General features: G+C 46.2%; 108 protein-coding genes (2 of these 108 running past the window's edge). 45 read left to right on the top strand and 63 right to left on the bottom strand.

Annotation, left to right across the window (positions count from 1 at the left end; all coding sequences use genetic code 11):
* From AELLOGFF_RS15075 to AELLOGFF_RS15060, 4 genes are all read right to left on the bottom strand, one after another.
* Positions 1 to 425: the start of a hypothetical protein gene (locus AELLOGFF_RS15075; RefSeq protein ID WP_159269739.1), read on the bottom strand. 1,360 nt of this gene lie to the left of the window's left edge; 425 of the gene's 1,785 nt are visible here — the first part of the coding sequence; its start codon is at positions 423 to 425; its stop codon lies off the left edge, out of view.
* Positions 425 to 904, bottom strand: a complete 480-nt coding sequence (locus tag AELLOGFF_RS15070; protein WP_159269738.1) for a hypothetical protein — start codon at positions 902 to 904, stop codon at positions 425 to 427. Before AELLOGFF_RS15070 ends, AELLOGFF_RS15075 begins: the two co-directional genes overlap by 1 nt.
* Positions 904 to 2,073 carry a dsDNA nuclease domain-containing protein gene (locus tag AELLOGFF_RS15065; protein WP_159269737.1) on the bottom strand — a complete coding sequence of 390 codons (1,170 nt, stop codon included), beginning with the start codon at positions 2,071 to 2,073 and terminating at the stop codon, positions 904 to 906. Before AELLOGFF_RS15065 ends, AELLOGFF_RS15070 begins: the two co-directional genes overlap by 1 nt.
* A 602-nt stretch (positions 2,074 to 2,675) precedes the next feature.
* The gene (locus AELLOGFF_RS15060; protein ID WP_200842745.1) at positions 2,676 to 2,906 is read right to left on the bottom strand and encodes a helix-turn-helix domain-containing protein; all 231 of its coding nucleotides are present in this window, start codon (positions 2,904 to 2,906) and stop codon (positions 2,676 to 2,678) included.
* A 393-nt stretch (positions 2,907 to 3,299) separates the two neighbouring features.
* On the opposite strand from AELLOGFF_RS15060, the gene AELLOGFF_RS15055 reads away from it, so the two are divergent.
* The 14 genes from AELLOGFF_RS15055 (at position 3,300) to AELLOGFF_RS14990 (ending at position 16,266) form a co-directional block, all read left to right on the top strand.
* Positions 3,300 to 4,511 carry a site-specific integrase gene (locus AELLOGFF_RS15055; RefSeq protein ID WP_159269734.1) on the top strand — a complete coding sequence of 404 codons (1,212 nt, stop codon included), beginning with the start codon at positions 3,300 to 3,302 and terminating at the stop codon, positions 4,509 to 4,511.
* A 5-nt stretch (positions 4,512 to 4,516) separates the two neighbouring features.
* Positions 4,517 to 5,104, top strand: coding sequence for a hypothetical protein (locus AELLOGFF_RS15050; protein WP_159269733.1), 588 nt, complete (start codon positions 4,517 to 4,519; stop codon positions 5,102 to 5,104).
* Positions 5,105 to 5,158: 54 nt separating this feature from the next.
* Complete coding sequence (locus AELLOGFF_RS15045) at positions 5,159 to 5,785, top strand: hypothetical protein (protein ID WP_159269732.1); 627 nt, start codon at positions 5,159 to 5,161, stop codon at positions 5,783 to 5,785.
* Positions 5,786 to 5,816: 31 nt separating this feature from the next.
* Positions 5,817 to 7,226 carry an AAA family ATPase gene (locus tag AELLOGFF_RS15040; protein ID WP_159269731.1) on the top strand — a complete coding sequence of 470 codons (1,410 nt, stop codon included), beginning with the start codon at positions 5,817 to 5,819 and terminating at the stop codon, positions 7,224 to 7,226.
* Between the two features lie 1,374 nt (positions 7,227 to 8,600).
* Positions 8,601 to 8,957 (top strand): hypothetical protein, encoded by a 357-nt coding sequence (locus AELLOGFF_RS15035; protein ID WP_159269730.1) that lies wholly within the window; start codon positions 8,601 to 8,603, stop codon positions 8,955 to 8,957.
* Between the two features lie 123 nt (positions 8,958 to 9,080).
* Positions 9,081 to 9,332 carry a twin-arginine translocase TatA/TatE family subunit gene (gene tatA, locus AELLOGFF_RS15030; RefSeq protein WP_123183820.1) on the top strand — a complete coding sequence of 84 codons (252 nt, stop codon included), beginning with the start codon at positions 9,081 to 9,083 and terminating at the stop codon, positions 9,330 to 9,332.
* A gap of 11 nt (positions 9,333 to 9,343) precedes the next feature.
* On the top strand, positions 9,344 to 9,718 hold the full coding sequence (gene tatB, locus AELLOGFF_RS15025; protein ID WP_159269729.1) for a Sec-independent protein translocase protein TatB: 375 nt from the start codon (positions 9,344 to 9,346) through the stop codon (positions 9,716 to 9,718).
* Positions 9,715 to 10,455: a twin-arginine translocase subunit TatC gene (gene tatC / locus AELLOGFF_RS15020; RefSeq protein WP_159269728.1), complete on the top strand. Its 741-nt coding sequence runs from the start codon at positions 9,715 to 9,717 to the stop codon at positions 10,453 to 10,455. Before tatB ends, tatC begins: the two co-directional genes overlap by 4 nt.
* 353 nt (positions 10,456 to 10,808) lie before the next feature.
* Complete coding sequence (locus AELLOGFF_RS15015; protein WP_159269727.1) at positions 10,809 to 11,987, top strand: alkane 1-monooxygenase; 1,179 nt, start codon at positions 10,809 to 10,811, stop codon at positions 11,985 to 11,987.
* Positions 11,980 to 12,147, top strand: coding sequence for a rubredoxin (locus AELLOGFF_RS15010; protein ID WP_159269726.1), 168 nt, complete (start codon positions 11,980 to 11,982; stop codon positions 12,145 to 12,147). The genes AELLOGFF_RS15015 and AELLOGFF_RS15010 overlap by 8 nt, the downstream gene beginning before the upstream one ends.
* An 11-nt stretch (positions 12,148 to 12,158) precedes the next feature.
* Entirely contained in the window at positions 12,159 to 12,323 is a 165-nt protein-coding gene (locus AELLOGFF_RS15005; RefSeq protein WP_159269725.1) for a rubredoxin, read from the top strand.
* Between the two features lie 13 nt (positions 12,324 to 12,336).
* Positions 12,337 to 14,469 (top strand): PQQ-dependent dehydrogenase, methanol/ethanol family, encoded by a 2,133-nt coding sequence (locus AELLOGFF_RS15000; protein WP_159269724.1) that lies wholly within the window; start codon positions 12,337 to 12,339, stop codon positions 14,467 to 14,469.
* Positions 14,470 to 14,555: 86 nt separating this feature from the next.
* The gene (locus AELLOGFF_RS14995) at positions 14,556 to 15,182 is read left to right on the top strand and encodes a class I SAM-dependent methyltransferase (RefSeq protein ID WP_159269723.1); all 627 of its coding nucleotides are present in this window, start codon (positions 14,556 to 14,558) and stop codon (positions 15,180 to 15,182) included.
* Between the two features lie 88 nt (positions 15,183 to 15,270).
* On the top strand, positions 15,271 to 16,266 hold the full coding sequence (locus AELLOGFF_RS14990) for an AraC family transcriptional regulator (RefSeq protein WP_159269722.1): 996 nt from the start codon (positions 15,271 to 15,273) through the stop codon (positions 16,264 to 16,266).
* Between the two features lie 113 nt (positions 16,267 to 16,379).
* Here AELLOGFF_RS14990 and AELLOGFF_RS18235 read toward each other — a convergent pair whose 3' ends face one another.
* The 12 genes from AELLOGFF_RS18235 to paaZ form a co-directional block, all read right to left on the bottom strand.
* A complete protein-coding gene (locus AELLOGFF_RS18235) occupies positions 16,380 to 16,583 on the bottom strand; it encodes a helix-turn-helix domain-containing protein (RefSeq protein ID WP_159269721.1) in 204 nt (67 codons plus the stop codon).
* 304 nt (positions 16,584 to 16,887) lie between these two features.
* Complete coding sequence (locus AELLOGFF_RS14980; protein ID WP_159269720.1) at positions 16,888 to 17,649, bottom strand: nuclear transport factor 2 family protein; 762 nt, start codon at positions 17,647 to 17,649, stop codon at positions 16,888 to 16,890.
* A 134-nt stretch (positions 17,650 to 17,783) separates the two neighbouring features.
* A complete protein-coding gene (locus tag AELLOGFF_RS14975) occupies positions 17,784 to 18,203 on the bottom strand; it encodes an Rrf2 family transcriptional regulator (RefSeq protein ID WP_159269719.1) in 420 nt (139 codons plus the stop codon).
* A 98-nt stretch (positions 18,204 to 18,301) separates the two neighbouring features.
* The gene (gene paaI, locus AELLOGFF_RS14970; protein WP_159269718.1) at positions 18,302 to 18,802 is read right to left on the bottom strand and encodes a hydroxyphenylacetyl-CoA thioesterase PaaI; all 501 of its coding nucleotides are present in this window, start codon (positions 18,800 to 18,802) and stop codon (positions 18,302 to 18,304) included.
* Positions 18,803 to 18,924: 122 nt separating this feature from the next.
* Positions 18,925 to 20,016, bottom strand: coding sequence for a 2Fe-2S iron-sulfur cluster-binding protein (locus AELLOGFF_RS14965; RefSeq protein WP_159269717.1), 1,092 nt, complete (start codon positions 20,014 to 20,016; stop codon positions 18,925 to 18,927).
* Positions 20,017 to 20,046: 30 nt separating this feature from the next.
* The gene (gene paaD, locus AELLOGFF_RS14960; protein ID WP_200842744.1) at positions 20,047 to 20,568 is read right to left on the bottom strand and encodes a 1,2-phenylacetyl-CoA epoxidase subunit PaaD; all 522 of its coding nucleotides are present in this window, start codon (positions 20,566 to 20,568) and stop codon (positions 20,047 to 20,049) included.
* Between the two features lie 17 nt (positions 20,569 to 20,585).
* On the bottom strand, positions 20,586 to 21,353 hold the full coding sequence (gene paaC, locus AELLOGFF_RS14955; RefSeq protein ID WP_159269716.1) for a 1,2-phenylacetyl-CoA epoxidase subunit PaaC: 768 nt from the start codon (positions 21,351 to 21,353) through the stop codon (positions 20,586 to 20,588).
* Between the two features lie 8 nt (positions 21,354 to 21,361).
* On the bottom strand, positions 21,362 to 21,652 hold the full coding sequence (gene paaB, locus AELLOGFF_RS14950) for a 1,2-phenylacetyl-CoA epoxidase subunit PaaB (RefSeq protein ID WP_159269715.1): 291 nt from the start codon (positions 21,650 to 21,652) through the stop codon (positions 21,362 to 21,364).
* 10 nt (positions 21,653 to 21,662) lie between these two features.
* Positions 21,663 to 22,634 carry a 1,2-phenylacetyl-CoA epoxidase subunit PaaA gene (gene paaA / locus AELLOGFF_RS14945; RefSeq protein WP_159269714.1) on the bottom strand — a complete coding sequence of 324 codons (972 nt, stop codon included), beginning with the start codon at positions 22,632 to 22,634 and terminating at the stop codon, positions 21,663 to 21,665.
* A 21-nt stretch (positions 22,635 to 22,655) separates the two neighbouring features.
* Positions 22,656 to 23,861 (bottom strand): 3-oxoadipyl-CoA thiolase, encoded by a 1,206-nt coding sequence (gene pcaF / locus AELLOGFF_RS14940; RefSeq protein ID WP_159269773.1) that lies wholly within the window; start codon positions 23,859 to 23,861, stop codon positions 22,656 to 22,658.
* 82 nt (positions 23,862 to 23,943) lie between these two features.
* The gene (gene paaG / locus AELLOGFF_RS14935; RefSeq protein WP_159269713.1) at positions 23,944 to 24,735 is read right to left on the bottom strand and encodes a 2-(1,2-epoxy-1,2-dihydrophenyl)acetyl-CoA isomerase PaaG; all 792 of its coding nucleotides are present in this window, start codon (positions 24,733 to 24,735) and stop codon (positions 23,944 to 23,946) included.
* A 15-nt stretch (positions 24,736 to 24,750) separates the two neighbouring features.
* Positions 24,751 to 26,793, bottom strand: coding sequence for a phenylacetic acid degradation bifunctional protein PaaZ (gene paaZ, locus AELLOGFF_RS14930; protein ID WP_159269712.1), 2,043 nt, complete (start codon positions 26,791 to 26,793; stop codon positions 24,751 to 24,753).
* A gap of 208 nt (positions 26,794 to 27,001) precedes the next feature.
* Here paaZ and AELLOGFF_RS14925 point away from each other — a divergent pair, with 208 nt between their 5' ends.
* Positions 27,002 to 29,107: a 3-hydroxyacyl-CoA dehydrogenase NAD-binding domain-containing protein gene (locus AELLOGFF_RS14925; protein WP_159269711.1), complete on the top strand. Its 2,106-nt coding sequence runs from the start codon at positions 27,002 to 27,004 to the stop codon at positions 29,105 to 29,107.
* A gap of 385 nt (positions 29,108 to 29,492) precedes the next feature.
* A complete protein-coding gene (gene paaX, locus AELLOGFF_RS14920) occupies positions 29,493 to 30,422 on the top strand; it encodes a phenylacetic acid degradation operon negative regulatory protein PaaX (RefSeq protein WP_159269709.1) in 930 nt (309 codons plus the stop codon).
* Between the two features lie 248 nt (positions 30,423 to 30,670).
* On the opposite strand, the gene AELLOGFF_RS14915 is transcribed toward paaX, so the two are convergent.
* The 12 genes from AELLOGFF_RS14915 to paaK form a co-directional block, all read right to left on the bottom strand.
* Positions 30,671 to 32,041, bottom strand: coding sequence for a DUF1329 domain-containing protein (locus AELLOGFF_RS14915; protein WP_159269707.1), 1,371 nt, complete (start codon positions 32,039 to 32,041; stop codon positions 30,671 to 30,673).
* A 90-nt stretch (positions 32,042 to 32,131) separates the two neighbouring features.
* Entirely contained in the window at positions 32,132 to 34,186 is a 2,055-nt protein-coding gene (locus AELLOGFF_RS14910) for a DUF1302 family protein (protein WP_159269705.1), read from the bottom strand.
* Between the two features lie 55 nt (positions 34,187 to 34,241).
* Positions 34,242 to 35,252, bottom strand: coding sequence for a WD40/YVTN/BNR-like repeat-containing protein (locus AELLOGFF_RS14905; protein WP_159269704.1), 1,011 nt, complete (start codon positions 35,250 to 35,252; stop codon positions 34,242 to 34,244).
* Between the two features lie 75 nt (positions 35,253 to 35,327).
* Entirely contained in the window at positions 35,328 to 36,719 is a 1,392-nt protein-coding gene (locus AELLOGFF_RS14900) for a DUF1329 domain-containing protein (protein WP_159269702.1), read from the bottom strand.
* An 88-nt stretch (positions 36,720 to 36,807) separates the two neighbouring features.
* On the bottom strand, positions 36,808 to 39,258 hold the full coding sequence (locus AELLOGFF_RS14895; RefSeq protein ID WP_159269701.1) for an efflux RND transporter permease subunit: 2,451 nt from the start codon (positions 39,256 to 39,258) through the stop codon (positions 36,808 to 36,810).
* A gap of 219 nt (positions 39,259 to 39,477) precedes the next feature.
* Positions 39,478 to 40,506 carry an MDR family NADP-dependent oxidoreductase gene (locus tag AELLOGFF_RS14890; protein WP_159269700.1) on the bottom strand — a complete coding sequence of 343 codons (1,029 nt, stop codon included), beginning with the start codon at positions 40,504 to 40,506 and terminating at the stop codon, positions 39,478 to 39,480.
* Between the two features lie 311 nt (positions 40,507 to 40,817).
* Positions 40,818 to 41,843 (bottom strand): helix-turn-helix domain-containing protein, encoded by a 1,026-nt coding sequence (locus AELLOGFF_RS14885; RefSeq protein ID WP_159269699.1) that lies wholly within the window; start codon positions 41,841 to 41,843, stop codon positions 40,818 to 40,820.
* A 147-nt stretch (positions 41,844 to 41,990) separates the two neighbouring features.
* Positions 41,991 to 42,461 carry a styrene-oxide isomerase StyC gene (styC, locus tag AELLOGFF_RS14880; RefSeq protein WP_419183928.1) on the bottom strand — a complete coding sequence of 157 codons (471 nt, stop codon included), beginning with the start codon at positions 42,459 to 42,461 and terminating at the stop codon, positions 41,991 to 41,993.
* 691 nt (positions 42,462 to 43,152) lie between these two features.
* Complete coding sequence (locus AELLOGFF_RS14875; RefSeq protein WP_159269697.1) at positions 43,153 to 44,631, bottom strand: aldehyde dehydrogenase family protein; 1,479 nt, start codon at positions 44,629 to 44,631, stop codon at positions 43,153 to 43,155.
* Between the two features lie 129 nt (positions 44,632 to 44,760).
* Positions 44,761 to 45,069: an EthD family reductase gene (locus AELLOGFF_RS14870; RefSeq protein WP_159269696.1), complete on the bottom strand. Its 309-nt coding sequence runs from the start codon at positions 45,067 to 45,069 to the stop codon at positions 44,761 to 44,763.
* A 25-nt stretch (positions 45,070 to 45,094) separates the two neighbouring features.
* Positions 45,095 to 46,267 carry an acetyl-CoA C-acyltransferase gene (locus AELLOGFF_RS14865; RefSeq protein WP_159269695.1) on the bottom strand — a complete coding sequence of 391 codons (1,173 nt, stop codon included), beginning with the start codon at positions 46,265 to 46,267 and terminating at the stop codon, positions 45,095 to 45,097.
* A gap of 1 nt (position 46,268) precedes the next feature.
* Positions 46,269 to 47,579: a phenylacetate--CoA ligase PaaK gene (gene paaK / locus AELLOGFF_RS14860; protein ID WP_159269694.1), complete on the bottom strand. Its 1,311-nt coding sequence runs from the start codon at positions 47,577 to 47,579 to the stop codon at positions 46,269 to 46,271.
* Positions 47,580 to 47,878: 299 nt separating this feature from the next.
* Between paaK and AELLOGFF_RS14855 the strand changes: the two genes are divergently transcribed.
* Both AELLOGFF_RS14855 and AELLOGFF_RS14850 read left to right on the top strand, forming a co-directional pair.
* On the top strand, positions 47,879 to 48,475 hold the full coding sequence (locus AELLOGFF_RS14855; protein WP_159269693.1) for a DapH/DapD/GlmU-related protein: 597 nt from the start codon (positions 47,879 to 47,881) through the stop codon (positions 48,473 to 48,475).
* A gap of 157 nt (positions 48,476 to 48,632) precedes the next feature.
* Entirely contained in the window at positions 48,633 to 49,127 is a 495-nt protein-coding gene (locus AELLOGFF_RS14850) for a hypothetical protein (protein WP_159269692.1), read from the top strand.
* A 132-nt stretch (positions 49,128 to 49,259) separates the two neighbouring features.
* Here the strand turns inward: AELLOGFF_RS14850 and AELLOGFF_RS14845 are convergent, their stop codons facing one another.
* The 3 genes from AELLOGFF_RS14845 to AELLOGFF_RS14835 form a co-directional block, all read right to left on the bottom strand.
* Complete coding sequence (locus tag AELLOGFF_RS14845) at positions 49,260 to 50,663, bottom strand: NAD(P)/FAD-dependent oxidoreductase (protein WP_159269691.1); 1,404 nt, start codon at positions 50,661 to 50,663, stop codon at positions 49,260 to 49,262.
* A 477-nt stretch (positions 50,664 to 51,140) separates the two neighbouring features.
* On the bottom strand, positions 51,141 to 51,608 hold the full coding sequence (locus tag AELLOGFF_RS14840) for a 5' nucleotidase, NT5C type (RefSeq protein ID WP_159269690.1): 468 nt from the start codon (positions 51,606 to 51,608) through the stop codon (positions 51,141 to 51,143).
* 39 nt (positions 51,609 to 51,647) lie between these two features.
* Positions 51,648 to 52,355 carry an NUDIX hydrolase gene (locus AELLOGFF_RS14835; RefSeq protein ID WP_159269689.1) on the bottom strand — a complete coding sequence of 236 codons (708 nt, stop codon included), beginning with the start codon at positions 52,353 to 52,355 and terminating at the stop codon, positions 51,648 to 51,650.
* Between the two features lie 159 nt (positions 52,356 to 52,514).
* Here AELLOGFF_RS14835 and AELLOGFF_RS14830 point away from each other — a divergent pair, with 159 nt between their 5' ends.
* Complete coding sequence (locus AELLOGFF_RS14830) at positions 52,515 to 53,534, top strand: SPFH domain-containing protein (RefSeq protein ID WP_159269772.1); 1,020 nt, start codon at positions 52,515 to 52,517, stop codon at positions 53,532 to 53,534.
* Positions 53,535 to 53,544: 10 nt separating this feature from the next.
* Positions 53,545 to 54,468 carry a sugar kinase gene (locus AELLOGFF_RS14825; RefSeq protein ID WP_235035694.1) on the top strand — a complete coding sequence of 308 codons (924 nt, stop codon included), beginning with the start codon at positions 53,545 to 53,547 and terminating at the stop codon, positions 54,466 to 54,468.
* A 70-nt stretch (positions 54,469 to 54,538) separates the two neighbouring features.
* On the opposite strand, the gene AELLOGFF_RS14820 is transcribed toward AELLOGFF_RS14825, so the two are convergent.
* From AELLOGFF_RS14820 to AELLOGFF_RS14780, 9 genes are all read right to left on the bottom strand, one after another.
* Positions 54,539 to 54,712, bottom strand: a complete 174-nt coding sequence (locus tag AELLOGFF_RS14820) for a hypothetical protein (protein ID WP_200842743.1) — start codon at positions 54,710 to 54,712, stop codon at positions 54,539 to 54,541.
* A gap of 51 nt (positions 54,713 to 54,763) precedes the next feature.
* Positions 54,764 to 55,507, bottom strand: coding sequence for a nucleotidyl transferase AbiEii/AbiGii toxin family protein (locus AELLOGFF_RS14815; RefSeq protein ID WP_159269770.1), 744 nt, complete (start codon positions 55,505 to 55,507; stop codon positions 54,764 to 54,766).
* 166 nt (positions 55,508 to 55,673) lie between these two features.
* Entirely contained in the window at positions 55,674 to 56,087 is a 414-nt protein-coding gene (locus tag AELLOGFF_RS14810; RefSeq protein WP_159269688.1) for a DUF6088 family protein, read from the bottom strand.
* Positions 56,088 to 56,478: 391 nt separating this feature from the next.
* A complete protein-coding gene (gene istB, locus AELLOGFF_RS14805) occupies positions 56,479 to 57,246 on the bottom strand; it encodes an IS21-like element helper ATPase IstB (protein WP_159269687.1) in 768 nt (255 codons plus the stop codon).
* Positions 57,243 to 58,715: an IS21 family transposase gene (gene istA / locus AELLOGFF_RS14800; RefSeq protein ID WP_159269685.1), complete on the bottom strand. Its 1,473-nt coding sequence runs from the start codon at positions 58,713 to 58,715 to the stop codon at positions 57,243 to 57,245. The genes istB and istA overlap by 4 nt, the downstream gene beginning before the upstream one ends.
* Positions 58,716 to 59,404: 689 nt before the next feature.
* Positions 59,405 to 62,470: a tyrosine-type recombinase/integrase gene (locus AELLOGFF_RS14795; RefSeq protein WP_159269683.1), complete on the bottom strand. Its 3,066-nt coding sequence runs from the start codon at positions 62,468 to 62,470 to the stop codon at positions 59,405 to 59,407.
* Between the two features lie 32 nt (positions 62,471 to 62,502).
* On the bottom strand, positions 62,503 to 64,878 hold the full coding sequence (locus tag AELLOGFF_RS14790; RefSeq protein WP_159269681.1) for a hypothetical protein: 2,376 nt from the start codon (positions 64,876 to 64,878) through the stop codon (positions 62,503 to 62,505).
* Complete coding sequence (locus AELLOGFF_RS14785; RefSeq protein WP_159269680.1) at positions 64,856 to 65,446, bottom strand: hypothetical protein; 591 nt, start codon at positions 65,444 to 65,446, stop codon at positions 64,856 to 64,858. Before AELLOGFF_RS14785 ends, AELLOGFF_RS14790 begins: the two co-directional genes overlap by 23 nt.
* Positions 65,447 to 65,955: 509 nt before the next feature.
* Positions 65,956 to 66,399 carry a hydroxymyristoyl-ACP dehydratase gene (locus AELLOGFF_RS14780; protein ID WP_159269679.1) on the bottom strand — a complete coding sequence of 148 codons (444 nt, stop codon included), beginning with the start codon at positions 66,397 to 66,399 and terminating at the stop codon, positions 65,956 to 65,958.
* 97 nt (positions 66,400 to 66,496) lie between these two features.
* On the opposite strand from AELLOGFF_RS14780, the gene AELLOGFF_RS14775 reads away from it, so the two are divergent.
* From AELLOGFF_RS14775 to AELLOGFF_RS14755, 5 genes are read left to right on the top strand one after another with little or no spacing between them, the layout of a single operon-like run.
* Positions 66,497 to 66,847, top strand: a complete 351-nt coding sequence (locus tag AELLOGFF_RS14775; protein WP_159269678.1) for a hypothetical protein — start codon at positions 66,497 to 66,499, stop codon at positions 66,845 to 66,847.
* 60 nt (positions 66,848 to 66,907) lie between these two features.
* Positions 66,908 to 67,834: a dialkylrecorsinol condensing enzyme gene (locus AELLOGFF_RS14770; protein WP_235035693.1), complete on the top strand. Its 927-nt coding sequence runs from the start codon at positions 66,908 to 66,910 to the stop codon at positions 67,832 to 67,834.
* Between the two features lie 23 nt (positions 67,835 to 67,857).
* A complete protein-coding gene (locus AELLOGFF_RS14765; RefSeq protein WP_159269677.1) occupies positions 67,858 to 69,009 on the top strand; it encodes a beta-ketoacyl-ACP synthase III in 1,152 nt (383 codons plus the stop codon).
* Positions 69,010 to 69,017: 8 nt separating this feature from the next.
* On the top strand, positions 69,018 to 69,449 hold the full coding sequence (locus tag AELLOGFF_RS14760) for a hypothetical protein (protein ID WP_159269675.1): 432 nt from the start codon (positions 69,018 to 69,020) through the stop codon (positions 69,447 to 69,449).
* Positions 69,442 to 70,431, top strand: a complete 990-nt coding sequence (locus tag AELLOGFF_RS14755; protein ID WP_200842742.1) for a BtrH N-terminal domain-containing protein — start codon at positions 69,442 to 69,444, stop codon at positions 70,429 to 70,431. Before AELLOGFF_RS14760 ends, AELLOGFF_RS14755 begins: the two co-directional genes overlap by 8 nt.
* Before the next feature lie 81 nt (positions 70,432 to 70,512).
* Here the strand turns inward: AELLOGFF_RS14755 and AELLOGFF_RS14750 are convergent, their stop codons facing one another.
* The 5 genes from AELLOGFF_RS14750 to AELLOGFF_RS14730 are packed head-to-tail and all read right to left on the bottom strand — an operon-like array spanning position 70,513 to position 75,030.
* Entirely contained in the window at positions 70,513 to 71,382 is an 870-nt protein-coding gene (locus AELLOGFF_RS14750; RefSeq protein ID WP_159269672.1) for a beta-ketoacyl synthase N-terminal-like domain-containing protein, read from the bottom strand.
* Positions 71,382 to 72,581, bottom strand: coding sequence for a beta-ketoacyl synthase N-terminal-like domain-containing protein (locus tag AELLOGFF_RS14745; RefSeq protein WP_159269671.1), 1,200 nt, complete (start codon positions 72,579 to 72,581; stop codon positions 71,382 to 71,384). The genes AELLOGFF_RS14750 and AELLOGFF_RS14745 overlap by 1 nt, the downstream gene beginning before the upstream one ends.
* Positions 72,578 to 72,847, bottom strand: coding sequence for a phosphopantetheine-binding protein (locus tag AELLOGFF_RS14740; RefSeq protein WP_159269670.1), 270 nt, complete (start codon positions 72,845 to 72,847; stop codon positions 72,578 to 72,580). Before AELLOGFF_RS14740 ends, AELLOGFF_RS14745 begins: the two co-directional genes overlap by 4 nt.
* A 12-nt stretch (positions 72,848 to 72,859) precedes the next feature.
* Positions 72,860 to 74,053: an ABC transporter permease gene (locus AELLOGFF_RS14735; RefSeq protein WP_268818569.1), complete on the bottom strand. Its 1,194-nt coding sequence runs from the start codon at positions 74,051 to 74,053 to the stop codon at positions 72,860 to 72,862.
* 14 nt (positions 74,054 to 74,067) lie between these two features.
* Positions 74,068 to 75,030, bottom strand: coding sequence for an ABC transporter ATP-binding protein (locus AELLOGFF_RS14730; protein WP_159269668.1), 963 nt, complete (start codon positions 75,028 to 75,030; stop codon positions 74,068 to 74,070).
* A gap of 460 nt (positions 75,031 to 75,490) precedes the next feature.
* On the opposite strand from AELLOGFF_RS14730, the gene AELLOGFF_RS14725 reads away from it, so the two are divergent.
* Positions 75,491 to 77,791, top strand: a complete 2,301-nt coding sequence (locus AELLOGFF_RS14725; RefSeq protein ID WP_159269667.1) for a TonB-dependent receptor — start codon at positions 75,491 to 75,493, stop codon at positions 77,789 to 77,791.
* A 98-nt stretch (positions 77,792 to 77,889) separates the two neighbouring features.
* Here the strand turns inward: AELLOGFF_RS14725 and AELLOGFF_RS14720 are convergent, their stop codons facing one another.
* Both AELLOGFF_RS14720 and AELLOGFF_RS14715 read right to left on the bottom strand, forming a co-directional pair.
* A complete protein-coding gene (locus AELLOGFF_RS14720; protein ID WP_159269666.1) occupies positions 77,890 to 80,082 on the bottom strand; it encodes an ATP-binding protein in 2,193 nt (730 codons plus the stop codon).
* A 6-nt stretch (positions 80,083 to 80,088) separates the two neighbouring features.
* Positions 80,089 to 81,210, bottom strand: a complete 1,122-nt coding sequence (locus AELLOGFF_RS14715) for an FIST signal transduction protein (RefSeq protein WP_159269665.1) — start codon at positions 81,208 to 81,210, stop codon at positions 80,089 to 80,091.
* Between the two features lie 692 nt (positions 81,211 to 81,902).
* On the opposite strand from AELLOGFF_RS14715, the gene AELLOGFF_RS14710 reads away from it, so the two are divergent.
* Positions 81,903 to 83,309: an SDR family NAD(P)-dependent oxidoreductase gene (locus AELLOGFF_RS14710; protein WP_159269664.1), complete on the top strand. Its 1,407-nt coding sequence runs from the start codon at positions 81,903 to 81,905 to the stop codon at positions 83,307 to 83,309.
* Positions 83,310 to 83,516: 207 nt separating this feature from the next.
* On the opposite strand, the gene AELLOGFF_RS14705 is transcribed toward AELLOGFF_RS14710, so the two are convergent.
* Positions 83,517 to 84,221: an FKBP-type peptidyl-prolyl cis-trans isomerase gene (locus AELLOGFF_RS14705; protein WP_159269662.1), complete on the bottom strand. Its 705-nt coding sequence runs from the start codon at positions 84,219 to 84,221 to the stop codon at positions 83,517 to 83,519.
* 194 nt (positions 84,222 to 84,415) lie between these two features.
* On the opposite strand from AELLOGFF_RS14705, the gene AELLOGFF_RS14700 reads away from it, so the two are divergent.
* Positions 84,416 to 85,069, top strand: coding sequence for a hypothetical protein (locus AELLOGFF_RS14700; RefSeq protein WP_159269661.1), 654 nt, complete (start codon positions 84,416 to 84,418; stop codon positions 85,067 to 85,069).
* Here AELLOGFF_RS14700 and AELLOGFF_RS14695 read toward each other — a convergent pair.
* A complete protein-coding gene (locus AELLOGFF_RS14695) occupies positions 85,066 to 85,575 on the bottom strand; it encodes a TIGR02444 family protein (protein WP_159269659.1) in 510 nt (169 codons plus the stop codon). The two genes, AELLOGFF_RS14700 and AELLOGFF_RS14695, sit on opposite strands and share 4 nt — an antisense overlap.
* A 31-nt stretch (positions 85,576 to 85,606) precedes the next feature.
* Here AELLOGFF_RS14695 and AELLOGFF_RS14690 point away from each other — a divergent pair, with 31 nt between their 5' ends.
* Positions 85,607 to 87,496, top strand: coding sequence for an ATP-binding cassette domain-containing protein (locus AELLOGFF_RS14690; protein ID WP_159269657.1), 1,890 nt, complete (start codon positions 85,607 to 85,609; stop codon positions 87,494 to 87,496).
* A gap of 40 nt (positions 87,497 to 87,536) precedes the next feature.
* On the opposite strand, the gene AELLOGFF_RS14685 is transcribed toward AELLOGFF_RS14690, so the two are convergent.
* Entirely contained in the window at positions 87,537 to 88,196 is a 660-nt protein-coding gene (locus AELLOGFF_RS14685) for a glutathione S-transferase family protein (RefSeq protein WP_159269656.1), read from the bottom strand.
* 198 nt (positions 88,197 to 88,394) lie between these two features.
* On the opposite strand from AELLOGFF_RS14685, the gene AELLOGFF_RS14680 reads away from it, so the two are divergent.
* Positions 88,395 to 89,012: a class I SAM-dependent methyltransferase gene (locus AELLOGFF_RS14680; RefSeq protein WP_159269654.1), complete on the top strand. Its 618-nt coding sequence runs from the start codon at positions 88,395 to 88,397 to the stop codon at positions 89,010 to 89,012.
* Between the two features lie 20 nt (positions 89,013 to 89,032).
* Here AELLOGFF_RS14680 and AELLOGFF_RS14675 read toward each other — a convergent pair whose 3' ends face one another.
* Positions 89,033 to 89,689 (bottom strand): 2OG-Fe(II) oxygenase, encoded by a 657-nt coding sequence (locus AELLOGFF_RS14675; RefSeq protein WP_159269653.1) that lies wholly within the window; start codon positions 89,687 to 89,689, stop codon positions 89,033 to 89,035.
* 98 nt (positions 89,690 to 89,787) lie between these two features.
* A complete protein-coding gene (locus AELLOGFF_RS14670; protein ID WP_159269651.1) occupies positions 89,788 to 90,681 on the bottom strand; it encodes a hypothetical protein in 894 nt (297 codons plus the stop codon).
* Positions 90,682 to 90,778: 97 nt separating this feature from the next.
* On the opposite strand from AELLOGFF_RS14670, the gene argA reads away from it, so the two are divergent.
* Together argA and AELLOGFF_RS14660 are read left to right on the top strand one after the other, a co-directional pair.
* Positions 90,779 to 92,089, top strand: a complete 1,311-nt coding sequence (argA, locus tag AELLOGFF_RS14665; protein ID WP_159269649.1) for an amino-acid N-acetyltransferase — start codon at positions 90,779 to 90,781, stop codon at positions 92,087 to 92,089.
* Position 92,090: 1 nt separating this feature from the next.
* Positions 92,091 to 92,831: a 16S rRNA (uracil(1498)-N(3))-methyltransferase gene (locus AELLOGFF_RS14660; RefSeq protein ID WP_159269648.1), complete on the top strand. Its 741-nt coding sequence runs from the start codon at positions 92,091 to 92,093 to the stop codon at positions 92,829 to 92,831.
* Positions 92,832 to 92,845: 14 nt separating this feature from the next.
* Here the strand turns inward: AELLOGFF_RS14660 and AELLOGFF_RS14655 are convergent, their stop codons facing one another.
* The 6 genes from AELLOGFF_RS14655 to pilG all read right to left on the bottom strand — a co-directional run bounded on the left by AELLOGFF_RS14655 (position 92,846) and on the right by pilG (position 102,385).
* Positions 92,846 to 93,307, bottom strand: coding sequence for a chemotaxis protein CheW (locus tag AELLOGFF_RS14655; RefSeq protein WP_159269647.1), 462 nt, complete (start codon positions 93,305 to 93,307; stop codon positions 92,846 to 92,848).
* The gene (locus AELLOGFF_RS14650) at positions 93,304 to 98,781 is read right to left on the bottom strand and encodes an Hpt domain-containing protein (protein WP_159269645.1); all 5,478 of its coding nucleotides are present in this window, start codon (positions 98,779 to 98,781) and stop codon (positions 93,304 to 93,306) included. Before AELLOGFF_RS14650 ends, AELLOGFF_RS14655 begins: the two co-directional genes overlap by 4 nt.
* A gap of 111 nt (positions 98,782 to 98,892) precedes the next feature.
* Positions 98,893 to 100,926, bottom strand: a complete 2,034-nt coding sequence (locus AELLOGFF_RS14645; RefSeq protein ID WP_159269644.1) for a methyl-accepting chemotaxis protein — start codon at positions 100,924 to 100,926, stop codon at positions 98,893 to 98,895.
* A 48-nt stretch (positions 100,927 to 100,974) separates the two neighbouring features.
* Positions 100,975 to 101,514 (bottom strand): chemotaxis protein CheW, encoded by a 540-nt coding sequence (locus tag AELLOGFF_RS14640; RefSeq protein ID WP_159269642.1) that lies wholly within the window; start codon positions 101,512 to 101,514, stop codon positions 100,975 to 100,977.
* A gap of 19 nt (positions 101,515 to 101,533) precedes the next feature.
* Positions 101,534 to 101,896 carry a twitching motility response regulator PilH gene (gene pilH / locus AELLOGFF_RS14635; RefSeq protein ID WP_159269641.1) on the bottom strand — a complete coding sequence of 121 codons (363 nt, stop codon included), beginning with the start codon at positions 101,894 to 101,896 and terminating at the stop codon, positions 101,534 to 101,536.
* Between the two features lie 96 nt (positions 101,897 to 101,992).
* Entirely contained in the window at positions 101,993 to 102,385 is a 393-nt protein-coding gene (gene pilG / locus AELLOGFF_RS14630) for a twitching motility response regulator PilG (RefSeq protein WP_159269640.1), read from the bottom strand.
* A gap of 382 nt (positions 102,386 to 102,767) precedes the next feature.
* Between pilG and gshB the strand changes: the two genes are divergently transcribed.
* From gshB to ruvX, 4 genes are all read left to right on the top strand, one after another.
* Entirely contained in the window at positions 102,768 to 103,736 is a 969-nt protein-coding gene (gene gshB / locus AELLOGFF_RS14625) for a glutathione synthase (RefSeq protein WP_159269639.1), read from the top strand.
* The gene (locus AELLOGFF_RS14620) at positions 103,733 to 104,617 is read left to right on the top strand and encodes an energy transducer TonB (protein ID WP_159269638.1); all 885 of its coding nucleotides are present in this window, start codon (positions 103,733 to 103,735) and stop codon (positions 104,615 to 104,617) included. The genes gshB and AELLOGFF_RS14620 overlap by 4 nt, the downstream gene beginning before the upstream one ends.
* A gap of 61 nt (positions 104,618 to 104,678) precedes the next feature.
* Complete coding sequence (locus AELLOGFF_RS14615; protein ID WP_159269637.1) at positions 104,679 to 105,248, top strand: YqgE/AlgH family protein; 570 nt, start codon at positions 104,679 to 104,681, stop codon at positions 105,246 to 105,248.
* A 15-nt stretch (positions 105,249 to 105,263) separates the two neighbouring features.
* On the top strand, positions 105,264 to 105,686 hold the full coding sequence (ruvX, locus tag AELLOGFF_RS14610; RefSeq protein WP_159269636.1) for a Holliday junction resolvase RuvX: 423 nt from the start codon (positions 105,264 to 105,266) through the stop codon (positions 105,684 to 105,686).
* 11 nt (positions 105,687 to 105,697) lie between these two features.
* Here ruvX and AELLOGFF_RS14605 read toward each other — a convergent pair whose 3' ends face one another.
* Complete coding sequence (locus AELLOGFF_RS14605) at positions 105,698 to 106,855, bottom strand: PilT/PilU family type 4a pilus ATPase (RefSeq protein ID WP_159269635.1); 1,158 nt, start codon at positions 106,853 to 106,855, stop codon at positions 105,698 to 105,700.
* Between the two features lie 38 nt (positions 106,856 to 106,893).
* Positions 106,894 to 107,928 (bottom strand): type IV pilus twitching motility protein PilT, encoded by a 1,035-nt coding sequence (locus AELLOGFF_RS14600; protein WP_159269634.1) that lies wholly within the window; start codon positions 107,926 to 107,928, stop codon positions 106,894 to 106,896.
* Positions 107,929 to 108,158: 230 nt separating this feature from the next.
* Between AELLOGFF_RS14600 and AELLOGFF_RS14595 the strand changes: the two genes are divergently transcribed.
* The 9 genes from AELLOGFF_RS14595 to AELLOGFF_RS14555 all read left to right on the top strand — a co-directional run bounded on the left by AELLOGFF_RS14595 (position 108,159) and on the right by AELLOGFF_RS14555 (position 114,305).
* The gene (locus tag AELLOGFF_RS14595) at positions 108,159 to 108,866 is read left to right on the top strand and encodes a YggS family pyridoxal phosphate-dependent enzyme (protein ID WP_159269633.1); all 708 of its coding nucleotides are present in this window, start codon (positions 108,159 to 108,161) and stop codon (positions 108,864 to 108,866) included.
* A 120-nt stretch (positions 108,867 to 108,986) separates the two neighbouring features.
* Positions 108,987 to 109,805 carry a pyrroline-5-carboxylate reductase gene (gene proC / locus AELLOGFF_RS14590; protein ID WP_200842749.1) on the top strand — a complete coding sequence of 273 codons (819 nt, stop codon included), beginning with the start codon at positions 108,987 to 108,989 and terminating at the stop codon, positions 109,803 to 109,805.
* A 4-nt stretch (positions 109,806 to 109,809) separates the two neighbouring features.
* Positions 109,810 to 110,397: a YggT family protein gene (locus tag AELLOGFF_RS14585; protein ID WP_159269631.1), complete on the top strand. Its 588-nt coding sequence runs from the start codon at positions 109,810 to 109,812 to the stop codon at positions 110,395 to 110,397.
* Between the two features lie 3 nt (positions 110,398 to 110,400).
* Positions 110,401 to 110,709, top strand: a complete 309-nt coding sequence (locus AELLOGFF_RS14580) for a DUF167 domain-containing protein (RefSeq protein ID WP_159269630.1) — start codon at positions 110,401 to 110,403, stop codon at positions 110,707 to 110,709.
* Between the two features lie 79 nt (positions 110,710 to 110,788).
* A complete protein-coding gene (metX, locus tag AELLOGFF_RS14575; protein WP_159269629.1) occupies positions 110,789 to 111,973 on the top strand; it encodes a homoserine O-succinyltransferase MetX in 1,185 nt (394 codons plus the stop codon).
* Entirely contained in the window at positions 111,963 to 112,553 is a 591-nt protein-coding gene (metW, locus tag AELLOGFF_RS14570; RefSeq protein ID WP_200842741.1) for a methionine biosynthesis protein MetW, read from the top strand. Before metX ends, metW begins: the two co-directional genes overlap by 11 nt.
* Before the next feature lie 13 nt (positions 112,554 to 112,566).
* Positions 112,567 to 113,040, top strand: a complete 474-nt coding sequence (locus AELLOGFF_RS14565) for a DUF4426 domain-containing protein (RefSeq protein ID WP_159269627.1) — start codon at positions 112,567 to 112,569, stop codon at positions 113,038 to 113,040.
* A 3-nt stretch (positions 113,041 to 113,043) separates the two neighbouring features.
* Positions 113,044 to 113,658, top strand: a complete 615-nt coding sequence (rdgB, locus tag AELLOGFF_RS14560) for an RdgB/HAM1 family non-canonical purine NTP pyrophosphatase (protein WP_159269626.1) — start codon at positions 113,044 to 113,046, stop codon at positions 113,656 to 113,658.
* A gap of 2 nt (positions 113,659 to 113,660) precedes the next feature.
* Complete coding sequence (locus tag AELLOGFF_RS14555) at positions 113,661 to 114,305, top strand: 2Fe-2S iron-sulfur cluster-binding protein (protein ID WP_159269625.1); 645 nt, start codon at positions 113,661 to 113,663, stop codon at positions 114,303 to 114,305.
* Between the two features lie 230 nt (positions 114,306 to 114,535).
* Here AELLOGFF_RS14555 and AELLOGFF_RS14550 read toward each other — a convergent pair whose 3' ends face one another.
* The 3 genes from AELLOGFF_RS14550 to AELLOGFF_RS14540 all read right to left on the bottom strand — a co-directional run.
* Positions 114,536 to 114,745: a BrnA antitoxin family protein gene (locus tag AELLOGFF_RS14550; RefSeq protein WP_159269624.1), complete on the bottom strand. Its 210-nt coding sequence runs from the start codon at positions 114,743 to 114,745 to the stop codon at positions 114,536 to 114,538.
* Positions 114,738 to 115,031: a BrnT family toxin gene (locus tag AELLOGFF_RS14545; RefSeq protein ID WP_159269623.1), complete on the bottom strand. Its 294-nt coding sequence runs from the start codon at positions 115,029 to 115,031 to the stop codon at positions 114,738 to 114,740. Before AELLOGFF_RS14545 ends, AELLOGFF_RS14550 begins: the two co-directional genes overlap by 8 nt.
* A gap of 131 nt (positions 115,032 to 115,162) precedes the next feature.
* Positions 115,163 to 115,343 carry the 3' portion of a hypothetical protein gene (locus AELLOGFF_RS14540; protein ID WP_200842738.1) on the bottom strand. 170 nt of this gene lie beyond the right edge of the window, so only the last 181 of its 351 coding nucleotides appear in the window; the start codon falls outside the window, past its right edge — the gene reads right to left on this strand; its stop codon occupies positions 115,163 to 115,165.

The raw sequence follows: 115,343 nt of genomic DNA, 5'->3' as shown, positions 1-115,343 counted from the left end.
AAGAATGTATTTATATAGACCGACGCCTGCTTCGACTGAGTAGTGCTCAAAACAGGCATTTTATAACCAATTTTTTCGAATAAAAAGCCTGAAAAATCCTTTTCATTGTCGAATAATTGATTCAGATAATATGCACCATCCATTTCTTCATACACATATATCTTAAATGTATCTGAAAGAAGTCTTTCGAAGAGAAATCTACTGCCTAACAAACCAACTTCAAGTCTCGCTGAATGACACTTTTCAACAATATCATTTCTAAATTCATGATGATAACCAAGAGCATATGAAACAGCCGAAATAACAGGAGTTTTTCCTGACCCAGTCTTGGCATATAGCTGAGTTATTCCCTTTCCAAACTCAAGCTGACCAGAACCCCACCCAAATGGACCGGAAGGAGTTATTTCCAAAGTTAATAACTCCATCAGAACCCCATTTCTATATTATTTTCTTTTTTCAGAAGATTGTGATTTCTTTGTAATTTTGAAATCACATAAGAAAGATCTGAATTTTCAAGGACAACGCTATCTACTAACTTTCGCCCCTTTTTTGTTGCAACTATATTTTTATCAGAGGCCTCACTAATCTCAATCAATCCAGAGTCCTCCAAGAAGCACAACGCAGCAATCGTTCGAACACGAAGATTTGATGACCACCCCAATAACTGGGCAGAACCTTTAAACCCAGGAAGTGTTCTTTCAAAACATTCACCAATCACCTGGCCTACTTCAGGAGTAGTAAATTTACCTTTGATTTTGCAGAGAGATAAAATAGAAATAGCCAATAGTGGTATATGAAACAAGGCATCATTGGATAATGGCTTATACAGCTTCATATCGTCAGGCAAAGAATCAAAGTTAGGCCTTAGCTCTTCAGCCTGCCTAAAAAACTCATCATAGTCCATTACAACTCCAACCTAACTATAGAGGCCATTACCCCACCAAATAATATTTCTCGAGTGATTTCTCGATTTTTATAATCTTGATTCAGCACGTTAAATATTTCTTCAATCTCTACTTGTAGTTGAGGAAATGGCGCCGCGCTACGCTTTAATACCCCAATAGTCCTTTGGAGCCTATCCATTAAAAAATTGGTATCTAGCGGCGACAGATCATGCCTATTTACTCTAAGCCAGTCATCCCAATTGCTTTTAGCTTCACAACAGTAAACTATACTTTCATTAGAGCAGCCCCAATCACCGAGCACTCGCTGGAGAATAGAAGTATTTCTAATAGCTTTTTTATCCCCCCCCGCAGCCAAAGTTTTGTATGCGGCTTTAGAAATACTTAAAATACTTAATAAATCATCAAGCTTAATGCCGGCCAATTTATTCAATTCATCTACAGTAATCTTCTCATGTATACGACCGACCGATTTTGACCGAACCAACTCAATCAAAGATTTTGCAATGCCCTCCTTTTCTTTTTCACTCAATGGAACTTCGCTGTACTGGTAAATCCGTTTTCCCGCAAATAACTCGAAGTTACCATCGTCTTCATTTAAGTATGTACAAGCTGGTCGCAAGCGCAGTAATGACAAAAACTTTTCAACACAAAAACAAGTCACATGAGAATCGAAAACTCCGTCACAAAAATGTTCAATAAATGCATGCCTTATGTTCTTATACAGGGTCATTTCTCGATAACTGATATCACCCTTGGAAATCAGCTCGCAAAGAGTTTCAATCTGGTCATGAAAATGGACATTGGTCTCCAGAATGATATCCTCACACTGATCACCAAAATTTCGGACATGTTCTAACATCTTCACACCGAAACTATTCTTTACAGCGTCGAAGTTTATTTTGCCCCTAAGGGGAGTTCCAAAGAGATCCAGTGGTTTCCACTGGTGGTTACGTTTAACTTTGTACTTGACTTGAGAGAATCTAAATTGCTGATCAGTGGCTGAAACCAATTTAACTACATAGTCATCATGGTAATCACAATAGACAACAGAAACTTCACCGCCATCAAGAATTTCCAGCGCTGCATACCCAGCCGCTTTAAATTGTGCACTAAAAGCAGTAATGGCATCTCTACCAGCTTGTTCTCTAGGTGGTATTTTTTCTAGCATATCCCTTGCCGAATATAGAGTAGTTATTATTTCAATTAAATCAGAGAGCTATTTACTTCGGTATGATTATATACAATATCGCTTACTATCGCATATAAGCAGAACAACTAACCGACCAACCCTTCAAAACTCACTATCTATACAGAAGCACACTTTCACTACCACCCAATCATAACTATATTTATGTACAGTATGTAGAGGGTTTTTTAAATGTGAAGAGGGTCGATGAATGAATAGGGATTCTCGAGTAATTTGGAAAGGCATTAATCTGTCTTGCCTTTAATTTAGGCCATGGGTTCAATCTCATTTTCTGCTTTAGTATAAAGCTCAGTTTACAGATTTACCCGAGATTTCTGGGGACAGTTTACTTAATTAACGCCCCCTTTGGGTCGATACCAGTCTAGCGCAGAATTCAAACGTATGACGGCTATTGTGACGCTAGAGCCAGACACTTACAGGACTATGAAAATATCCCCGAGCTACAATTACCAACAAACTATCATGTTCAGGAGAAATATCTATATCTAATAATTAACTCCAATAGAACGACATTTTTATAACGCAACTTGTTATCAGCCAAATTTAGTTTATATCGCGGCAATTCAAAGCGTTGATTTTCCATTCCCAGCTTCTGATCTGGTCGGAACATGCTCAACCAACTCTTCAATCCTGCAGGCAAAAAAATCACACAATCTATCTAGATTCTCGGTTCCGCTATTGTAGCCCCGCTGATTGATCATCTTCGAAAGGGTCATTCGGTGTATACCCGCAGCCTCCGCAACCTCGGCGATTGTAATTCGCCGGTTTTCGTCAAACTCCTTCTTCGCAATCATTTCTTTAATCTTAAACCGCAGCATTAAAGCATCGCTCACTCAATATTTTAATCACATGATACGCAAAACCATCAAAAATTGCTTGCACTGAATCGCAATTGATGTATTCTGCCATCTAACGATGCATAAACGCATCACAAGATAAGTTTAAGAGGCTTAAATATGAGCAACACATATCTAACTACGGAAGAATTGTCCGGAAAAATTAAATACGACGCGCGAACTATTCGGACTCGCCTTAAGGATTCAGTTCTTCTTGAGGGCATCCACTACATTCGCCCGTTCGGCGGCAGAAAGATTCTTTACATATGGGAGCGGATCGAAAAGGACATGGCGTCGCCAGTTCATCTCGACTCCCTCATCGCTGGTCTTCAGTAGAGGAGGTAAAATCACATGGCATCTATAGGTGTTAGATCAAACCGTATCTATATCGATTTCCGCTACAAGAATGTTCGTTGTCGTGAACAAACAAAGCTCACTGACACACCGTCAAACCAAAAACGCGCAAAGCAAATCCTCGACCGTATTGAGGCCGAGATCACACTCGACACATTCGACTACGCGCGCTACTTCCCCAAATCAAATCGGGTTGCGGAGTTTCAGAATCACTCACTACGCATTAACCAGCTAAATTCGGATACACCAACTTTTGCAGAATTCTCTGCGACCTGGTTTTCTGAAGCGGAAGTTAGCTGGCGTGACAGCCACAAAGACAATGTCGCCTTAACTTTGCGCAAGTACCTTTGTCCGGCTTTTGGTGACATGCCACTAGATCAAATCACCAAGGCGCAACTGCTCGCCTTTCGCGCAAACCTCACCAAAACTCCACGTAAAAATGGTAGCACGGGGTTATCTCCCGCCCGAATTAATAAAATTATGATGCCCTTACGGCAGGTGTTAAGTGAAGGCGCCGAGCGCTACGAATACCCGTCACCTTTCCGCGGCATTAAGGCCCTCAAAATACAAAAATCCCATATCGAGCCGTTTTCGTTCGACGACGTGCATCGCATCCTCACCACAGTTCGAGCAGATTTTAAGAACTACTACACCACACGTTTCTTTACTGGCATGCGTACCGGCGAAATTGACGGGCTAATGTGGAAGTACGTGGACTTTGAGCGCAGGGAGATTCTCATTCGAGAAACCTGGGTAATGGGAAAAATGGAATACACCAAGAACGACGGCTCACAGCGCGAAATCCAAATGTCACAACCTGTTTATGATGCGCTCCTCGCGCAACGTAACGCCACTGGCGAATACGCCTACGTCTTTTGCAATCGACTCGGCACACCACTTTCCCACAACAACATCACTCGAAGGGTCTGGTACCCATTGCTGCGATACCTCGGATTAAACAAACGCCGCCCTTATCAAACCCGTCACACCGCCGCGACCTTATGGCTGGCTGCTGGTGAATCACCAGAATGGATCGCTCGGCAAATGGGGCATACCTCCACCGAGATGCTATTCAAGGTCTATTCGCGTTATGTACCAAATTTAACTCGCCAAGATGGCTCTGCGTTTGAGCGATTGCTCGGCGCCCAATTTCCTACCGCGCGCTCATCAGAAGACGACAATCATTTGCTAAACGAAACAGAGAGGTAAGCACTATGTATAGCCCGATCAACCCCAAAGTCGAAGCGCTTGCCTTTATGTTAGCGCAACATTTTCAGTCACCATTTCCTGACGGCTTGGTTATGCGTCTTGGTGAGGGCTGGGAAGGAAACAACATTGAAGCGATCAGCTCATGGCGCAGAGCCCATGAAGAGATGACGGGCGGGAGACTTTTCATCGATGAAAGTACGTGTGACGCCCATCTAGAAAAAAGCGTCACTGATACCATTGAGGAAACCGCCAACCGACTAAGCCAACACCTTCAGGACCAAGTTGAGCAGATATGGAACAGGCAGCGCTGCCCATTTCCTTCACCTCAGCCATTTATGCCGCCTGTGAAACTAACACAGACGGAATGCATAAAGATGGCGCATGCACTTCTGGAGATTCTTGCAGGAGGATTACCACTAACGACTCTTGAACATCATTGCTTAATCTCGCTACCGGGAGAAGGAGATGCCAGTCACCGCCTTGCGCATTGGATCGATGAACAGGCAGCACAATACGTATACCACCCGTCTGAACTTACCTTGCCACTGGCACATGATCTTGTTTCATCGCTATTTAACGATTTCTACCCGTAGCGCAGCGCTACTAGGCAGTTTGATATCAGCAATCAATGAATTGAGGATTAATCCATGATCACCAACACCAAAACAACAATGATAAATCTGAATTTACTCACCGACGTTATCGATGCCTTTATCGAGGAGCAAGGAGTGAGCCTAAATGGTAAAGCCCTGATCGCACTCTTTGGGCAAGGCGATGAAGAAGACAACTGGGAAGCACTGTTGGATTTTATTGGTCGCGTAGACGGCAAGGCCATCGTATCAAAAGAGAATCTACTTCAACTACTACGCAATCACATCAAGTCACATTTAAGCAGAATGCGGACGCCTAGTTTTCAGGTTGATAAGCGCTGTTTGAATAATCTGTATGGCTATCTGTCACGCAGTGAGTGTCAGACACTGGCACTTGGTATGGCGTTTTTGGTCGAACAGGAAATTAGTCGCCAGAAAACCCTCTGCACAAGCACGCCTGATCAGTTTTGGATGCTAGATAACCTTAACCGTTGGGACCGTAACCTAGCCTATCAATACTGTCTAACGCGGCTAGTGAATAAGGATATTCGCTTCCAGAAAAACCCCGCGTGGTTACTCCCAATTCTCGTGAATCGGTTTTATCAACACTCTGTCCTGCCATGGATTGCGAGAGGCCGAGATATTTCGCAACCAGTATGCCAAGCAAAAAATTCAGATCAATAAACAGGTAGTCGTTTTGAATATGAGAACAACTATGATTCATCAAATTGAACAACTCATTGCTCGTGGCATTCCGGTCGTGTCGATTAGCGGTGCTCAAAAATTGGCCCGCACCTTAGAATTAACACTAGCGCATTATACCGTGGATGCCCCCTACTTGATTTTTAACGTCGATACAATCGACGGTTCTAAGTGGATCTTTTTAAGAGACGTCGAAGAGGCGAATCGACTGCTCAAAACTATCTTAGACTTCTATAATCAATTGCCAACTAACATTGATCAAGACCGTGTACAACTTATCGACCTCGTATCGTCGAATAACCCGCGCCCTCGTGCATGCGATAGCATTACGCTCGCACTAATTGACGACCGGAACCGTACTTTCCTACCTGTGCCATCGGATGAAAAACGACCACGTCTTGAATACGACAATACAACACGTCCCAAACAAGCTCCCATCAGATTCCTACACGCGATGAGTGAAGCTGAGATCGAGAAAACCAACAGTATTTCTAACAATTTCGGACCGGAATTATCTGATTTGTTAAGCCAACTCTCACGGCCGATTAAACGCTGGCTACCAAACAGCGATGCAATACATCGGGTTGAGACTTTAAAAGATGAAACACCTCACATGGGAGAATTCCTGGACGAGGTACTCAACACGATGAAAATGGCAGAACGATTTACGGCGAATCGATTCACTCTACCGCCAATGATACTCAAAGGGCCGCCTGGTGTGGGTAAAACACACAGCCTCTTTGCGCTTACTGAAGCTTTAGGCCTGAGTATGCACAACATCCCAATGTCGACGCTAGGAGCTGGATTTGCATTGACCGGCATGGAGAGAGGCTGGCGTGATCCAGAAGCTGGATTGCTTGCCAAGGCTGCCGCTAAAAGCAAACACATCAACCCGATCATTATTCTTGATGAGTTTGAAAAAGCAATGTTTAAGAAAGCGGACAACGTAGCGGGTATCGAGCCTGCTCTGCTGCAGATGCTAGAGAAAGACAGTGCCCGGCGCTTTTATGACTTATATCTTGAGCAGGAAATAGACCTATCCGAAGTCAGCTACATTGGCTCAGCGAACACGATAGATTCAATTCCACCTGCAATACTATCCCGAGTTAAAGTAATTGAAGTAGGTTATCCGACGCCAGAATCACTACAGAGGCTTTATTCGAAAATCCTAAATAACGCGTTGAAAGATGACTACGGTATTGACTGCCTTACTGTCGGCGTCACGACAAATAAAGATCGCGAACTACTCACCAACATCAATCCCAGATTATTGCGAAATAACGCGGGTCGGATCCTATCGACGATCATCATGACAGCTCAGCGAGGAGATCATATCTACGTTTCAGCTGAGGAGTTGTTGCGGCTTATCCCTAGTGATCCAAATACGGCACTAAAAGGTATTGGGTTTATGGCTGTCCTATAACGAATATGACGCACGCTAACAATGGAGGTAACACTAAGTGCCTCGCATCTAGGGAGATGGCAATACTGATTTATAATCAGCGACAGCAATCTAGTACCACATATTTTTCATCAAGTTTTTAGGCCAGTGAATTATAGCGCCTCGTATTTAGCATAATTCTAGATAAATAAAAAATCATTCAATTTCAGTTTACAAGCTCAACTACAGCAAAACATGACTGAACTTATCTTAACCGTCGAAAATTTTAGGTTGCCGAACGGATTTAAATTTTTGCATGCTTCGCTGCTCCCTCATCCTAGTCGACCCATGCAATTACTCGGCGCGGCTATTGTCATATACTTTCGTGCTGTGCAGGGTGTTCGGTATCAATTCCGGATGAGCAACACCGCAGCTCTGCAATTTATATATGTATCATATCTTCCTCGACCCCTGACCATCGCACGTTAATAATCGGCGGAAAAATCGTTTAGCTATCACCCCCTTTTTACCGAAAGGTAAACATCGATAACTTCGCCGTCGTGACCCACAGCTCCCCGAAGGTAATGCCGCCTCCCATTGATCGAAAAAAATTCGTCAACGTAAAACGTATCGCCAACGCGCCTGCGATTCCGTCGCAAAAACGTGTGAAAATGGCGCCGAATTTTACGCACCCGAGCCGAATAGCCTCACGACTGACATGGATCCCTCGCTCCGCCAATAATTCCCCTATATTCCGGTGACTCAAATTGAAGAATAATATTGCGGGGAATGGGTAGCGCTTGCATATAGCAGTCCCTGCATTAGCAGAAGCCGTAAGTTAACTTGGCAACACCTTGCGAAGGGCTTACGAGTGGCAATTCGTAATCCGTCTCCCTGAACAGAAACATTCTTCAGGTAGAGATCAGAAAAAATTAGCCAAATGTACTGCATATCCCAAGAGCGAGCAAATTGATGTATTCCAGTGAAATCAATTAAATTCAATACCGAAAGATTGTAGCGAACTATATGAACATTAGACTCCACATCAAGATTAGCAGATTTTGATTCTCACCATAATTTGCGATCCCTCTAGCTCCATGTGAAAACCATTCAATGCTTTAGCATAAATTCAATTTCACACTACGGCATATAGATATGCTCGGCAATCATGTCCTAAGTATTCGGTTTGTGACTTGCTTATCACTTCAAAAATTATTATACAGAAAACTATGACGATTCAATAAAAGTGTGTCATGATATACTGAAATGAAAATAAGACTCAAACTTGTCGACGACAAACCACTCGAAGTTCACTTCGATAACTGACGGTATGTGCGCACAGAAATGAACCACATTTCAGAATTCTTGCCGAGATCCTCGGTAGAATATTCAACCAATTAAAGGAGTTATACAATAATGAAACAAGTCAAAAATGCCTTAATAGGCGCATTTTTTGTTTGCTTGGCAACTACAGCAAACGCTCAAGTTGCACTCATTGCAAACCTTGCTGGCGAACTTAGCTCAACACTGAACTCTACGCCAATTGGCCAGTTGCCGTTACTGAATGACCTTATCAACAACACCGGCTCAGTTGCTGTCAGCCAACTTACAACTACCTTATTGCCAGTATTAGTTGACTTACCAGGTGTTAATTTACTTGTAGGTCCAATCGTACCTCTCGGCACGCAGTTTATAGGTGTTGTATCCCCACTACTTAACACACTACCTATCACAGAGCTCCCTGGCTTAAGCTCACTCCCAGGCGGACTATAAAATATTTTCACGATAGGTTTGACCTTTAGATCATTATTTTTCAAAGGTTAAGCCTATCAATTGTCTGGAATAACAATTATGCCGTATCGAAATTATACGGATAATTTAGAAGAGGAAGCACTTATGGGTATCGGCGGCATTAGCATCTGGCAGTTACTTATCATTCTGGCAATTATCGTTCTACTATTTGGAACAAAAAAACTAGGTAGTCTAGGTAGTGATCTCGGCAGCGCATTACGTGGATTTAAAAATGGCATGAAAGACCTAGATCTGGAGAAATCGGAATGCGACGAGCTAGTTTCTGCTTCGACGCTCAAAACCAATGAAATCCAATCTGAGCAATCACTGACCAACTCAGTTGAGAATCGAGTTTAGCCATGTTCGACATGAGCTTCCTCGAACTAGTGGTTATAGGGATCGTCGCTTTGCTTGTACTAGGCCCTGAGCGCCTACCTGGTGCAATCCGAACCGTTTCACTATACGTCGGACGAATGAAACGAGGATTCAACAAGTTACGATTCGAAATCGAAGATGAAATTAACGCCTCAGAAGTGAAAATAAAACTGAAAAGTGATGCCATTTCCAGAATAGACGAAGACCTTGCGGCACTAAAGAAAAACATTACATCAACTATAAATAACGCAAATACTAGCGAAGAACAGAGAAATACGCCCATTGAAACTAATAATGGCGTGGAAGATACCTCAAGTACTCGCAGTCATGACAAACAATCACTAGCAATCGATACGCACAACTTATGATTTCCGAGGTGGAAGATAATAACGTGGCGGCATTAGGCTCGAATCTCACCGAACTTCGCGATCGACTTCTGCGCGTGCTCTGCGTCATGCTAATAGCCACACTATCTATGATCCCTTTTTCACAGGACATATACAGCCTCGTAGCCGGGCCCCTGTTAAAGTACTTACCGGAAGGCGGACATATGATCGCCACCGAAGTAACCTCTACGTTTATGGCACCTTTAAAGCTTGTGCTTTACGCAGCATTCGCTCTTTCTATGCCCGTTATATTATTTCAGTTATGGGCATTTATCTCGCCCAGCCTGTATCAGAGTAAAAAAAATATAGGTATACCGCTGCTATTTTTAAGCGTGGTCCTTTTTTACTTAGGTATAGCATTTTCTTTTTACGTGGTATTCCCATTGGTATTCAGTTTTTTCAGTGGCGCAACACCTGCAGGCGTTACCTATACTCCAGATATTTCACTATATCTGAGTACAATACTTAAATTATTTTTGGCTTTTGGCCTTACTTTTGAAATTCCTATCGCAACTGTGCTAATCATAATGAGCGGCATGGCAACTAGGAAATCATTAAGCCAAAAGAGGCCATACATTATCGTTGGCTGCTTTGCTATAGGCATGCTGTTAACGCCCCCTGATATAATGTCTCAGGCATTACTTGCCATCCCGATGATCATGCTTTTTGAGCTAGGCCTACTTCTTAGCCTCTTTATTAAAACGAAGCACTTCGATTAAATTAAGCAAGCAGTTACTCGATAAAATGATTACTTTATTGTCACGCCCAACAAGCATGCATGCTTGCAACGATGCTCTACCTTATCTTCTGGCGCCAAATACCTAGCCTATAACGTAAAGAACAGACTGCAGAATCTTCCGACTATTGCGGAATACAAATCTCAAGCCAATTAAGTGGCAAGGCATAACATCCTGCATTTCTTTGAGGCTGTAAACCGCAGTTTCATTGCTTCGTCCACAACAACATTTATTCGTTATATGGATAGGAAATTCGCAAACGCGATATATATGCATTTCCCACTCATACTACGATACGCCTACTAAAATAAATTAGTTAGTAGGCGGAATTTGTAATGGCTCAATATAATACTTATAACCACGTTGAAAAAATAAAGACTAAGGACACCAAGCGATACCTATGGTGGCTTCCACTGTTGGTAGCAGTATCACCGATCATCGGTATAAAAATATACGAAGCTACGGGTAACCCATTATTCCCATGGCTTACCCCTATTCTTTGGTACATCTTTATCCCACTAGGGGATTTCGTGTTTGGTAGAGATGATGCAAATTATCGAGACAGCCGATCAGAAGAGATTGAGAACGATGTTTTTTATAAATGGCTTGTATTTCTTTCCGTACCACTTTTTTATGTAACCTGGATATATTCTGCTTGGTGGATAGCTACTGTTGCTAGCAGCACTACAGCCTACTTAGGTGTCACTATTGGCGTGGCTTTGACAAATGGACTTGCATTGGTAGTTGGACATGAGCTAGGTCACAAGAATAATCAACAAGAAAAGAATTTGGCCAAATTGGTATTAGCTGTTCCAGCATACGGCCATTTTTCTGCAGAGCATAATAGAGGTCACCACAAAGATGTCGCCACTCCTGACGATCCGGCTTCAGCTAGGCTGGGTGAGTCATTATATAAATTCATTCTTAGAGAAATTCCCGGTGCATTTGTACGAGCATTTCATGATGAGAATGTAAGACTAAAAAGAAAAGGTAAGTCAGTATTTAGTATTGAAAATCAAATTCTTCAATCGTTTTTCATTACATTTCTTCTGTATGGCGGCGCACTTTATACATGGGGACCGGTAATACTTCCATTCATCCTAATATCAACATTGTGGGGATGGCAGTTCCTTTCTACCTCAAACTATATTGAGCATTACGGCTTACTGCGACAAAAACAGGAAGACGGAAGATTTGAGCGTACTCGCCCAGAGCACTCGTGGAATGCGGATCATATTGTATCTAATATTATGACATTTCATCTACAGCGACACTCAGATCATCACTCACGTCCTACTCGTCGATATCAAGTCCTTCGAAGTGATGATGCCCCACAGCTACCAACCGGGTATGCGGGCTGTTTCACAATGGCCTACCTACCATTCTTATGGCGCAAAGTGATGGATCATCGAGTTTTAGAACAATACAACGGCGATATATTGAAAGCAAATCTAGACCCAAAGAAGCGCGATGCCTTAATAAGAAAATATACTAAGGGAGATAGTAATGAATAAATATGTTTGCCCAGGCTGCGGTTACATTTACAGCGAAGAATCTGGAGATGAATTTGAAGGGTTTCCCGCAGGCACTAAGTGGATCGACATTCCCGCTGACTGGGCTTGCCCGTCGTGCGCAGTGCGTGACAAACAAGATTTCCAGAAATTTGAAGATTAGGAATTATTTTGATGTTTGAAAAATACGAATGCATTGTATGCGGCTTTATATATGACGAAGAGATCGGTATTCCCGACGACGGAATAATAGCAGGCACAAAGTGGAAAGATATCCCCGAATCGTGGACTTGTTTTGAGTGTAGCGCCCCGAAGTCCGATTTTGAAAAAATGGAGTGAAAAATAATTCACAATGAATATTAATAATAAATTAAATCATGCAATTGTGGCTATAGGAATTACATTGGTTTGTGGCTGCACTAGCGCGGGCAGAGATGATCTCACTGGCGGGAAACCTGCTAGCACAAGCACAGAGATCGAATCTGTAGATTGGCCAATGCACGGAAACGACGTTTACGAACAGCGCTATTCGGTACTCTCCGATATTAATACCGATAATGTTTCTAAGCTTGGGCTCGCATGGTTCCACGATTTACCGGAAGATCGAGGGCAAGAAGCCACACCAATTGTGATCGATGGAGTTATTTATACTACGTCTGCGTGGAATCATGTTCATGCATTCTTAGCTGAAACAGGCGAAGTACTTTGGGAATATGATCCCAAAGTTCCTAAGTCCACAGGCGTCAAAGGATGTTGCGACGCGGTAACAAGAGGCTTGGCATACCACGATGGAGGAGTTTATTTAGCGACATTAGATGGCAGACTTATAGCGCTTGATGCGAAAACCGGTGGCATGCGCTGGAGTGTGAATACTGTAGATAGCTCATTGAACTACACTATTACTGGAGCTCCAAGGGTTGCAAAAGGCAAAGTATTCATAGGCAATGGGGGCGCAGAGTATGGGGTGCGAGGATACATCACAGCCTACGACATAAACTCAGGGGATTTGGTGTGGCGGTTTTACACTGTCCCTGGCACAAATAACCATGAAACTGGCACAGAACCACAAGATTTAATGGATGAAACCTGGTCAAAAGGTAATAGCTCATTAGAAAAAGGGGGGACTGTTTGGGACACAATTGTCTATGACCCCGATACAAATAGTCTACTTTTTGGCGTTGGCAATGGCTCACCGTGGAACCCGAATATCCGGTCGCCCGGCGGAGGTGACAATTTATTTCTATCCTCTATAGTTTCTGTCGATGCTGATACCGGAAAATATAAATGGCACTATCAAACCACTCCGGGAGAAGCGTGGGACTTTACAGCGACCCAGCCTATTGTACTCGCTAATATTAATATTGACGGCTTAGATCGAAAAGTCGCAATTCAAGCGCCTAAAAACGGATTCCTATATGTCTTAGATCGAACCAATGGTAAATTAATTTCAGCAGAGAAATTTGTTGACGTTAATTGGGCGTCACATATTGATAAATCCACCGGGCGCCCAGTTATAAACCCAGACGCTCAATATTGGAAAACTGGGAAGCCCGCTCTGGTTAAACCGTCCTGGATGGGAGGCCATAATTGGCACCCAATGGCTTTCGACCCCAATTCAAATACACTTTATATCCCAGCCCAAAATACTTCTTTCCCTTACTTGGCGGAAGACGAGCAAACTCCTTCTAAACTGGCGGTAAATCTCGGTGTAGATACGAAAGCGGCTAATTTACCAGACAACCCAAAGGTTATAGCTGCTGTAAAAGACGCTACATCTGGCTCGCTACTTGCCCGCAACGTACTTACCGGCGAAGACCTTTGGCAAGTAGAGTATCCTGGTGTTTGGAATGGTGGCGTTTTAGCTACGAAAGGAGGTTTAGTATTTCAAGGATCTGCTACGGGTTATGTAAACGCTTACAACTCAAAAAATGGTCATCTATTATGGCGCTTTAATGCCCAGACCGGTGTTGTTGCGCCTCCGGTGACGTTCAAAGTAAATGGCCAACAATATATCGCAGTGAATGCCGGATGGGGGGGTATTATGCCACTTATGACCGGTGTTTTAACTCAGGATGCCGCGCAAGGCTACCCAGTTAATAAAAGCCGTCTATTGGTTTTCAAAATCGGAGGCCACACCAATTTACCCGACGACAAACGAGCCACCCTAGAAATACAAGCCTCTACACTGCTAGGTGACCCAGCCGCGATTACGAAGGGGTTTGAGATTTATGACCGGTACTGTATTAATTGCCATGGCGCCGGAGCTGTTGGTGGCGGTGTAATTCCGGACCTCAGATTTTCTGGATTTAACAGAGCACCAAACGCATGGCTTTCCGTTGTTAGAGATGGAATCTTAGAATCAAGAGGCATGGTGTCTTACAAGGATGAGCTAAGTGACGAAGACATAGAAAGCGTCCGGCAGTATATCCTAGAGCGAGCTAAGTACGCCAAAGATAGCGGCGATAATGAGCGCCCAGCCCGATGAAAGTTTTGGTTAAGCCATATATTTATTGGGTACTACAATTTATATCGGGCCTCTAGTTAATAAAAAAGTACATAATAGGATTAACCATGAGCTTTTATGACGACAAAGTTTTACCACACATTTTAGACAAACTCTGTAGTCAAAATTCAGTAATGAGTTTGCGAGAGCGAGTGGTTCCATTAGCTCGAGGGGTAGTACTCGAAGTTGGAATCGGCAGCGGTATTAATTTACAGCTATACAACGCTACTAATGTCGATTTTGTCTGGGGACTCGAGCCCTCAAATGGAATGCGACGTAAAGCACAACATAATATTAACAAGTCCCCAGTCAACGTAAAGTGGTTAGACCTTCCTGGGGAAGAAATCCCCTTAGAAAACAATAGTGTTGACACTATTCTGCTTTGCTTTACTCTCTGCAGTATCTCTAATAGCACTAAAGCTCTACGGCAAATGCATAGAGTTCTAAAAGAAGATGGAATATTATTATTTTGCGAGCACGGCAGATCTCCGGAACCTGATATTGCAAAATGGCAGCAGCGGGTAACACCTACATGGCAAAAGATTGCTGGTGGCTGCCATCTTAACCGGCCCATTCAAGAATTGATATCTTCATCCGGCTTTGACGTAATTGAATTAGAAACATGCTACATGAATGGATTCCCAAAGATAATGGGCTACATGTATATCGGACAGGCAAAAAAAATGCACAAATGAATTTAATAACCTTCGGCTCAATGAACGACGATCTTTATAGCAATTTATTAACCTCGCTGCTTATTGACCACAATGACTACTTATTTTTATGAATAGAAACTTTAATCTAATAATGAATACTGTTTTTAAAAACAGCATCGACCCTGATGAAGCTTGCTCATTGGTAGGGTCAGTATATCAGCCACACAAACTTAACTTGTGCCGCGCGTCCGACCAGCTTTCCGCAAGCATGGAACACTACCCAGTTTCTGAAACATCCATAAGCCGACTCACCTACAACGCAAACATTCACATACAATCTGAACCGTTCCGAAATTTCTATTTGATAATGCTACCAGTTAGCGGTCATTTTAACATCCGCCAAAATAACATAGAAAAAACCGCGACGGTCGGAAGCCCCGTAATATTAGACACAGATAAAAATATTGACATGCAATGGTCAAATAATTGTGAAAACATAATATTTAAATTAGACAAAAGCCTAATCGATCGCACTCTTTTGGAATCTTATGGGGTAGAATCGAAGCTTGCCGTCGCATTCAACTGCCCCAACAGAGAACAAGGTAATTTTGATAAATTTTCTATTATGTTAAATAATTTTATTATAAATAACCCATATTTAAGCGACCTACCGAACAACTCCGAAATGTTTAAAAATATCGAAAGAGTTCTAGCGCTATCCTTGCTATCCGGAAACCATAGCCATGCTGAGGATATTGAAAAAATAAGGTACAGAGTCCTTCCAAAGGTAATCGTTAAAGCCAAAGAATTTATGGAAGAAAACTACTCAAAAAAAATTACCGTTCAAGATATTGCCAACCACGTTTGTATCAGCGCTCGCTCACTTCAAAAAGGGTTTGAGCAGTATGAGTGCACAACCCCAACACTATATTTAAGAAGACTTCGCTTGAGAAGAGCGCGAGAACTTCTTGTTTTTTCCCGACATGAAAATGTTGGAATTAAAATTTCCGAAATAGCAATGCGTTGCGGATTCTACCACTTCGGAAATTTTAGCAAATGCTACTTAGAGGAATTTGGTGAAACCCCATCTGTAACACGCTCTGGACGAAAGTCCGCCTTATAGCGCCCGCAAGCGCTTGAACATTTACAAACTCTTCTGATTGAGGGAAATCGCACGCATTCAGAATGCTTGTCACGAAGGCACGATTTACAAACTTATTGACAATATACAGACAATCAGGACGGATTTAAAAATCGGTAATCCCTAGGTGACAACCCATAACGCTCCTTAAATGTTCTACTAAAGTTCGCACAATCATTAAACCCAATACTTAAAACAATATCTATAATTTTTCGACGACCGTGCGTGATATCTGCCAGCATATACCTAGCCATCTCCAGGCGAGTATCTCGAATAAGCTTTGAGGGTGTAAGTTTCAAATGATTCGAATAACATATACAAAGACCGCCTAGACATACACATTTTCGAAGCTAGATCAGGCGATGAAAGAGATCGGCTATTACTTGATGACATATTACAACGTGCAAAAGCCTCAGCGGTATAACAATGGTTAACGCGGGCGATGATAGAAAACCAACCCAAGAAGCGGCCCGGAAATAGTTGACCACTACAGTCAACCCCTGCGACGTGAATTTTTTCTGCCGAGGCTTGCCATGATCTATCGATTTGCAAGAAAAGACCTGCTAAAAAAACTTCCAGCACGAGGACGGAAGTCTCCCTTTCTCAGAATTTCCCGTTACTATTTTGCCACGCATCCCGCGCCGGAATCTCTTCGACCACGTCCCAATGCTCAACTATTTTTCCTTCGGCTAAACGGAACATGTCATAAAAAGCAACGTCATTACCATTGAAGTGCCCACCAGAAACGACCAGCGCAAAATTGCCTTTACCTAGCACCATATGCACTTTGCTATAGGCTACCTCTACGCCTTCTTCTGCCCACTGACCAAAGGCTTCTGCAAGGCCATCCAAACCGTCTCTAACCATGGGATGATGTTGGATATAGGTTTGGGCACTGACAAATTCCTCCGCCCTAGACAAATCCCCCACCATCAAAATATTTTCTACAAATGCGCGAGCCACTAATTTATTGGCAACAGTACAATCTATATCTACGATCTCGACGGGGCCGTCCAGCAGGCTGCGACCGCTGGGGTTAGCTGGCACAAGTGGCTGTGCGTTATCCCAATGCTCAACAACGTAATCACCCTCAAATCGAAATATATCAAATACCGCTTTTGCGCCGCCAATATCTATCTCACTATGGGCAACAACGTAGTCTCCATCTTGAAATACCCGCTTTGTTGACACTTTAGCCAGACCATCGGGCAGTGACGCCACCACCCCACGAAATCCTGCTGGGCCATCAGGCACATAGAGATTGTGTTGAATATAAACCTTGTCATCGATAAGGCTCATTGCATCAGCATCTTTTGTCTCTATCGCTTTAAGTAAGTCTACGACCTTGACTTCACGAATATTCATATTTCAGTCCTCTTAACTTTCATCTCACACGCTAAGCGCGCCCATAAATACCCACCAAAAACTGATTTTAGTAAGTAAAACTCATTTTAATGTAACTAAACCTGTTACATTAAAATGCAAAATTTTTAGCGAGACTAGCCCGCTATCTCGACCTTGGCCACCAAATCTCTAATCGTTACTTTTCCGAGAACTGCCTCAACCGTGCTTTGTGTACTCGAAAGCACCCCTCCTAAAAGCCCTTCAATATTACGACCTACAGGACATTGGGGATTAGACGTTGGGTGCACCCGAAACAACTGCCCTTCCTCGTCTACGGCCCGCCATACATCGAACAAAGTGATACTGCTGGCAGGTCGAGCAAGACGGACGCCGCCACTGGCGCCACGCTCAGCGCATGTAATTTTCGCATCGTTTAAGCTAATAAGCAGGCGTCGAATTAGCGCCGCATTAGTACCCACGCTGGATGCAATTAATTGCGACGAGATTGGTTGCGTCTCATCCAAGCTAATAACAGTTAGTACATGTACCGCTACTGCAAATCGGGTATTGCTCATAAGTTTAATCAGACAATGTATTTGTAACCATTATGATTACTTATTATTATCTGTCAAGTGAAGGCGCGCTACTTTTCTATATAGCATCTTATTTAGCCTTAACTAGGCTTTAGCTGGGCCTTGGCTAGGTACTCAGCGGTTTTGCTTTGAAGTTCACGCTCGTCCATCAATACACCCTTCACTTGATAGGAGCGCCCACGGAATGTTGCAAGTAGCTCGGCTCGCTGATTTACAATACTGACATCGTATACCCCTGTCCGCTTGCCCCGTGATAGCTCCTTTGCTGTAGCGGTTAATCGATCCCCAAGTTTAGCCGGTGCAATATAGTCAATTGTGCAAGCTTGCCCAACAGTCACTGCATTATAAGTATTACAGGCAAACGCAAACGCGGAGTCGGCGAGTGTAAAAATATACCCGCCATGACAGCTATCGTGGCCCTGTATCATCACATTGCTAACGATCATACTTAGCACTGCTTCGCCAGGTACTATGGTGTCTATCACCATTCCCAGAGCGCGCGTTGCTAAATCGCGCTCATACATTAGCGCCGCACAAGATTCTGCTAACAGTTGTGGCGATAATTCAACGGTACTTTGCATTAACAATCACCAATAGCATTAAATGTAAAAAGCGCATTACCTAATGTAAAAAAAGTGATGCGCCAAATATCAGCCTAATAACCGAAATAGCGACCAGCCACATTTTCGCGTCGCCAACGTAATCATTTCTCGTCAAAGCTAACAATCACCCTGTCGCTTATTGGATGCGCTTGGCAGGTAAGGATAAAGCCACGCTCCACGTCGGAAGCATCCAGACCGTGAGTAATATCTTGATCGACCTCGCCCTCAACAAGATGCGCTTTACAAGTGGAGCAAACCCCACCCTTGCAACTGTATGGCAGGTCTATTCCGTTATTCATGCCGGCATCTAATATGTTCTCGCCGTCAGCAGCAAGGTCAAAGCTACTAGCACGACCGTCGGCAATGATCGTCACCGCACTGGTTTTACCCGCATAGGTTTTAGCGCGAGCGTGGTGCTTTTTAACAACTGTATCTGCATCTTCAGCCGAAGAGCCAAAAAGCTCAAAGTGGATATCATCGTCTGCAACGCCAAAATCACGCAGGCCGCGAGATACTTCAGAAATCATCGACTCAGGACCGCAAATATAATAGCCATCAAACTCACCAAGTTGCAGTAAGCGTTTGCTCAATGCCGCGCCTTTGGCATTATCAAGACGTCCGTTAAGCAGGTCGACACCTTGATCTTCGCGACTCAATATATTCACCCAGTGAAAACGTGTCATAAAGCGATTTTTCAGGAAGCTTAGCGCGGTGCGGAACATCATGGTATTCGTCCGCTGATTACCGTACAAAAGCGTGACTCGACTTTCGGGCTCCACTTCTAGTATCGACTTGATATTCGACAACACCGGTGTAATGCCACTACCTGACGCGATAAAAAGATAATTGCTTTTTTTCGCTGGATCTAGGACCACACTAAAACTACCCTGTGGCGGCATAATTTCTAGCGTTGTGCCCGCCGCAAGCCGGTCATTTGCGAAATTCGAAAATTTCCCGCCTTCAACTCGTTTAATTGCGATTTGCATACTTTTATCATTTATACCTGAACATATTGAATAGGAGCGCTGTATAGGCTCCCCGTCAATATCGGCACGCAGGGTTAGGTATTGACCTGGGCGGTATTTGAATGTGGCAGTAAGCTCTGAAGGAACCTCAAAGCTCAGCACAACGGCGTCGTCGGTTTCTTTTGTGCTACGCGAAACGGTAAGCGGATGGAAATAGTTGGCCTTCATGCCCCAATACCCTCAATTAAACTAAAGTAGCTAAATATTTTTAAAATAATCAAATGCCTCACTACAGGCCTTGCAGCGGTAAAGTGACTTGCATGATGTAGAACCAAACTCACTTATTACCGCCACATCCATTGAATTGCAGTGTGGACATTGAATTCCCGTATTCGAATGTTTACTCGGCGCAATTCCATACTCCTGCAACTTCTTTCGCCCCTCAGACGACATCCATGCAGTTGTCCAGGCTGGCGACAGCTTAGACTCAACCCGACTATTCACGTACCCCGATTTTTGCAATGCAATAAGAATGTCTTCTTTCATTACATCAACAGCGGGGCAACCGGAATAAGTCGGGGTGATCGTTACGAGTAATTCATTGCCATTTTTTTTTATATCTTGTAGTACACCGAGATCCCAAATACTAAGCACTGGAATCTCAGGGTCTTTTACTGCGTCTAAAAGATCCCATACTTCAGGAATACTAGACTCTCGTCGCCGCCTACGTCGCTGGTACTCCTCCAATGGCAAAAGCGGAATAAGCTGGCTGTCTTTCATGGCGTTATTCCCACGCTCTACCAACGACAGCCAGGATAGGCACGCTGCACATATTGCAATTCAGCTAACAAATGTCCTAGGTGCTCGGTATGGAAGCCAATACGCCCGCCTTTAACCGCCCAACTTGCCGGAGGCAAAGTCACATTCGCCTCCGCAAAAGTTTTCGATACCGCACTAAACCAACGGTCAAATAAGGCACTGCGATCAACGGCAACGCCAATTTCACACAAGTCACGCTCGAGATCATCCATCTCAAACAACTCGGTGGTATAACCCGTCAATTCGTCTAAGGCCAACTGCAGGCGACGATGACTTTCGTCTGTGCCGCCCCCTAGGCGTAACATCCACTCGCGACTGCGGCGCAGATGGTAACTTGTCTCTTTTGCCGACTTTGCCGCAATACCAGCAAGATCACTGTCTTTTGATTTAAGCAACTCAGCAAGAAACAAAGCCTCGTACTCATCGAGCAAATATTGACGAGCGAGCGTAAATGCGAAATCACCACGCGGTAACTCATGCATTAGAAAATTGGTAAAATCCCGACAATCACGCTGGTAGGCAAGTGAGTCTTCGGTACTGCCATTACCTCGCAATTGCGCGGCATAATTTAAAAAATTACGTGCTCGCCCTACATAATCCAGCGCGACATTCGTCAGTGCTAAATCTTCTTCTAGAAACGGGCCATTGCTACACCACTCACTTAGTCGGTGCCCCAATATCAGTGCATCGTCCCCGAGTCGCAGTGCATATACGCTTATTGTTTGATCTATATCTCGTTCTTTCATTGCAGACCTCACATGCTGTTCACTTCATCGGGAAGCTTATAATGGGTAGCGTGCCGATACGGCTTATCATCAAGCGGGTCATAAAAGCTTTCGCAATCACTTTCTTGAGAGGCACAAATATCAGAGGAGTTAACAACCCAAATACTTACACCTTCACCACGACGAGTATAGACATCACGAGCATACTCAAGGGCCTGCTCTTGATCTTCAGCGTGCAAACTGCCGACATGCTTATGGTCAAGTCCACGACGAGATCGAAGGAACACTTCATACAACTTCATATTCACGTTGTCAGTCATCATTTTCTCCTTATGCAACTTCTCGGCTGCGCTTTTTTTCTTCGTATGCACAGATTGCATCTCTAACCCAAGAACCCTCATCATGCGCTCGGCGGTGATGAGCAACTCGCTCGCGATTACAATGGCCACTGCCGCTAACGACGCGATCAAACTCTGCCCAGTCAATCTCGCCAAAATCAAAGTGACCGCGCTCTTCATTCCATACTAAATCTGGGTCTGGCAGAGTAAGTCCGATTGCCTCAGCTTGTTCCACACTTTGATCGACAAACTTCTGACGAAGCTCATCGTTTGTCTGACGCTTTACCTTCCATTTCATCGATTGTGCAGAGTGTGCGGAATCCGCGTCGTGTGGACCGAACATCATTAATGACGGCCACCAAAAGCGGTTAACGGCATCTTGAGCCATGGCTTTCTGCTCGGTAGAGCCCTCCATTAACGTCATGAGAATGTGGTACCCCTGACGCTGATGAAAACTTTCTTCCTTGCAAATCCTCACCATGCTCCGTGCATAGGGACCATAAGACGTGCGCTGTAGAGATACTTGGTTAACGATGGCAGCGCCATCTACCAACCAACCAATCGCGCCCATATCAGCCCAACTTAATGTTGGATAATTAAAAATTTGGGCATATTTGGCTGAGCCATCGTGAAGCGATTCTATTAGCTCCTCACGCGTTATACCCATAGTTTCTGCTGAACTATAAAGGTAGAGACCATGACCCGCTTCGTCTTGTACCTTTGCAAGTAAAACGGCTTTGCGGTGCAAGGTTGGCGCGCGAGTAATCCAATTGCCCTCAGGTTGCATGCCGATCACTTCTGAATGAGCATGCTGGGAGATCTGGCGAATCAGATTTTTGCGATACTTCTCCGGCATCCAATCTTTTGGTTCTATTTTTTCTTCCGCATCAATACGCTCTTGAAAATGCGCATTCAAACCTTCTAACTCACTTGAGGAGAGTTCTTTTGAATCAAACTGGATCATTTTAATACTCCTTTTAATTCCTTAAACACGCTCGATTACAATGGCAATACCTTGGCCTACGCCGATACACATCGTGCAAAGTGCATAGCGCCTTTTACGTTCGATCAATTCATAAACAGCCGTAGTGACCAAGCGCGCCCCGCTCATCCCTAACGGATGACCTAGCGCTATGGCGCCGCCATTTGGGTTAACGCGCGGGTCGTCTTCGGCTATATTTAATCCTCGCAGTACCGCGAGGCTTTGCGCAGCAAATGCCTCATTTAGTTCAATAACATCAATGTCAGCAATTGTTAAGCCAGTCTGCTCCAAAACCTTACGGCTTGCCTCTACTGGTCCATAGCCCATAATCCGTGGCGCCAGACCACTTGCAGCCATGCCGAGTACTTTCGCTTTTGGCTTCAAACCGTAACGACTAGCTGCCGCTTCAGACGCCAACAATAGGGCGCAAGCGCCGTCGTTAAGACCCGAGGAGTTGCCTGCCGTTACTGTTCCGTCTTGTCGAAAGGGCGTTGGTAATTTCGCTAGGCCTTCAAGAGTAGTTTCAGCACGGGGGTGCTCGTCGCGGTCAACAATTAGCGGCTCGCCTTTGCGACGCGGAATGCTCACCGCAGCAATTTCACAGTCGAAACGACCCCGCGCTTGTGCAGCCGCCGTCCGCTGTTGCGACACATAGGCAAACTTATCTTGATCTACCCTGCTAATATTAAAATCTGCCGCAACGTTTTCTGCGGTTTCGGGCATGGAGTCCACGCCGTACTGGGCTTTCATTGCTTTATTAATAAAGCGCCACCCCAAGGTGGTATCAAACATTTGGCTATTACGGCCAAAGGCAGAATCGGTCTTTGAAACAACGAAAGGAGCGCGGGACATCGACTCGACACCGCCAGCAATGACAAGCTCTGCTTCACCTGCTTTTATTGCCCGCGCAGCGTTACCCACCGCATCCATTCCAGACCCACACAGGCGATTAAGGGTCACACCAGGCACGTCGACCGGCAAGCCCGCAAGTAGCGCCGACATTCGGGCGACATTCCGATTATCTTCACCGGCTTGGTTCGCGCAGCCGTAAAAAACGTCATCTACCTTCGACCAATCAACGCTAGGGTTTCGTGCTATTAAAGCCCGCATTGGCACTGCACCGAGATCATCCCCGCGCACTGGCGCTAACACGCCACCGTAACGGCCAATTGGCGTACGCTGAGCGTCACAAATAAAAACATCTCTCAAGCTTTTCAATTTCTTCTCCTAAACCCTTAATCGCGCTTACACTCTTGTAATTCTTACAGCACCAGCGTCGCTACTAGATAGATTATTCACCACGAAATTCAGGATTGCGCTTTTCTATAAAGGCAAAGACGCCCTCTTTGTAGTCGTATGTTTTACCGGCGCTGCGCATCAGCTCCTTCTCTACCTCGAGCTGCTCATCAAGGCTATTGGTCGCTGACGATAGGAAGGCCTTCTTAGTAAAAGCAAAGCCCCGTGTTGGCTGAGTCGCCATCTGCTTTGCCAGTGCTAACACGGTGTCCATCAGCACTTCATCGTCAACAACTTGCCAAATCATTCCCCAATCTGCGGCCTGTTCAGCAGACACCTTAGGCCCAAGCATTGCGAGGCCTCTGGCCCTTGCCATGCCGATGAGACGCGGTAGTATCCACGTACCACCAGAATCAGGAATTAGTCCTAGCTTTGCAAAGGACTCAATGAAACTTGCCTTGCGGCCGGCGATAACAATATCGCAGGCTAAGGCGATATTTGCGCCCGCACCCGCGGCGACGCCATTAACCGCACAAATAACGGGCTTGTCCATGTGGGTAATTAAACGGATTAAAGGGTTATAGTAATTCTCTACTGAATCACCCAGATCCGGCATGGTGTCGCTAGGTGCAACAGCACGATCATTTAAGTCTTGCCCTGCGCAAAATCCGCGACCATTTCCCGTAATAACAACACAGCGAACGAGTTTGTCTTCTGCCGCTTGGCTCAGTACTTTGCGCACCTCGCCATGCATTGCGGCCGTAAAACTATTCAATGATTCGGGTCGATTAAGGCGCAGTAAGGCAACGCCATCTTCTACCGTGAATTCGATATTTTCGTAATTCATAGCGATTCTCCTTGCTCAAACTTCGCGGCGTTCAACCAGTGTCAGAATGTCGTAAATAGCAACTGCAACATCGTGCTGATTGGTGACCTCGATAGCCCACGCAACAACACCGTTAGCTTTCTCATCGCCGCGGGGTGTTTTCTTAATCTTCTTCTTAACGGTCAGTTTGGCCCGGATGGTATCGCCGATGCCCACAGGCTCGATAAAGCGCAAATTATCTAAGCCATAGTTTGCAATAACAGGGCCTTGTGAAGGCTCAACAAACATACCGGCAGCCGCAGAAATCACAAAATAACCATGCGCCACGCGCTTACCAAAGAAGGAGTCTTTGGCGGCAACTTCGTCAAAATGAGCATAAAAATGATCACCACTAACGCAGCCAAAATTCACGATATCGGCTTCAGTCACTGTGCGGCGGTGGGTTATTAGCGTTTCGCCAATTTGTAGATCTTCAAAGTATTTTTTGAACGGGTGAACGCCATCACTCTCTACCACCGCACCGCGATGATATTCAGAGGTAACAGCAGACAGCATATTGGGAGAACCCTGCAACGCAGTGCGCTGCATATAATGCTTAACCGCGCGCAAGCCACCGAGTTCTTCGCCGCCACCAGCTCGACCAGGCCCGCCATGAACCAACATCGCGAGCGGTGAACCATGACCGGTAGATTCTTTAGCGCAATCGCGGTTAAGAATATGAATTCGGCCATGCCAAGCTGCTGCTGCAAGCACCAACTCGCGCGCTTCGGCATTGTCGAAAGTAACCACTGAAGCGACTAAACTACCTTTGCCGAGCTGCGCAATGCGAATTGCATCGTCAATGCTGTCGTATGGCATTACGGTACTTACCGGACCAAAAGCCTCGATCTCGTGCACTAACATTTTCTCAAAAGGCTTGTCGCATTTGAGAAGGGTTTTAGGAAAAAAGGCGCCTACTTTACTATCTGCACCCACTAAATCTAAGCAGTCGCCACCGCCGTAGACAAGCTCACATTCTTCAGTAAGACGTGCTACCTGACTACGTACATCCTCAACCTGACTCTTGCTTACCAAGGCGCCCATGCGAACACTTTCATCATTCGGATTACCAACAGTGATTTTGTCTAGCCGCGCACTTAGCGCCTCGATAACATCGTCCATTAAGGCGCGTGGCACCACAATTCTACGAATAGCCGTGCATTTTTGACCGGCCTTAACCGTCATCTCTTTAACAACTTCTTTAATGAACAGGTCAAACTCGGGATCGTCCTTTGCTACCGTCCTACCCAGAATGGCGCAATTTAGGGAATCCGCTTCCATCGTAAAAGGAATTGAGTTTGCGACAATATTTGGGTGTGTCCGCAATTTGCGGCCGGTACTGGCAGAGCCTGTAAAGGTGACTAAATCTTGTTCATTGAGGTGCTCAAAGAGATCGCCAACGGAACCGCAGATAAGCTGTATAGCGCCTTCGGGCAGGAATCCACCATCAACAATCGCCTTAACCATCGCTTGGGCAAGAAAAGCATTAGCGCTGGCGGGCTTCACAATAACGGGAACACCGGCAATCAGGCTAGGCGCGATTTTCTCGAGCATACCCCAGCACGGAAAGTTGAAGGCATTGATGTGCAATGACACGCCACGCTTAGAGGTTAAAATATGGCGGCCGAGGAAGCTGCCACCCCGCGATAGGTTTTCAACGTCGCCCTCAACCGTCATTACATCATTTGGCAGTTCACGTGTTGCGAGGCTGGCATAGGTAAATACGGTGCCTAAACCACCTTCTATATCCACCCAGCTGTCGGCACGGGTTGCACCGGTTTTAGCCGATAGCGCATAAAAATCTTCTTTATCCGCCATTAGCTGCTTAGCCATTGCCTTTAGTGCAGCGGCACGATCGTGGAATGTCATGGCCCGTAGTGCAGCGCCACCAACTTCTCTGCCGTAACGCAATGCCTGCGCAAAATCGACGCCGTCGCTAGAGACGAAACACACAGTCTCGCCGGTCACAGCGTCAAATGTTTCGACCCCGCGGCCCTCGCCTTCACGCCATTTTCCGCCGATGTAACTATTGAGCTTCATAAACCAGACTCCACTGTGCTGTTTATTATTTATAACTAAATATCTGCACTTCAATACTCTCTAAATCACCAAGAGCCTCATGAGCGCTATCTTTAGATATGATACACAATTAAATATGATACACAATAGATGCCTATAATTACTTTTTGTGTAACACTTTCACAAATTGGACGCTGCAAGCGCAAATAACGCACACGAGGAACCGCTAATGCCGAACACAGAAAAGCACCCAAAATCATCGCCGATAGGGTATGAAATCAAAGATGGCGTCGCGCTTATTTCAATAGACAACCCGCCAATAAACGCAATTTCTGCGGCAGTTCGCGAAGGCCTACTAAGCTCGCTAGATAAAGCAAAGAACGACAACGTTAGTGCGGTGCTTTTGTATTGCAAAGGTAAAACCTTTATCGCTGGCGCAGACATTACTGAATTTGGAAAGCCACAAACCTCTCCCACACTCCCCGAGGTCATTGCTGCAATTGAAGAGTTTGCCGTACCTGTAATGGCCTTATTACACGGCAATGCCTTAGGTGGCGGGCTTGAAATAGCAATGGCGGCTCACTATCGATGCGCGACAGCAACAACAAAACTTGGCCTACCTGAGGTTACCCTAGGGCTAGTACCGGGCTCTGGCGGCACACAGCGCCTACCCCGCCTGGTAGGCGCTGAAAAAGCGCTTGCCATGATTTCTAGCGGAAAACCAATTTCAGCCACAGAGGCTTTAGAACACGGCTTAATTGATCAAATAATAGAATCACCATCGATAGACTCCGCACTGCTGCACCTTCGCGAGCAAATCAAAAACGGTGCCGAAATTAGGCGAACTGGTGAGCTTCTCATCCCACAAACACCAGATGGATTCTTTGCAAAGAAAAGGCTTTCAATAAAACCTAGCGGTGTTCTCGCGACGAGCTACATTCTGGATCTCATTGAATTAGCTACAAAAACCAATATAGACGAAGGTCAACAGATAGAACGAGAACGATTTCTCGAATGCCGAAGCTCGGCAGGCTCCGCCGCCTTACGTCACATTTTCTTCGCCGAGCGATCAAGCGCTAAGCTCACCGGTACAGCACAATCTGCTATCGCTCGCCCTGTTGAGCAAGTTGCTATTATTGGCGCCGGCACCATGGGCGGCGGTATTGCCATGTGTTTCGCTAACGCAGACCTCCCAGTAACACTGGTAGAAACAGCGGAGGCGAATCTCAGTCGTGGAATTGCACAGATTAAAATGAATTATTCACAATCTATGAAACGAGGACTTCTTAGCCAGGAACAAGTTAACGACGCGATAGCTTGTATTAAACCCAGTCTAGACTACCAAGATATTGCAAACGCCGACTTAGTTATTGAAGCAACTTTTGAAAACATGGAGGTAAAGAAAGAAGTTTTTGCCAAACTCGTTACAGTTTGCAAAACAGACTGCATCCTCGCTACCAATACCTCGTATTTGGATATTGACACCATCGCTGCCACTACAGACCGTCCTCAAGACGTTGTCGGTGCACATTTTTTTAGTCCGGCCAACATTATGAAACTTCTTGAAGTTGTCCGGGCTGAAAAGACCGCGCCAGATGTACTAAAAACCATCATGGAGATTGGCAAGCGCATCGGGAAAGTGCCAGTCGCCGTTGGTGTATGCCATGGCTTTGTCGGTAATAGAATGTTAAAAGGCTACGCACGCCAAGCACAGCTCTTACTGCTTGAAGGCTGCACCCCCTCACAAATAGATACTGCAATTCAATCTTGGGGAATGGCTATGGGCCCATTGGCAGTGGGCGACCTTGCGGGCATTGACATTAGCTACAGGTCACGTCGAGACCAAGGCATTCCTAGCGGAAGCATGGCAGAATTCGCTCTTCCTGATGCTCTGGTGGAAAGTGGACGTCTTGGCCAAAAATCTGGCTCCGGTTACTATACCTATGACCAAGAAACACGCGAACGCAGCGATGACGACTCCGTCATCACGCTGGCCTCCAGTATTGCTCAACAATGGAAAATTGATAGGCGTGAAATTCAAGACACCGAAATTATTGACCGCCTTACACTTGCCCTTGTTAATGAGGGCATTCGTATCCTTGACGAAGGGGTCGCTGCACGGCCAAGTGATATAGACGTCGTATACGTGAATGGCTACGGCTTTCCTCGGTGGCGCGGCGGCCCAATGTACCATGCAGAAAAAGTGGGCCTAAAGCATATTCTACAGAAATTACGAACGCTTCATAAACAGACAGACGATGCATTTTGGGAACCTGCACAACTACTGATCCGCTTAGTTGAAGCCAACAGAGAGTTATCCGAACTGAATACATAAAACATCATATTGCCCACTTGGGACCTCATCCGTCGGAATCTTAGCAATTTGCGGGTAAACAACCTTAGTGGGCGCCTTTAAATGCTAATTATTCAATCGTATTACGTATGCACAATAGTACAAAACCCTCTACGCCAATACTCGCATATATTTTGAGTTAGTGTAGCCCGTAGTGTGGGCTAAAATAAGTAATAGATACTACAGAAAAAGTAAGAGCGCAAAAATAACGCTAAAAGCTTAAAATATAATACAATGGAGTGCTTTATCATACATATGAACTCAAATCCTAGGCTGTAAAATTGACCATTTCGGAATATATTACTTACATCAATTTCATGAACGCCGAACTACACACTTCGTCGTAATTAACAGGGATATCCAATTCGTGCCGGGAAAATCTAACGAAATAGGGCAATGGGTCAAGAATTACATCAAGAAACATGACCCTCGATCAAAGTCTTTAATTATCACCGTTTTCGGAGATTCGATCGCCCCTTACTCAAATGGAATTTGGCTAGGTGATCTCATTTCACTCATGTCGGAAATTGGCGTCAATGAACGCCTAGTTCGAACAAGTGCCTTTCGGCTTACAGACGAAAACTGGTTGTCATCAGAACGGCAAGGCAGAAAAAGTTTTTACTCACTAACTAATTCTGGCACCAAGCGCTTTGAAGCCGCCTACAGGCACATTTATAAATCCCCAAGCCAAAATTGGGACGGTAAATGGACGCTGGTTATTATTCAACGAAATAATGAATCAACCCCAGAGCGAAGTGAACTACGACGAGACCTAGAATGGGATGGATTCACTTTAATCGCGAATGGTGTATTTATACACCCAACTGCAACAGTAGAATCTGCCAAAAAAATTGTCACACAAAATGGCTTTGAAGATCTGTCAATCGTATTCAGGGTAGAAACTGGTGAAACAGACGATAAAATTCAAAATGACATTAAAATAAGAAGCAACTGGAACTTAGAAAACGTCAATTCAAGGTACCGAAATTTCATTACAGAATTTAGCGCCGCTGAAAAACTTATAAGCCAACACAACCTAACTCCAAGAACCGCATTTCAGGTTCAAACCCTTATGATTCACTCTTTCCGGCGGGCTAACCTTCACGACCCCCAACTACCAGAATCCCTCTTACCTAGAGACTGGCCCGGGCAAAAATCATTTGAACTTTGCGGCCAGATTTATGAGTATACCTGCAGATTATCGCACGAGCATGTAAGTGAAACAGCTTCGTTTACCTCATCAATTGAATCAGGTACGCGATTAAACATTTCAGTAGAAGACAGGTTTCAGAGTTAATTTTTTTAAAACCATTGCTTAACTCTTATAAAAAGGCACTGAAAAAAGGAGGCACCAAACAAGCACACCTCCATAACACCTAGGCATTTAAAACCAGTTATACGAAATCTAGGGCCATATAAATGGACGATACATTTAAATGATAAATATTATCGCCTAACAGAGCACACCGCTACTGACTTCAGGTGCAAACCATATGATCAAAAATGCATCTTTCAAATAAGGGCCAACAAACGATAGCCCGCCTCTCATGAACGACCAAGACGCTGCAAAGCAGCATGCGTTAGATAGTCATCATAAATCGAATCGTTATTTGCAGAACTGACATGGCCACTATCCAACTCCTTAACCTGCTCTATCCGCGTCATTCTCCCTGACTGAAATTCATAAGCATGTAAATATGCCCATGACCAGTATGGATGTTTTCCATCCATAAACTTATTTTCACCATCGTCATATAGGCCATAACAACCATCAAAGGAGCGAAATGGCTTACCTTGCCGGTCATAAGTTACCATCGCAACCGGCATACCGTTGCGAACATCAAACCAAACGCGCTTCTTACTAACTGGCGACCTTGCAAATCCCGTTGGTTCCGCCTCACACACTATCGTCTCTGGCACCATCTCAACAACGCTATCAAAAAAAGTTTCACCTAACTCTCCACCGTGAACACCATGCTCCCAGTTTGAGTGTTTCGAGTTCCAGCCCCCTGAAACGCCGGCAAGTAAAGGCTGCCGACCAATTACCTTGTAATTCCCCCATGTATGAAGCGGGTCTCCGGCGGCCCAAGCATCGGATAGGTATAAAGCTGAGCCAGGCACGAGGGGTTCAAATCGTTGATTACTAGGAAACTGTCTAATTCTTCTAAAGCTAGGCACATAACCGTACAAATCAGGCAATTTATTTTGATCGTAATCCCAAATGTTAAGATAACTAGCACCGCTCTCTGATGCCGGTGACGTATAAACTACGGTATTAAATCTCAACTTATCAATATGCTCGTTCCAATACGGCTTTGGATCAAGAACTACACGACCAACGGGTGAGAGTTCCGCCCAAACAAGATCATACTCATAATCAACTTTTCCATTGTTCGCGACATCATATTCTTTCATCGCATAGAGACTAGCATCGTGCCGCCCCCACGATAACGTTAGCCCAGCAAATAGCTCCAAGGCATTCTGTGTGCCGGGAAATGGATGCCCACCAATCCATGGTTTACCGTCATCATTAACCACATTTCCTTTATCATTGAATTTAGCTTTACCCTGGTTTCTTAATGTCGCTTCCAAATACTCCCACGGCCCGAGCTTCATCCAATCAGTAGTCGTTGGTATAACCTTGAGCTTGCGCCCCATATTTTTTACGTGATGATATTTCGCGGGTTCTAGAAGATTTTTTACATGCTCGACATTATCAGCAGTAATTATGCCGCCAGTGCTAATATTGCCCTTGGTATATGAATCAACTGACAGGAGTTCGTCAGGATAGGCCTTTTCAATTTCTCCTGTTCTAGCGATTGTAGGCCACAGCGGTGCCAAAATTCCGGCACCAACAACTGACGTACTATATCTCAGGAGATTTCTACGACTAATGCCTGATATCCAACGAGCCATCTTAAAGTCCTCATTAAAAAAGGCCGGCAATAAACTATTGCCGGCCAAATGGGGTAATAAATTCCCCCAGCAGTCCCTCCGGAAAACTACTTACAATTGGTATCCAATACGTATACCAACTTCTTGAATATGATCAAGAGAGCGAGTTAAGGTATCAGCTGAATCACCGCGAATATTAGACTTAAGGTAGTTATAAAATAGATCTACGCTAAGACCACTACCTGGATTCCATTTAATAAGCGGCTGAGCCAAAATGCCACCGCGGATATCGTATAGAAACGCCCATTCAGCAACAAATTTCTTATTCGGCCAGGGTTGGAAACCAGCGAACACAAGATAGTCAGCACCGGAAATACCATCTGAACGCTTATAATCTGTATTGCCTACGTTGCCACCGTAACCACTTAAGTGAAGACCAACTAAATCACTTTCACTGCGGTGCATGTATTGCGCAACAAGGTATGCAGATGGGAAGGTCTCGCTCCAGCGATGCCATTTTTCCGCAACAGCTGTAAAGATATACTCGTCGCTGGTTATACCGTCTCTAGCAAGACCAGGCGATGTATAAACCCGCTCTGGAGTGTATTGGACTTCAACATTAACGATAACCTGATTCCAAAACGAATCGATATCCTCAGTCTCATTTACATAGCTTCCACCAAGGCCAAACACTTGCTCGCGATAGTAATCGCGCTGAACATTCCCGCGAATACTGCCGCCGGCGCCAATAAAGAACGTGTTTAGAAGCGCTGCTGCTTCAGTCGCATTGGCCGCAGGTGAGGCAAATACATCACGAAGGCCTTCAAATTCAGCAATTGCCGTATTTAATGCGTCTAGCCCATCTAAACGAACGCCAGAGGCGGTAGAGAACCACTCTTTATCGCTATAAACACCGCCAGGTCCAACAGTAAAGGGCGAGTGAGATAATGCCTCGCCAACACTGTCATAACGTCTACAAAAATTATCGTACGGGTTTTGAGCCCCACTACACTTAGGTTTTGCAGAGTAAGCAGTTTCGACAATTGCTCCTACGGTTCCACCGAATGGCGTAAGACCCTTGTTGATACCACTTTCAGCCCATTTAAATACACCCAGCGAGTTGTACCTGCTAACCGCCATAGCTTGCCAACCGAAGTTACCGTAGTCAGCTTTAAATCGAATACCGAAGTCTAGTTTACTGTCGTAGTCACCACTATAATAATTATCGAGTGGACGATAAAACTGCGAAGGTATTACGTTGAACTGGCTATTTGGGTTAGGCAAAACATCAGGCTGAAACTTACCAACAAAGGCATCTGCGGTAATGTTAGACGTCGCCTGCATGGTTGCTCTAAACGCCAATTTTGGCGTACGCTCATCTTCGTACTCTTCAATGGCGCGATCTAAAATCAGATGACGACGCAAATCCAGACCATTTGCAACATCAAGTGTACGGAAAAATACAGCCTGCCCCCAGGCGATTTGTTGGTTACCAAATCTAAAGTCATACTTACCGGTTTTGTAATTTAAAATGAATGTCGGAAAATCCAACATATAATCGCGACCAGCAATTTCAAACGGATTAATATTCTTGCCGTTTCGGCCCTTGGCTTGATAGAAGTCTACACCACCAGTATCTGCATAGCGGTCGCCACCGCCACCAGCAATACCACCTTGGTCATTTTGCACTTCCATAGCATCGAAACCGGCATTAACCTCTGGATCAAACAACGCACGTACTTTGATGTTAAGACTAAGATTTCTAGTGAATTTTGTATTCATTTCACCGTTAAAACGCATTATAGCTTGAGTGAAATCATAATTATCTTCTGGAATTCGATCACTCCGGCGCACAGTGTCTTTTGTATCAAGTACAAATGGCAGCGCGGGAATAGGAATATCGCCCCATCGACCGCCACCAAGATCTGGTGGAATATATGCTTGACGCGACACTTCAACATCCTGAAACGGGACGTTACTCTGGTTGTATGGGTTTTCACTGCCAGACGTATTATATGCAGCATCTAGACGAACCTGACCAAAGAATGTTGTCTTATCAATCAGCTCTTCAACCAGACCACCGGCAAGAACGGATTGAGCCGTAACGCTCCCCGCCAAGTAAAGTACACAGGATGCAATTTTATTGCGGCTATTATATTTTTTCATTTTTTTCCCTCACTATAGATTCTTACAGCGATATAACCACGTAGAAACTTTGTTATTAAAAAGGTGAAAGAGACAAGATACGCGCGCTATGCCCCACAGCCACAATCCGGCCGTTGTTAGGTGCAGTTTGGCCTAAGCCCGAGTACCAATTGAGGCTAAGATCTAAAGGTTCAAATTGCTCCCAGCTCTCGCCGCCATTGATGCTTTTCATCGCCACCCGCTGGCCAACCACAAATACTTTGCTTGCTCCGGTATACGTAACTGCAAAGAAACTACCTTTAGTATTAGCTGCAACTGATGTCCATGTTTTGCCGGCATCATCGGTGCGAATAACCAAACCCGCTTGACCAACCGCATACCCAGTTTTTCCCGACAGTTTCAAATCAAAGAATGTGGCCGCTGTATCTCCATCTACTTCTGGATGTCGATACAAAATAGACCAAGTATCGCCACCATCTTCTGATACATTTAGTTGACCATATTCACCACCAACGATAATTCTGTTGTCTTCTAGAACTTTAACAACGTAATTGGTTGGTTCGTCTCGAATAACAGCCGTATCACCAGCACCTGAATCGTATAGTGCAGCCCAATCGGGAACTATTGTTTCCCAGCTATTACCGCCATCTTTTGAACGCAGAAGGGTACCAAAGGCACCTGCTGCTACAGCTAAACCGTGACTATTTATATCAACTTTTAATAAGCGCATATCTGAGCCGCTGTCAGATACTTTCCAAGCAGACGTGCCTTCTCGTACTAGCACGACACCCATTTGCCCGACAGCAATCTCTCTGCCGCCACTATGGGCGACACTAATTAAGCCGAGAGTTGTTGGTGACTTCTCTTTTTTCCAAGTTTGACCTGCATCGTCAGTTCGCATTATTAAGCCAGCTTCACCCACTGCGACGCCCGTGTCTTTATTGAAATCGACACTAAATAAGCGATCTGTCGGTGTTGCTTGGCTAACTACGGAATTGAGACTTTCATCTACATCCGCAGCCAGAACTGGCTTAATTAATACCAACATCAAAAGTGCCAAATACCAAATTGATAGCCGCGACTTCATTCCCAATCTCCATCCTTCATCAGGCAGTAAATACGCGATGCCAATACACCGCGTTTTACATAACAGCAGTGTTAGTTATGCACGACCAAGCGACTGCAATGCCTGCTGAGTACAATAGGTTTCAAACAACCAATCTTCATCAATCTGGAATAAAGATTCGGTGCCAACGCCTTTTTTGGCATGATGGGTACGCGACATACGCTTGTTCTGATGGTCGTAAATCATACAGTAAGTCCAAGACCATGCAGGTGTCTTACCATCCGCGCTCATGACTACTCGCTTGCCATCCTTACCACCACCAACAAATTGACCGAACGCCATTTCGAAGTTAGCCCATAGTTTTCCTTGACGGTCATATCTCACGCAACCACACGGCACGCTATTACGGGCATCAACATATACCAGCTTTTTACTCACTGGTGACCGAGGAAAGGCTACAGGCTCACATGAAGTTACGATAATATCCGGTGCCATTTCGTATTCCGACTCCCAAAATATAGGATTACCTTCCTGCTCTTTTGGCTGCCAGTTATCATCCGTTCCAGAGAAGTTACCGCTACAAGCGATAAGCATTGGTTTCCGCTCAACAATCTTATGATTACCCCATGTCAAGAACGGATCGCCGGCTGCCCATGGATCGGTAAGGAACCAAGTCGCGCCAGGGATAAGCGGCTCGAAGCGCTGGTTGGCCGGGAACTGTCTAACGCGGCGAAACTCCGGCAAGTAACCATACAGATCAGGAATCTGACGCTGATCTACAGACCAGTTACTTAGAAATGACGTACCGCGAACATCTGCGGAGTTAGTAAAATAAACAGTTTGTCTTCTAAGCTCCTTATCATATCCACGGAACACTTTTCTATCTGTCCGCGCTTGCATTTGAAGCTCCACCCATTGAAAGTCGTACTGATACTCTAGCTTTCCATCAGCACCAAAGTCCCACTGCTTAATTGCGTAAGTGTTGGCATCTGCACGGCCCCAGCTCATCGCCATGTTTGCCCAGACTTCAACACCGGTTTTTGGACTAATAAATGGAACACCACCACCCCAAGGATTTCCCTGTGAGTCCACCACATTTCCATCTGCATTAAACTTACCTGTTCGACCCTCAGCTATGTTGCGCTGCATTGCCTCGTAATAAGCATGGTTAAAGAGTTGGCGTAAATCAGTAGTTGGAGCTTTTATCTTAATTCGACGCCCAGCATTTTTTATCTGGTCATACATTGAAGGATCAAGAATGTGTTTAGCATGCTCTACATTTGCCTTAGTTATGTAATCTCCTACGCTAATTTTCCCCTTTGTTTGTGCTTCAATGCTATATAGCTCATCGGGATATGCGTTTGTAAGAGGCATGTCCTTAGCCATAACTTTTTCTATTGGCATCAGAATACCGGTACCGGCACCGCACGCTATACCTTTAAGCAGCTCACGCCGGCCAAAATTTAAATCGTATTTACGAATATGCATAACACCCTCCGGTGAATTATTATTTACGTGTCGCAATATCTAACCGCTTGCGACTTTACGGTTTTTTTGCTCGATCAACTAATAGTACTTATGCGCTAACGCCCTGCTCTTTTTCTCGTGTTTTTTCTTCACTAAACCAAGAGAGGTCAATACCTTCACCAACCATCAAGTCCGTTCTCGTTACAAACTTAGGTTTTAGCACCGATACGATCAACGGCAACACAAGCAAAGCAAGCACCATATTGATCAACATAATTGCTGAAAGTAACAGACCCATATCAGCCATAAACTTTAGATCTGACAGGAAATACCAAGGCATAATCCCGATCAGCATAATAGAAGCGGTAAACATTATTGCTTTACCGGTAGTTGTAAGTGCTTCTGTTATGGCTCGATCCCAGTCTTCACCTTGTGCGTGATATTCCTCGCAAATTCGTGACAACAAGTAGATGCCATAATCGATACCTACACCAACACCGAGAACAGCCACCATCACGGAATTAATATCTAGACCAATACCCAAGACTGACATCGTCGCCGTGAGGTAGAAGTTTGCTAAAACTACCGGCACAAGTAACACAAGCGAGGCAACGAATGATTTGTACATATAGCTTGCGATAAAGAATATCGCGAGACATGCAAGCCCCAGCAAAATCCATTCATAACGTTTAACTACAGAATTCATCGCGTGCTGCAAGGCAATAGTCCCAGATGCCATTCGGACAGTAATTCCCTTATGATCTGTACCCACAGCATCAACTGCAGCGTGCGCGGCAACTAGTGCTCTTTCGATGGTTTCTTGCTTGTTGTCTCTGTAAAACAGAGATATAGCACTGTGTTGGAATTGGAAATCAGCGACGTCAGCAAAGTTCAGTGGATTTTGACCAAACGCTACAGCTACACCCGCAGCGTTTACTGATCTATCAGTGGGGTCTAATGAAAGCCACGCTGGATGGCCTCCAGAGTAAAGACGTGACCCCTCCTCCATAAAGTCCGAGAATGAGCGCGCGGCCTTTGCTGGATGCTCCTGACTTAAAGCAACACGTAATATTTCTTTGGTTAAGGCATATGCCTCTTCCGTGCGGGCAGCACGCTGCTGGACATTATCTGGATCCTTGGCTTCAAGAATAATTTCCAGGGAGTTAACTCCCGGAAAGTGATCATTAACATCTCTTACACCAACATTGAATTCAGAATCGTCCCACAGGAGATTACTACCCTCTGTGGGGTTCCCAATTTCAACCTGCCGCGAAAGAATAATAACCACTATTGATACAATACATACGATAGTTGCAGTTATCTTAGGAATGCGCTTTCCAGTAATCAAAGAAGCGACACCCTCAAGAACGCGCTTCTGAAAACCATGAATGCCTTTTTCGCGATCGTCACCAATAATGTCATCGATGTTTTTTGGAGTAGGTAGGTATGAGAGCATGACGGCAATTAGCATGACGCCCGTCGGGATTAAGAAAAATGCCCAGAAACCACAGAACAAAGCAAATCTCTGCATCGCTGGGATCGGCGCTACACCGATACACATTATCGCGACCATGTCGGTAATGATGCCAAATACACTAGGCGCCATCATCACTGCTAGCGTCGCTTCAGATGCTAATTTACGATCTTTAAGCTCACTAAATACCTCGTAATAACGTTCTGTATACTGAACACAGTGAGAGAAAGACCGCGCCACTAAAAGCAAAGGTACAACCATAAGTAATGGTTCAATTGGCGACTTCAACCAACCAACCAAACCGAAGCCCCATATTGCGGCGACAAAACTACATACAACCGGGGTGACGACGCCAGCGAAATTCCGCATATAGAAGGCAAGAGCGATGATAAGCAAGCCAACAGTTACCGCGAAAATTGTGTAGGTTTGCTCCTGAAGAAGATATACCCACCCCGTCAGGATCGGCTGCCCAACGACACGGATGGTATGGCTACCATCTTCAGCATCCTTTGCAAGCTTCTGAATTTCATCAAATACATGACCATAATCTAACAAATGCTCGTGGAAGCCTGCGCGAATAAGTGTTGAAGTTTCGTCGGATGAGACAAGGTAGGTTCGCGCCATTGGCGAGCGCTCTACATTCCGCTGAAGGGCATCAAGCTCCTGCTTTCCTTTGGGAATTCGATCCCCCATTAAAGGTTGCATCTCGACTCCCATAGGAGTCGCCTCAGCATAATTCGCCTTCTCAGTTGTTATCGAAACAATCCTATCGTGATCAACACCCTCTATAAGATCTATATTTCTAGTAAGATCCCACACCTTCTTCAAGGTATCTTCGTTATAGATATTCCCACCATCCGAACGCTTTACCATTACGGTAATTGTTAACGGATTACCGAAATTAGGGTGATCTTTAAAAGTCTGAACAAATGGATCGTCAGAAGGGAGTAAATCTGCAAATATGGTTCTTATGTCTACCCGTGGCACACCAATGGCAAATCCAATAGTAATAATAAGAAATACGCAGGCAACCTGAGCGCGATGTGACACGATCCAGCGAGCTATTTTAAATCTTAAATTTTCCATATCTTTATATTCTTTTAACTGGCTTAAATGAAAAGCGAACCGCATCCGCCCGCTAGGCAACTCCATAACTTTTTAAAGTTATAGCCCCACTTCTGTCATCACTAGATCTTTATTCTCTCAGTTTGAAATTACGATGCTTGTTGCAAAGTGCAATTTGAGTGACACTATGTGCAGCACGTATCAAATAGCTCAAATTCTAATGATTGAATGACCCCATTATTAATCGGAAATATGAACTACAGATTTCCCTAAATTCTCACCGTCAAAAATACCTCTCAGCGCATTTGGCGCGTTCTCCAAACCCTCTATAACGTGCTCAACCGGTTTAATCTTTCCACTAATTATCCAAGACGTCATTTCAGTCATGAACCTGGCATGCACTTCGGTATTTAGTTTATCCAGCACCATAGAACCCCTGACACTTAATCGCTTTAATAAAATCTCATTCAAAATCATAAATGATCGGTCTGGCGTCACCGGTAATTGCGACATAGAGTAAAGGGCCATCAAACCACAAACAGCGATGCGACCGCCGACATTCATCATTGGAAAGGTAGCATCGAATGTTTTACCGCCAGCAGACACAACCATCGCATCTATACCGGATTCAATTCGATCGCTTACGGTTCGCTCAAAGTCAGGCGCTTTATAATTAAAACAATCCTTATAACCTAGCTCGGAGACAGCCAAACCACATTTTTCATCTGAACTTGCAGCGCCATAAACCATGGCGCCCTTCAGTTTACTTAGCTGACCCACTATTTGGCCCAAAGCACCTGTGGCCGCACTACAAAAAACGACATCACCTTGATTAACTTTTAGAACTTCATTAACCGCTAGATATGCACCAAAACCTGCCGCACCAAGCGCGCCAAGATAATAAGAAGGCCGCAAACCGTCATCACTGATTTTAGTAATTCCGGAACCATCACAGACGTGATAATCCTGCCACCCCCACAAACCGTGAACAACATCACCTTCTTTAAAATCTGGATGATTTGAAATATCAACCCGACCGACCGTAGCGCCGTACATTACCGATCCGATTGCGATCGGTTTTGACTGATCTGATACCTTTTTAACTTTAGAAAAAAGATTTGGATCTATGCCTAACCAAGTAGTACGAATGCGAATTTGACCCTGACCTGGATTAGGAATAACGACTTCTTCAAGCCGAAAACATTTTGCGGTTGGTATCTGAAATCTTGGGCGCTCTTTTAGAACTAAACGACGACTAATGGCTGACATTAACTCTCTCCTCGCTAAATATTTCCTGCAGCACTAGAATCTATTTAATTAATGAGTCAAGCATCCCTATGCGTGCAAACTTAATGATCTAGCGTGCTCATTATTCATTTTCTGCCACAACAAAATATCAATAATTCCACAGGTAGAGGTCTAGCCAAACGTTAGCTTTAAGGGTTTGAGGGCTTGAGAGCTTGAGGGTTTGAGGGTTTGAGGGTTTGAGGGTTTGAGGGTTTGAGGGTTTATAGAGAAAGTATTAACGCCCCGAGATACACCACTCAGGGCACCAATATTGGCTTCGTTAAAATTATTACCTAATGAACACCACCTCTTGACAATGCCAATGTTGCCGACCGAAATTCGCTTGGCGTCTTACCATATTGCACTTTAAATATACGACTAAAAGTTGCATAGTCGTTAAACCCAATATCAAACACAATATCTGTAATCTTCCTATGAGCCTGCCCGTTATCAGCCAACATATGCATTGCTAGCTCTAAACGAGTATCTCGAATTAATCTGGCCGGCGTGGTGTCACTACCATCAAAAAGCATATACAAAGATCGACGAGACATACACATTGCTGAAGCTAGATCGTCTGTACCAAAGTTTGGGTTTGAAATATTTTCAAGGATGTAGCGCTGAACCTTATAGAGCCTCGGATTATCAAATTTCGACACGCCTTGAGTCGCCGCCGAGCGATGAAGAGCTTTGGTAGTCATTAACTGAATAGCTTGAATAACAGTTAAAACATCTTCACTCGTTACGGAATCTTGGTCTGCAGCGGCAAGCGCCATCAACGAACCTAAGGCAGCATTAATTGAAGCTCCGTTCTGCAACCTAGTACCGCATATAAATTCACTAATATAATCCCAGCCGACACACGCTTGATGCGGCAGAGTCAGCACTGCGAATCGCGAGCTGTCGGTCATTCCGATTTTATAAGGGCGCGCTGTATCGCACACAGCAGCCTGCCCAGGAAGTATCAAACAACTTTTGTTATTTTGCTCTAAATGAATTTTTCCATTTAACTGCCAAATAATTTTTATAAATCCTGCATCTGCGACCTCTGCTAAATGCCGAGTTCTAATAACCTCGCCGTCAGATGCGCTAATCGTACTAAGATCTATTGCATTGACTTCATCATTACCAAAATGATGCGTACTTACTTNTGCCTCAAATTGCCCGCTAGTATTATTTCTGTGCTCTAGCCACGGAAAATTGTCGTGAACAAAATCCTGCCACTCACGAAAGTTACCAAGCTGCTTCGTATTGGAGGTACACCAACCTAACCGAGAAAACACAGCTTGATGACTACTTGTATCGAATACTTCATTCATTATTAGCTACTCTTTTATATAATTATTTAGCGTAAGCTGATACCGAATATTTCAAACCGCTCAACAGACTAAGACGTGCGGCAAAATTTCTAGTCCTTAAGCCTAAAACTGCCGCACCCCTTGGACGCCTAATCAGCTATTAATTTTCTACATTCTGCTTCTATTGATCTTCGCGACTTGAAGGGCTCTCACACCAATAATAAACAATGCACCAAGCGCCAAAACACCGAATAAATATGCGGGCCCAAGTGCCAATGCACTGAAAATATCGCCACTACCGAATTTATTGTCACCGAAGCTTAAACCACGGTTAGGCGTAAAGTTACCAAAGAAGTAAAAACCAACATTCCCCCAGCCATCAAGAATAATGATGTAACCAAGTATCTTCGCCATTTTCTCGGAAAAATTCAGCGTAGGAAGAACAAATGCCACAGCAATGACCATCATTCCATTCATCGCCGGCCCAGTATGCGCTCGCTTCCATCCCTCAGGAGTCCCCGGAATATCAAAATGCACCATATATCCAGGTACAATTTCGAAGCCACCCACTAGATTCATCCAATAAAGCACACCAAATAATAACGTACAAAATATCATTAGGACGCCATGACCTGACATTTTATATTGCAAGCTAGAAAGCATATTACCAACCTCATGAAATAATTAGCTTTTGATAGAAACCTTGATTCTTAACAAAAGCCGTATTTTATTAGTATTTACCCTCGTAGAGCGTGAAGGCATTCATTCTTTGAGCCAGTGCTGATAAGTGATATTACCGCTTATCAGCACTATTTTCTGGAGTTAGCGCACACTTCACATCATATGCGACACTTATATCAGCCAAAAGCGACAAGCGACAAGTATCTGCTAACTTAAACGCTACTTTACATGTCATTTTTAAAACTTGCCACTTATTTTTGTATCAAATCAATATAGCTACTTCGTATTTTTTCAAAATTACGGTAACTAATTGATTAAAAAGATTAAAATGTATCATGCGCTACGCATAGCCCTCTTACTCAACACAAGCTAAGTTACGGAAAGCACGGCGGAAGCTAGCTAAACAGCAATATATTTTATCGCTTCCACTGAAGCCGATTACTTAAGCAAACCGAGGTATTTTTTAGCCGGCCTAGAAATTAATACGTTTTACAGATAGGAAGAATTGCACACAAGGTGAGGGGCAAGATTGCCTTACTCTACGCCCAGACCACTAGGGGTGATGATCATAAAACTAGGCAATGCGAAGTATAGAGCCCCGCCTCAAATAGCAAGCGACGCTCTACATAGATCGTTATAGGAATAAATGCTAATCAGTCAAAATGGTTATGACTTTTTCTTCAGTGTATGCCAAAACACCTGACAAACCACATTCCCGGCCGATACCGCTTGATTTTGTGCCACCCCAGGGTAGCCGAGCGTCAATCGGAGCCCAGCAATTCACTCCAACCGCACCCACCTTCAAGCCTCGAGCTAAGCGGTGAGCACGCATCACATCTTTAGTCCAAATAGTTGCCGCAAGCCCATACTGGGAGTCGTTAGCTATCTGCAACGCTTCTGCCTCGTCGGAGAAAGGAATCACTGTCGCTACTGGCCCGAAAATTTCCTCTCGGGCAATCGTCATTTGGTTTGTCGCCCGGGAAAATACTGTCGGCTTCACAAACCAACCTTTCTTATATTCGCTCTCGCCTCCAGCTAGTAATTTTGCGCCTTCGTCTACACCGGTGCGAATATAATTATTAACTCGATCAAACTGCCCTTTTTTAGCGACGGGCCCCATCTGTATACCGTCAGACCGTGGATCACCAACCGCTATCCCATTTGCTACCGCAGCCAATTTTTCGGCAAACTCATCTGCGATATCGTTGTGAACCAAAATACGAGAACCCGCGGCGCAAATTTGCCCCTGATTAAAGAAAACACCCATTGCGCACCCGCCAATGGCCGCGTCAATGTCTGCATCATTAAAAACAATCTGTGGACTCTTACCACCAAGCTCAAGCGATACTCGCTTAAACTGCTTACCTGCTACGCGCTGAATGTCTTGCCCAACAGCAGGACTACCGGTGAATGTAATCTTATCAACACCAGGATGCTCTGCGAGCCCCCGTCCAATTACAATTCCCGAGCCAGTAACAACATTTACCACACCATCAGGAAAACCTGCTTCTTTACACAGTTTCGCTAAATGCAGAGCAGAAAGCGGGGTTTCTTCTGAAGGCTTAACAACTACTGTGCAACCAGCAGCGAGTAGAGGACCAAGCTTCCAGCAGGTAATCATGAACGGGGTGTTCCACGGCACAATTGCACCTACCACACCGACTGGTTGCTGCAGCGTATAAGAAAGCGTCGATCGCCCCATATACCCCGGAGTTGGAATAGTTCGCCCTTCAATTTTGTCTGCCCAACCAGCAGAGGTTCGCAATGTCTGCACTGAGTTCGGCAGATCTAATAACGTCGGCTCGATCCCGACACGGCCTATACAACGTGCGTCCATATCAGCAATCAGAGCTGAATCGCGCTCAACCAAGTCAGCAAGCTTATTTAGCAGAACACCTCGATCTGAACCGCTAAGCTTACTCCATTCACCGCCATCAAACTGACCTCGCGCAGCACTGACTGCGACATCCAAATCTTCTTTTGTGCCACGCGCGCATGTCGCAAACTCCGACTCGTCAACGGGGCTAATAAGTGACAGCCTTCCACCATCAGAGGCAGCCATATCCATTCCACTCACAAAGTGGTTAAGAGCAAGCGGCTCAAAACTGTTCGAATTATGCGTGCTCATATGTAATTCTCCTTTATAATTTTTTACGAGGTCAAGCTATCTAAATATCGCTGCAATAAGCCGCATAGCGCAAAACCAATCGTGCACAACGCATCGGTGGGTGTGCATATTTTGCACTCAGAAAGGAGTTCACCCCTCTTCGCTAATCTGCATCTCAGGAGTTAGATCGGTATAATTTATAACATCCGCAAGAATTTCCTTCCGGCTCGGGCCAAAACCGGCATAAAAACTCTCGACACTTTCACAATAAATATGGCAACTAGCTATATACACTGGCGGGCTACCCGGCACCGCTCCGCTCAGTCCTCGATCTACCGAATATCTAACACAATAATCACCCATTTTTTCCTTCAATAATGGGAGATGTTTGTTTTTATAATACTCGTGGTCGAATATCGCGCCGTCTTTATACGGGTACATCACACTGACCTTAATCATATTTCCTCCGAAATCTGCTTTGTATTTATTTTATTTTCTCGATTATTATTGCCACAGCGTTTTCAGCACCATCGCACACTGCGCAAAGAGCATACCGACCACCATTTCGCTCTAGCTGATTAATTGCAGTTATAACTAAACGTGCGCCGGTTGCACCTAAGGGATGCCCAACTGCGATTGATCCACCATTTGAATTAATGCGCTCGGAGTCGACCGGAAGGTCTAGCTCCTGAATAATCGCCAAAACCTGAACGGCAGAGTCCTCACTTAGCTCTATACAATCCATTTGCCATAGCGACAAACCAGTAACACCGAGCACTTTGTTGATAGCGACAGCGGATCCAACACCTATTTTTTCCGCCGGAACACACACCATCGCGTGCGCCAATATTTTTACCCGAGGAATTAAACCGTATCGATTTGCGGCAGCCTCCGACGAAAGCAATAGCGCGCAAGCACCTACCCTGCCAGCCGAGATATTGCCAGCTGTCACTGTGCCACCGTTGCCAGCGAGTGGATTCAATTTAGATAAATCTACAAGTGAGGTAGCCGATGCCGCCATGTAATCCGCGCGAACAACGAAACCATTACTATCCTCAGGCTGCCTAACGGCCATAGTTTCTCGCTCAAAGAAACCTGTACCCGCGGCGCGGCGCCACCGCAAGCGGCTCTGCAACGCAAACTCATCTTGCATTTCACGCGATATTGCAAAGCTGTTAGCCAAACTCTCCATAGCTTCTACATCTAAGCTAAGACCATTGCGCGAAGCAGCTGATCTCACTTCAAGCAAACAGCCATCTTCATTATTATTTGCGCTTAACAGAAAATTGGCGTCTTTATGAATTTTATCTACGCCACCTGCAACAACTAAATCCCACTTTCCTGATAAGATTGCATCTGCCGATAAACTAACAGCATGCAAGCCAGAATTTACTGATCGACTGACTATCTCGCCAATCACATCCGACGAAAACCCAGCTCGAACTGCGGCACGGTAAGCCGTATTGCCCCCGTCTTCATCGGCTTCATCGGCACAACCTAAGATTACGGCCTCCACTGCGGACCAATCTACACGTTTATTTCTGCTAATTAAGTTAGACATCGGCAGCGCGGCAAGAGCATCAACGTTAAATGAAGAAAGCAGGCCTTTGCCACTGCAGAATGGTGTTCTCACTGCACCACAAATGTAGGCACTCATATCATCGACGATCTATAACACGCTTAGCTTTACCTACCGATCGCTCCATCTCACCTGGAGCTTGCAAATTAATCTTAATAGTTATTCCAACGTAGGTTTTTACCAGATGCTGAAGCTGTTTAACGACCTCTTCTCTGCGGTCAATCGAAACGCCTGCCGCGCTTTGATCTAGCTCTACGGACACGGACACAGAATCTAAATTTCCATCTTTTGAAACTTCAATTAGATAAATCGGCGCAAGCTCTGGGATTTTAAGTAAGAGCTCTTCAATTTGCGTAGGGAAGACATTCACGCCTCGGATAATAAGCATGTCATCCGACCTGCCTGTAATTTTCCCTATTCTTCTCATCCCACGAGATGTTGGTGGCAGCAGCTTAGTTAAATCACGGGTTCGGTAACGAATAACGGGCAGCGCTTCCTTAGTAAGTGAAGTGAATACCAGTTCACCTTCCTCTCCGTCTGGCAGGACTTCTCCGGTAACAGGATCTATGATTTCCGGATAAAAATGATCCTCCCAAATTACCGGCCCATCTTTCGATTCAACACACTCGCTTGCAACACCAGGCCCCATTACCTCGGATAAACCGTAAATATCCACAGCATCTATGCCTGTACGCTCCTCGATCTCCTTACGCATCGCATTTGTCCACGGCTCCGCACCAAAGATGCCGATTTTTAAACTAGTTTCTCGTGGATCTATCCCCTGACGCTCAAACTCCTCGATCAAATTAAGCATGTATGATGGTGTAACCATGATTATTTTGGGTTTGAAGTCTTGAATTAACTGGACTTGCTTTTCTGTCTGACCACCGGACATTGGTATTACCGTACAACCTAGCCTCTCAGCACCGTAATGCGCACCAAGACCACCAGTAAATAAACCGTACCCATATGCAATGTGGATAATATCTCCCGCACGCCCACCTGCGGCGTAAATACTCCTAGCAACCAGATCAGCCCATGTATCGATATCATTATTGGTATACCCAACAACCGTAGGCTTACCCGTCGTCCCGCTCGAGGCGTGAATTCGCACGACCTCTTCCCTCGGAACGGCAAAAAGACCAAATGGATAATTGTCTCGAAGATCTTGCTTCACCAAGAACGGAAACTTAGACAAGTCGGACAGCGAACTTATATCGCTAGGGTGAACACCTGCTTTATCAAAGCTGTCTTTATAGAAGGGTACATTCTTATACGCATGCTCGAGCGTTTTTTTGAGTCGTGAAAGCTGCAGCGATTGAATCTCTTCTCTACTAGCTACCTCTATTGGATCTAGCTCAGATTTAATGCGTGATTTTAAGTTGGGCATATTCTTACTCCTCCTGATATGGAGCAATATGCATTAAAAGGTTAAATCAAACATCGCAGCTGGTGCAGAGGGCCTGCTTAAGCGTGCAAACCGACTCGAAAGCAAATCTCACTTGAATTCATTACCTTACAACTGTCACCACTGAATATTCGCTCCGCACATAGAAAACCACTGCATTAATCATACTTTTACCAATTTAACTAACAACTCCCCAGGCAATAAACCAAACACAAATATATACATAAAAATATTATTATGTATCATGTTATGCAAACCACACCAATGCGGATCACTGCCCTATGACCTTTTATGCTATAGATGGCGTCACCCCATACCTTGACCTAGAATCTTATGTGCATCCCACAGCCGTAATAATCGGTGACGTCATTATTTCAAAGAAATGCTACATCGGACCTAACGCCGTATTACGCGGAGACTTTGGGCAAATATATGTTGACGAAGGGTCAAATATCCAAGATTGCTGTGTTATCCATAGCTTTCCCGGAAAACAAACCCTGCTCGGACGAAACAGCCACATCGGACACAGCAGTATAATCCATGGATGCACACTAGAAGAAAATTGCTTGGTAGGAATAAACTGCACTGTTTTAGACAACGCACACATTGGTGCAAACTGCATTATAGGCGCCAATAGCCTAGTACCTGACTCTTTTGAATCACCATCAAATAAACTTATTTTTGGTTCGCCAGCGAAGATCAAGCGAGACTTGAAACCAGAAGAATTGAAATGGAAGGAAAACGGAACACTTGAGTATCAAAATCTTGCAATACGCAGTCATGATACGTTAATAGAATGCAGACCAGAGAGGATCAGCAAGCCAGACGGTGTTAGACTAACCAACGTATCGCACAAGACGAAGAAGGAGTTTATTTGAGATGACAACCCCTTTTAAATTTTAAGGCTGACTGAATATATACAACCTCCAACACTCTAATAAATAGAATAAAAATAAAAAATTATTAAGCTATTTTTAGATAATATTGCTCCTTAAAAATACAACAATAATCATCAATTACGACTGGATAAAAACTATGACAGACAGAACTCGCGCGTTATTTATACTTAACGGATTCGGGCTACTCGCATTAAGCCTGCTGATAGGCTGGACCTGGTTTTTTGCACTACTTGAACGCATCATACTATGGCCGTTTCCTATCGATATTCAAGTTAACATACCAGACGATGGGCGCGCATGGCGCATGGCTCACATGGAGGCAATTACCCACGGCCTGATCTTACTTGGAATCGGAGCGGTAGGCAGATTCATCTCACTAAGTAATACTCAGATAAAATGGCTATTCTGGTCTGCGCTAACTACAACATGGCTATTCACTATTCAGGCCACCCTCAACGCATTATTTGGCACTCGTGGACTTGCATTCGGTGGAGGCCCATTTAAGGCCGGGCTCGCAAACGACATTATTTACATTTCCGGATACTTTCCGGTTGTCAGCGTACACATAATGATCGCCCTAGTACTAGTCGGTGTATGGCAATTTCTAAAAACGACAAGCATTGAAAAATAGTCAACTAAACCAGAAAACTATCAGCACCTGACTACAACTTCAAAGCGCAAATTCAACACCTTATCTTCAATTAAAAAAGGCGCCCATTACAGGCGCCCTCATATTTTTTTAAAAACCACTAATGAGAACCTACTACTGAGCGCCCTGCATACCCTCGCTTAAAAGTGACTCCATTTTTGGAATAGCCTGCTGAATCAACTCACCCATCGCTTGTATATTTGCCGCGATCTCTGGATCATCAAAATCGAGAAGTGGGCTAAAGAGATCTGTCCGCGACTCATTGATCCACTTAACAACAGCTGGCTCAGTTAACCAAACACCCATGTTTTTGCTATTTAAAAGCGCGCAGCGCAAGTAATCAATTTCGAGATACGGCAGTGGCACAGGCTGGCACAGCTCATTTTTACGGTCTTCGCTAGCGTCGACGTTACACTCCACGTTACCGATGAAACCGGCACTATAAACTTGCTGACACATACGAACGGTTTGCAGCGTTATTTTGTTGCCATCGAAGACTTTTACTTCTGGAACTTTAGGTAAACCGTCTGCAGCACAGTCGATAAATACCGCATTCGTTGGAACAGCATACGTACCCTTAGACAATTGCATACTTGTAGCTGTTACCGCTTCAAGATATCCCATTCGAACAATATTTTTTACGCGACGAAGCTGTTCAAGCTCAAGCTGAGTGAAGGTTGCGCAACGCCAGCGAGTAGGTTTAATAGTTGAATCTAGTTGCACAATTAAATCGCGACCAGCAAGACGGTCATAAAAATCGCGATAATTTTCTGCCTCGAGCGCACACTCCAATATCCCTATTGCATACTGAGTCACTGGGTCACTGAATTTTCTACCAGGATCCACAGTAAAGCGATCGAACATCCACGCATCCGCCGGCATCACCCATGTTATCCTATTGGGATCTATACCGTTGCTTAATAAAAACAGCACGGCGTCCATACCCGTTTTCCCAGAACCAACGATAACAAAATTATCGTAATACGGTGCCACCCTCGGCAGCTCATTTACCGCGACTGCTTTGGTATCAGCTGCGAGCTCAAAAGTCGGTGGACGCTGAGAAGGTACGGTGGTATTTAGGTAAGTTGAATCTACAATTTTTTTGGCACGAAATTCATATATCTCGCCACTGACTAAATTTTTAGCTGTGCCAGTATTCTTGTCATATTCGCACATTGGAATATATTGAACGCGTCCTGACGCAAGAAATCGACGGCGCATAACGTTATCAAAATAGGCAACTACTTCGCGACCACTAGCGAGCTCATAACACCCTTTATTCAAACCAAACTCATCTCGCTGATCCCCACCCAACTCTGTGGAATTCACCCCGTAACATGTTGATGTTTGATGAAGACGCACAAAAGGATATGCGTAATTCCAATGGCCACCGGGACTGAAATTTTTGTCGATAATGATAATAGTAGCTTCACTATGAGAAAGTATCTCATCCGCGAACGCCATACCCATCCCACCGGCACCAACAACTAAATAATCGGCTTCGAGAACTACTGCCATTTTCACTTCCTCACAAATACTTCATTATTTTCTTATGCGATAATCCAAAACTAACCATCGCAACACCAATCGATGGCGTAGTTTCTCGCTAAAGCCACTCCAAGAACTGACCTACCGTGCAACTTCCTACACAATAAGTGCAAATTTCTATATCTATGCAAAAGCTCGGAAACATACGAAATTCGTCCTATGTTCTGCTAATTTATCAAGCTTTCGGAACTGAATTTGCCAATTATTGTAAATTCNCGGCTTATGCGACGCAGCTAGACCAAGAAATATACCAAGCTTTTTTACGCTACATTAGCATCTTCTACCTCGCCATAAGTATGTATTTATAGTCAGGGGCGTTTATAGTGCACGTAAATGCCGTCATAATAGAATTTCGTTTGGCGAAATTATAAGCCGAAAAAAAGCATCGCAATGTTTACAGCAGTATAAGATCGACTTCTTTAGCGCCTTCGAAACAAATCATTTCGTTTAACATTCAATTTGCGATTTAAAGTACTTGGTCACACTTACCCAATTCGGAAACTCCTCAGAACCATATAGTATTAATTTTCCGTCGAAACGATCCTGCCCTTTTCCCGACGGCATATCGTCGATGAGATAATCGCCTTTGCTAAGATGTTTATGCGGACTGATTATCAGATTCTGTACAACCGCCATTCCCAAATGGTTTTCGACCCAGATTCGCTTTTCAGCATAGCAATGGGGATTTTTTATCGATGGGGCCGTTAAGACATATACATCCAACTTTGAGTGCTCATGCAACCACATATACGATTCGATGGCATCGGGCATAGGATCAAGACTTTCATATAGCCCTGGCACGCTTTGCGGAAAAGCCAGGTTTGGATACTCGGCTTTATGTCGCGCAAAGCCGGTAGCGTAGTCGCAAAGAACATGATCCATATCTACGTACACAATGGCTTTTTTCTCAGTCATTCCACGCCCCACAGCTATAAGAACTTTCCTTTAGTTGTACTACGATTCTAAATTTCGTACAAAGCGGTAAGCCCGCCCTTCAGGTTTCACCTTATATAGTTTGGCTGGCCTGCCTCGGGCGACCGTGGACTTTCCGGTGTCGATCAATAGCTTTGCTTTTTCGATGCGGCGCCTAAATGATTTTTTCTCAAGGGTCGTCCCGATAATGACTTCATGGAGGGCCTGTAACTCGGTAAAAGTAAACTCATTCGGCAGCGCATAGGCTGGCACAATCGAGTACAGGGCCTTTTGCTGGAGCCGCTCATGTGCAAGCTGAATGATTTGACCGTGATCAAAAGCAAGCTCTTTAGCACTCAGTGAACTAACCTCCCGCCACTGTACGTCGGTCACCGAATCGATGTGTGGCTCACAGTTCACATGGGCCACTAGTGCATAGAAAACAATGGTAACGCTCCAACCACGAGGGTCTCGGTTTGCCCCGCCCTGGGAGAGCAATTGCTCAATATAAGGTGGAGCAATTCCCGTCTTTTCTTTGAGCTTGCGGATAGCGCACATTTCCAAATCCGCATCAGCTCCTTGCTCAATAAACCCACCAGGCAATCCCCACTTGCCGGCAAAAGGGACATTGCCACGCTGTACGAGGAGAACCTTAAGCTTCTCGTCGTGAACCGTGAATAGCACACTGTCTACCGTGGTTAGCGGCACATCATAATCATGGATATTGTACGGGGCCGGTGATTTGGCCATGACACACCTCAGCTCGAACGTTTTTGCATTAGCTTCAATCGCTTAGCTAAATTCTAACAATTAATCGTCCAAAAGCCACTAAAAACACTTGACGCATAAGTGGCGATAAGACACTATTTAAGCCAAATAGTGTCTTATAGCCACAAAAGGAGCGCCACCATGCTAGGTTTTCAATACTTCAAAGCAGACCCCACTGTTCATGTTATTCAAACGAGCAGTGGACAAATCAAACGCCAAGGGAAAGGCTTAAGCTTTTTCTACTACGCGCCCAAGACGTCGCTTACCGCAATACCAATGAGCGCGAAGGACGTACCCTTCATCTTCAACTTGCAAACAGCCGACTACCAACATCTGCGCGTGCAGGGCCAACTCAGCTACAGAGCAGCCGATCCACAGAAGCTGGCCGACATGTTGAACTTCACCTTGAACGAAAACGGCAAGGAATACATCTCTGAGGATCCGACCACCTTAGGTGATCGAGTAGTTCGTGTGGCGCAAGGGGTGATACAAGAAGAGATTCAAACCACCACACTGCGTCAAGCCTTAACGCGTCTCAAGGAGTTAGATACACGCCTTAAGACCGCACTTATAAGCAGCACACCTTTGCAGCAACTGGGGATTACCGTGATAGACGCCATGCTGGTCGCACTCACCCCCACACCAGAAACAGCCAAGGCACTTGAGGCTGAAGCCCGCGAATCTATTCTTAAAGATGCTGACGACGCTATTTACGACCGCCGAAAATCAGCCGTTGAGCAAGAGCGGACTATCAAAGAAGCCGAGCTGCAAACGGAAATGACGATTAACAATAAGCAGCAGGAAATCGCCGAGGCAGAGTTAGATAATCAGCGTACTCTGACCCGCAAGCGCGCCGAATCACGTGCGGAGCAGATGGCTGCGGATATCAGCGCAGAAGAGACTCGTAAGGCACTAGTAGAGCTGGCGCAAACCAACAAGAAAATTGAAGCCGATGCAGAGGCATACGCCATTGAGATTCGGGCCAAAGCCGCCAGCTCGGTACCTGTTGAGTACGTCAAAGCGATGGCCATGGCCAGTATGGATCCCCAGCAACTGTTTGCTGTAGCCATGGACAACTTCGCCGTCAATGCAAACAAGATTGGCAGCCTGCATATCGGCCCAGATACCCTAAACAGCTTACTCAAAGACTATAACGGGTAAAGGAGCGGCAATGATGGAACAAAGCACACGGATTATCCTCATCCATCGTAAAACGCGGCTGGCAGAACTTGTCGAACGGTTTAACACCGTCCAACAAGCCCGCTTCTACCTTGAACAATCGGGGGCCGACTTTGCGGACTATCAGCAAGAAGACCAAGACTACCGGCACATTTTGGAACAAGCCCGTCGTACTCTAGAAGCGCGCGGTCGAGTTCAGGTGCTTGAACGCGCAATGCTGCCGAGCTACAGGTTTAATACTGATGATACGGTAGTTGTCATTGGCCAAGACGGCTTAGTCGCCAATACGTTGAAGTACCTGAATGGAAATCCTGTGATCGCGATCAATCCTGACCCACAACGTTGGGATGGTGTTTTGCTGCCCTTTTTACCCGCAGATCTACCGCTAGTTATCGACGAAGTGCTTCGCAGAAAGCGAAGCCACAAGGAGATCACCCTCGCCAGGGCGAGCACCAACGACGGCCAAACCATGCTGGCCGTCAACGATTTATTTATTGGCCCTAAAAGCCATACCTCTGCCCGCTATGCACTCCACTGGGGAGAGCGCAGCGAAGTACAGAGTTCATCAGGCATCATCATATCTACTGGCTTAGGCTCCACCGGCTGGTACCAAAGCCTACTCGCCATGGCGCAGGGTATTACTGGCACAATGACGGACCCACATGTCGGCAGCGGATTTGCATGGGATGCCAAGATGCTGATATTCACGGTAAGAGAGCCCTTCCCTAGCAAGCAAACTGGGACCACGCTAACACGTGGCCAGGTCAATGAACTAAGCCCACTGCGGATAGAGTCATTTATGCCGGAGAATGGGGTCATATTTTCAGACGGAATTGAGAGTGACTTTTTAACGTTTAATGCGGGATGTACAGTTGAGATTCGGCTAGGCGACGTAGCAGGGAGATTAGTAGCGTAATCCAACGAACCGCCTAAATATAATGCATCTGAAACAAAGATCAGAGAAGGTCTTGTAATGCGGATTGCACCTAGCGCAGTTGAATTTTGTGCTTTTCGACAAAGGCAGCAACCGCCTTCATGTCGCCAAAGGCTTTTAGCAGCATTTCAGACGCGCGGTCTTTAACCTCTTGGTCTTGGTCCGAGGTGAATAGCGTAATCCATGTTTTGACGAGAGCAACGGGCGGTTCAGGGTGGGTAGTCACATGCAGGTCCAAATGGGAGTGAATCAAAGTTTAGCCAGCGGCTGACGTGAGTTAACTTTCGGGCGCGAATAGCGCCACGAGACGCTCAAAGCTGTCCAGCGCCAGCTCAAACGGAATCGTATTGTCATCGTCAGCATAAGACATGGCGTCGACAAATGTACGGTACTCGGCGCTACTCGATTTTTTGTTGCCTATCTGTCTATGTGCGCGCACCAATGATTCATAGAGCGGGTCTTCTAGCATCCGCGGCCCACGTAGCTGATCGGCGGCAAAGGCTCTGCGCGCAAGACTAACAAACAGCGCGGGGTTTGCCATGATCTCCCCATGCAATGCCGCTAAATCATGCAGGTGGCGCATGGTGGCCGGATCGTAGTTCTCATCACCACGCACGAGATTTAGTGTCCTCCACATCAGCGCATTGATTTTGTCACCAGCGATCTCTATCGGAGGCAGGCAAAGGATCTCCACTTCAGGCTCGCCATCAGTGTACTTAGCGATAATCGACTGAATGGGCTTTAGTACCGGCGCTTCATGAGGCTGTGTGAAGCTAAACTCCACCAACAAATCCGTCCTAAGCGCAGAAGAAATCTCAAAATTCTTTGGGTAGAGCAGCGGGACCTTAAAATGCTCGCTCCCCTTACCTACGGACTCAGGATCTAAATCTATATGCTCAACACCACTCAGTGTCGCCAGCATCGATTCTCGGTACCGGCGTCTCACTTTTTTGTGGTGCGCTTGCGTACCCTCGTTCTTGTACTTGCACCGAAAATCCAGATCTTCAGAAAAGCGCTCAATTAACTAGTGGCCCTTCGAGAGCGACGTGCCGCCCGAGAAGATCGTTACCATCTCATCACTCTCGTGGGCAGCGACCGCACGCAGGACTTGGACTGCATACCAGTCCTTTTCGATAAACGCCGGATCTATAACCAGTTCCGACGCAATCTCTGCAATGACTAGGGGATCAGGATACATTCCGAAGCTTTATCGATTTGCCATTAAAGGACATCTTGCGATTAACGCGGCCTTTCACGGTGATAACACGGCCGGTGGGCACTTGTGTTGATTCACTGCTGTTGTAGCGCTCCACATCGGCATTTGGCATCAACTTCACCTTTAACTTTTCCTCAAGGGCCTCTCGCGCCAAATCGGGGAGCGGTTTGATAGGAATAATGGTGCCGGTCACTGACGACCGCTTAGCCTTAGCGTAGAGACCCTGTCCAAACCGAATTATCGTGTCCTCGGCCACCAGCTCACGCAAGGCGCGACCCACCTGATCACGACCCGAGAGGTCAAAGAAATCCCCAGGAGTAAATACCGCCCCCTTGCTCTTGTTAATACGGAGCCTGACTCTACTTTTCAACGTTTTGACGCGCATGGCAACCTCCGCAAAGATACGACAATTATCTTATACAAATATACGACAATTATACACTACAAACATACGACATTCACATAGCAGCTAAATTTACCTGTAAATATCGTTATTGCTATATTTTTGTGATCTTCCAATCCTTAATCATAGCGATATTCCACTGCTATACCATTCTATAGACGGATAGGCTCACAATGTTGATAGAATACCACCCCACGAAAACGGAAATGCCGCCCCCTGAATCTAGGTACACACAGGATTGACTATGTATGTAGCAACCTTCTTACTGCCACCGTCAATCCCCGCGCATCTAATCGGCCATTTCCTGGACTGGCCATAAACTGATGTCTGGCGTCAACTATCTTGGCCGGTCGGCGACAACTATGATGGCCGGTTAGGTGGTTTCTCTTTTCACTGCTGATTTAGCCTTTTCAACATATTGTTGCTTACGATAACTTTCGCCCTCAAGTTCAATGATGGTCGCATGATGAATCAGGCGGTCAATGGCGGCAACGGTCATCATTCCGTCTGTGAATATGCTGTCCCAAGCGCTAAAGGGTTGGTTGGCTGTCACAATTAACGTACCGCTTTCGTATCGGTGCGCGATAAATTCAAACAGCACATTTGTTTCTGCATCCGTCTTTTTCACGTAGCCAATATCGTCAAGGATAATGACCGCGTATTTATCCAGTCGCGTCATCGCGGTCATGAGGTCAAGATCGCGCTTGGCTTGCTGGAGATGCTGCACCAGGGCGATTGCTGGGAAGCATTTACAGCGAATGCCCTGTTCGATTAGTGCGTGCCCCAAGGCGCTGGCAAGGTGTGTTTTACCTGTGCCGCTCGGGCCAATCAAAAGTACGTTGTCACTGCGGCGCGCCCACTCTACGTCTTGCTCAAGCTTAGCGATGCTGCGCTGATTTTGACCGCTAAACGGTTTTCTATCGAGCGTGGCAAACGTTTTTGTCGTCGTTAACTGCGATTCTCGACGCCACTTTTGTATACGGCGTTGGAGCCGATCCGCCATTTCATATTCGCACAGCGCGAGCAGGTAATCAGCGTGAGACCAGCCGCTATCCGCTGCCGTTTGCCACAGCGTTTTGTAATGCCGGGCGAAGCCCGGTAGGCGCAATTCTTTAAGCAATAACAGTACGGCGTCACTCATGAGTACACCGCCTCAAACGTATTGCGGGGGTTGGCCCACAGCAGCTCATCGTATGCCTTCAGTGAATGCTGTACCGGTTGCCTCGTCTCAGTCTCTCGTGTCTGGTGACTCAGGAACCGGTCTTGAATCGCGAGGATTGATGGGAACTCGCCAAGCAAGGCGCCGGCCAGTAAACCCTCACCCAAATCAGTTTCACAATCGTATTCAAAGGCTAGGCGCAAAACGGTTACCATCCATTTACACGCTTCGCGTTTTTCCAAGTGTTGATCCGCACATCGCCACAACTGCCGGTATGCCTCGTTAGGCAGCAAATCGTCTCGTAAGCTTGAGTAGCGGAAGGCTTGAGGCTTGGATGCTAAAGCCCGAATCACATGTTTGTAATCAATGCGGCGTGCACGCTGCTCGCCCGGTTTTGGATAAACACGCGGCAAAGTGAGCGCGTAGGTTTGTCCGACATAGAGCATGAGCTTGTCGTGATGCAAGCGTAGTTGCAGACGCTCGCCGACGAGTCGTGAGGGTACTGAGTAAACCACCCGCCGAACCTCAATCGTAGCAGAGCGAGTGACCCGAACTGACAAAACTTGATAGTCAACAGAAGGTTGATCTGGCAGTGGACTCAGTGCAGCTTGTTCATCGGCAAACCGCGAACGAACCCGCTGATTGAGCTTGGCTACAGTTTTGTCGATCCAGTATTGGTACGCCGCAATGCACTCGAAATCGTGACTGCCACGCAGCTTAAACTGTTGTGACAAGCGATGTTTCAACGAACCGTTGGCGCATTCTACAACACCGTTTTCATGCGACTGGCCAGGGTTATTGCGGGTGGGCTGCATACGATAATGATCACACAAATCGCGGTATGCATCTGTCCATATATTCTGGGTATTGTTGCGTGCTGCACTGAGGCTGTCGGTGCGATGCTCAACCGGGCTGCCGCCTGCTTGTTGCAGTGCGCGCTGTAAACCACAGGCTAACGCTGCGTAGCTTTCGCCGCCTTGTACAATTGTGACTGAGCGCCAGCCGCTATAAGCAAGACGAAACTGATAGAGCAAGTGGGGAAAGGCCTGACCCGCAAGGGTAACCGCGTCATCGGGGTGGGTGAAATCGGAAAACCCTTGCTGCCCTATCACCGCTTGCTGGCGAAACATCACCTCTTTGTCGGGGCCGGACAGCGCACGCCATTGCTTTACCCGTCGCTGCAACGTTCTCAATACACGTTGATCGTAGTGCTCGGGGTAGTGCTCTTGCAAATACTCCAACAGCGTCAGTCCAGTAAGGCTCGGCTCGCGTTCGAGTAACGCCACAAGCTCACGCTCCCAGACCGCCTCCAGCGGATCTTCGCGGGTGCGCCAATGGCGCCCAGGTGGATGGTGGATTGGGTCTTTCTCGATTCTACGGCCTGAACGAACAGAAATATTTGTCTTCGCGGCTGCGGTTTCTTGGGTGATACCACGTTGTCGATGCTGCATATACAGCTCCTCTTGTCGTTGGGTGATATGTAATCCCGGCACGCTGTTCTCCAAGGGAAAATCAAAGTACCGAACGTTACACCCAACCGGCCAAGATAGTTGTCGTCAACCGGTCATCCTAATTGTCGCCGAACAAACTGACGAAGTTTGGAATCTGCTCTCCGGATTCAACGCCCAAAGCAGCATCTCGTTCGTTGCTTTGCTTGTTATGCCGCGACACCAAACTCTTATTAGCAGTAACTTTTAAAGAAATCGTCGAGAACTAGCACCTGATAGCTAGACGTATTTAAATACCACGCTATCCTTATCTATTGAGCAGATACACCAATGCAACATATTGATGCATGTGCGACTTACCATTAAACACGAAAGGAAAACCATTATGGCTCTTAAACCAGGCCCTAAGCCAAAGGCCAAATCAACAGGGAAACCTGATCAACGTCGACGTGACAACAAGACCACACCAGGAAACACTCCGGAATTAAAACCTAGCAAATCCACAAAAAAGTAGAATGGACTCCTGATAAAAGCTATCTTAATGGCACTGCTGCCCCGCAGTTTGAAAGCCATAAGACCAACCTCATTTGGGGTTGGTTTGTTGATTTTCACTTAAAACTGCCCCCTTCTTAGTGCCCTCCGCCACGGTCTCAATGGCCGCACCTAGCATGGCATTCACTAGCATGGATCATTTAGAAAAAAGACTCATCAAACTGCATTATCGCGATCATATGAAATACATACCGTAAAGTCCGTGCTGAGAACTTTCTGAAATTATTAGGACCAGAAATAAGCTGATCTTCATCAGGATGTGTTAATCGTAGATACGAAGTTGTAAGAGTAGCCGCAATAGGATTTATGGATATTGACTTCACTGGCAATCTTTGGACTTCATCCCAGCCATCCGTCAATTCAGCTAGTGCTGGGCAATTTATTGTGACAGCCCACCGACTCAAGGGAATTATGTTGGCCGTATCAAGACGTCTAACGAATCTCAATAACGCCCTCGGCTTCGTTATGTTTATGCCTGAGTTTGATGTGTTCACATGACGCAAGTAAAAATCAATCAATGCTAAGTAGCTTTTCTTATCACTGACAAATTCTTTACGTAGTAGCTCAATTACATATTTTGCATCCTCCATTTCAGATTTTGACGTTAGGCGAGAGGGAAGTATTGCGGCATTACTTCTCGGTGTGCTTGCTCGTTCTTTAGAAATAAGTCGGGGCTTACCTTTACGGGTTTTAATATCAGCCAACAATCTTCCATTACCAATCCAACGACTTAATTGTTCTTCGCCCAGTCCATATTTGTGCGAGAGAACAGCCTCTGACACTCCGTTTTGGTACTCTTCAAGTATTTTGTAGACCATATCATGGCTAATCGCGGCAGTAGACAGGCTATAATACTTAGCACGCTCATTTAGCGTAGGTTGTATTTCATTATTAACAAGATTAGATCCAACATTACTCACTGGCATAGCTATATCCGAGGATATTTTATTTATATCTTCGGAAAATTTCTTCATCTTCCTTGTAATCGTATTTCTACTCAAGCCTGCGAATGAAACGAGTTGATCTTTAGTAAGGCTATGATTAGCTTTAGAAAGCTTCAACCCAATTAACAAGTCAGAAAAATGAAAATAGCATTGAAAGGTAATCGACGGAGAATTATGCCCTGCGAAACAAGCCAATGCCCAGTATCGCCGCAAATTCTCATTATCACTTCCGACAATAGCTGCGTATATTGCTTTAAGTTGATCAGGTTGAATACACATAAATCCAGCAGCAACCTCCCACTCTCGTTCGATGACTAGTTGTAAATTTGAAAGCGCAGTATGACGAAAGCTGTGAAACACAAGATCAGAAAGTCCAGAAATATCTTTAAGAATGGCACCAACAACGTCTGATACAAATCGTTTATCCCACGGGCTATATTTATCCAAACCAGGATGAAAAAGTAGCTCCTTAGAACTCTCTGAATACAACCGACGCTTTTCCAAGTAAGCCTTGAACATATTCCATTCACTACCCGACATCAGCACCCTCGCCGGAATTTTTCGTAAGCTCGAACTTGATTTGTTATCGCCATAGATATTTTCTCGCACAAATATCCAACATTCCTCTGAGACATCAACATCACAGAGCCGTAACTTACAAATTTCGCTGATACGCAGCCCTAGACGATATGCAAGAACAACCATTAGCTCAATGTTTAACTTTTCATCCCGATTTAAATTAACAGTGCGTTGAAGTGCTTTCCTTACAGACAAATACAACTCATGGCTTATATACGATGCATGCACATATTTTGCTGGCTTATTGCCACTCCCAGCAGCATCAACTATTGCTGGACTGAATCCAAAGTGCTTCGCACCAAAATCATGAAGATCTTGCAATCTTCCCGCCCTATAACTTCGATTAAGTGGTTTAGTAAAATTTTCAAGAATACTTTCGTAGAAATCTTCCCAATCATTAGAGTCAAAATCTGAGTAATCATTATTAGCGCTGCCATCAAACCAGTATTTTGCTATTTCGCTATGATATCGACTGACGGTAGACAGACTGTTCGACCTTTCTGTTAAATGATGTACGTACCAGTCACGTAGCGCTTCGCCTGCAACGCTCCACTCATTAACATCAAGTGCCATAAGACCTTTTAATGCTTGCGCCGCAGTCCTTTTTTTTAAATTTTTGCCAGTTAACTTTACAACAGATGAAAGCAGGTATAATTCATTGGAAATGTTTTTCCGACTTATGAATTCCTGGCGCTTTCGTTCCCGACCAATCTTGAGAGTTGAACAGCCAATATTATAGGTATCTTTAACGAAGTATTGCGCCTGCATAGCTACTAGCCAAGCCTCGGGCGGTATACTCGTCGTCAACGTTTTACCGCATGCCACGCCAACGAGCGCAACACTCATATCTACATTATCTATTTGCTCAGAAACGGCGGCACCAGACATTACCATCTCGTCGAGTGACGTTATTGACCACGCGGGAACATCCAATTTCTTTAATAGTTTATTGATATTACGTAGGATATTACCGACACCCGGACCAACAGGGCGTTCTTTCGCACATTTATCGAACCCGGACATCATGCACATGCTCACTGGATCGCAATACCATCGATGCCACAACTCAGGTTTCCCATCAACGTAGGCGTTAGCTATGCTGTCACTCGTCATTGTAAAACAAACGAAATGCTGAACTTGTCCGTCAATCAAAAGTTTTTCCGATCGACCGCCGGCTCTCAGAAAGCGACTGAGCCCCCGAACCGCGTTCGAATTATTTAGACCACCAAAAAATATTGCGGAAAGTAACACTAAGTGCAGACGCTCCTCACTATTGAGATTACTGAACAATACTGGATTACGAGCCGCCGACAAGAGCGCACTGGAGATTTTTACGGCCTCAGCACTATAACGATGACGTATCAAGGTTCTAGACTGTACATGCCTTCTAAGTTTTATAGTCGGGTTGGGTAAAGGGAGAGACCACCTACCATCACGATTCCCAGCTTCAACATGTCGGATAACGTGATTTCTTGCTTGCGATCGATGGGCCATCAGAGAGAACTTTTGATCGATTAATACAAAAAGCTCACCTAGCTCATCTTTGTAGCGTAGCTCGTTAACAGGACATGAGAGCAGAGACTTTAATGTGGATAGAATTAACTCGTCTGCCTTTTGGTTGATACCTGCCTTTCGCTTTTGCCGGTTATCGGATCTAATTTCTCGACCACTTATCTTAGACACTGAAATTCCTCGCCTAGATTATTAATCAACGACTAGTTGTACCGCTGCCAGCCTTCAATGACCTCAATATCTAATTCAGACAGAATTTCTTGAATTACCAACTCTAATCGCCTTAAGTCAGCGATACTTAGGCCGCTCCACGGACCTAACGCCTCTTCTCCAAACTCCGAGTGGCCCATCCAAGCATTTACTAGGTCCCCTGGCACATTTTTGTCTCGTAGATGTGTCCGCATGAAATGGCGCTGCCAATTTAATGCGAACGGCCACGCGTCCTTTAGTACCTTAGTCAATATTGACGGACGAAGGGGCACCAATTTCCCTCTACGATCAAACATCGACAAAAATGGGTTATCCCCGGAGACTGACAAAGACAAGTATGCGGCTATCTCAGGCTCATAGGGCCTTAAATACTGAGCCAATCTTTCGATGTGGCGTATAGCAGCTCCTATTACTTCTACCGCGGTTTCCGGTAAGGGCACTATTCTAGCGGCCAATCCGTTGTGGCTTTCTTTATCGCTTATCCAAAGTAGACGCCGAAAAAGGTCAAAGTCCTTTATGTTTTCTAGCGGACTAACAACAGCCCGATACCCGACCGCCAAGCTAAGAACTTCATAGACATATAGCATGTATTTATTATGAAATAACTTATAGTCCTTTGTTTTGATATTATTGAGGAGGGTTACTGCTCTAGCCAAATGCTTATACAAACTCTTAATATATTTTGGATCAAATTGGGTATTACTCCCAATTAATTGATCCTGACTTGGTATACAAGAAGGATATATCCCGGCGATGCCGGCCGCGCCCATCAGTTCATCAGCCCACACCCGATATTCACTAACAACACGCTCTGGCGCGACAGCATAATAATATAAGGCGGGGCACTGATCTGGCGTTTCTCCGCAGATTAACGATGCATCGGCCGGATCATCTAGCCGACGCCTCATTTGGCTACGCAAAAAGCCACACAGACGGGGAATAGTTAGCCGTAGATCATATTGATCATTCAGCTCCTTTATTAACCCCTTAAGGTCCTTCTCAACGGAACCATAATCTTCAGGTAAAATCGTTGTTAGATCCCGAAGCGGCTCCAGTAAGCTGTGTGGCAGGCGCAGGAAAAGCGTATTCTTTACTTGCATCAATAACGACTTCGCTACAACTGCACCGACAGGAGCGGGCAGGTTCAACGAAAACGCCACAGCAACGCGATCGTCACTAAAAAGAATCTGGTCATTTTGCGTCTTTGCGCTCGACGCTCCAGTATTCAGAATTAGCAATTTGACCCTATCGGCTGACCGCCCTGCCAAAAGCATAAATAACCCGAGGACCGCTGACTTACTTGTATTTAACTTATTGGTGACGGCGCGCGCAAATATCGTGGCCTCGAACCACGTAAGAACACCCCAATCACTTGGATTAGCCATATTTCTCATCGCAATCCTATTCACCATCGCACTAGCTCTATAGTGAATTAAAGCCCGCGACCGATTTATACTATCGGGATGATTTAAGCTTGGTTCGACATATTTTGCCCCTATGGGCCGGTCACGGTCGAATTCCGCTCCAGCTATTGCTCCATGCGCCTGCGTTCCTTTTTCGAGCCATTCGCGAAACTTGACACCGCCATCGTCGAGCCCAGCAGCCGACGAAACTGAAACAACTGTGCTACGGTCATCTATCGACTCTCCCGGCTCGCTCCCCTCCTCTTCAAGCCATAACGTCTTATAGTAATGCTTCACTAGAGAGCAGACATGCCCAATGGACTGCTTTCTAGATCTTGGTATTGCCGGGAGCTGGTTAGCGCCCTCAACTGCAGTAAATACATTGCCACTCACGGACTCACACCCAACCGAGTTAGCCTCGACCTTTTTGAGCTCATCGCTCAGACCCGCCATCAGCTCAGTAAGTGCTTTATGAGTATCCTCAATTGACTTATCGAAATCTGGCAGTTCCTGGTACATCCACTGATATTTCTGCGTCGTCATCAGCCGGATTCGACGTGCGCCTTCTTCAATTACACCTTGGTTCGCCTCCTTATCGGCCTTATCAAGAGCAAGACATGCTAGGAACGCCCACGCCGTAATCCGCTCATGCTTTTCTAAATAAATGGAATTATGCGAAGGCTGTGCACAGAGCATGCAAGACACGATACACGCCTCAACATTTCTAGCGCGCCTTATACTCTCGTAGTGAGCAACAAGAACTTCAGCACACGGAACTGAATCAGCTTCATACTCGGAAAGTACGTTGACAATCTCATCCTCCGGCGGCGGCCCAAACTCCCCACCAGCCAATCTAGCTAGCAAACTTGCGCCATATGCCAGGATGTCTTTCTGAGCGCTCGCTTTTATCCCGTCGGCATTTTTTAGCACTGCCAACTCCGCTTCAATAATCGAGATCATTTTCATCAAAGATGGCCTGTAATATTGTGCCTTGCGCTTCAATTTTGTCCTTACTAGCAGGCTTAGCGCGACACTGAGAAATACCCACTCCCGCAAGCTTTGCCATGCGGGATAGCGATAACCCACCCCCGGGAAATAGGCTCTTCAACTCAGACTTAGAGAAGTAAGTATTTACTGACTTATATAGACTCGATAACCCATCTTTTCGATGCAAGCTATACAGCAAAGGGGTCAACAACGACGACGTAGCCGTATCCTGAACGACTTTCGTCGTTGGCTTGTTATGCACACAAAACAGCGCCCTATCTAGACGCCCATCCATGACAAACGCAACTGAAGCAAATCCGCCAAAAAACTCGAAGACCTCTGGATTGTTTTTATCGGTACTTCGTCTGACATGAATAGGGTTCACCAACTGCAGCTGCTCAATCAACGTCAAGGGCATGTCGCCAAAGGGCGCAAATTGCCGCTCTAAGTCACGCCAACTTCGCCAAGCCTTTCTTGCCTTAGCGTGACATTTTAGATGCGTATCCTTAGATACGTGCAACTCTAAAGTGGCTCCGTACGCCTCCACAGAATTATCCAACACAGGCAATCCATTCAGGCCGATTTACATGCAACATAGATTGATGAATTTTAATGCAGGTGTCAAATCGTGTTATATATGACACAAAATAACTTTAGCTTTTGCGCCATAATAAATAGATTTTAGAAAATATACTTTAAAAGGCCTTAATGGCCATCGCTTAGATATAATTTAATTGCTATAAAATACAATTAGTTACTACTAATATACGATTAAGATGACGGGGTATTCAATGCAGGAGTTGCCTCCGGAGGGCGGCGCTCTATCCAGCTGAGCTACGGGCGCGGAAGGGGGTACTTCGCGCAGCGCGACACTATAACAGAGAGGGTCTCGCTCCTCAATCTGCACAATTCAGTAACACATCGATTTTCATCACAGGTTTCCTGCTGATGAAAATCTGTAGATGTCACATCACTTACTTTACAAGTCACTTTCAGCGTATATCAGCTAAACCGCTGACCCAAAATACTACAATTTAGGGTCACCAAATCGAGAACTTAGTTTTCCTCTAGAGCTACCACAGCCTGTCCCTCCAATAACACCTTGCTCTGATGGGTAAGACTAAAGCGATAATTAAACCCATTATTGGCCGCCACTACTCGTTCGGCCGCGATCATTAATGCTTCTGGTAAATCATCCAACCTGGGACAATACCAATCAACACCGGTTAGCACCACTAGGTAGCCTATCTTTAGCCCACCCTCCTGACCTTGGCATAAGCGACCATGTATCGCCATCGCTTGCGCTGCGTACTCAATACCGGCATGTATTGGTAAAATGCCTCGATCCCTCAATGGGTTATTAGCGTTGCGATGAGATTCAGCTCGGCAATGAATAATGCGCTCATCCCATGAAAGCACCTTGTCTAATAAACACATGGCACCACTGTGAGGCAATAAACTTGCAAGCCGCTCACCATCAATCACTTCTTGTTCGGCCACAACCCTATTCGCCCCTTGAGATAATATGCAGAATTGTAATGGAAACACTGAGTTACAGCGATCTATAATACCAAGCACTGCTAAATGGATATCGCCTATGACTGTCACCAACAATGCTGCTAGTCACCGAATTAGTGACCAACACCCCGCGCTACCAGGACACTTCCCTAATAGACCCATTGTCCCAGCTGTTGTTATTCTCAGTACTCTCTTCAATGAATTGGCCGACAAGTATCCCAACTGGCAGCTCTGCGGTATAAAAAAGCTAAAACTTCTACTCCCACTGCAAGCAAACCAAGCATTTACCGTGAGCTTTGACGACATTAAAAACAACGGTTTACGCTTTAAGTGCTGGATAGAGGATCCCACCCCTATGCCAATTGAGGCCGCCACGCCCTCAACCTTGATGGCTGAAGGCCACCTAAAACTCAAACCCGCTAGAGTTTAACGTGACCCTTGTGCAATAATGCCGATCGATGATTGAAGATCAGGAAGGGTCGCACTGACTGTGAACAAACGGATACTTGTAATTTATTACTCCCAATCGGGCCAGCTCACCAATGTGATTAACTCAATCACCGAGCCCTTACAAAAAGCTGCTGATATTGAAGTAGTATTTGAGTGCTTGCAGCCGATTAAACCCTACCCTTTCCCCTGGCCTTTTTTATCTTTTTTTGACCATTTTCCAGAAACTGTCCACGATAAGCCTCAACCTATTGCACCACTATCCACTGCGACAGAGAAACCCTTTGACCTAGTTATTCTAGCCTATACAGTATGGTTTTTATCACCAGCACAACCGATTACAGCTTTCCTGCAATCGACTGCGGCCAAACAATTACTGCACAACACCCCTGTTATCACTGTCATCGCTTGTCGTAATATGTGGTTAATGGCGCAGGAAAAAGTAAAGCGGCACCTAACACTTCTCAGTGCTCGTTTGATTGACAATATTGTACTCACCGACCCATCCCACAGTGCCGCCACATTCATCTCTACACCACTATGGGTATTAACCGGCAAAAAAGGCCCTTTTTTAAACGGACTTATTCCCGCAGCAGGCGTCGATGCCAAAGCCATAAAGGCAGCATCACGCTTTGGCGAAGCCATCGCTCAACAACTCCCCGTTAGAGCAAGTAATGACAACGCCCCTTTATTGCAAAACTTAGGCGCGGTTACTATTAACGAACGACTGATAGCCTCTGAGCGAATCGCCATTCGCAGCTTTCGTTTATGGGGTGCATTGCTACGTTCACTAGGTAAACCCGGCACACTACTTCGCCGTGCTGTGCTCGTCCTTTATATTTTATTTTTAATTACTTTAATCCTAACCGTCGTGCCTGTAACCGCTATTTTCAAGACACTGTTAGCGCCTTTGATGAAAAAACGCATCGCTGCCCAGCGCCAGTATTTTGCGGCCCCATCAGGCGAATAATTTATTAAATGGACCCCTAAGTTATGAGTGATAATGCTGTTTATATCACCGATATTTCCGCTTTTCTTCCCAACCCTCCTGTCACAAATGATCAAATGGAACGTATTCTAGGACAGGTCGGAAATCGAACCTCTCGTGCACGTCGTTTAGTATTACGCGCCAATGGTATTCGTAGTCGTCACTATGCCATAGACCCAGAAACATTAGCCCATAATTACAGCAACGCTGACATGACGGCCAAAGCTATTGACGCGATTACTAACCCGCAATGGACCTTAGATGAGCTCAATTGCCTGAGCTGCGGAACATCAATACCGGACCAATTAATGCCCAATCACGCGGTGATGGTTCAGGGCCAACTAAAACTCCGCCGCTGCGAGGTCATCGCTACATCAGGGGTTTGTCTTAGCGGCATCACCGCGCTGAAGTATGCCTATATGGGTGTACTCTCAGGCGTACACCAAAACGCTATCGCCACAGGCTCAGACTTATCCTCAGCCAGTATGAAAGCGGATAATTTTAGCCATGAAATAGAGGCCAATGTCGATAATCTAGAAAAGCAGCCCGAGCTAGCGTTTGAAAAAGACTTTCTTCGCTGGATGCTATCTGATGGCGCCGGGGCAATGCTGCTTCGCAACCAACCTGCAAGCCAAGGCCTATCGCTACGCATAAATTGGCTGGATATTATTTCTTATGCAGGAGAAGTTGAGTCTTGCATGTACGCTGGCGCGGTTAAAAATGAAGATGGCACACTAACAGGCTGGCAAAGTTTTAGCCCGCAACAATGCGCCGAAAATTCCATAATGGCGGTGAAGCAAGACGTTAAATTACTAAACGACAATATCATTGAATACACCGTCAAAAAGCCACTTTTAGAGCTACAAGACAAATACTCATTAAAGCCAGATAGCATTGATTGGTTTGTCCCTCACTATTCATCAGCTTTTTTCCGCAAAAAACTCCTTGCCGGCTTAAAATCGGTAGACTTTGACATACCTATGTCGCGCTGGTTTACCAATCTAGCAACAAAAGGCAATACCGGCGCCGCCTCGATATACATTATGCTTGAAGAGTTATTTCGTTCTGGCAAGCTAAAAGCGGGCCAAAACATCTTGTGTTACATCCCCGAAAGTGGCCGCTTTTCAACATCCTTTTTACATTTAACCGTGGTTTAATCTCTGTAATGAAAATCGATGAAGTTCCCCAAGACAGCGAAAACAGCACCTATGGCAATGCCCATAAGTTGATCTATGCCGCGGACGAACACGGTGATTTTATTGGGGTAAAATCTAGCGGCTGGATAGTTGAAGCCGAAGCAACGCAATCTGCTCTCAAACTGATAGAGCAGCAATGCGATGAAGCATGGCGCAGAGCATACAACGGCGAAACAGCTGCCCTAGAATATTTTATGTATTTTCGACGTATGGATTTAGCGCTACTAGCTCAAGTAAGTGGCTTGTATCAATGGCGGATTCGCCGTCATTTCAAACCCGAAATATTTAAAAAACTTTCACCAAAGCTTCTTCATCGCTACAGCGAGGCACTCGGCTTAGAGATTGATTTTCTAAAGCAATTGCCCGCCCACCCACTTCATGGCAGCCAAGTACATGTTTAAACACCAACAATCAGCACATTGCGAAAGTGGCGTTGCCTCCAGCTTACTTAGTCACAACGGCCTTAGCTTGTCAGAACCAATGGCTTTTGGCTTAGCAAGCGCCCTAGCCTTTGCCTATATACCGTTCATTAAATTATCTGGAATGCCATTAATTGCTTACCGTATGCCCCCACGCAGTATTATAAAGGGCGTTCAAAAACAGCTTGGCCTGCAGATGCACTATCAAACATTCAACAACCCGCAACAAGGAATGGATGAGCTTGATCTTCAACTCGATCAAGGCCGAATTGTCGGCCTGCAAACCTCAGTTTTCTGGTTGCCATATTTTCCTGAAACCATGCGCTTTCACTTTAATGCACACAATTTAATGGTCTATGGCCGCGACGGTAATGACTACCTAATTAGCGATCCCGTGTTTGAAGATGTTGTACGCTGTGATGTGACGTCGCTTAAAAAAGCGCGGTTTGCCAAAGGCGCACTTGCCGCCAAAGGCATGATGTATTACCCCACCCAAGTACCCCAAAGTTTTGATTTAGCTAAAGCATCAATCAGTGCAATCAAAAAAAACCACCGCACAATGACCGGCGCGCCCTTACCAGTCATCGGTCTTCGGGGCATAAGACACATGGGAAAATGCATTATCAAACTCGAGAAAAATGCCAGTAAGCGCGAAAAATATTTGCCACACTATCTGAGTCACGTCGTGCGTATGCAAGAAGAAATTGGCACTGGTGGCGCAGGCTTTCGCTTTATCTACGCCTCATTTCTGAAAGAAACCGCCAAAGCACTTAACAATGAACTACTGGCTGAAGCCGGCGAAATGATGGCCGAAGCTGGTGACGAGTGGCGTCAGTTTGCACTGGTCAGCAGCAAAATGTGCAAGGGTCGTAAGGAGATGAACGGTGAAGAGCTCGCTGCACTGCTTAATGTCTGTGCAGACCAAGAAGCTAAAGCTTGGCAGCTATTAAAACAGTATCGCTGATCGAGTCCTTATCAGGTCGACAGAAGTTCGTTGACCCCATGGAAGCCCAATAGCGCGAAACAACGCTGACACAACATAGCCTCAGCAGTTATTAATCACTACCAGTATATATCGCCCCAGCGGATCACGATTCACATAAATAAGCCGGCCCGGTCCACGGCGTATAAACTCACAAAACACTGCACCAGCCTGGCTTTTAAAATACCCAAGCTCGCCACCAAGTTTAAACACCGGCAAGCCTAAAAGCTCCTGCCAATAATAGGCCTCATCCATTGCCATCGACTGGCCTAGGGCCAAATAATCAGTAGGACTTAAAGTTAATGTGGCCAAATATTCCGACAATGCCTCACTAGTTGAGAAAGGGCGCACTTCATCTAAGGTAGCCAACACATCTCTATCAGACGGATCACTTACCAATTGAAGCCAGTGGCTTCCCTCTGCGACGCTGGTTTTTTCATCAAGCCCAAGTCGTCGCCGGTGCTCATCAAGTGGTAGCACCACCGAGTCAACAGCACCGACTAGTGCCGCTTTTTGCTGGCCTTGTTCCAGTGCCAAGAGCGCCACTCTCAAGCTTGTTTCCACAGCAAAGTAACGGCTACTGACAAAGCTACTAGCGCCATTTAATTGCAGTGTTTGAGCAATATAAAAACAAGCGGCATTACTAACAGTATTAATAAAACTCAGTGGGCGTGGTGGCTCCGCCTGCCGGTAAATGGTATTGAGTACATTAACCGTCATTTCAACATCACCGCTACCGGAGGTAAGATATACCGCCGTCTCAGTTGATATTTTTGATGATGTTCGGCCAGCACCAATAAGGGCTAACTGAATAAAACGCCCGACTCTTCGTATATTCCCACCCACAGTTTCTTGAACCACTTTTTTCAAAGGTGGAAGCTCACAATCAACCTGTTCGCAATAACTGCCAACGGCAACAATATAGGTTGTCATTACGCTATCGCTCCTTGGCAATCATGCTTATTACTAATAATGAGCGATGTATTATTACCACCAAAGCCAAAATAATTGAGCATAAAACAACCTGGCGCAACAGTGCGAAGCTCCTGGTTCAACACTACATTCAGGTCACCGGCATCAGCGCTAATACCCGGCGTTGCAATTAAAAACCCAGCTTCGATAGCGCGATAAAATAAAATCAACTCATTCAATCCACAAGCCCCCAAGGTGTGACCAATAAATGGTTTTAAAGCGCACACATTAGGTAAAGTAGAAAACACTGCATGCATTCCCGCCGACTCCGCTTCATCGTTTGCTAGGCTCGCCGTACCATGCACTTTTATTAGGTCTATCTCTGCAGGGCTCACACCGGCCTTGTCCAGCGCCTGTGTCATTACCTCCGCAATAGCTGAACCGTCAACATTAGACATGGTAATGCTGTATGTATCACAAAGATTGGCGCCACCACGCAGATAAAATCGCGTCCCTCCGTCCTCTGGATCTCGGCCTATCACCAAAGCGGACACGCCTTCTCCTAGCACCAATCCGTCCCGCTCGCTATCAAAGGGGCGCATCACTGATTGGGTAAGCAGATCTAAACTGTAAAATCCTAATGCCGTCACATTGTTGTAAAGCTCAACACCCAACACCAAGGCATGCTCTACGATGCCAGCTTCTACATGCGCAACTGCCGTCATTAAGGCGTTGGCGCTAGCCGTACAAGCGGTGTTAAAACTCATATCCTCACCGCGAATACCCAGCGACTGAAGCACGTAATCAGCCAAGTTAGCCATACTTGGATCTGGCAATGCCAATGCCTTACAAGCGTCATTTTCAACGGCCAACTGTTGCTGAAAATGTGCTTCACTTACGCCAATATCAAAAGATGAAGAACCCAAGTACACATTCATGCTATGACGTTGTGACTCGCTTAATCCAGCCTCGGTCAAAGCCTGCTCCACCACATCATCAACGACTCGGAACAACCTTTCTTGTGAGTCTATTAACGGGGAGTCGGACAGAATTTTATAGGGGATTTCTAGTGTGTCATCTGTTAGCGTATTTTTAAGTAGGCGAGGAACTTGCGGTGATGTTTTGAGGGCCGCAAGATTAGCGTCAATACCATTTCCGAGGCTACTGTGAATCCCCGCTCCCAAAAATACCGCAGGGCCACGTCTCTGCTTCCTAATCAAACCTGATGCTCAACAATAGTTTGCGCTAAAGTCGTAATTGACTGTAAAGCCTTTCTCGCATCTGGGCCACCCTCAATACGTACGCCGTATTTAGATTTAACGGCCATACAAATTTGCAAGGCATCAAGAGAGTCTAAGTCCAAGTCACAATCAAATAATATTTCATCGTCAGCAATGTCTTCGGCTTCGACATCTTTATCGCACTCTTCAATAATTAATAACTTCAGTGCGTGTTTTAATTGCGCCAGAGGCAAGATGTTTTCCATGGTATTTAATCCTTAATATTTACGATGCCGGCTCAGTAATAACAGGGCAAAACCCAGTAAAATCATGCCCAGTAAAAACAGTGCTCCAGCCTCTGGGTACACCTCAGCAATGCCGCCACCGCGCAAGAATATATCTAAAAGTCCCTGCAACCCCCAAGACATAGGTGACACAACCGTAAACGCCTGCATAAACTCTGGCATAACAAAAGCAGGCACCATAATGCCGCCGATTGCCGCCAAAATAATATTTCCCGCGCCCCCCATTGTTGTAGCCTGTTCTGTAGTACGGCTTAACACCGCAATCAACATGGCATAACCCAAGGCGGCGACACTTAATGCCGCAGAAATTAACATCAAACCGGCAATTGAGCTTCCCAGCGTTAAACGATCACCACCTAATAACGGCACAATCGTCACCCCTACCGCCAGCATCAACAACACTTGAATTTGATTGATGAAAAAATATGGGATGATCTTTCCGGCTATCAACTTCCAACTGGCAACTGGAATGGTTTGAATCCGACGTAATGTACCTAACTGGCGTTCATTTATTAATGTATTCGCTAACGGTATCACCACGAAGAACATCGAAAACACTAACCACGCAGGAACATTTTGCTGTACCGATGTTGGCGCCTCGGCTGTTTTCTTAGCACTATAAGCATAACGCGTCGACACCAAGCCTTCGTTCTGTTCTTCATCGGGCACTAAACTCAAGCCTTCAAGCTCGGGGGAATATTCTTGTAAAGCCTTTAACGACAATTGCATATTCTGCTCAGCCGCAGCATAGATTAGAGCTGCAACCAATAACTGCGTTATTACCGGGCTTGTTGCAGGAGCGACCAATACATCGGCAACAACCCTGTCTTCAGCTTGTTCAGTAAAAGCGCGTTCAGGTATCGTGACAAGAAAGCTGTAATGATCGCTTTTTATCGCCTGCTCAGCGTCAATATCTCCGCCAAGTTCAGCCAAACGAATTAAATTGAACTGCTCATTCTGGGCCAATTTATTTAGCATGTTCTGAGTGATGTCTGAATGTTCTAAGTCAGAAACCAATACATCTAGCTGCACGCCTGAACGTCGATCAAAATCGTCCTTCATAGCCAACGACATTATCAAAATGAACACTAACGGCATTACAAAAAGCAACAATAAGCCGTGAAGGTCGCGACACAAAAGCAATAGTTCCTTGCGGATAATAGCCAATAACTGCAACAAGTTTACTGCCTCAACTTACGGTGGGTGGCTTGCAGGTAAATTTGTTCGAGACTACTGCTACCAAAATGCATTTTATTAATCACAATTCCCGCCTGCTCAATCAACAGCAACACGTCAGATATCACCTGATTCAGGCCAAGCTCCACGGTCATGTGTGCTCCATCCCAATCAACAGCAATTTTGGCTTGAAGTATTGCTAGCGTCGCCGGCGTTAGTGGTTGCTCAGGGGTAAGCACCAACTTGCGCTCATTCATCAACAAAGTTGCCATTGAGGCTTGCAACAATACTTCGCCATGATCGATGATCGCCACTTCATCACATATTTGCTCAACCTCTTCCATATAATGTGAGGTGTACACAATGGTCATACCACTGGCTTTTAACTGCCTAATTGCCTGTAAAATAAAATAGCGCGACTGAGCATCAATACCCACTGTTGGTTCATCTAAGTAAAGAATTTTTGGCTTATTGAGCAAACCTAAGGCTATGTTTAGACGGCGCTTAATACCCCCTGAATATGTTTCGGCGCGTTGGTCCAGCACTTTTTCTAATCCGCACACAGCCACACAATAATCTATTCTATCCAGCAGCTGACTCGCAGCTATGTTATATAGCCCTGCAAAAAATTGTAGATTTTCCCGCCCCGTAAGTGCTGGGTAAAATGCGTAGTCCTGTGGCACTAACCCCGAAATCGTCTTGATACGCTGCGCGTCATTTAAATAATCAAAGCCTGAAATTTGAATACGCCCCTGCAACGACTGCTTATTATTTTGAGGGGCAATAATTCCGGTTAACAGGGATATCAAGGTAGTTTTACCAGCACCGTTAGGCCCAAGTAAACCAAAACAACTACCCGCAGGAACCGTAAGATTTATATCTTTCAGTGCGGCCTCTGTGGCCCCAGAATAACGGTGATTGATCGCCTCTAAAATGACTATCGGCGAGGGAGAGTGGTCCTGCTCCATGCAGTGCTTTTTTCCTTAAATACTCGTTATTGCCACTAATCGCATTAGTGAGCCAGAAACAACTATATTACGTCATATTTCTACACAAACCGAGCCAAACTGCGTACTTCGTGTGCTTGATAATAAACATGGGGCTACAAAACTGGCGAAATCTCCAATTATGCAAAATCTAGATACCTAGCATCAGAATTCAGTATCTATGGACTACGCTCAGCCCTTAACGTCACGCAGCTGTCGTCGCAAGTCATAATTTCGCACCAGCGACCATGCAAACCCGCGCTTTCAGTGCTACCTTCAATACTACTAATAAGCTAACACCCTGTAACTACAGCTGTCGATTAGCGCAAATAATAATTACGGACAACCAATAATGCCCTCAAAATATATCCCAGCACTTACCATACTCAGCAAGAACACTAGACAAATCGGCGCTTTCACGCTTTTTACCGTTGGATCAAGCATGTTAAGCAGCCCCTTAACCGCAGCGCCTCGTATTATTGAAGAGGTCATTGTAACCGCCAATAAAAAAGCCGAAAGCACCCAGGATGTGCCACTCTCGATTTCCGTCGTCGGTGCAGATTTCATCCAAGAATCTGGTCTGTCTGATGTGGGGGAGATTACCCGCTATATTCCCAATGTAAGCTTTGATTCATCTTTGGCGTTGTATACCAGCATTACCATCCGTGGCTTCGGCACACCGCCACTTGGCGTTGGCTTTGAACCTTCGATTGGACTTGTTATTGATGACGTTCCCTATGGGCGCTCTACTTTTGCCCAAGATGCGGTATTTGATATTGATCGATTAGAAGTGTTACGCGGCCCACAGGGCACCCTTTTCGGTAAAAATACACTAGGCGGAGTACTTAATTTTCACACCATGGAGCCAACGCCAGAGCCAGAGGGTTTTATTAAGTTTGGCCACGGCGAAGATATTGAAAGTAATAGTATTGAAGGCGCGATATCTGGCCCCATCTTTAGCGAGAAATTTTTAGGTCGGTTGGCATTCCGCTATAATGACGCCGATACACTTGAATACAATAGTACCCGAGACGAACAACAGACACAGGAAGACAAAGCCGTTCGTCTAAAACTAAGCTGGTTCTTAAGTGATACGCTAACCGCCAAGTTCACTGGCTTATATGCCGAGTCGCTAACCAAGGGTTATACGCAATCATTATTTATTGCCAGTGACCGCAGCATGCGAGTATTCCAAGAATACGACCCCGACACAGAGTCTGACGCTTTCGACCAAAACACATCCACTGACGCGCCAACCAGATCAGACCGCGAAGTAAAAGCCGCGTCCTTGAGCTTAATTTGGCAGCCTGATGAGCTAATGGGCATTATAGCGCCAGAACTCACAACCATTGCCTCCTGGTCCGAGGTGATCACGCCTTACTCTCTTGATGTAGACTATTCACCAGTACCTTTGGTTGCTTTTAACGAGCCGCCAAAAGGCAATCCCTATTCGGCAAAAGCGATTGAAATGCGACTAGCCGGCGGCTTAAACGCCCCCTTTGATTGGGGCGAGGGTATGGATTTTGTTGTAGGGGTTTTTGCCCAAGAATCTACCAACGACGTATTTCAAGACATTGATGTTAGCTTAAATGGGCTAGTAGCCTTTGCACGCGCAGGGGCCATAGTACAGAACATTCAACTGCCCTTTGACCCCTTGCTCATTGACCTGCCCATTTCATTACCCGATTTAATCCCTGGCTTTATTGAGCGGGAAAGATATATTTCTGCAACCCAATCAGAAACCCAATCCTTTGCCATTTTTTCGCAATTTAATTGGATTTTAACTGACCGCCTAACCGCAACTGCCGGTATTCGTTATGGCCAAGATGAATCAGAAGGTTCTTCTTATTCACAAGTAGCTGAGGGCCTTAGCATCTCAGGTGGCTCATTAAATCAAAGTGACTTTGACGCTCCCAACTTAAGCAGCAAAGAAAGTAATGTCTCACCAAAACTCGCATTTAATTATGAGGTATTGCCCGATATTAATATTTACGTGAACGCAGCAAAAGGATTTAAAGCTGGCGGGTTTGACCCCGCGCCCCTTAATGATGACAACCTAACTTACAAAGGCGAAGAAACGCTTACCTATGAAGCGGGTATGAAGTCTCGGCTTCTTGGCGGATCGTTAACACTCAATATGGCGGTGTTCGACAGTGAAGTTAAGAATCTGCAAATACGCACATTTTCCGGTGTTACCCTCACCACCTTTAATGCACCTGAGTCATCAAGTCGCGGCGCCGAAATGGACTTCTTCTGGCTACCGCCTATTGACGGGGTAAGCCTTGCAGGCAGCTTGGCCTATTTAGACGCTAAGTACGATAGCTTTACTGAAGGTCCGCCATTGTTCACCTCTGAACAAAATCAAACTCAAGACCTGAGTGGTAGGCCATTACCTTACGCACCACGCTGGTCAGGCTCACTATCCCCTCGGTGGGAATTCCCAGTATTTGGCAGCGCAAATATATTAGGCAGCATTCGGATGAATATTTCTTATACCGATGAACGCTACCTTGATTCAGACATCGATCCAAACACATTACAAGATGCCGTTACTCGCACAGACGTAGGCCTTGGTTTGCGATCAGAAGTAAGCGGCTGGTCGGTTAACTTCCAGGCGCGCAATGTCACTCAAGAACAAGATGCGGTGCTAATTTTGGATCAACCACTTATCCCTGGCAACTACACAAAAACGCCACACCCCGACCAAACAACGTATCAACTTGATTTTAGAGTTGGCTTCTAAATAATTTCTGAAATTAATTAACTTCATCAAATAATAAAAATAAAAAAGTGAAGTTAATTAACCATACGATGAGAAAAATAATCGCATTATTATGGCGGTTACACTCGGTATTTTCCCAGCATCGCCACTAACTGCTCTTTTCTAAACGGCTTTAGCAAATAATCGTTCATACCCGCGGCCAAACAGCGATCACGATCACTAGCCAAAGCATTTGCTGTCATTGCGATAATAGGCATTGCATTTAGCTCAGCATTTTTACGAATATGTTCCGTTGCCACAATGCCATCCATCTCCGGCATTTGCATGTCCATAAAAACCAAGTCAAATGGCTGCGCCTTAATACTCTCTAAAGCTTTGAGACCATTTTCAGCAATTGTTGTTTTACATCCCAAGCCTTGCAGCATCGTGTTAATGACATACTGATTTACTTGGTTGTCCTCAACCAAAAGAATGCTCATATCAAAATCAGAAGAAACTATCTTTTCAGCCGCAGACTCAACCGCCAAATACTCACCAGCGTCAGCCCTTGTTAATGGCAAGCACGCACTAAACTGAGAACCTTGCCCCAGCACACTACTGACGTGAATACTTCCTCCCATTAGCTCCGCTAATTGCCGGCTAATGGTTAAGCCTAAACCACTACCGCCGTATCTGCGTGTGGTGGTGCTATCTGCCTGAGTAAATTTTTCAAACACCTTTGCAATGTGTTCGGCACTCATGCCCACACCGGAATCTTTCACTACAAAGTTAATAGCACCACTATCACTCTCTACGTGAACCGATAACGTGACATAGCCCACTTTAGTAAATTTCAATGCATTGCTAAGCAAGTTATTCAGTATTTGCTTCAGTCGGGCCTCATCGCCATTAACATGAATTGGCACATCGCTGTCACAATAAGCTGTCAGCTCAACACCTTTATCACTCGCCACGGCCTGAAAGGTTTCGACGGTGTCTCGAATCGAGGTATTCAGATCAAACACCTTATATTCAAGCTCTAATTTACCCGCCTCAATTTTTGAGAAATCTAAAATATCACTAATAACAGAAAGTAATGTCTCTGATGAACGCTTTAAAGTATCTAAGCGCTGCCGCTGTAATGTATCTGCTGGCGACTCGCGGAGTATTTCAACCAAGCTCATAATGCCATTTAACGGCGTGCGAATTTCATGGCTCATCGTAGCTAAAAACTCAGACTTAGCTAAATTTGCACTCACCGATTCCACATGTGCATCACTAAGTGACTTTTGATTTTGATCTCGTTCAATCTCACCACCTAACCAATGAGCAGCGAGCTGCATTAAGTACTTGTGAATATCGCTAAAACGGCTTGGTGTTGGCGAGGTTAAGCAAACCGTACCAAATAACTCGCCCTGTACAAATACGGCTGCACCGATATAACTTCCGATGCCAGCAAACATCTCACTGGATCCATCGATTAAATCCGTTTTTTGCAGATCGGGAATCATCCTCACACGACTTTCTGAATCAACACATCTTGCGCATATCGTGTCGCGGAAAATATTTTGATCACCCACCTCCAGTGCACCGATTCCAACAGCATATAGCACCTCAATGGTCTCTGCTTTTAAAGCATTTATTCGACCAAAATTTGTCCCAATTATTTTATTAAGTAACGCTAATAATTGAACACACTTTTGCTCAAGGCTCAGCTCAATTTGCGCTGACAAACGGCCAAGCTTAGCAAGAGCTGATTCATATTCAACTTGATCATTTATATCGACCAAGGTACCAGCCATTCGCAATGGCGCACCCGTCGCGTCGCGCTCAATAACTTTTCCGCGCATTAACACCCAGTACGATGAACCACTAGGTTTACGCATATTTATTCGAGCCTCAAACAAGCTGTCTTCGGTGCGAATATGACTAAATATTCGTTTACCAAGCGCCTTGAGCTCCTCATCAGAAATGCTTTTTAACATGAACTCAGCAACACTGATGTTGGCTTCCGGAGAATAATCAATAATAGCTTTAAAACCTGGATTACAATCCACAAGCTCCTGACCAACCTGCCACTCCCAAAGCCCAAGGTCGGCACTGTCTACCGCGTATTCATAAAATTCTCGAATTCTAATTGTTTCGGCTCTTAGCGCTTCATTACTGGCACCAAGCTCCGCAGACACCATGGCCAATGATCGCTGACTCCGCTCTACGACTGAGTCGAAATCGGCATAAGCCGCTGCAACGAGATCTAATAATTTTTCTACATCAATTGACCCGTCAGCACTCGCAGATCGTAATTGGCGCTGTAATAATCGATGTCTAGACATAACGAATCATTCTTCCCAAAGGGTGGTGATAGTCATAGTTTGATTGTGTAACTGGCAGTTACCCGTAAATTCATGTGGGGCAATTTCACCATAGGCATAAAGCCCCACGATATTTGCCCCCACCGGCAAGACATCTTTTACCGCCTCGACTTCATCCGCAATCATTTGCCTCATCAGTAATTTACGGCCAATACCACTCACTAACAATGCCAATGGTTTCGTATTATTCATTCCAACTATGGCTTGCTCAGCCGACATTTCTGCACCTGTTGCAAGCTGCCCAAAGCTCGCACTCATTAGCTGGGCGCTATAGCCCTCAGGAACATCACCAGCAAAAATCAAACTCTTATTTATTTCGTCTATATCAATAACCGTACGGACAATATCTTGATCACGCTGACCCGGAGCGCGAATCGCTATAGGGTATAACAGTGCAGTACTTAGAAAATTATCAGCCTCACTACCCAAGTATTTCTTATATAAATCTAAAGCAGGCGATCCGTCTAACTCAAAAAGCACTGAGCCCTTTGATCGGCTAATTTGACGAGGCGGACCAAACACTTGCCATCCACCCGTATTACCACTGCGGCACTTTAACCTGCTCCCAGAAACACCTAAAGCCAACACTTGCCGAGCTTTTGGCTGTTCGTCTACACCTACATAAGTCTCGCCAAAGTCAGGCCCATCCCCCGCCAGCCCACCGGTTAACAATACCCCCTCAGGTAAAACCTGACTAAGCCCACGCACCAATTCACTACCGTTTACATTTAAGCCATCAGATAGGATAAACACCAACTTTAAATCATCACACCGCAATTCAGAGCCAAGTTTTATTCCTATCTTATATTCTTCAGTTTCCACTAAAGGCGCATTGGCAATAGAGAATGCAGCATGCTCAAAAGATAGCGCAACGCCGGATATACTGCCATCTAGCACCTCAGCGCCATAAATCTCACCGCCGCTGGAGCAGCCGATTTGACGAGCATTAGGGTAACGTGACCGCAATATGGACGAAACATCGTGAGCCCTAATGATTTGCGGGGCAGAAAAGTAGATTATTAGCTCTGCATCAGCCATCCCTGTTTCTGAATCCCAGCCATCTTGCCACGAAAATAACTCCGTCTTCATTATTAGCTCCCTGCACACTCTTTTGGCCCTAACTTATTACCGGCCCCAAAAATCGCTTAAGGTAGTTTCTCGACCCAACAGCTAGTGTAATTGATATAAATGAAACGAAAATACGTAGAAAAACCTTCAGTATTATATTTTAGCGTTTGAATAGCATAGATCATACGCACCCACTTCTTGGGCTTATGCCCACTTTTATCGCCTATCTACATTCGCAAAATGCCACTACAAAGAAAATCCGCACACATATAAAGCACGTAATATTCCTTAAGAACAAACTCTGCTAACTGGCTTATACAGCTGTGCTATATCAAGCCAAAATCAGTGAAAACATCGCAAACTAATACCAAGTATATCGGTAGTAAGAAGCCCAACAAGTTTTGGATAATAGCTTAGACGATTAACAGGAGAGATCATTATGTCAATTAGCAAGGAAGACGCTAACCTTAAAAGCACCCTAAATGCCCACATGGCCATCTTAGTTGGCGCCATGTTTATACTGGCACTGTTCATTCCCAATATCAGCTAATTCGGCGAAAATGGCGGCGTAATCAACACTGTTTGCGCCGCTCACTTCATATTTATTACTACCGTCACACGCTTTCATCTGATCCGTAGCCTGCAATAACTCGTAGCAAAAGCGAATGAGGTGCTGACCGATCCCGTGTCACCCAATTATCAAGGCGACTGTGATGAAGCATACCCTGCAAGAGAAAATTGTGATCAACCGCCCTCTTGGCGAGTGCTTTGCGTATTTAAGGGACTTCTCAACAATAGAACAATGGGACCCTGGCGTTTACCGATCAAGAAAATTGTCTGCGGGAGCGCCCACAGTAGGCACAGAATATGAGGTAATACTAAAATTACCCGGTAATAAGCAGGCCCCAATGCTTTACACGCAACTCGCTATCGACGAGCCCAATAAACTTATTCTGAGTGGTAATGGCGGCAACTTCCACGCCCTTGATACGCTTTCATTCTCCGCAATCGATGATACTCACACTGAAATAAGCTACCGAGCTGAGCTCGAATTGCAATGGTTACTGGCTAGCCTGTCCTGGCTCAGTAAACCCTTTTTAAATCGCCTCGGAAAAAAGGCTGCAGACGGATTAAAGTTGGCGCTTACCAACCCCGCAGTTCCTTTAAAAAAGAGAGTAAAGGATGATATTTACGACCGACTGATCTTACCTGCCGCACTCTCATTTGGTCGGCGCGGCTATCTTTCACAAGCCCGAAAATCACATACCAACAGAATGGATGGCAAAACCATCGCAATAACGGGCCCCACCGCAGGCATCGGTTTAGATACCGCCTGCGAGTTAGCCAGACTTGGCGCAAGCCTAGTATTAATTGGAAGAAACACCGAAAAACTTGAAAAGACTGTTAAGACGATTAGCGAATTTAGTGGTTGCCAATCAAATAACCTTCACATAGTAGAAGCCGATCTTAGCTCGCTAAAAGCTACTGCCACCGCAGCGCGGTATATCGCTCAAAACCTTCCACGCATAGATGTACTGATTAATAACGCCGGTGCGTTATTTCCTCAGCGAGAAGAAACGGTTGATGGGTTTGAAAAGTCCTTGGCCGTTAATTTCTTAGCACCTGTTTTGCTCAGCCAATTACTTACCGACCATTTCAATCAGAACAGTAGAGTCATTAATGTCGTATCTGGCGGGCTATACCTACAAGCTCTGAATATTAATGATTTACAATTTCAGGATGAGCCATATGACGGCAGTAAAGCTTACGCTCGCGCTAAACGCGCCTTAGTCTATATGAGCCAAGGCAATACCGAGCAAACCAGTTACTTCACCACCCATCCCGGCTGGGCAGCAACGCCAGGGGTGGCCAAATCACTGCCTAGCTTTAATCAGAAATTAGCGAATTTTATGCGTGACAGTCGAATGGGGGCAGATACCATCATTTGGCTCGCTAGCACACCGGGACTAAGGCCCAGCAATGAACCGCAACTATGGTTTGACCGACACCCACATCGCTGCGACATACTGCCCAAAACCAAGGCCAGCACTGCGGTTCAACAACAACTTATACACTGGACGACGGAAACCTTAGCCCAATATAAAGACATAAAGCGATAGACCTATCGATATATCGCAGGTGGTTATAAGAAATATCCCACAAATTAGGCCGGCAATAACCAATTTTCTTTAGCTGCGCAAAAGCTAAACTAATCACGGTCAAGGATGACTACGGTGCAACAAGGATGTACGGCACCGCTAAATTGCAGACAAATAAAAAAGGCCCTGATCTGGGCCTTTTTTATTTCTTTAGCTAAGCTGCAACGACTATTTGTCGTCACCCTCAATACTAATTAACTCCACATCAAAAATTAATGCTGAATTGGGGCCAATCGTATCGCCTGCACCACCTGGGCCGTAGGCTAAAGCGGGTGGAATATATAATTTCCACTTAGAGCCAACAGACATTAACTGCAGCGCTTCTGTCCAACCAGGAATTACCCCGTTCACAGGAAAGCTCACCGTTTCACCGCGCTCATACGAGCTATCAAACACGCTACCATCAAGTAAAGTACCGTGATAGTGAACCTCTACTTTGTCGTTCGCACTCGGCTTAGCACCATCACCCTCAGTCAAAATTTGATACTGAAGGCCACTTTCTGTGGTTATCACACCCTCTTCGGTACTGTTTTTTGCCAAAAATGCATCGGCTTCTTCTTGATTCTTAGCGCCAACTTCTTGAGCCTCTTCCTGACGAGCAGCTAATTGTTCCTGCTGATACGCTTGTAACGTGCTCATTATCTCTTCTTCTGTCATCTGCAATTCACCACCAGCAAGAGCATCACTCATACCTGCGCTGAAAGCATCAACATTTAAAGGAAGATCATTGCCAAATCGTGCGCCAATATTGACACCGATTCCGTAACTCACTTTTGAAATATTATCTGTCAAGTCAAGCTTCGACTCTGTTTCATTACCACAAGCCGTAAGCAGACCACTCATTACCACCGCACAAACCAGTGTCTTCTTCATGTAACTACCTTTAATAGATAAAAAATACTGCCGCGAATTCGACATGCATACTCAGACCATAGTCTGCCACAAGCGTTCCTAGAGACACAGCACCCCAAGGTATAAATCCCCGTTGAATAGGTATATAGATTCTCCGCGCCAAGTTTGTATAATGCAGATTGATGTTTTTTTGAACATTCGTAGGGTTAAATCTCATGACTGGCAATAAAAACAAAAGCAAAACCCCACTTAGCGAGCTTCAACACCTTCAATCAGAGCTCCATTCACTCAGAGAAAAACACATCGCCGCGCTAGAGCAAGCGCTGTTGCGCCTTGATAAAGAAGAACTTTCCCAAAAATCTAGAATTGATAAAACCCGCGAGCAACTTGCTAATGCTAAGCTCCGCGCAAAAGAGCAACAGGGCGCCAGCCAAACGAGCTTAAGCGCTCTTCAAGCCAAATTTGACCTTTACCAAGCCGAGCTGGCCCAGCTTCGCAGTAAAATAATTGAGCAAAAGCTAGCTATTCGCAAAGAAAAGGCGGTATTGAAAGCCATCATTGACACTGAAAAGTCACTGAAAAAATCTGATAAGACCCCATCTTCAACGAATCAGAAAGCCGATGGCTCTATCACCGTGCCTTCAAGGCCCAAAGCATCATCAAGTAATGCTAAGCCAGCAAATATTACCGAATCAAAAAGCACGCCAATACCCCAAGCCACCGCTGCCACCCCACAGGAAAAACCCGCCGCGCAAATTGCTCAAGAAATTTATTCAACAAGTCGACGCCGAGTTCGACGCATGAGCGACATTCCCAGCCACCCTGACAAAGCTGGCGATAGGCTTGCCAGCCTATTTGATGATTTTTAGCGAATTTTAGCCATTTTTGCTGCCAATTCTCGACAGACGTTGCATAACGGCTCCGAATCTACCTCTGCGTGTATTCCAACATAGTGCAAGATATTGTCCGAATATCGAGTATTACCACCTACCGCCGTTACCCTCGTTTCAATTGCTTCCTGTAAGGCCATGATTTCCATTTTTTCAGCCGCTATTTCTGCGTTTTTTAAAGCGTCATATAGCGCCTTCACACCTTTAGCGTCACGACGAATACGTCGTAATGGTAAAATGTTAGCCTCCCTTATAGGAGCCACAAGACACATCAAGTCACGACAAATAAAGGGTGTCCACACTCGCCCCCGATAGCTACAATATCCGGCCGCCAGCAACATATTTACATCTAAATTGTAATGGTCCTGCAAATGCAGACAATGGCGCTGTATTATGGGGTCGGCATAGGCCAGTAGAGCAAACTGCCACAATGATTTCGGCAGCGCCTTTGGTGACTTTCCACCCGCATTAATTTTTTCATCCATTACTTGGTACTCACGCTATAATCGCGCCATCATGATTGAACTCCAGAACCTTAGTTTACAACGCGGCGGCAAAGCATTGCTCGAATCCGCTGATCTCCGCGTTAATCCCGGCGAACATATCGCCCTTGTTGGCGCCAATGGCACTGGTAAATCCAGCCTATTCCAACTTATGTGTGGCAAGCTAGTACAAGACAGTGGTGACTTAAAGATACCCGCGCAATGGCAAATTGCCCAAATGCGGCAGGAAGTTGACGCCAGCGACCGCCGCGCCATTGACTATGTAATTGATGGCCATCATCGTTTTCGCGAAATAGAAGCACTCATTGCTCAGTGTAAGGATGACCATCGGCTCGCTGAATTACATGGTGAACTCGATTTAATCAATGCTTATCAAATACGAAGCGACGCCGAACGCCTGCTCACTGGTCTAGGTTTTAAGCTAGAGGAATTAAAGCGTTCTGTGAACGATTTTTCCGGCGGCTGGCGAATCCGTCTCAATCTAGCCCAAGCGTTAATGTGCCCATCAGACTTAATGCTGCTAGACGAGCCAACCAATCACCTTGACCTAGATGCCAGCCTTTGGCTTGAGCAGTGGTTACACCGCTATGAAGGTACATTATTTTTAATCTCCCATGATCGCGACTTCATCGATGCCTGCTGTGATCACGTTGTTCACTTAGAACGACAAACCCTAACCCGCTACCGCGGTAACTACACCGCCTTTGAGCGCCAACGTGGCGAACGCCTTGCACAGCAGCAACAAGCTTTTGAAAAACAACAAGTTGTTCGCGCCCACATGGAAGACTTTGTCCGCCGTTTTCGCGCCAAGGCAACCAAAGCCAAACAAGCTCAAAGCCGATTAAAAGCACTGGAACGAATGGCAGATATCGCTCCAGCTCATATCGACTCACCTTTTAATTTTCGCTTTTATGAGCCAACACAATTTTCAGACCCACTGTTGTCGCTATCTCAAGCGACACTGGGATATAGCAGCCCGATATTACATAAACTCAACATCAGCATTCACCCCGGCACTCGGCTTGGGCTTCTTGGCGCCAATGGAGCAGGCAAGTCAACCTTAATGAAAACCCTTGCTGGTAGTTTGCAGCCCTTAACGGGTGAACGCCAGCAAGGCGAGCACCTTCACATGGGTTACTTCCACCAACACCAATTGGAATCATTGGATTTAAGTGCCAGCCCCATTCTCCAGCTTCAGCGTTTAAGGCCAGATGCCCGCGAACAAGAAATCCGCAATTTTATAGGTGGCTTTAATTTCCACGGAAAACACGCAGAACAAAGTTGTGAAAACTTTTCAGGTGGTGAAAAAGCGCGCCTCGCACTAGCTATTATTGTTTGGCAGCGCCCCAATATGTTGCTGCTAGACGAACCAACCAACCACCTTGATCTTGAGATGTGTCACGCACTGACCAGCGCCTTACAGAATTTCGACGGCGCCGTTATCTTAGTCAGCCATGATCGTCATTTGCTGCGCAATACCGTCGACGATTTCTTACTGGTCGACAACGGTCAAGCCCAACCCTTTGATGGCAGCCTTGAAGATTACCGCCACTGGCTACTAAACAGAGATAAAAATGCACCAAGCAGTCAGCAAGCAAACAATGATGATGCCCCACTTGTCGACAAGAAATTAGCGCGTCAACAAGCGGCGGCACGACGCGCGCAACTCGCACCATTAACGTCAAAACTGAAAAAATTAGAACAGGCCATGCAAACGCTATCTGAGCAACAAGCAGAAATAGAGGATCAACTTAGCGATAGCAGTTTGTACGATGAAATCAACAAAGAAAAACTGAAAAAGTTACTTGCTGAACAGGCTGCGCTGCTAGAAAAAAATAACAACACCGAAGAGCAATGGTTGACCATACAAGAAGAGTTAGATCTGCTAGAAAGCGAGCTGTAAAATGCCATGTGATGGGCATACCGCCCATCACATGTCGAACTTAAACCTTTCCTTTGATAGCCTCTAAAAATGCTGGCATCCCTGCTTGAGAGTCGCGCTCTAATTGCTGAGAAATATCTGCTGATGCCATCAATTCATCCCATTCACGCAACCCCGGCACGTCGGCCAAAACATCCCACTGATAAATAGACTGGGCCACCAGCTTGCATGTCACCATGCAATAGCGAAGCACAATATCCGCCAAAGTTATCGTCTCACCAAACATATAGGGACTGGGTTTAGCCAAGATAGCTAAAGCACGACACCCTTTAGTAATGGTGTCACGTACTTCATTTTTAATATCGTCACTTACTTTTTGCCCAGCAAGCACCTCGGGAAACAAACGACGTGCAGGTAACTCAAAATACAATTCAGCCATTTTCATTAACTCGTTGATCTTCGCTCGCTGCCATTCGTCAGCAGGCATCAACGGCTTCGCGGTATAAGTATTCTCAAGGTAATTTAATATAACGCTGGCTTCGGCCAAACACCCATGCTCAGTATCAATACTTGGTACTTTACCCATTGGGCTTTTGTCATTATAGGCTGGGTCCATGCCTGGAAACATCAGCACTTCATCAAACGCTATGTCCTTGTAAAGCAAGGCGTGTTTAACCATATTGAAATAATTGCTCACCGCAAAGCCATATAATTTCATCATACAGAGCTACCCCTTATACTGTTATTGTTAAGATCAACCCTCAGTATACGCGGCATTTAATTCCTTAAACCAGCGCTATGTTCTAGCTGACTTTTTAATAAAATTCAGTCAAGCATCTAAAGCTGACAATTTGGTAAGTTGCTGCCCCCGCCGAAGTTGGCTACTGTTCCCACATCTTATTAATCGCACGAGAAAACTATGAAGATTGCGCTCCCCATCGACATGAATAACGTAAAAGGCTTTTTGGCTGACGACGAGGCACAAGCGCTATATCAGCAAGCACTATCGGCCGCCGAATCAGGTGCGATTTTAGAAGTGGGAAGCTACTGCGGAAAATCAACAATATATTTAGGCTTAGCCTGCCAGCAAAAAAATAGTGTGGTTTACGCCATAGATCACCACATTGGCTCTGAAGAACATCAACTCGGCGAAATGTTTCATGACCCCGAGCTCTTTGATAGTGGCGAAGGTGTCTTTGACACCTTTAAGGAGTTTCGCCGCAATATTCGCAATGCGGGTTTAAACGATGTGGTAATTCCCGTTGTCGCCACCTCTGAGGTCAGCGCCAAACACTGGTACACGCCACTGGCAATGGTGTTCATTGACGGTGGCCACAGCCTTGATGCCGCCTTATGTGACTACCGTTGCTGGGCAACCAAAATTATGAAAGGCGGCATATTGGCAATACATGATTTATTTCCCGCTCCAGAAGAAGGTGGCCAAGCGCCCTACGCCATTTATAAAATGGCATTAGCGTCAGGCTTGTTTGAACCCATTGCCATTATTAATACACTGGGAATCTTACGTCGCCTTTAACGCTTGGAGGCGTAAGAAAATTATTGAGGGGGATCAATATGGGCACCTAAGGTGGTGTTCACCCTAAACCAGCCGGCAATACTGTAGCGCAGGCGGCTTGCCGTGGAGACTTCATGCGGGAAACGATCGCTCAAAAAAACCACCAGTGTGCCAATCAAAGGCGATATCTTTGCTATGGGCTCAAGGCCTTCTTCATACATCAGCAAATGGCCGCCATCAACAACAGCCCAATTAGGGTTTAAATAAAACACCGTTGATAACACGCGGTTTGTGCTGCCCTTGAATGCGTCTAAATGCTTTTTATAAAACGCGCCGGGCGCATAACGAGCAAAATGGCTTTCGTAATCAAACAACCCCATAAACAAACGACGATTAAGACCGGTGCGTAGCTGTTCCATCCAGTTTAAATAGCTGGCTTCAACATCGTTATCAATGCTCAACCAACGAATTTCATCATTGCGAATAAAAGGGTTTACCTGAAACTCGTTAGCCCGCCCCACTCCTGCAGAATGAAAGCCGTCGTCTTCAAAACTGGCAATTCGCTCAAAAAGTAACTCGGCAATGCCCCTAGGCAATGCCGCTGGCAAAGCAATATATCCCGTAGAGACCAGTGCATCGGCGATACGATCAAAAACCCGCTCCGCATCCTGCGTCGGTAATAGTATTTCAGCTTCCACAGGATGACCTCTAAGAAAAGAGCATACTTACCCTTAACAGCCACACTGTCACTCTTTATTTACAATTAATCACCGTAAACCTAGCCATAAACCATTAACTAACGAAGGTGTCGCAACGCCGCCACTAAATCCGGAATAAACTGCAAATAACTGCCGTACTGCCAGAGCTGGGTAGAAATAGATGGCCGTAACTCCCGCTCTACCTGGTCGATTAACTCATGTAATCGACGACGCCCTTGGGCGCGATTAACACCAACTTCAATAAGCGGCGCTAGTACTGGCGTCGCCACCACCATTGCCGCAAAACCGCCAATAGCACCACTTACCGCCACCCACGTAGGCACACCAAACCACCCCGCCCACATAGCCCCCCAAGCGCTTTGCTGACCAAGATAAAGACTGCTTGCCGCCGACATGCCAATCATTGACGCACTGCCAAAGGCAATTTTGTCGCTGATACCTCGGCCGAGTAGGCCCACCCCCACAAACATCAATAAATCGCGGCTGCTATCTTGATGCAAGCCCATTTGAGCCACCGCAGCCTTAAGCCTCTTGGCTGCCACGTCACTATCATAGGGGGCTAACGCAGCTTGTAAGCGGGCGACGTCGCCATGCTGGTAATCAGGATGAGAACGTAAATGTGCCACAAGAAGTGCCTGCAAAGCCGAAAGATCCATCACCTCATCTGACAAAATTTTTGCCACTGCCTGCTCTTTGCCCGTCAACTTACGAAATTCTGCCGGCTCCCCTCGCCCAGCTCGATGCACTAAACGCCAAATCGCCCGAGGAATATTCAATAAATCCGCAGGCACATCCGCCTTATTTTGCCAGTGCCTTCTTGCCACAACGGCTAAAGATCGAAAATACCGACTGTGGACATTATCTACACGCGCATGCGCAGTATTAAAGTGACCGCTAATAGCTTCTAGTAAAGCGGCCTGCCAATGAGCCTCTGCCGCTGTCATCTCTGAATTGTCTATATCAATACTCATCACTAGCCTGACACCAGAATCCACTAAAAAATGGCTTGTAAGCCTATGACATTACACACAAAATGAAAGCTTAAACTCATAACTCATACCGTCAGCCATGCCAGAACATACCAATTACGTAAAATGGTTTCGTAACTCAGCGCCATATATTAACGCTCACCGCGGAAAAACCTTCGTCATTATGTTCGGCGGCGAGGCGGTAGCGCACGCAAACTTTGCCAATATTGTGCATGATATTGCGCTGCTCAATAGCCTAGGCGTCAAGCTGGTCCTCGTTCATGGCGCACGACCACAAATAGAACAGCGAGTGCATGACGTAGGCATTGAAAGTCGTTATCACAACGATTTGCGCATCACCGACGATATAGAATTACGCTGTGTTACCGATGCGGCAGGCTCACTGCGCGCCCAAATAGAAGCACTATTATCCATGGGCGTGGCAAACTCGCCAATGCACGGCGCTGCAATCCGGGTATGCTCTGGCAATTACGTGACCGCTAAACCTATCGGCGTGGTAGACGGTGTTGATTTACGTCATACCGGTTTAGTCAGAAAAGTCGATGCCCACGCATTGCAGCAGCAACTCAACAATCAGAATGTGGTGATGTTGTCGCCGCTTGGCTATTCCCCAACGGGCGAAATTTTCAATCTCACCGCTGAAGATGTCGCGGTGCATACCGCTGCCGCCTTAAAAGCTGACAAACTGATTTTATACACAGCAGATGACGGATTGCTAGATAGTGACGGCAAGCTGATACGGCAATGTGAATACCGGGATGTCGATGCTGAATTAGAGCAACAGAGTGCATTGCATAGCGACAGTATTGTGCAAGCGGTTGTCGATGCCGGTGATTTAGGCATTAATCGCTGCCACATGGTGTCATTCCAGCAAGACGGCGCTTTGCTACAAGAACTCTTTAGTCGCGACGGTGCCGGAACGCTTATTACCCAAGAGCACTACGAACAATTTATGACTGCCAGTATCGATGATGTCGGTGGGTTACTAGCCATCATTGAACCACTAGAGGCTAAAGGCGTTCTTTTAAAGCGTTCCCGTGAACTGCTGGAAAACGAAATTGACCATTTTAAAATCTTAGTGCGAGATGGCATGGTGGTCGCTTGTGCCGCTCTGTATCCCTACCCAGAACAACGCAGTGGTGAAATTGCCTGTGTTGCCACCCATCCAGATTACCGGGGCGCTGATCGCGCTGAGCGGCTCTTAGAGCTACTTGAACGAGAGGCATACAATAAAGGCTTACAATCGGTGTTCGTCCTCACCACACAGACCGCGCACTGGTTTCAAGAACAGGGCTATGTGGAGTGTCAAATTGATGATTTACCGCCGGCTAAAAAGCAGCTTTATAACTTCCAGCGTAAATCCAAAGCCTTTATAAAGACCTTAAATTGATATGCGTGTACCACGAATTTATGTAGAGCAAGCGCTAGCTGTAAACCAAGAACTTATTCTTGATGAGCGGGCAGCACACTATGTCTCTCAGGTGCTACGGATGCGTACTGGCCGCGAGCTCATCTTGTTCAATGGTGATGGTTCGGCTTATCCCGCAAGTATCGTGGAAGTCGGAAAGAAATTAGTTCAGTGTCAGCTTGGTCATGAAACCATGGCCCCTTGCCCTGTATCTCCACTCAATATCGAGCTAGCCATTGGTATCTCAAAGGGCGACCGCTTTGACTGGGTTATTCAAAAAGCCACGGAGCTTGGCGTCAATACGATTACACCGCTGTTTACCGAACGCGGCGATGTCAAACTGAATGGTGAGCGTCTAGAAAAAAAGCAGCGCCACTGGCAGCAAGTCATGATCAGTGCCTGTGAGCAAAGTGGCCGCAATGACTTGGTAAAAATACATCAGGCCCAACGACTAGACGAATGGAATAACACCGCCCATAACGCCATTAAGCTGGTCTTGTGTCCAAGCCTGCATTCACCCCTGACCGAAAGTAATAGCACGACAAGCAGTGCCATATTATTAGTGGGGCCCGAGGGTGGGCTAAGTGAGACGGAGATCAATAGCAGTATTCAACAAGGCTTTCAGCCTCTGCAACTCGGACCGAGAGTGTTGCGTACAGAAACCGCACCCATTGCAGCCATCAGTATTATTCAGCACCGCTGGGGCGATATGGCGTGGACTTAATCGCTAAATGTCCGCTACAAACCCGCTAAAATTTCCTGTTCAAGCGCATCCCAGTTTGGGATTTTGAGCGCCATCCCTAAGGCGCTAACATGACTGTAAACAAGCGGACTGTCATCGGCATCTACCTCAGTAATATCACTGTCTCGCAATCGTGCTAAGCGGGGCACACCACTTAGCACCAAACCAAAAAATGGCATGTTCTGACGATTGCTAATGCCGTGTAAAACAACCATTTGTCGCAGCTCCAAACTCGGTGGTAAATACCCGTCAAGCAACCCTTCAAAACTAATCACCGGTATTTCCTGCTCACGCCATGCCATATAGCCCAATAAAAAAGAGGACGACACCGCCGAACTAAGCTGACCTGCCAACACCACCTCAGCCACCGCGGCATTGGGGATCAACAAATTGTGCCCCTGCAATGGCAGAACAATGTTTGTTAGCACTGACGATTGTGTTTTTGCCACTGTATTCATGCGCTCACCAAGTTAGAAGTTAGTTCATCAATTGCTTTTAACAATTGAATCTCTTGATAAGGCTTTCCGAGGAAGTTATGTACGCCCAGCGCAAATGCCCGCTGACGATGTTTTTCGCCGGTCCGTGAACTGATCATAATAATAGGAATATCTTTCATCCGCGGGTTGCCGCGTATCTTAGCTGCAACCTCAAAACCGTCCATACGTGGCATTTCAATATCAAGTAAAATCACATCGGGTAGGCGCTCGCTATCATTTAACTGATTAACAGCGTCCATACCATCACGAGCCAGTGCTACTTCCATATGTTGGCGGGCCAACAATCTCGAAGTCACTTTACGCACGGTCACCGAATCATCCACTACCATCACCAAGCGCTGATGCGTTTTACTGGCAACAGAAGGGAGTGACTGATCTTTACCGGCCAAACGCCTAGCCACATCAGCGCGAATGCTTGCCAACATATCCAAGATAACAACAACACTGCCATCGCCCAGCACCGTTGCACCCGATAAACCAGGAACTGCAGCAAACTGTGGCCCCAAGGTTTTTACCACCACCTCGCGGGAACCCAATAGCGAGTCAACTTGAATTGCGGTTGGCGGCTCTGCATTGCGAATCAACAGCACTGGGCGCGAGTCAACCTGCCCCTCTAAATGTGCAACTCGACCGGCATCTAGCAAGTTGCCCATATATCGTAAATTATATTGCTGTCCCGCATATTCAAATTCAGGACCACCGTCTTGATAATACACATCCAATTCGTAAGGGCTAACGCGCACAATACCTTCAATATTATTCAGTGGCACGGCGTATACTTCGCCACCCACACTCACCATCAAAGCGCGGTTTACCGACACCGTGAAAGGCAGTCTAATTTCAAAGCGTGAACCCTGGCCGGCTTCTGTCTGTATCTCTATCGCACCGCCAAGTTGCTTAATTTCACTGCGAACCACATCCATACCAACGCCACGACCAGAAATTTGGGTTACATTCTTAGCCGTGCTGAAGCCTGCGTGGAATATATATTCCAACAACTGCCGCTCGCTGAGTTCGGCATGTTCGCCAATCAAGCCCATGTCCTCAGCTCTCTGGCGCACAGCGTGTAAATCAATACCACCACCGTCATCATTGATCACGATCACCACGTCACCACCTTGGCGATCAAAACGCATATTGATTGCGCCAACCGCCGATTTTCCCGCGGCCTCGCGCACCCCCGAAGATTCAATACCATGATCTATGGCATTGCGAAGCATATGCTCCAATGCGGGAATAATTCTTTCCAACACACGGCGGTCCATCTCGCCCTGCGCATTGTAAACATTAAACTCTACTTGTTTGTTTAGCTCACTTCCTATTTGCCGCACACCTCGTCGCAACCGCGGTACCATACGTGAGAAATGCACTAATTGAGATCGCATCAAGCCTTCTTGAAGCTCGGTGTTTACCCGTGACTGCTGTACTAACAGCGTTTCCATATCACGGCTTTTTTCTAGCAATGTGCCGCGCAAATCAATCAAGTCTGATGCGGACTCTAAAAGCGATCTCGACAACTGCTGTAACTGCGAGTAACGGTCAAACTCAAGCGGATCAAAACCATCAGCACCCTCACTCTCTACCTGCTCTTGGCGGAAAATAATTTGCGCTTCGGTTTCTATATCCATGCGTCGCACCTGCCCTTGCAGACGCTCTACAGTGATTTCCATTTCTTCTAAAGAGAAGTGAATTTCACTCACCTGCTCTTCTACACGGCCTCGGGCAATTGACGTTTCACCCGCTAAATTGATTAACCGCTCCAGCAAAGGCGAAGGTACTTTAATCATTTCCTGCGGCGTCGCCCGCGACATTGACGACACCAACGCGCTTTCATTAACTGGCGGTGATTCACTAGACACAAAAGGCGTCAACCCTTGCGGAGCTTCGACCTCTGATAGATCTACAGCAGGCACCTGACTATCATCAGAGACGGTCAGATCAATAGGCTGGTTTATTGGCGCGACAGAGGTGGGATCATCAATCGCCGCGATGCCGCTTACAAGCTCATCTTGAAACTGCTGAACTTGGTGAAAAAATGCATCATCTTCCGTATTTTTATACGCTACCGCAGATGCAATCGCCGCTTCAAAATTATGACTAAGATCACCAACCGCAGCGAGTCCCGACAGTCGTGCACCACCTTTTAAGGTGTGCAAATAGCGCTGAATATTATCGAGATGAACCATCTCGCTACGATCACTAGCCCAGTGGTGAATCGATTCATCTAAGCTCTCTAAGAGATCTGCCGCTTCCTCTAAAAATATCTCGAGTATTTCAGCATCAACGTCGTCACTCTCGGACGGTTCCAACTCAGCAGGCGTAAACTCGTCTTGCTGTATATCACGAGGCTGGTCTTGAGAAGATAAGCTATCATCGATAACCGCTTTACTTATTGCCTCTTGCTCAGCTTGCTCAGCTTGCTCAGCTTGCTCAGCTTGCTCAGCTTGCTCAGCTTGCTCAGCTTGCTCAGCACTATCTTGGTTATGGCTAACATCTGACGCCACAATATCTGTTGGCTCAATAGGAGAAATATCTCCGAAAGGAGAACCATCACCGTCATGTTGAACACTAAAATCTGCATTGCGAACGCGATCGATTAGATCACTATTCTCAACAACCGTTTGCTCTGCAGCCAACTGATTTAGGTAATCCATCAGTTGCTCTAAGACTTCAACGAGCAAAGCCAAAAACGGCTTCGGCAAAGGATCTTTCGCGCCGCTAAGTAATACTTGCAGCGCCTGCCCAAGCTCGGCAACGGGCTCACAATGAACTTCTTCTGCACGCTGAGCAAAGACACCCACTAGCTTAGCTTGATAGAAAAGCAGGTCTGCGTTGAGGTCTTCCTGCTCATTCAATAGATCCAGCAAATTTAAGATACTGTCGCTATGGTTTGCTAAAAAGCTATCAATCGCACCTGCAGGGAGCTCTCCCCTCGCGACTCGATCAACGGCAAATTCCGCCTCGTGAATTAATTGCACAGACAAAGCGTTAATAGAAGATAATAAACTATTAGGCGTATGCAATGATGCAACCGGAGTGTCAGCCAACTGCCTAACCATTGAACGAACCTGACGCACGACATCAGAAAGTAAAGCAATCAAACTTTCACCCGCCGCGACTCGCATAGAACGCAATTCTTTTACCAAGCCCTCCAGCGGTGTAATGATATTTGCAACTGGCCAGACTTCGGCCATTTTTGACGAGCCTTTAAGGGTATGCAGGGCCCGCTGCACTTCATCACTTAGCTCTACAGGGTAGCTGTCTACCCCTTCAATATAAGCTTCTAGTACTCCTAAATGGGTATCCGCTTCGCCAATAAAAATAGCCGTTAGGCCATCTTCATCCACTCCTGCCGACATCGTGGAATGAGGAAGCTGCTCTTGGGTCAAGGCATCCGCAAAGCTAATTAAACTCGCAACGGGTGCATGGGGTAACTCATGGCCGTCAGCCAGTGCGGAAATCATCTCTGGCAATAAGGCGGCGACTTTTTCAATGAGCTGAAAACGCGCATCATCCATCACAAAATGGCTTTCTACCACTTTGTTAAGCATCGCTTCTATTGACCAAGCTAGCTCGCCAATTTGCTTGGCGCCGACCATACGACCACTACCTTTAAGGGTATGAAACGCCCGCCGAACTACTGCTAATGACTCCTCAGATTCTAATCTATCCTGCCATGCTGGCAGCGTTTCATTTAACAGGGCAATGACATCGTGGGATTCTTCAAGAAACACCTCAGCAATGTCTGGGTCTAGTTCTACCTGCTCGCCATGATCGCTAGGCGCAGGCTCAACTTGGCTTGGCTTATCCGGCCAATGCAAGATATTTGCATTTTGACTAGCCCTAACCGGATAACCAAGGCGTGCCACACAGGCTTCTGCTCCTGCTAATAAGGCATCGTCTTCATAGTGCCGACCGTGGCTGCTGCGCTCAAGGTAATAATCGACAGAGGTTAGCGCATCCGCTAAGGCATCTAACGTTTGCCAATCAGGGACTAACTGTTTGGAAATAATTTCATTAGCCAAGTATTCGGCGCACTGTTCCAAAATCATCGCTGGCGCGGTAAATTCCGCAGCATCCATCTGAGCTGCTACAGCAAAAAGTTGCGCGGGAAGCTGCTCCACATGCACGGTCTGCCACTGTTCAGACACGTAGGCAATAATGGCCTCTTGGGCGTCAAATAACACGGATCGGCTATATAAAATAACCGATTCAGCATTCGACTCAACACCAGAATCACGCTCCGACTCACTTGTTTGTATCGAGTCACTCACCACCGATAAACGATCAGCTAAGCGTTGCAAAGACGTCGCTACAACCTGAACTTGGCTGCCCGGCACCCCCTGTTTAACTTGCTCGATAATCGCATTTAACGGGTATAGCGTCTCAGTCCAACCCAGAACCGCTAAAGCGTCAGCGATATTAAGACAGTCGCTAAGCAAACTGTCATTATCAGCCACCCCCGCCGCAAGACGTAAAAGTTCAGCAGTGACCGAAGGTCGTGCAAGATCAGCAAACCGGGTGCCTACCTCATCATGTTTGCCGGTAGCTCCATCAAAAATACCAGCCAAACCGTGCTTTTCACGCTCACTTTGAATATAGCGCGATGATGCTGGGCTACTCGAAATATAAAATAATATGTCTTTAATTAACGGCAGAGAAACCACATTTTTTGTGGCCGCATGACCACCGTCAACAAGCGCTTGCAGCTCAGAGCCAAGGCGAGTTAATAAACTGCGCACCGCAAAGTGGTTGGCAATAGATTCATTTAGCAAGCCTTCGATTAAGGCTAATGCAGACCACCAGAGCACTTGTTGTGACTCTCCGCTGCATAATTTAGCGGCACGACCTGAGACCTTGCCGAGGTACATCAGGTTTTGCTTATCATCATCACCGCGCAGGTATGCCTGCAATGCAATTTGATACATTTTGAGCAATTTACTCGCAAGCTCATTAAACGAGTCCGCAAGTACTGCTTGAGCCGAAGCCGCTGGCGACAAATTGACGGGGGGATTAAATAGCAGTGAAGACGACAGTAACGGCTGATCTAAGGCGGCACGGAGATCATTAAATATCATGACTAACGATGCCGGCAGCTCATGCTGCTTGTCTTTCACACGTTGCAAATAAGCGGGTAACTCGTCAGCACTGGTCTGGACTACCAAGAGGACATCGCGGCGACGCTCAACGGCAATCTGGCCTTCGCTCAGCGCCAAAATGCTGCGTTCCATTTCGTCAACCAACAAGGCGGCGCCACTAAATTCGACCATCCGTAAACTGCCCTGCACTTGATGCAAAAGCATGCTGACGCGATCTAAGGACGCATTGTTGGTATTACTGAGGTAGTCATCAATCAGTGGCCCACACTGAGCTAGGGCGTCGGCAATCTCTCCGGCAACCCACTCAAGCGCAATGTAGTCTCGACGATCAGTCATGTCCTAGAACTCTGTATTCGGTTGCCATCGCAATGCCTACTGATCCATCGACAGCAAACACCTCGTGATGTAATAAGCACTCGTCCATGCCTAGCACGACGTGGTAGCAAATCAGCGCTGCTGCTCTGGCAATGTGAAACCGGCTACCGAGCTACGCAGATCATTTGTCATTTCTGCCAACGCCCCAATTGATCTAGCCGTTTCGGTAGAGCCTGCCGAGGTTTGCGAGGTGATTTGTTGAATAATTTGCATCGTAGAAGATATTTGTCCAGCAGACACGGCCTGATCCGCTGCCGCACTAGATATGTTCTGAATCAGCTCCGCCAATTCCTGCGATACCGCTTCGATTTCAGTCAAGGCCGTACCCGCATCTTGGGCAAGCCGCGCACCACGTACCACCTCAGAAGTGGTTTGCTCCATGGAGATAACCGCCTCATTGGTATCGGATTGAATCGCTTTTACCAAGGCTTCAATCTGCTTTGTCGCACCGGAAGATCGCTCAGCCAAACGCTGGACTTCGTCCGCAACCACGGCGAAACCGCGGCCTGCATCACCCGCCATCGATGCCTGAATCGCTGCATTCAATGCCAGAATATTGGTTTGGTCAGCAATATCATTAATCAAAGAAACGATATCACCGATTTCCTGTGAGGATTCACCTAGGCGTTTAATTCGCTTCGAGGTTTCCTGAATCTGCTCGCGGATGTTATCCATACCTTTGATGGTATTTTGCACCACCTCTGCACCGGTATTTGCGATAGCAACCGAACGCTGTGCAACTGTCGCAGACTCCCTAGCGTTGGAAGATACCCGGTCGATGGTTTGTGCCATCTCTGAAATAGCCGCAGATGCACCCGCTATTTCTTTAGCCTGACTCTCTGAAGCCTGCGCCAGAGTTAAGGCGGTAGACTGAGAGTTCTGTGCCGCCGACGATACTTCCACGGCGGTTTCATTAATCTGTGATACCAGTACCCGTAATTGGTCAATGGTATAGTTAATCGAGTCCGCAATGGCACCGGTGAAATCTTCTGTTACCGTTGCCGACGTCGTGAGGTCACCATCTGCAAGGTCAGCCAGCTCATCAAGTAAACGCAATATCGCCGTTTGATTTCGTTCGTTAGCGTCAGCTGTCTCGCGCAAGCGCATCTGCGTGGTACGCATAGACAACCAAGCCAACACTGCCAAGCCAATTAAAATGACACCAACAAAAATCAATGCGCTCGCAAACGACAAAGGTCGCTTATCAGAAAGCGTTGCAATAGCTGAGGACAGATTACTGGTTACTTGAGTGATGTCCGGCACTGTTGCCGCAATCAAAATAGCAGCTTGAGATGACTTTAATAATTCAGGAGATGCCTCAAAAACACTTTCCATTGAGCCGCTTAGCTGCTGAAAAGAAGTCTCAATAGACGCCAAAACCGCTTGGGCGTTACTACGACTGACACGCGCGATACCTTTGCTGCTATCTCCTTTAATCATGCCATTTAAAACCGCGGCAAACTCATTAGCATCATTGGTAAATTGCTCAGCTGCTTGGGTCGCTGCATCACCGCCACCAATCATGAGGTCAACGTGGCGCCCAATCCGCTCGGCCAACCATGACTGCCGCTGGGCAATTGCTACTTGTTTTGCTGAGCTGCCACTTGTTAATAAAATATCGACAATTTTATTATTGTTGCTCTGTAACTCAGGAAGTTGTTGGCTTAGGTTTTCAGCAACCTGATACAAAAAAACAATGCGCTCACTGTTACCGGTAATGGTGTCTACGGCGCTGTCCACCTGAGCCCATAATGAATTTAAGCGGTCTATATCATCGCCTAGCATCGCCGCTGGGGAGGGCAGTCCTTTACCGCCATTCACTAATGTTGCCCTAGCTTGCTCAAAATTTCGCTGGGCACGAGCCAACGTATCAAAGCTTGCCTTATCACCCAGCGCCGCCTCCCGCGAGGTGTTTGCTATCTGCTGGGCGTATAAGCGCATTTCACTGGTCAATTCCAGATAACGCTGATCATAATCTGCATCACGCAAGATAATGAAAGTATTTAACCCAGCGCCGATAAACCCCGCCAGAATAATTATAACGAGCACACTAACAACACGGCTGGCTCGCAATCGTGCCAAAGCGCCTTGATTACCTGCTTTCATTTACCCGAACTCCCAGTGCTATATTAGCTTTTACGTTAAATTCCGAGCTTATGCTGCCACGGTATAAAAATTACTATCTTCTATTAATTGTACAGGGCGAAATACCACCCACTGATGCTGTTCATATTGATAACACCCTTGAATATAAGGCGCTAAAGCAGCAACCCGCAGCTCACCCTCTAAACGAAACGTTTCAGCATCAAAGTGCTGCATACCAAACACCTCATCCACGATAAGACCAAGGTATATTTCGCCTTTTTCGATAACCAATACCCGCCGCTGACGCTGCTCTGTAGCAGCCGCTTGATTTAAATACGCACTTAAGTCTACCAAGGGCAATAAGCGACCACGCACATTAGCCACACCTCGTACCCAGGGCTTTACACCGGGCAAGCGAGTCACCGCTGGCTCGGTCAGCACCTCTGCTATGTCATCCATCGCCGTGACGCAGTGCTGGCCAGCAACGCGAAAACCCACGCCACTCCAAGTAACCACATGATTATCACGGGCACTGGGAAGCGCAGTAAACTCTTCACGACACCGAGCCGCTAAAGCCTGCAAATAATCAAATGACAATGATTCAGACATAAATTACCCAGCAGCGCACTTAATTGAGTACGGCGTCAATCGCCTTAAGCAGGCCTTTGCTGTCTACCGGCTTGGTTAAATATCCCTTTGCACCTTGGCGCTGCCCCCACAAACGATCCGTTTCTTGATCTTTGGTGGTCACAATAATAATGGGGATACCACTGGTATCAGGGTCACGGCTTAGTTGTCGGGTAGCCTGAAATCCATTCAGGCCCGGCATAACGATATCCATCAGAACCACATCAGGCATTTCCTGCTTGGCAATACCTAAGCCCTGCTCACCACTTTCTGCAGTCAACACTTCATAGCCATTTTTACTAAGGATCTCTGAAATCTTAAAAATTTCTGTTGGTGAATCATCGATAATAAGAACCCGTGGCATTTTTTTTCCTCATCATAAGTACCGCAGTGCCAATCTATAATGCGGTCTTAACCAGTCTCCATAACCGGCTTCTTCGTTTAATTAACACGTAGCTGTTTAGACCTGCGTGATCTGAACATGGCTTTGAATGGCGTCAAGTAACTCAGCCTTACTAAAGGGCTTGGTTAGGTATTGATCTGAACCAACAATACGGCCTTTCGCTTTATCGAACAAGCCGTCCTTACTGGACAACATAATCACGGGAGTGGACTTAAATTCAGTATTATTTTTAATTAAGGCACACGTCTGATAGCCGTCTAAACGCGGCATCATAATGTCGACAAAAATAATATCCGGCTTAGTGTCCGCAATTTTTGCCAAGGCATCAAAGCCGTCTACCGCGGTAACCACGGTGCAGCCTTCTTTGGCCAGCAATGTTTCGGTAGTCCGACGAATCGTCTTGCTATCGTCGATAATCATAACTTTTAGGTCGGAAAAATTAACTTCCATAAGAATTGGTAACCTTGTGATGCTTAGTTTTGATGCGCCAACCGTCCAATGTCTTCTCGCACAGAGGTGGTTTTTTTACCACGTAACGCGCTCTGGCACCATCACCCAGTGATGCCAGTAAAGCAAAATTGCTCGAATAGGCAAAGTTTTGCTGTTTTTGCGTTATTCTATGGCAAGCAAAAACCGCTGCTCGAACTTAACATTCACACTCTGGCAAAGCGAAATGGCTAATATATGTGCTTGCACAGATATAAAAGACCAAATTCATCGCGTACAACACACTAAAGAGTGGCAGAGTCGTTAAATAAGAGTCGAGCAATTATTAGCACAGCACAGGCACAGAACAACGCCTGCTTGCCAAGTTTTAGACACAGGTAACAAAATGACTATACGTCTTGGCGTTGTGATGGACCCCATCGAACGCATCACTTACAAGAAAGATTCAACATTGGCCATGTTATGGGCAGCAGCAGAGCGCAACTGGCAAATAAGCTATATGACACCAGCCGACCTTTATGTCAGTGCAGGTGAAGCTTGGGCATCAACCCAATCCCTAGCCGTATTCAGAAATCCCGACCACTTTTACGAACTTAGCGATAAAAGTGAAACTCGTCTTGGTGATCTCGATGTCATTCTGATGCGTAAAGATCCGCCGTTCGATAATGAGTTTCTCTATGCCACGCATATTTTAGAGCTCGCTGATCGTCAAGGTGCTTGGGTAGTGAATAGGCCTAGCAGCTTACGTGACTGCAATGAAAAGTTATTTGCACTGCAGTTCCCAGAGTGTGGCCCCACCCATCTTGTCAGCCGCGATCAAACGCGTTTACGGGCCTTCCACGCCGAACATGGCGATGTCATTATGAAACCCTTAGACGGCATGGGGGGAAGCTCTATTTTCCGGCTGAAACCCGACGATCCAAATGTTGGCGTAATCCTAGAGACATTAACCAACCACGGCCAAACCACCATTATGGCCCAGGTATACCTACCTGAAATTCGTGACGGCGATAAACGAATATTACTCATCGACGGCGAGCCCGCTCCCTACTGTCTTGCCCGCATTCCAGCCAAAGGCGAAACCAGGGGCAATCTCGCCGCAGGCGGTACCGGTCGAGCTCAGGCCCTTAGCGACTCAGACCGGCGCATAGCCGCGGCCGTTGGCCCTGTCGCACGAGAAAAAGGCTTATTGTTTGTCGGCTTAGATATTATAGGCGACGCCTTGACTGAAATTAACGTCACCAGCCCAACCTGCATTCGCGAAATTGACAACCAATTCGGCACCGACATAGCCGGCCAACTTATGGATTGCATTGCCGCTAAACTCGCCAATGCAACCCCGAGTATGCAATGACAGCAACGGCGCCTCCCTTTGCCGAAGAACAAGTCCAGCCGCAAAGGCTGGGCTTTATTATTATCGTAGCAACAGCAATGCATCTCGCGCTGATCTTGGGTATTACCTTTACTCAGCCAGAGATGAGCATCAAATTACCCAGCCTAGATATCACCCTTGCCCAATATCAGAGTAATACCGCGCCGGACAAGGCCGATTACTTAGCCCAATACGACCAAGTTGGCAGCGGTCTCTTAAAAGAAAAAGCCGAACTCAGCACCACAAGCGAAAGCGCCTTTCACAACAACGACATTCAAAACGATAAAGTATTAAAGCTAGCTAAATCAGCCCCAGATACACCCGCGGCATCATTACTCAGCACCACCACTGCAGCAAACCGCCGCACAACCCCACAGCAAACCCAGATGATTCACCAGCAGCAACAATGGGATGGCAGCGACGCCAACAGCCAACTCAGTGACAATATTTCTGCACTAGAAGCTCAACTAGAAAAGCTGAATCAAAATTACGCCCGCATGCCTCGGCCAAAATTTATTACCTCTGTTGCCACCAAGGGTTCCCCAGATGCCTTATATTTAAATCGCTGGGAAAAGAAAGTCGAAGCCATTGGTAACGCGCATTACCCCGATGATGCCCGCTCACAAGGCATAGAAGGCGAGCTCCGTTTATTATTGATGTTAATGCCCGACGGCAGCATTGACGAAGTTCGTATTTTGAGTAGTTCTGGCAATGCCATTTTAGACCGCGCAGCACACCGTATTGTGCGCTTAGCCGCCCCTTACGAGGCCATTCCCAGTGACGTTTTAGACGGCAAGAACCGCCTGGGGATTGTTCGCACTTGGCGCTTTGAGCGCCAGTCACTCAAAACCGATCAAGGCTAATCTTACTGATTAAATAGCTAAGCGGCTTGTGTTTGCGCTAAATTCACCGATACTTAGCACCATGACAGACACTTCCTTCCAATCCTTTAAAAATCACTTTTTGATCGCACTCCCTGCGCTCAAAGACGGTTTTTTTAGCCATAGCATCACCTATCTCTGCGAGCATGACGCACAGGGGGCGATGGGGATTATTATCAATCGCCCCCTAGATATCGATGTAGATGAAATTCTGGAACAATTGGATTTTGACGGCCATGTCTACAACCACCGCCAACCTGTATACGCTGGCGGCCCGGTTCACACCGATCGCGGCTTTGTCTTACACCCCCGTGATGAGCAGCAGTGGGAAGCTAGTGTAAACGTCACTGACAGCGTCACCCTAACAACCTCACTCGACATTCTTGATGCCATCGCCCGCGACCGCGGCCCGAGTCAAAGCCTGATTGCTCTTGGCTACGCCGGCTGGGATGCCGGCCAGCTCGAAGAAGAGCTGCAAGAGAGCACATGGTTAACCGTGCCCGCTAGTGAACATGTTATCTTTGACGTATCGGCAGAAAACAAAGTTGACGCCGCGCTGGCAATTCTTGGGATACATTTTTCCCAAATTGCACCGGATAGCGGCCACGCTTAGGAAACCCGCAACGCAATGACTCACAAAGAAAAAACACTTCTCAGCTTTGACTTTGGTTTACGCTGGATTGGCTGCGCCGTGGGCCAAACCCTGACAGGAACCGCCAGCCCGCAAGCCTCACTGCAAGCCAAAGACGGCATTCCACGCTGGGAAGATATCGAGGCACTGCTACTTAACTGGAAGCCAGATGCGGTCATTGTGGGTCTGCCATTAAATATGGATGGCAGCACCTCTGAGATGTCTCTGCGGGCGCGTAAATTTGGCAACCGAATACATGGCCGCTTTGGTATTACTGTGCATTTTGCAGATGAACGTCTTAGCAGCTTTGAAGCGCGCGGCGACATTATCGATGACACCGGTTCCCGGGATTTTAAAAACCAATCAATAGACAGCCGCAGTGCCGCGATAATATTAGAAAGCTGGATGCGTGAGCCCTAAAATTGCGCCTGCTATCGCAAATAACCGCCTCGCGACGGTGGGTGACCAGGCTCCTCGTCCTCCATGGTCAAGCCTCCCGCCATTTTCGTCATTTGCTCTGGATTATTATCCGCACCGAGTTTAATCAATAAGCGTAAATCATTGGCTGAGTCAGCGTGTGCTATGGCATCTTCGTAAGTAATATCGCCGCTCACATATAAATCGTAAAGCGCCTGATCAAAGGTTTGCATGCCCAGCTCGGTAGACTGCCTCATTAAATCTTTAACACCGGCCACATCGCCTTTACGAATTAGGTCAGAGGCCAGCGGGCTATTCAATAAAATCTCTACACATGCACGCCGACCCTCACCGTCGCGAGTTGGCACCAACTGCTGAGCCACCATCGCTTTTAAATTCAAGGACAGGTCCATCCATAACTGCTGGTGTCGCTCACCCGGAAAGAAATGCAAAATGCGGTCTAATGCTTGGTTGGCGTTATTCGCGTGCAGGGTACACAGACACAAATGGCCGGTTTCCGCAAACGTAATGGCTTGTTCCATGGCTTCACGGGTACGAACCTCACCGATCATGATAACGTCGGGGGCCTGCCGCAGCATATTTTTAAGGGCCACTTCAAACGACTCGGTATCGATACCCACCTCACGCTGGGTAACAATACAACCTCGGTGCTGATGGACAAATTCAATAGGGTCTTCGACCGTAATAATATGACCGCGAGAGTTCTCATTGCGATGACCAATCATTGACGCCAATGAGGTCGACTTACCGGTACCCGTGGCGCCAACAAAAATAATCAGACCGCGTTTGGTCATCGCCAACTCTTTGATAATCTCTGGCAGCCCGAGTGAGTCCGAGGTTGGAATATTCATCTCTATTCTACGCAGCACCATACCAACCAAATTCCGCTGATAAAACGCACTTACCCGGAAGCGGCCAATCCCGCGTAAACTAATGGCGAAATTACACTCTTTATCCCTAACAAATTCCCGGCGCTGTTGATCATTCATCACCCCCAGCACCACCTCCCGGGCCTTTTCCGGGCTGAGGGTATTGCTGCTCATCGGCACCATCTGTCCGTTTACCTTGATTGAAGGTGCAACGCCCGCAGAGATAAACAAATCCGAGGCGCCTTTTTCCTGCATAATTCTTAGTAACTTTTCAATTTCCAAGGTCTTACCCTCAACCTGACGCCTCTACTAGAGAAGCATTAAAAATTTTCAGGGAAACGGGCTTTACTGCGCGCCGCATCTCGATTAATTAAATGTTTTTGCAGTAGGTCTTTCAAACACTGATCGATGGTCTGCATGCCAACTGCAGCGCCAGACTGAATGGCTGAATACATCTGGGCGATCTTATCTTCGCGAATTAAATTCCGAATGGCTGGCGTACCGATCATGATTTCATGGGCTGCAACCCGTCCACCGCCCGGCTTCTTCAATAACGTTTGTGAAATAACCGCTTGCAGCGATTCCGACAGCATTGAGCGCACCATGGCCTTTTCTTCACCTGGAAACACATCCACAACCCGGTCAATGGTTTTAGCTGCTGACGTGGTATGCAATGTACCAAAGACCAAATGCCCTGTTTCTGCCGCAGTGAGTGCTAAGCGAATCGTTTCAAGGTCTCGCAATTCACCAACCAAGATAATATCGGGGTCTTCACGCAAGGCTGATCGCAGCGCCTCATTAAAACCGTGGGTGTCGCGGTGAACCTCGCGCTGGTTCAGCAGGCATTTTTTGGACTCGTGAACAAATTCAATAGGGTCTTCAATCGTCAATATATGATCAAATTTATTATCATTAATATAGTCAATCATGGCCGCTAAGGTTGTTGATTTACCCGAACCCGTTGGCCCTGTGACCAGCACCAAACCACGCGGAATCATCGAAATATCTCTAAAAACCTGCCCCATGCCAAGGTCTTCCAAGGACAATACCTTAGAGGGAATGGTACGGAAAACCGCACCCGCGCCACGGTTCTGGTTAAAGGCATTCACCCTAAATCGGGCTACGCCGGGCACTTCAAACGAAAAGTCTGTCTCTAAAAACTCTTCGTAATCGCGACGTTGGCGGTCATTCATAATCTCATAAATTAAGGCGTGTACTTCACGATGCTCTAGCGGTGGCAAATTAATACGCCGCACATCACCGTCAACACGAATCATCGGCGGCAAGCCTGCAGACAAATGCAGGTCAGATGCATTCTGTTTGGCACTAAAAGCGAGTAATTCTGTGATATCCATGAAAGTCCTCAAGCGGCATCAAAACAAGTTTCAGCGGACGGGCTCTGCATTCTTTGTATGCCAAATTAAGCGGCAAAGCTAACTCTAAGACTAAAACTGTATACCGCGCAGTAGTGGGTCGTACAGCATAAAATGATGCCAATTGCCTGTTACTATAGGCCGCGCCACACTTAATCTAGGTTTTATTCTAAGGCGATGGACAAGAAGGTCTCATAAGGCATACTTTAATCATGAGCACGCAAATCAATATACAAAACAATATAGCAGCAATTCAGGCACGTATAGAGGCTGCCTGCCAACTTTATCAGCGCCAATCACCACCAATACTCATGGCGGTGACCAAAACCCGCAATGCGGCAGAAATTTCCGAAGCGATAGCCGCAGGGCTAACCCACCTAGGCGAAAACTACCTTCAAGAAGCCCTAGACAAACAACGACAGCTAACATCTCCGGAATTACAGTGGCACTTTATCGGCCCGATTCAGACCAACAAAACCCGCGCCATTGCCAGCCATTTTGACTGGGTTCACAGTGTTGACCGCGCCAAAATCATCACTCGACTCAACGATCAGCGCCCAGCGGAATTACCCCCTTTAAACGTTTGCCTGCAAATTAACCTGAATGACGAGTCGAGCAAAGCCGGCATCCCAGCCACAGACGTCATAGAGCTGGCTGCCCTTGCCCTCAAGCAACCTCGGCTTATTTTGCGTGGGCTCATGGCCATTCCGGTGCAAACCTCTAACGCCCAAGAGCAACGACAAAATTTTGCGGCACTGGAAAACATCCTTACCGACCTCAAAAATGCCTTCCCGCAGGCATCACTAGACACGCTATCTATGGGCATGTCTGGCGATATGGAGTCAGCCATTGCAGAAGGGGCAACAATCGTACGCATTGGCAGCGATATATTCGGGCCTCGCCCCACAGCAAAGCCATGAACTCAGCCGCTTCGACTGCCAGTTGTAAAAAGAGACTGATATACTTGCCGGCGGAATTTCCAGCCACGGCCTAATAACGTGGATCTGGCATTGAGTTAACGGGGATATAACGTGGAAGATATGCGAATTGGTTTTATTGGCGGCGGAAACATGGCGTCCAGTATTATCGGCGGTCTGGTAGCTAGTGGCATCGCTGCTGAGAAAATATGGGCCAGCGATCCCAATACCGAAAGCTTAGCTAAGCTTAAAGATGTGGCTGCGGTGAATACGGGCAGTGACAACAATGCGCTTATCGCCAACGTCAATGTCGTCATTCTGGCGGTGAAACCGCAAATTATGAAACTGGTCGCAAGCGACATTGCTGACGCGGTTAAAACACACCAGCCCTTGGTCATCTCCATTGCTGCCGGTGTGACGAGTGACAGCTTAGCCAATTGGCTAGGAGGCTCGCCCGCTATTGTGCGCTGCATGCCCAACACGCCTGCCCTAGTTCGCAGCGGCGCAACCGCGCTCTACGCCAACACCCAGGTTAGCGACCTACAACGCCAGCAAGCCACCACCATTTTAGAGGCCGTCGGCCTCGCGTTGTGGGTAGAGCAAGAAAGCCAACTCGACGCTGTCACCGCGGTATCGGGCAGTGGCCCAGCCTATTTCTTTTTAGTTATGGAGGCCATGCAAGCCGCAGGGCGAGACATGGGTTTAAGCAATGATGTTGCCAAACAACTCACCTTGCAAACCGCATTAGGTGCCGCGCAAATGGCGATGGCTAGCGATGTTGACGTCGCCGAGCTTAGACGCCGTGTTACCTCACCAAAAGGCACCACCGAACGTGCCATCAACACATTAGAAGAAGGCGGCTTACGCCAATTATTTGCACAAGCACTGGACGGTGCCCGAGTCCGCGCCGAAGAACTCGCCATTGAACTAGAAGGGGAATAGCCGCATGTCTGCTGCTGCTGAAATTACTACCATGCTATTAAACACCGTCGTTAGCTTAGCGATGATGGCGTTCCTGTTACGGCTGATTCTTCAATTAGTTCGCGCGGATTTTTACAACCCTATCTGCCAGTTTTTGGTTAAGGCAACCAACCCACTGGTTATTCCTCTACGTAAAATAATCCCCAGCGTCGGCAAAATTGATACCGCATCATTATTGCTAGCCTTTATCGCCCAAGGTATTGGCATCGCCTTATTATTCAAAATTTACAGCGGCGGCTTTCCCAATCCTGCACAACTTGTTATTTGGTCTGCCATTGGTTTGTGTAGCGCGGTATTAAACTTATATTTCTTTGCCATCATCGGCAATATCATCATGAGCTGGATTGCCCAAGGCGGCGCCCATCCCGCCGCCCAAATTCTGTATCAAATTACCGAGCCGGTGATGATGCCATTTCGTAAATTACTACCATCAATGGGTGGCCTAGACCTGTCTCCCATTTTAGTGTTTCTATGCATCAATGTACTCGAGGTGTTATTACGCCACGTGGCTGCCAGCGCAGGCCTTCACCCAGTACTCGTTATGGGGTTGTAGGTCATGGCGGAAACGCCGACATTTTATCGTTGGCATAATGGTAACTTAACCTTGTTCTGCCATATTCAACCGGGTGCCAGCAGCAATGAGTTTTCAGGTCAGCACGGCGACAGATTAAAAATACGGGTTCGCGCAGCGGCAAGTGACGGCAAGGCCAATGCCGGCTTGATCGCCTTTATTGCCAAAGAATTTGGGCTTAGCAAAAACGCAGTTGAACTCACTGCCGGCGCGCAAAGTCGGCAAAAAACCCTTAAAATTTCAGCGCCACTTAAAATACCCAAGGCACTGGCAGTAATAAAATCAGCAATGTAAGACCGTTTTAACGGCCGGCACCACATGCTCAAGCCGCTGATGGTTCCAACAACATCAGCTCACAAGGATATCGGTCCAAATGAAACAAGCACCACCCAATTCAGCAAATGCAGATACGGATAGCGTGGGTATCGTTACCCCGCAAACACTGCACTTCGACCAGCCCTTAGAGCTAGCCTGTGGCCGCTCGCTGCCTGAGCACGATATTGTTTATGAAACCTACGGCGAGCTAAATGCCGACAAATCAAACGGGATTTTAATCTGCCATGCTTTAAGTGGGCATCACCACGCGGCGGGTAAACACAGTGAAACTGACCGCAAAGCCGGTTGGTGGGACAGCTGCATAGGGCCGGGCAAGCCCATCGACACCAATGTATTCTTTGTACTCAGTATTAATAATATTGGCGGCTGCCATGGCTCAACGGGGCCAACCTCGATTAACCCCGACACAGGCAAGCCTTGGGGGCCAGACTTCCCCCCGCTGCGCTGTCGCGACTGGGTAGAAAGCCAACACCTAATGATGGAGCATTTTGGCATTAGCCAATGGGCAGCCATTATTGGCGGCAGCTTGGGTGGTATGCAGGCCATGCGCTGGGCGCTGGAATACCCAGATGCCCTGCGCCACTGTATTGTTATTGCCTCTGCCATGAAGTTATCTGCGCAAAATATCGCGTTTAACGAAATTGCCAGAAAGGCCATCACCTCCGATGCAAACTTTCACGAAGGTCGCTATTTAGAGCACAACACCCTGCCAAAACAGGGATTGGGGCTGGCAAGAATGGTTGGTCATATCACCTACCTGTCTGAAGACGGCATGAAGCAAAAGTTTGGCCGCGAACTAAAAACCGGCAATCTGTCACTTGGAGCCAGCGCCGAAACCGCCATAGAATTTGAAGTAGAAAGTTATCTTCGCTATCAAGGCGAAGCCTTCTCCAGTAGCTTTGATGCCAACACCTATTTGCTGATGACAAAAGCGCTGGACTACTACGACTTAGCTCGAGAATATAACGACGATCCCGTAGAAGCCTTTAAACACGCTAAGTGTGCCTTTATGGTTGTATCCTTCACCACCGATTGGCGCTTTGCACCGGCGCGCTCTAGAGAGATCGTCGACGCCCTTGTTGCCGCCAACAAATCTGTCAGTTACAGCGTCATTAAAGCCGATCACGGTCACGACGCATTTCTGATTCCCATCCCCCGCTATATGGATGTATTCCACGCTTATATGAAACGACTCAAACAGGAGCTTGGCCATGCGATTTGACCTAACCCTGATTCAGCCGTGGATTAAACCCGACAGCCGCGTGCTCGACCTTGGCTGTGGCGACGGCACGCTATTAGAAACTCTGGCAAAAGAGAAAAATGTCTCCGGCGTTGGTCTCGATATAGACCCCAAAAACATTACTCAAGCGCTGGCTCGCGGTGTTAATGTCATTGAACACGACCTCAATGTTGGCCTAGGCAACTTCCGCGACGACAGCTTTGACATGGTCGTTATGACCCTCGCCCTACAAACCTTGCGCTATCCGCATTTGGTAATTGACGAAATGCTGCGCGTTGGTCGTGAATGCATTGTGACCTTTCCCAATTTTGGTCACTGGCGTAGCCGCTGGTATTTGGGTCATCAAGGCAAAATGCCAGTCTCTAAATTTTTACCCTATACCTGGTATGACACGCCAAACATCCACTTTTGTACGGTGAAAGATTTTGAAGCGCTGTGCAGTGAAAAACACATACGCATACTACACAGTAGCGTTATTGGTGCCGATAATAACCAGTCTCCCATTGCCAACCGCTTCCCCAATTTACTGGGTGTAACAGCGGTTTATCACATTAGTAAATAACGGCGGAACGCATATGCTCTTCAAAAAACGACCAAACTATGTCGCCACAATTGCACTGATCTTTAGTGCTATGTTCAGTGTGGCTAGTCACGCCCAAGAGGCTCACTCAGCCACCGCAACGAGTTCGAGCTTTGGCAAAGACACAGTTCATTACAATGTATTGAACACCACTTTTCTCACCCCGCAGGTTGCCAAAAGTTACGGCATTGTTCGTGGCGACGATAAATTTCTTATCAATGTTTCGGTTCGCCGCCAGCTCGACACCAGCAATATTGCTGTGCGTGCCAATGTCAAAGGTAGCAGCTCCGACCTCATTCACCGCACGCCGCTAGAATTTAAAGAAATCATCGAGCAGGATGCCATTTATTATATCGCCCAATTTGAGCTTGATAATGACGAACGCCAAGACTTTCGATTATCAGTCAGTGTCGATAATCGCCCCAGCTACGATATCCAATTCAACAAAATGCTGTATTTAGAAGAATAAGCAATGACACATTCAGACACTAACACCGTGGTCTTGGCCAGCGGTAATCGCGGCAAGCTACAAGAACTAAATGATTTACTCGGCCAGCTAGGCATCACGCTGCGCAGCCAAGCCGATTTTGATGTGGTAGAGGCCGAGGAAAACGGCCTGAGTTTTATCGAAAATGCCATTTTAAAAGCCCGCAACGCCGCACGGCAAAGCGGCTGCCCAGCGCTGGCTGATGATTCAGGACTCTGTGTAGACGCCCTCGGCGGAGCTCCGGGCATTTACTCCGCCCGTTACGCTGGCGAGCACGCCCAAGATGCCGACAACAATACCAAATTATTAGCCGCGCTCGACGGTGAAACAAATAGAAACGCCCACTTTCACTGCGCTCTAGCCTTTGTTCGCCATGCCGACGACCCCGCGCCCCTGCTATGCGAAGGCCTTTGGCAGGGCTCAATTCTTACTTCGCCACGCGGCAATAATGGCTTTGGTTACGACCCACTTTTTCTGGTCAACGACCTAGATCTTAGCTCCGCAGAACTCAATAAAGCGCAAAAGAATCAAATGAGTCACCGAGCGCTCGCGCTAAAACAGTTATTACCCAGATTGCGTGCTGAATATCTTGGTGCTTAGCGGTGCTCACTCTCAGCACCATAACACCGCCGTTTAGCTTATCCCTTTATCAGGACGAAACACTCCTTGAGCAATGTCTTGCCGCGGGACTAGCTGTGACTCGCAGCTGTCGAAATGGCAATTGTGGCCGCTGCGACTGTCAGCTGCTAAGCGGCCAAGTAAAATTGTCCAATGGCAACATTGTACAAGCTACTGCCAACGTAGCGCTGTGTATTAGCTATGCACTCAGCAATGTCCAATTCCAGTCTATTCCGCTTATACAGCAACCGTCATATTGGCGCTGTCAATTAAAGGGAACACAACACCTGCGCCTGCCAGCCGGCAGACAAACCCCGCCCCACGCGGGAGACATCTGCGCACTACTGCATGAAGATACCGTCGAAATTAATGAGGCGGTCAGGGTAGAAGGTCGAAATATCATCCTGCAAAAACCAATACAATTCGCCAAGCAAGCAGCGGGACTCAGTATGATCACGATTGACCGGCAATATCAGGGACGTTATTCCTTATGGCGTGAAACACCACTACAAACACTGTTACTCTGGGACAATATTAACTACTTGAGCGCAGTAGCCGCTCAAGCTGCTTATCGAAAAAGCCCTGACACCGGAAGCTATATAGTGTATTTCAATCGCAACACGTGTTGATTCACCCTCAAGATGTCCACTTTGGCCACCGGTAAAATGGTCCGTGGCCAACTTATAGTAAGGTGCTTTTATCGTGCGCCATAAACGACGGCATAGGTAAATTAGCGGGCAATCGCCAAGGTAAATTGAAGGAAACAATCCATCGTTAGCGGACACTGAGCGGAGTAATTCTAAAGCCTCAACGCCTCAAACAGCAGCGCGCATCGACTGCTTTGATTTGTTAACAGTTTTTACTTCCACTCAAGTTTTAAATCCTTATGCGACTGCGCGCAGTCCCTAAGATAAAGATTAATTAGACTTTGGTAAGGCATATCTTTGTCGTCGGCGAGCTTTTTAAAATACTCAATTGTGTCTTCATCAAGTCGAATAGTGACTTGCTTCTTAAGTTTCTTAGCATAAGGATTTTTAACGGACTTTGAAAAATCGTAGTGATCACGCATTTCGATAACCTTCATATACTTTACGTTCTCGTTTATCCGCTTTTCGAGCTGAGATAACCCGAATTACTTCACCTTCCCTGATGCAATGACAAACGACTAATAGACGAGAATTGATACTTGTTCCAAGAAGCAGGAATCGATCTTCATCCTCAGAATGGTCTGGGTCGGCAATTAAACGGGCAAATTCATCAGTGAATACCGTTTTGGCCTCGCTAAAAGATACCCCATGTTTCATAAGGTTGGAGGCATCCTTGGCCGAATCCCATTCGAAGGTCAGATGATTCATCCCTTAATTATAATTACATTGTAGTTACAGTCAACAGACCGAAAAGGAGCGGTGAACTAGTGCTTTACGTACTGTTAACGCCGCATTAAGCGGACTAAAATAGTGGGTTATAATGTGTAGCGAAGCGAAACCTAACCCACTGTTTTAGTTCCGTTTAAATGCCTTGTTATATTTTTATACCCACGAACTTTATCAAATAACTCTGTTAAAATCCGATTGTTCGTATTTTGCAAAAATTCAGAAAGTAATATTGCTCTAGATTGCTGGATAAAGTTAAATTCTGATTCAGCGACACAAGAAAGGATGGTGACA

Source organism: Zhongshania aliphaticivorans (assembly GCF_902705875.1).
GTDB lineage: Bacteria > Pseudomonadota > Gammaproteobacteria > Pseudomonadales > Spongiibacteraceae > Spongiibacter > Spongiibacter aliphaticivorans_A.
This window is presented reverse-complemented; position numbering and strand designations above follow the sequence as displayed.

Coding starts and splice junctions, on each gene's coding strand:
- AELLOGFF_RS15060 (WP_200842745.1), bottom strand. CDS start 2,906: ATGATTGCGAAGAAGGAGTTTGACGAAAACCGGCGAATTACAATCGCC.
- istA (WP_159269685.1), bottom strand. CDS start 58,715: ATGCAGCATCGACAACGTGGTATCACCCAAGAAACCGCAGCCGCGAAG.
- AELLOGFF_RS14845 (WP_159269691.1), bottom strand. CDS start 50,663: ATGGCAGTAGTTCTCGAAGCCGATTATTTAGTTGTTGGTGCCGGTGGG.
- AELLOGFF_RS14550 (WP_159269624.1), bottom strand. CDS start 114,745: ATGCGTGATCACTACGATTTTTCAAAGTCCGTTAAAAATCCTTATGCT.
- AELLOGFF_RS14655 (WP_159269647.1), bottom strand. CDS start 93,307: ATGAATACAGTGGCAAAAACACAATCGTCAGTGCTAACAAACATTGTT.
- tatB (WP_159269729.1), top strand. CDS start 9,344: ATGAGCTTCCTCGAACTAGTGGTTATAGGGATCGTCGCTTTGCTTGTA.
- paaI (WP_159269718.1), bottom strand. CDS start 18,802: ATGCAAAGTACCGTTGAATTATCGCCACAACTGTTAGCAGAATCTTGT.
- metX (WP_159269629.1), top strand. CDS start 110,789: ATGAAACAAGCACCACCCAATTCAGCAAATGCAGATACGGATAGCGTG.
- pilG (WP_159269640.1), bottom strand. CDS start 102,385: ATGGAAGTTAATTTTTCCGACCTAAAAGTTATGATTATCGACGATAGC.
- AELLOGFF_RS14640 (WP_159269642.1), bottom strand. CDS start 101,514: ATGTCTGAATCATTGTCATTTGATTATTTGCAGGCTTTAGCGGCTCGG.
- tatC (WP_159269728.1), top strand. CDS start 9,715: ATGATTTCCGAGGTGGAAGATAATAACGTGGCGGCATTAGGCTCGAAT.
- AELLOGFF_RS15010 (WP_159269726.1), top strand. CDS start 11,980: ATGAATAAATATGTTTGCCCAGGCTGCGGTTACATTTACAGCGAAGAA.
- AELLOGFF_RS14900 (WP_159269702.1), bottom strand. CDS start 36,719: ATGCATATTCGTAAATACGATTTAAATTTTGGCCGGCGTGAGCTGCTT.
- AELLOGFF_RS14995 (WP_159269723.1), top strand. CDS start 14,556: ATGAGCTTTTATGACGACAAAGTTTTACCACACATTTTAGACAAACTC.
- AELLOGFF_RS14865 (WP_159269695.1), bottom strand. CDS start 46,267: ATGAGTGCCTACATTTGTGGTGCAGTGAGAACACCATTCTGCAGTGGC.
- AELLOGFF_RS14595 (WP_159269633.1), top strand. CDS start 108,159: ATGAGCACGCAAATCAATATACAAAACAATATAGCAGCAATTCAGGCA.
- AELLOGFF_RS14720 (WP_159269666.1), bottom strand. CDS start 80,082: ATGTCTAGACATCGATTATTACAGCGCCAATTACGATCTGCGAGTGCT.
- AELLOGFF_RS14910 (WP_159269705.1), bottom strand. CDS start 34,186: ATGAAAAAATATAATAGCCGCAATAAAATTGCATCCTGTGTACTTTAC.
- paaA (WP_159269714.1), bottom strand. CDS start 22,634: ATGATCCAGTTTGATTCAAAAGAACTCTCCTCAAGTGAGTTAGAAGGT.
- AELLOGFF_RS14875 (WP_159269697.1), bottom strand. CDS start 44,631: ATGAGCACGCATAATTCGAACAGTTTTGAGCCGCTTGCTCTTAACCAC.
- AELLOGFF_RS14760 (WP_159269675.1), top strand. CDS start 69,018: ATGAAAATCGATGAAGTTCCCCAAGACAGCGAAAACAGCACCTATGGC.
- AELLOGFF_RS14765 (WP_159269677.1), top strand. CDS start 67,858: ATGAGTGATAATGCTGTTTATATCACCGATATTTCCGCTTTTCTTCCC.
- AELLOGFF_RS14690 (WP_159269657.1), top strand. CDS start 85,607: ATGATTGAACTCCAGAACCTTAGTTTACAACGCGGCGGCAAAGCATTG.
- AELLOGFF_RS14905 (WP_159269704.1), bottom strand. CDS start 35,252: ATGAAGTCGCGGCTATCAATTTGGTATTTGGCACTTTTGATGTTGGTA.
- AELLOGFF_RS15045 (WP_159269732.1), top strand. CDS start 5,159: ATGATCACCAACACCAAAACAACAATGATAAATCTGAATTTACTCACC.
- AELLOGFF_RS14700 (WP_159269661.1), top strand. CDS start 84,416: ATGACTGGCAATAAAAACAAAAGCAAAACCCCACTTAGCGAGCTTCAA.
- AELLOGFF_RS14740 (WP_159269670.1), bottom strand. CDS start 72,847: ATGGAAAACATCTTGCCTCTGGCGCAATTAAAACACGCACTGAAGTTA.
- AELLOGFF_RS14975 (WP_159269719.1), bottom strand. CDS start 18,203: ATGAGCAATACCCGATTTGCAGTAGCGGTACATGTACTAACTGTTATT.
- AELLOGFF_RS14965 (WP_159269717.1), bottom strand. CDS start 20,016: ATGAAGGCCAACTATTTCCATCCGCTTACCGTTTCGCGTAGCACAAAA.
- proC (WP_200842749.1), top strand. CDS start 108,987: ATGCGAATTGGTTTTATTGGCGGCGGAAACATGGCGTCCAGTATTATC.
- paaD (WP_200842744.1), bottom strand. CDS start 20,568: ATGAAAGACAGCCAGCTTATTCCGCTTTTGCCATTGGAGGAGTACCAG.
- AELLOGFF_RS14925 (WP_159269711.1), top strand. CDS start 27,002: ATGCCGAACACAGAAAAGCACCCAAAATCATCGCCGATAGGGTATGAA.
- AELLOGFF_RS14870 (WP_159269696.1), bottom strand. CDS start 45,069: ATGATTAAGGTCAGTGTGATGTACCCGTATAAAGACGGCGCGATATTC.
- AELLOGFF_RS14685 (WP_159269656.1), bottom strand. CDS start 88,196: ATGATGAAATTATATGGCTTTGCGGTGAGCAATTATTTCAATATGGTT.
- argA (WP_159269649.1), top strand. CDS start 90,779: ATGCCAGAACATACCAATTACGTAAAATGGTTTCGTAACTCAGCGCCA.
- paaK (WP_159269694.1), bottom strand. CDS start 47,579: ATGCCCAACTTAAAATCACGCATTAAATCTGAGCTAGATCCAATAGAG.
- AELLOGFF_RS14830 (WP_159269772.1), top strand. CDS start 52,515: ATGCTAGGTTTTCAATACTTCAAAGCAGACCCCACTGTTCATGTTATT.
- AELLOGFF_RS15005 (WP_159269725.1), top strand. CDS start 12,159: ATGTTTGAAAAATACGAATGCATTGTATGCGGCTTTATATATGACGAA.
- AELLOGFF_RS14615 (WP_159269637.1), top strand. CDS start 104,679: ATGACAGACACTTCCTTCCAATCCTTTAAAAATCACTTTTTGATCGCA.
- paaB (WP_159269715.1), bottom strand. CDS start 21,652: ATGACTGACAACGTGAATATGAAGTTGTATGAAGTGTTCCTTCGATCT.
- paaZ (WP_159269712.1), bottom strand. CDS start 26,793: ATGAAGCTCAATAGTTACATCGGCGGAAAATGGCGTGAAGGCGAGGGC.
- AELLOGFF_RS14840 (WP_159269690.1), bottom strand. CDS start 51,608: ATGACTGAGAAAAAAGCCATTGTGTACGTAGATATGGATCATGTTCTT.
- metW (WP_200842741.1), top strand. CDS start 111,963: ATGCGATTTGACCTAACCCTGATTCAGCCGTGGATTAAACCCGACAGC.
- styC (WP_419183928.1), bottom strand. CDS start 42,461: ATGTCAGGTCATGGCGTCCTAATGATATTTTGTACGTTATTATTTGGT.
- AELLOGFF_RS15065 (WP_159269737.1), bottom strand. CDS start 2,073: ATGCTAGAAAAAATACCACCTAGAGAACAAGCTGGTAGAGATGCCATT.
- tatA (WP_123183820.1), top strand. CDS start 9,081: ATGGGTATCGGCGGCATTAGCATCTGGCAGTTACTTATCATTCTGGCA.
- AELLOGFF_RS14580 (WP_159269630.1), top strand. CDS start 110,401: ATGGCGGAAACGCCGACATTTTATCGTTGGCATAATGGTAACTTAACC.
- AELLOGFF_RS14810 (WP_159269688.1), bottom strand. CDS start 56,087: ATGCGCGTCAAAACGTTGAAAAGTAGAGTCAGGCTCCGTATTAACAAG.
- AELLOGFF_RS14855 (WP_159269693.1), top strand. CDS start 47,879: ATGACCTTTTATGCTATAGATGGCGTCACCCCATACCTTGACCTAGAA.
- AELLOGFF_RS15035 (WP_159269730.1), top strand. CDS start 8,601: ATGAAACAAGTCAAAAATGCCTTAATAGGCGCATTTTTTGTTTGCTTG.
- AELLOGFF_RS14750 (WP_159269672.1), bottom strand. CDS start 71,382: ATGACAACCTATATTGTTGCCGTTGGCAGTTATTGCGAACAGGTTGAT.
- AELLOGFF_RS14825 (WP_235035694.1), top strand. CDS start 53,545: ATGATGGAACAAAGCACACGGATTATCCTCATCCATCGTAAAACGCGG.
- rdgB (WP_159269626.1), top strand. CDS start 113,044: ATGACACATTCAGACACTAACACCGTGGTCTTGGCCAGCGGTAATCGC.
- gshB (WP_159269639.1), top strand. CDS start 102,768: ATGACTATACGTCTTGGCGTTGTGATGGACCCCATCGAACGCATCACT.
- AELLOGFF_RS14660 (WP_159269648.1), top strand. CDS start 92,091: ATGCGTGTACCACGAATTTATGTAGAGCAAGCGCTAGCTGTAAACCAA.
- AELLOGFF_RS15015 (WP_159269727.1), top strand. CDS start 10,809: ATGGCTCAATATAATACTTATAACCACGTTGAAAAAATAAAGACTAAG.
- AELLOGFF_RS14565 (WP_159269627.1), top strand. CDS start 112,567: ATGCTCTTCAAAAAACGACCAAACTATGTCGCCACAATTGCACTGATC.
- AELLOGFF_RS14715 (WP_159269665.1), bottom strand. CDS start 81,210: ATGAAGACGGAGTTATTTTCGTGGCAAGATGGCTGGGATTCAGAAACA.
- AELLOGFF_RS14990 (WP_159269722.1), top strand. CDS start 15,271: ATGAATAGAAACTTTAATCTAATAATGAATACTGTTTTTAAAAACAGC.
- AELLOGFF_RS14645 (WP_159269644.1), bottom strand. CDS start 100,926: ATGAAAGCAGGTAATCAAGGCGCTTTGGCACGATTGCGAGCCAGCCGT.
- AELLOGFF_RS14730 (WP_159269668.1), bottom strand. CDS start 75,030: ATGGAGCAGGACCACTCTCCCTCGCCGATAGTCATTTTAGAGGCGATC.
- paaC (WP_159269716.1), bottom strand. CDS start 21,353: ATGAAAGAACGAGATATAGATCAAACAATAAGCGTATATGCACTGCGA.
- AELLOGFF_RS15050 (WP_159269733.1), top strand. CDS start 4,517: ATGTATAGCCCGATCAACCCCAAAGTCGAAGCGCTTGCCTTTATGTTA.
- pilH (WP_159269641.1), bottom strand. CDS start 101,896: ATGCCACGGGTTCTTATTATCGATGATTCACCAACAGAAATTTTTAAG.
- AELLOGFF_RS15055 (WP_159269734.1), top strand. CDS start 3,300: ATGGCATCTATAGGTGTTAGATCAAACCGTATCTATATCGATTTCCGC.
- AELLOGFF_RS14895 (WP_159269701.1), bottom strand. CDS start 39,258: ATGGAAAATTTAAGATTTAAAATAGCTCGCTGGATCGTGTCACATCGC.
- AELLOGFF_RS14680 (WP_159269654.1), top strand. CDS start 88,395: ATGAAGATTGCGCTCCCCATCGACATGAATAACGTAAAAGGCTTTTTG.
- AELLOGFF_RS14620 (WP_159269638.1), top strand. CDS start 103,733: ATGACAGCAACGGCGCCTCCCTTTGCCGAAGAACAAGTCCAGCCGCAA.
- AELLOGFF_RS14725 (WP_159269667.1), top strand. CDS start 75,491: ATGTTAAGCAGCCCCTTAACCGCAGCGCCTCGTATTATTGAAGAGGTC.
- AELLOGFF_RS14705 (WP_159269662.1), bottom strand. CDS start 84,221: ATGAAGAAGACACTGGTTTGTGCGGTGGTAATGAGTGGTCTGCTTACG.
- AELLOGFF_RS14915 (WP_159269707.1), bottom strand. CDS start 32,041: ATGGCTCGTTGGATATCAGGCATTAGTCGTAGAAATCTCCTGAGATAT.
- AELLOGFF_RS14585 (WP_159269631.1), top strand. CDS start 109,810: ATGTCTGCTGCTGCTGAAATTACTACCATGCTATTAAACACCGTCGTT.
- AELLOGFF_RS14600 (WP_159269634.1), bottom strand. CDS start 107,928: ATGGATATCACAGAATTACTCGCTTTTAGTGCCAAACAGAATGCATCT.
- AELLOGFF_RS14775 (WP_159269678.1), top strand. CDS start 66,497: ATGACTGTCACCAACAATGCTGCTAGTCACCGAATTAGTGACCAACAC.
- AELLOGFF_RS14545 (WP_159269623.1), bottom strand. CDS start 115,031: ATGAATCATCTGACCTTCGAATGGGATTCGGCCAAGGATGCCTCCAAC.
- istB (WP_159269687.1), bottom strand. CDS start 57,246: ATGAGTGACGCCGTACTGTTATTGCTTAAAGAATTGCGCCTACCGGGC.
- AELLOGFF_RS14710 (WP_159269664.1), top strand. CDS start 81,903: ATGAAGCATACCCTGCAAGAGAAAATTGTGATCAACCGCCCTCTTGGC.
- ruvX (WP_159269636.1), top strand. CDS start 105,264: ATGACTCACAAAGAAAAAACACTTCTCAGCTTTGACTTTGGTTTACGC.
- AELLOGFF_RS15070 (WP_159269738.1), bottom strand. CDS start 904: ATGGACTATGATGAGTTTTTTAGGCAGGCTGAAGAGCTAAGGCCTAAC.
- AELLOGFF_RS14850 (WP_159269692.1), top strand. CDS start 48,633: ATGACAGACAGAACTCGCGCGTTATTTATACTTAACGGATTCGGGCTA.
- paaG (WP_159269713.1), bottom strand. CDS start 24,735: ATGAATTACGAAAATATCGAATTCACGGTAGAAGATGGCGTTGCCTTA.
- AELLOGFF_RS15000 (WP_159269724.1), top strand. CDS start 12,337: ATGAATATTAATAATAAATTAAATCATGCAATTGTGGCTATAGGAATT.
- AELLOGFF_RS14755 (WP_200842742.1), top strand. CDS start 69,442: ATGTTTAAACACCAACAATCAGCACATTGCGAAAGTGGCGTTGCCTCC.
- AELLOGFF_RS14670 (WP_159269651.1), bottom strand. CDS start 90,681: ATGAGTATTGATATAGACAATTCAGAGATGACAGCGGCAGAGGCTCAT.
- AELLOGFF_RS14790 (WP_159269681.1), bottom strand. CDS start 64,878: ATGAAAATGATCTCGATTATTGAAGCGGAGTTGGCAGTGCTAAAAAAT.
- AELLOGFF_RS14650 (WP_159269645.1), bottom strand. CDS start 98,781: ATGACTGATCGTCGAGACTACATTGCGCTTGAGTGGGTTGCCGGAGAG.
- AELLOGFF_RS15040 (WP_159269731.1), top strand. CDS start 5,817: ATGATTCATCAAATTGAACAACTCATTGCTCGTGGCATTCCGGTCGTG.
- AELLOGFF_RS14835 (WP_159269689.1), bottom strand. CDS start 52,355: ATGGCCAAATCACCGGCCCCGTACAATATCCATGATTATGATGTGCCG.
- AELLOGFF_RS14695 (WP_159269659.1), bottom strand. CDS start 85,575: ATGGATGAAAAAATTAATGCGGGTGGAAAGTCACCAAAGGCGCTGCCG.
- AELLOGFF_RS14980 (WP_159269720.1), bottom strand. CDS start 17,649: ATGAATATTCGTGAAGTCAAGGTCGTAGACTTACTTAAAGCGATAGAG.
- AELLOGFF_RS14890 (WP_159269700.1), bottom strand. CDS start 40,506: ATGTCAGCCATTAGTCGTCGTTTAGTTCTAAAAGAGCGCCCAAGATTT.